This is a genomic window from Lutibacter flavus (assembly GCF_900188355.1).
Taxonomy (GTDB): domain Bacteria; phylum Bacteroidota; class Bacteroidia; order Flavobacteriales; family Flavobacteriaceae; genus Lutibacter; species Lutibacter flavus.
Window position 1 is genome coordinate 230,685 of the sequence record NZ_FZNX01000002.1, and the last position, 115,343, is coordinate 346,027.

The 115,343-nt window shown below is 30.1% G+C and carries 107 protein-coding genes and 1 tRNA gene (2 of these 108 cut by a window edge); 63 read left to right on the plus strand and 45 right to left on the minus strand.

Annotated elements, in window-relative coordinates; all coding sequences use genetic code 11:
- From CHB63_RS07170 to CHB63_RS07215, 10 genes are all read left to right on the plus strand, one after another.
- Positions 1-737 carry the 3' portion of a peptidase U32 family protein gene (locus tag CHB63_RS07170; protein WP_089378124.1) on the plus strand. The gene continues 508 nt to the left of window position 1, outside the view, so only the last 737 of its 1,245 coding nucleotides appear in the window; the start codon falls outside the window, past its left edge; it ends in the stop codon at positions 735-737.
- Positions 737-967 (plus strand): ferredoxin, encoded by a 231-nt coding sequence (locus tag CHB63_RS07175; protein WP_089377774.1) that lies wholly within the window; start codon positions 737-739, stop codon positions 965-967. The genes CHB63_RS07170 and CHB63_RS07175 overlap by 1 nt, the downstream gene beginning before the upstream one ends.
- A 115-nt stretch (positions 968-1,082) precedes the next feature.
- Positions 1,083-2,465 carry a PSP1 domain-containing protein gene (locus tag CHB63_RS07180; RefSeq protein ID WP_089377775.1) on the plus strand — a complete coding sequence of 461 codons (1,383 nt, stop codon included), beginning with the start codon at positions 1,083-1,085 and terminating at the stop codon, positions 2,463-2,465.
- 34 nt (positions 2,466-2,499) lie between these two features.
- The gene (locus CHB63_RS07185; RefSeq protein WP_245856877.1) at positions 2,500-2,940 is read left to right on the plus strand and encodes a gliding motility lipoprotein GldH; all 441 of its coding nucleotides are present in this window, start codon (positions 2,500-2,502) and stop codon (positions 2,938-2,940) included.
- Entirely contained in the window at positions 2,940-5,231 is a 2,292-nt protein-coding gene (locus CHB63_RS07190) for a transglycosylase domain-containing protein (protein ID WP_089377777.1), read from the plus strand. Before CHB63_RS07185 ends, CHB63_RS07190 begins: the two co-directional genes overlap by 1 nt.
- An 8-nt stretch (positions 5,232-5,239) precedes the next feature.
- The gene (locus tag CHB63_RS07195; protein ID WP_089377778.1) at positions 5,240-7,060 is read left to right on the plus strand and encodes an AMP-binding protein; all 1,821 of its coding nucleotides are present in this window, start codon (positions 5,240-5,242) and stop codon (positions 7,058-7,060) included.
- Between the two features lies 1 nt (position 7,061).
- Complete coding sequence (locus CHB63_RS07200; RefSeq protein WP_089377779.1) at positions 7,062-7,820, plus strand: exodeoxyribonuclease III; 759 nt, start codon at positions 7,062-7,064, stop codon at positions 7,818-7,820.
- 20 nt (positions 7,821-7,840) lie between these two features.
- Positions 7,841-8,791 (plus strand): OmpA family protein, encoded by a 951-nt coding sequence (locus CHB63_RS07205; protein ID WP_089377780.1) that lies wholly within the window; start codon positions 7,841-7,843, stop codon positions 8,789-8,791.
- 6 nt (positions 8,792-8,797) lie between these two features.
- On the plus strand, positions 8,798-10,339 hold the full coding sequence (locus CHB63_RS07210) for a lytic transglycosylase domain-containing protein (RefSeq protein WP_089377781.1): 1,542 nt from the start codon (positions 8,798-8,800) through the stop codon (positions 10,337-10,339).
- 1 nt (position 10,340) lies between these two features.
- Positions 10,341-11,315, plus strand: a complete 975-nt coding sequence (locus CHB63_RS07215; RefSeq protein ID WP_089377782.1) for a DUF4837 family protein — start codon at positions 10,341-10,343, stop codon at positions 11,313-11,315.
- A gap of 73 nt (positions 11,316-11,388) precedes the next feature.
- On the opposite strand, the gene CHB63_RS07220 is transcribed toward CHB63_RS07215, so the two are convergent.
- Positions 11,389-13,068, minus strand: a complete 1,680-nt coding sequence (locus CHB63_RS07220) for a glutamine--tRNA ligase/YqeY domain fusion protein (RefSeq protein WP_089377783.1) — start codon at positions 13,066-13,068, stop codon at positions 11,389-11,391.
- A 98-nt stretch (positions 13,069-13,166) separates the two neighbouring features.
- Between CHB63_RS07220 and CHB63_RS07225 the strand changes: the two genes are divergently transcribed.
- The 6 genes from CHB63_RS07225 (at position 13,167) to CHB63_RS07250 (ending at position 18,607) form a co-directional block, all read left to right on the plus strand.
- Positions 13,167-13,382 carry a zinc ribbon domain-containing protein gene (locus tag CHB63_RS07225; RefSeq protein ID WP_089377784.1) on the plus strand — a complete coding sequence of 72 codons (216 nt, stop codon included), beginning with the start codon at positions 13,167-13,169 and terminating at the stop codon, positions 13,380-13,382.
- Between the two features lie 3 nt (positions 13,383-13,385).
- Positions 13,386-13,745: a dihydroneopterin aldolase gene (gene folB / locus CHB63_RS07230; RefSeq protein WP_089377785.1), complete on the plus strand. Its 360-nt coding sequence runs from the start codon at positions 13,386-13,388 to the stop codon at positions 13,743-13,745.
- 169 nt (positions 13,746-13,914) lie between these two features.
- Positions 13,915-13,985 (plus strand) — tRNA-Cys (locus tag CHB63_RS07235).
- Between the two features lie 157 nt (positions 13,986-14,142).
- Positions 14,143-15,003: an MBL fold metallo-hydrolase gene (locus CHB63_RS07240; protein WP_089377786.1), complete on the plus strand. Its 861-nt coding sequence runs from the start codon at positions 14,143-14,145 to the stop codon at positions 15,001-15,003.
- Between the two features lie 13 nt (positions 15,004-15,016).
- Positions 15,017-16,675, plus strand: a complete 1,659-nt coding sequence (locus CHB63_RS07245; protein ID WP_089377787.1) for a S8 family peptidase — start codon at positions 15,017-15,019, stop codon at positions 16,673-16,675.
- 96 nt (positions 16,676-16,771) lie between these two features.
- Complete coding sequence (locus tag CHB63_RS07250) at positions 16,772-18,607, plus strand: M1 family metallopeptidase (protein WP_089377788.1); 1,836 nt, start codon at positions 16,772-16,774, stop codon at positions 18,605-18,607.
- 178 nt (positions 18,608-18,785) lie between these two features.
- On the opposite strand, the gene CHB63_RS07255 is transcribed toward CHB63_RS07250, so the two are convergent.
- On the minus strand, positions 18,786-19,859 hold the full coding sequence (locus CHB63_RS07255) for a glycoside hydrolase family 5 protein (protein ID WP_089377789.1): 1,074 nt from the start codon (positions 19,857-19,859) through the stop codon (positions 18,786-18,788).
- 178 nt (positions 19,860-20,037) lie between these two features.
- Between CHB63_RS07255 and CHB63_RS07260 the strand changes: the two genes are divergently transcribed.
- Positions 20,038-20,634 (plus strand): hypothetical protein, encoded by a 597-nt coding sequence (locus CHB63_RS07260; protein ID WP_089377790.1) that lies wholly within the window; start codon positions 20,038-20,040, stop codon positions 20,632-20,634.
- 8 nt (positions 20,635-20,642) lie between these two features.
- Here the strand turns inward: CHB63_RS07260 and CHB63_RS07265 are convergent, their stop codons facing one another.
- From CHB63_RS07265 to CHB63_RS07285, 5 genes are all read right to left on the minus strand, one after another.
- Positions 20,643-20,852, minus strand: a complete 210-nt coding sequence (locus CHB63_RS07265; protein ID WP_317043597.1) for a YwbE family protein — start codon at positions 20,850-20,852, stop codon at positions 20,643-20,645.
- A 5-nt stretch (positions 20,853-20,857) separates the two neighbouring features.
- Complete coding sequence (locus tag CHB63_RS07270) at positions 20,858-22,060, minus strand: sensor histidine kinase (RefSeq protein WP_089377791.1); 1,203 nt, start codon at positions 22,058-22,060, stop codon at positions 20,858-20,860.
- A 237-nt stretch (positions 22,061-22,297) separates the two neighbouring features.
- Positions 22,298-22,879, minus strand: coding sequence for a PepSY domain-containing protein (locus tag CHB63_RS07275; protein ID WP_089377792.1), 582 nt, complete (start codon positions 22,877-22,879; stop codon positions 22,298-22,300).
- 13 nt (positions 22,880-22,892) lie between these two features.
- Entirely contained in the window at positions 22,893-23,576 is a 684-nt protein-coding gene (locus tag CHB63_RS07280) for a LysE family translocator (protein ID WP_089377793.1), read from the minus strand.
- A gap of 43 nt (positions 23,577-23,619) precedes the next feature.
- Positions 23,620-24,675, minus strand: coding sequence for a 2Fe-2S iron-sulfur cluster-binding protein (locus CHB63_RS07285; RefSeq protein WP_089377794.1), 1,056 nt, complete (start codon positions 24,673-24,675; stop codon positions 23,620-23,622).
- Between the two features lie 120 nt (positions 24,676-24,795).
- Here CHB63_RS07285 and CHB63_RS07290 point away from each other — a divergent pair, with 120 nt between their 5' ends.
- The 19 genes from CHB63_RS07290 to CHB63_RS07380 all read left to right on the plus strand — a co-directional run bounded on the left by CHB63_RS07290 (position 24,796) and on the right by CHB63_RS07380 (position 41,006).
- On the plus strand, positions 24,796-25,134 hold the full coding sequence (locus CHB63_RS07290) for a PadR family transcriptional regulator (RefSeq protein ID WP_089377795.1): 339 nt from the start codon (positions 24,796-24,798) through the stop codon (positions 25,132-25,134).
- Between the two features lie 10 nt (positions 25,135-25,144).
- Entirely contained in the window at positions 25,145-25,822 is a 678-nt protein-coding gene (locus CHB63_RS07295; RefSeq protein ID WP_089377796.1) for a hypothetical protein, read from the plus strand.
- Complete coding sequence (locus CHB63_RS07300; protein ID WP_089377797.1) at positions 25,819-26,502, plus strand: hypothetical protein; 684 nt, start codon at positions 25,819-25,821, stop codon at positions 26,500-26,502. Before CHB63_RS07295 ends, CHB63_RS07300 begins: the two co-directional genes overlap by 4 nt.
- Positions 26,503-26,567: 65 nt before the next feature.
- Positions 26,568-28,046 (plus strand): DUF5687 family protein, encoded by a 1,479-nt coding sequence (locus CHB63_RS07305; protein ID WP_089377798.1) that lies wholly within the window; start codon positions 26,568-26,570, stop codon positions 28,044-28,046.
- A 29-nt stretch (positions 28,047-28,075) separates the two neighbouring features.
- Positions 28,076-28,771, plus strand: coding sequence for an ABC transporter ATP-binding protein (locus CHB63_RS07310; RefSeq protein ID WP_089377799.1), 696 nt, complete (start codon positions 28,076-28,078; stop codon positions 28,769-28,771).
- A 94-nt stretch (positions 28,772-28,865) separates the two neighbouring features.
- Positions 28,866-31,121 (plus strand): type IX secretion system periplasmic lipoprotein PorW/SprE, encoded by a 2,256-nt coding sequence (porW, locus tag CHB63_RS07315; protein WP_141107283.1) that lies wholly within the window; start codon positions 28,866-28,868, stop codon positions 31,119-31,121.
- 19 nt (positions 31,122-31,140) lie between these two features.
- Positions 31,141-31,539: a bactofilin family protein gene (locus CHB63_RS07320; protein ID WP_089377801.1), complete on the plus strand. Its 399-nt coding sequence runs from the start codon at positions 31,141-31,143 to the stop codon at positions 31,537-31,539.
- Positions 31,508-31,735, plus strand: coding sequence for an AtpZ/AtpI family protein (locus CHB63_RS07325; protein ID WP_089377802.1), 228 nt, complete (start codon positions 31,508-31,510; stop codon positions 31,733-31,735). Before CHB63_RS07320 ends, CHB63_RS07325 begins: the two co-directional genes overlap by 32 nt.
- 3 nt (positions 31,736-31,738) lie before the next feature.
- Positions 31,739-32,119 (plus strand): DUF6168 family protein, encoded by a 381-nt coding sequence (locus CHB63_RS07330; protein ID WP_089377803.1) that lies wholly within the window; start codon positions 31,739-31,741, stop codon positions 32,117-32,119.
- A gap of 122 nt (positions 32,120-32,241) precedes the next feature.
- Positions 32,242-33,375 carry a F0F1 ATP synthase subunit A gene (gene atpB, locus CHB63_RS07335; protein ID WP_089377804.1) on the plus strand — a complete coding sequence of 378 codons (1,134 nt, stop codon included), beginning with the start codon at positions 32,242-32,244 and terminating at the stop codon, positions 33,373-33,375.
- 68 nt (positions 33,376-33,443) lie between these two features.
- Positions 33,444-33,635, plus strand: a complete 192-nt coding sequence (gene atpE / locus CHB63_RS07340; protein WP_166204812.1) for an ATP synthase F0 subunit C — start codon at positions 33,444-33,446, stop codon at positions 33,633-33,635.
- A gap of 84 nt (positions 33,636-33,719) precedes the next feature.
- Positions 33,720-34,220 (plus strand): F0F1 ATP synthase subunit B, encoded by a 501-nt coding sequence (locus tag CHB63_RS07345; protein WP_089377806.1) that lies wholly within the window; start codon positions 33,720-33,722, stop codon positions 34,218-34,220.
- Between the two features lie 8 nt (positions 34,221-34,228).
- Entirely contained in the window at positions 34,229-34,771 is a 543-nt protein-coding gene (gene atpH / locus CHB63_RS07350) for an ATP synthase F1 subunit delta (RefSeq protein ID WP_089377807.1), read from the plus strand.
- Between the two features lie 45 nt (positions 34,772-34,816).
- The gene (gene atpA, locus CHB63_RS07355; RefSeq protein ID WP_089377808.1) at positions 34,817-36,394 is read left to right on the plus strand and encodes a F0F1 ATP synthase subunit alpha; all 1,578 of its coding nucleotides are present in this window, start codon (positions 34,817-34,819) and stop codon (positions 36,392-36,394) included.
- 97 nt (positions 36,395-36,491) lie between these two features.
- Positions 36,492-37,352: an ATP synthase F1 subunit gamma gene (gene atpG / locus CHB63_RS07360; RefSeq protein ID WP_089378126.1), complete on the plus strand. Its 861-nt coding sequence runs from the start codon at positions 36,492-36,494 to the stop codon at positions 37,350-37,352.
- Positions 37,353-37,456: 104 nt separating this feature from the next.
- The gene (locus CHB63_RS07365; RefSeq protein ID WP_141107284.1) at positions 37,457-37,948 is read left to right on the plus strand and encodes a hypothetical protein; all 492 of its coding nucleotides are present in this window, start codon (positions 37,457-37,459) and stop codon (positions 37,946-37,948) included.
- A 112-nt stretch (positions 37,949-38,060) separates the two neighbouring features.
- Positions 38,061-38,984 carry a hypothetical protein gene (locus CHB63_RS07370; RefSeq protein WP_089377810.1) on the plus strand — a complete coding sequence of 308 codons (924 nt, stop codon included), beginning with the start codon at positions 38,061-38,063 and terminating at the stop codon, positions 38,982-38,984.
- A 110-nt stretch (positions 38,985-39,094) separates the two neighbouring features.
- Positions 39,095-39,850 (plus strand): SDR family NAD(P)-dependent oxidoreductase, encoded by a 756-nt coding sequence (locus CHB63_RS07375; protein WP_089377811.1) that lies wholly within the window; start codon positions 39,095-39,097, stop codon positions 39,848-39,850.
- Positions 39,851-39,860: 10 nt separating this feature from the next.
- Positions 39,861-41,006, plus strand: coding sequence for an ATP-binding protein (locus CHB63_RS07380; RefSeq protein WP_089377812.1), 1,146 nt, complete (start codon positions 39,861-39,863; stop codon positions 41,004-41,006).
- Between the two features lie 42 nt (positions 41,007-41,048).
- Here CHB63_RS07380 and CHB63_RS07385 read toward each other — a convergent pair whose 3' ends face one another.
- Positions 41,049-42,380, minus strand: coding sequence for a deoxyguanosinetriphosphate triphosphohydrolase (locus tag CHB63_RS07385; RefSeq protein WP_089377813.1), 1,332 nt, complete (start codon positions 42,378-42,380; stop codon positions 41,049-41,051).
- A gap of 226 nt (positions 42,381-42,606) precedes the next feature.
- On the opposite strand from CHB63_RS07385, the gene CHB63_RS07390 reads away from it, so the two are divergent.
- From CHB63_RS07390 to CHB63_RS07400, 3 genes are all read left to right on the plus strand, one after another.
- A complete protein-coding gene (locus CHB63_RS07390; RefSeq protein WP_176420295.1) occupies positions 42,607-42,936 on the plus strand; it encodes a carboxypeptidase-like regulatory domain-containing protein in 330 nt (109 codons plus the stop codon).
- 99 nt (positions 42,937-43,035) lie between these two features.
- Entirely contained in the window at positions 43,036-45,771 is a 2,736-nt protein-coding gene (locus CHB63_RS07395; RefSeq protein ID WP_089377815.1) for a TonB-dependent receptor, read from the plus strand.
- A 215-nt stretch (positions 45,772-45,986) separates the two neighbouring features.
- Positions 45,987-47,942 (plus strand): hypothetical protein, encoded by a 1,956-nt coding sequence (locus CHB63_RS07400; RefSeq protein ID WP_089377816.1) that lies wholly within the window; start codon positions 45,987-45,989, stop codon positions 47,940-47,942.
- Between the two features lie 75 nt (positions 47,943-48,017).
- Here the strand turns inward: CHB63_RS07400 and CHB63_RS07405 are convergent, their stop codons facing one another.
- The 4 genes from CHB63_RS07405 to CHB63_RS07420 all read right to left on the minus strand — a co-directional run bounded on the left by CHB63_RS07405 (position 48,018) and on the right by CHB63_RS07420 (position 51,893).
- Positions 48,018-48,365, minus strand: coding sequence for a toxin-antitoxin system YwqK family antitoxin (locus CHB63_RS07405; protein ID WP_089377817.1), 348 nt, complete (start codon positions 48,363-48,365; stop codon positions 48,018-48,020).
- A gap of 441 nt (positions 48,366-48,806) precedes the next feature.
- Complete coding sequence (locus CHB63_RS07410; protein WP_089377818.1) at positions 48,807-50,669, minus strand: SulP family inorganic anion transporter; 1,863 nt, start codon at positions 50,667-50,669, stop codon at positions 48,807-48,809.
- 51 nt (positions 50,670-50,720) lie between these two features.
- Positions 50,721-51,350 (minus strand): carbonic anhydrase family protein, encoded by a 630-nt coding sequence (locus tag CHB63_RS07415; RefSeq protein WP_089377819.1) that lies wholly within the window; start codon positions 51,348-51,350, stop codon positions 50,721-50,723.
- A 252-nt stretch (positions 51,351-51,602) separates the two neighbouring features.
- Complete coding sequence (locus CHB63_RS07420) at positions 51,603-51,893, minus strand: hypothetical protein (protein ID WP_245856848.1); 291 nt, start codon at positions 51,891-51,893, stop codon at positions 51,603-51,605.
- A gap of 264 nt (positions 51,894-52,157) precedes the next feature.
- Between CHB63_RS07420 and CHB63_RS07425 the strand changes: the two genes are divergently transcribed.
- From CHB63_RS07425 to phoU, 6 genes are all read left to right on the plus strand, one after another.
- Entirely contained in the window at positions 52,158-53,348 is a 1,191-nt protein-coding gene (locus CHB63_RS07425; RefSeq protein WP_089377820.1) for a porin, read from the plus strand.
- 135 nt (positions 53,349-53,483) lie between these two features.
- A complete protein-coding gene (locus CHB63_RS07430; protein WP_089377821.1) occupies positions 53,484-54,434 on the plus strand; it encodes a PstS family phosphate ABC transporter substrate-binding protein in 951 nt (316 codons plus the stop codon).
- A 73-nt stretch (positions 54,435-54,507) separates the two neighbouring features.
- A complete protein-coding gene (pstC, locus tag CHB63_RS07435) occupies positions 54,508-55,386 on the plus strand; it encodes a phosphate ABC transporter permease subunit PstC (RefSeq protein ID WP_089377822.1) in 879 nt (292 codons plus the stop codon).
- Positions 55,379-56,233, plus strand: coding sequence for a phosphate ABC transporter permease PstA (gene pstA, locus CHB63_RS07440; protein WP_089377823.1), 855 nt, complete (start codon positions 55,379-55,381; stop codon positions 56,231-56,233). The genes pstC and pstA overlap by 8 nt, the downstream gene beginning before the upstream one ends.
- Positions 56,234-56,235: 2 nt before the next feature.
- Positions 56,236-57,054, plus strand: coding sequence for a phosphate ABC transporter ATP-binding protein PstB (gene pstB / locus CHB63_RS07445; protein ID WP_089378128.1), 819 nt, complete (start codon positions 56,236-56,238; stop codon positions 57,052-57,054).
- A gap of 11 nt (positions 57,055-57,065) precedes the next feature.
- Positions 57,066-57,728, plus strand: a complete 663-nt coding sequence (gene phoU, locus CHB63_RS07450; protein WP_089377824.1) for a phosphate signaling complex protein PhoU — start codon at positions 57,066-57,068, stop codon at positions 57,726-57,728.
- Positions 57,729-57,752: 24 nt separating this feature from the next.
- Here phoU and CHB63_RS07455 read toward each other — a convergent pair whose 3' ends face one another.
- Positions 57,753-59,522, minus strand: a complete 1,770-nt coding sequence (locus CHB63_RS07455; protein ID WP_089377825.1) for a Na/Pi cotransporter family protein — start codon at positions 59,520-59,522, stop codon at positions 57,753-57,755.
- A gap of 411 nt (positions 59,523-59,933) precedes the next feature.
- Between CHB63_RS07455 and CHB63_RS07460 the strand changes: the two genes are divergently transcribed.
- On the plus strand, positions 59,934-62,192 hold the full coding sequence (locus tag CHB63_RS07460) for an inorganic phosphate transporter (protein ID WP_089377826.1): 2,259 nt from the start codon (positions 59,934-59,936) through the stop codon (positions 62,190-62,192).
- Between the two features lie 314 nt (positions 62,193-62,506).
- On the opposite strand, the gene CHB63_RS07465 is transcribed toward CHB63_RS07460, so the two are convergent.
- The 8 genes from CHB63_RS07465 to CHB63_RS07500 form a co-directional block, all read right to left on the minus strand.
- Positions 62,507-64,888 (minus strand): ribonucleoside-diphosphate reductase subunit alpha, encoded by a 2,382-nt coding sequence (locus CHB63_RS07465; protein WP_089377827.1) that lies wholly within the window; start codon positions 64,886-64,888, stop codon positions 62,507-62,509.
- A gap of 122 nt (positions 64,889-65,010) precedes the next feature.
- Positions 65,011-65,982, minus strand: a complete 972-nt coding sequence (locus tag CHB63_RS07470; RefSeq protein ID WP_089377828.1) for a ribonucleotide-diphosphate reductase subunit beta — start codon at positions 65,980-65,982, stop codon at positions 65,011-65,013.
- A 356-nt stretch (positions 65,983-66,338) separates the two neighbouring features.
- Positions 66,339-67,427, minus strand: coding sequence for a hypothetical protein (locus CHB63_RS07475; protein WP_089377829.1), 1,089 nt, complete (start codon positions 67,425-67,427; stop codon positions 66,339-66,341).
- 11 nt (positions 67,428-67,438) lie between these two features.
- Positions 67,439-68,335, minus strand: a complete 897-nt coding sequence (locus CHB63_RS07480; RefSeq protein WP_089377830.1) for a hypothetical protein — start codon at positions 68,333-68,335, stop codon at positions 67,439-67,441.
- A gap of 11 nt (positions 68,336-68,346) precedes the next feature.
- Positions 68,347-69,549, minus strand: coding sequence for a hypothetical protein (locus CHB63_RS07485; protein WP_089377831.1), 1,203 nt, complete (start codon positions 69,547-69,549; stop codon positions 68,347-68,349).
- A gap of 8 nt (positions 69,550-69,557) precedes the next feature.
- Positions 69,558-71,297: an OmpA family protein gene (locus CHB63_RS07490; RefSeq protein WP_089377832.1), complete on the minus strand. Its 1,740-nt coding sequence runs from the start codon at positions 71,295-71,297 to the stop codon at positions 69,558-69,560.
- 127 nt (positions 71,298-71,424) lie between these two features.
- Positions 71,425-73,029, minus strand: coding sequence for a tetratricopeptide repeat protein (locus CHB63_RS07495; protein WP_089377833.1), 1,605 nt, complete (start codon positions 73,027-73,029; stop codon positions 71,425-71,427).
- Positions 73,030-73,112: 83 nt separating this feature from the next.
- Positions 73,113-73,679 carry a DUF3109 family protein gene (locus CHB63_RS07500; protein ID WP_089377834.1) on the minus strand — a complete coding sequence of 189 codons (567 nt, stop codon included), beginning with the start codon at positions 73,677-73,679 and terminating at the stop codon, positions 73,113-73,115.
- Between the two features lie 88 nt (positions 73,680-73,767).
- On the opposite strand from CHB63_RS07500, the gene CHB63_RS07505 reads away from it, so the two are divergent.
- Both CHB63_RS07505 and CHB63_RS07510 read left to right on the plus strand, forming a co-directional pair.
- Positions 73,768-74,349 (plus strand): MarC family protein, encoded by a 582-nt coding sequence (locus CHB63_RS07505; RefSeq protein ID WP_089377835.1) that lies wholly within the window; start codon positions 73,768-73,770, stop codon positions 74,347-74,349.
- An 11-nt stretch (positions 74,350-74,360) separates the two neighbouring features.
- Positions 74,361-74,975, plus strand: a complete 615-nt coding sequence (locus tag CHB63_RS07510) for an FAD-dependent oxidoreductase (protein ID WP_089377836.1) — start codon at positions 74,361-74,363, stop codon at positions 74,973-74,975.
- Positions 74,976-75,022: 47 nt separating this feature from the next.
- On the opposite strand, the gene glmS is transcribed toward CHB63_RS07510, so the two are convergent.
- Genes glmS through CHB63_RS07525 form a run of 3 tightly spaced genes read right to left on the minus strand, consistent with a single transcriptional unit; the run spans position 75,023 to position 79,261 of the window.
- A complete protein-coding gene (glmS, locus tag CHB63_RS07515) occupies positions 75,023-76,876 on the minus strand; it encodes a glutamine--fructose-6-phosphate transaminase (isomerizing) (RefSeq protein ID WP_089377837.1) in 1,854 nt (617 codons plus the stop codon).
- Between the two features lie 15 nt (positions 76,877-76,891).
- Complete coding sequence (locus tag CHB63_RS07520; protein WP_089377838.1) at positions 76,892-78,427, minus strand: DUF4270 domain-containing protein; 1,536 nt, start codon at positions 78,425-78,427, stop codon at positions 76,892-76,894.
- A 27-nt stretch (positions 78,428-78,454) separates the two neighbouring features.
- A complete protein-coding gene (locus tag CHB63_RS07525; protein WP_089377839.1) occupies positions 78,455-79,261 on the minus strand; it encodes a glycogen/starch synthase in 807 nt (268 codons plus the stop codon).
- Between the two features lie 108 nt (positions 79,262-79,369).
- Between CHB63_RS07525 and panC the strand changes: the two genes are divergently transcribed.
- Genes panC through radA form a run of 4 tightly spaced genes read left to right on the plus strand, consistent with a single transcriptional unit; the run spans position 79,370 to position 82,974 of the window.
- Entirely contained in the window at positions 79,370-80,209 is an 840-nt protein-coding gene (gene panC, locus CHB63_RS07530) for a pantoate--beta-alanine ligase (RefSeq protein WP_089377840.1), read from the plus strand.
- A 38-nt stretch (positions 80,210-80,247) separates the two neighbouring features.
- The gene (gene panD, locus CHB63_RS07535) at positions 80,248-80,598 is read left to right on the plus strand and encodes an aspartate 1-decarboxylase (RefSeq protein ID WP_089377841.1); all 351 of its coding nucleotides are present in this window, start codon (positions 80,248-80,250) and stop codon (positions 80,596-80,598) included.
- Position 80,599: 1 nt separating this feature from the next.
- Positions 80,600-81,577: a lysylphosphatidylglycerol synthase transmembrane domain-containing protein gene (locus CHB63_RS07540; protein ID WP_089377842.1), complete on the plus strand. Its 978-nt coding sequence runs from the start codon at positions 80,600-80,602 to the stop codon at positions 81,575-81,577.
- Between the two features lie 38 nt (positions 81,578-81,615).
- Positions 81,616-82,974, plus strand: a complete 1,359-nt coding sequence (radA, locus tag CHB63_RS07545) for a DNA repair protein RadA (protein WP_089377843.1) — start codon at positions 81,616-81,618, stop codon at positions 82,972-82,974.
- A gap of 46 nt (positions 82,975-83,020) precedes the next feature.
- Here the strand turns inward: radA and CHB63_RS07550 are convergent, their stop codons facing one another.
- Both CHB63_RS07550 and CHB63_RS17475 read right to left on the minus strand, forming a co-directional pair.
- Complete coding sequence (locus tag CHB63_RS07550; protein WP_089377844.1) at positions 83,021-83,767, minus strand: uroporphyrinogen-III synthase; 747 nt, start codon at positions 83,765-83,767, stop codon at positions 83,021-83,023.
- 17 nt (positions 83,768-83,784) lie between these two features.
- Entirely contained in the window at positions 83,785-84,447 is a 663-nt protein-coding gene (locus tag CHB63_RS17475) for a DUF4271 domain-containing protein (RefSeq protein WP_089377845.1), read from the minus strand.
- Between the two features lie 69 nt (positions 84,448-84,516).
- On the opposite strand from CHB63_RS17475, the gene CHB63_RS07560 reads away from it, so the two are divergent.
- The 3 genes from CHB63_RS07560 to CHB63_RS07570 are packed head-to-tail and all read left to right on the plus strand — an operon-like array spanning position 84,517 to position 87,006.
- A complete protein-coding gene (locus CHB63_RS07560; protein WP_089377846.1) occupies positions 84,517-85,236 on the plus strand; it encodes a polyprenol monophosphomannose synthase in 720 nt (239 codons plus the stop codon).
- 17 nt (positions 85,237-85,253) lie between these two features.
- Positions 85,254-86,603 carry a dihydroorotase gene (locus CHB63_RS07565; protein ID WP_089377847.1) on the plus strand — a complete coding sequence of 450 codons (1,350 nt, stop codon included), beginning with the start codon at positions 85,254-85,256 and terminating at the stop codon, positions 86,601-86,603.
- Positions 86,596-87,006, plus strand: a complete 411-nt coding sequence (locus tag CHB63_RS07570) for a DUF4296 domain-containing protein (protein ID WP_089377848.1) — start codon at positions 86,596-86,598, stop codon at positions 87,004-87,006. Before CHB63_RS07565 ends, CHB63_RS07570 begins: the two co-directional genes overlap by 8 nt.
- Positions 87,007-87,017: 11 nt before the next feature.
- Here the strand turns inward: CHB63_RS07570 and CHB63_RS07575 are convergent, their stop codons facing one another.
- Entirely contained in the window at positions 87,018-88,025 is a 1,008-nt protein-coding gene (locus CHB63_RS07575) for an SDR family oxidoreductase (RefSeq protein ID WP_089377849.1), read from the minus strand.
- Positions 88,026-88,102: 77 nt separating this feature from the next.
- Between CHB63_RS07575 and tyrS the strand changes: the two genes are divergently transcribed.
- A complete protein-coding gene (gene tyrS / locus CHB63_RS07580) occupies positions 88,103-89,395 on the plus strand; it encodes a tyrosine--tRNA ligase (RefSeq protein WP_089378129.1) in 1,293 nt (430 codons plus the stop codon).
- A gap of 155 nt (positions 89,396-89,550) precedes the next feature.
- Here the strand turns inward: tyrS and CHB63_RS07585 are convergent, their stop codons facing one another.
- Positions 89,551-90,531 carry a LuxE/PaaK family acyltransferase gene (locus CHB63_RS07585; RefSeq protein ID WP_089377850.1) on the minus strand — a complete coding sequence of 327 codons (981 nt, stop codon included), beginning with the start codon at positions 90,529-90,531 and terminating at the stop codon, positions 89,551-89,553.
- An 88-nt stretch (positions 90,532-90,619) separates the two neighbouring features.
- Here CHB63_RS07585 and CHB63_RS07590 point away from each other — a divergent pair, with 88 nt between their 5' ends.
- From CHB63_RS07590 to amaB, 3 genes are all read left to right on the plus strand, one after another.
- Positions 90,620-91,156, plus strand: a complete 537-nt coding sequence (locus CHB63_RS07590) for an RNA polymerase sigma factor (protein ID WP_089377851.1) — start codon at positions 90,620-90,622, stop codon at positions 91,154-91,156.
- 14 nt (positions 91,157-91,170) lie between these two features.
- A complete protein-coding gene (locus CHB63_RS07595) occupies positions 91,171-92,388 on the plus strand; it encodes an outer membrane beta-barrel protein (protein ID WP_089377852.1) in 1,218 nt (405 codons plus the stop codon).
- Between the two features lie 128 nt (positions 92,389-92,516).
- Complete coding sequence (gene amaB, locus CHB63_RS07600) at positions 92,517-94,070, plus strand: L-piperidine-6-carboxylate dehydrogenase (protein WP_089377853.1); 1,554 nt, start codon at positions 92,517-92,519, stop codon at positions 94,068-94,070.
- A 100-nt stretch (positions 94,071-94,170) separates the two neighbouring features.
- Here the strand turns inward: amaB and dxs are convergent, their stop codons facing one another.
- On the minus strand, positions 94,171-95,940 hold the full coding sequence (gene dxs, locus CHB63_RS07605; protein ID WP_089377854.1) for a 1-deoxy-D-xylulose-5-phosphate synthase: 1,770 nt from the start codon (positions 95,938-95,940) through the stop codon (positions 94,171-94,173).
- Between the two features lie 59 nt (positions 95,941-95,999).
- On the opposite strand from dxs, the gene CHB63_RS07610 reads away from it, so the two are divergent.
- Positions 96,000-96,449 (plus strand): nucleoside deaminase, encoded by a 450-nt coding sequence (locus CHB63_RS07610; RefSeq protein WP_089377855.1) that lies wholly within the window; start codon positions 96,000-96,002, stop codon positions 96,447-96,449.
- Positions 96,450-96,452: 3 nt separating this feature from the next.
- On the opposite strand, the gene CHB63_RS07615 is transcribed toward CHB63_RS07610, so the two are convergent.
- The 3 genes from CHB63_RS07615 to aspS form a co-directional block, all read right to left on the minus strand.
- Entirely contained in the window at positions 96,453-96,692 is a 240-nt protein-coding gene (locus CHB63_RS07615; RefSeq protein ID WP_089377856.1) for a hypothetical protein, read from the minus strand.
- 42 nt (positions 96,693-96,734) lie between these two features.
- Complete coding sequence (locus tag CHB63_RS07620) at positions 96,735-98,525, minus strand: chloride channel protein (protein ID WP_089377857.1); 1,791 nt, start codon at positions 98,523-98,525, stop codon at positions 96,735-96,737.
- A gap of 394 nt (positions 98,526-98,919) precedes the next feature.
- A complete protein-coding gene (gene aspS, locus CHB63_RS07625; protein WP_089377858.1) occupies positions 98,920-100,668 on the minus strand; it encodes an aspartate--tRNA ligase in 1,749 nt (582 codons plus the stop codon).
- 246 nt (positions 100,669-100,914) lie between these two features.
- Here aspS and CHB63_RS07630 point away from each other — a divergent pair, with 246 nt between their 5' ends.
- Together CHB63_RS07630 and rsmI are read left to right on the plus strand one after the other, a co-directional pair.
- Positions 100,915-102,711: an AMP-dependent synthetase/ligase gene (locus tag CHB63_RS07630; RefSeq protein ID WP_089377859.1), complete on the plus strand. Its 1,797-nt coding sequence runs from the start codon at positions 100,915-100,917 to the stop codon at positions 102,709-102,711.
- A gap of 24 nt (positions 102,712-102,735) precedes the next feature.
- Positions 102,736-103,410, plus strand: coding sequence for a 16S rRNA (cytidine(1402)-2'-O)-methyltransferase (gene rsmI, locus CHB63_RS07635; RefSeq protein ID WP_394335312.1), 675 nt, complete (start codon positions 102,736-102,738; stop codon positions 103,408-103,410).
- A gap of 48 nt (positions 103,411-103,458) precedes the next feature.
- Here the strand turns inward: rsmI and CHB63_RS17410 are convergent, their stop codons facing one another.
- From CHB63_RS17410 to CHB63_RS07655, 5 genes are all read right to left on the minus strand, one after another.
- The gene (locus tag CHB63_RS17410) at positions 103,459-103,593 is read right to left on the minus strand and encodes a hypothetical protein (protein ID WP_262494206.1); all 135 of its coding nucleotides are present in this window, start codon (positions 103,591-103,593) and stop codon (positions 103,459-103,461) included.
- A 212-nt stretch (positions 103,594-103,805) separates the two neighbouring features.
- Positions 103,806-104,966, minus strand: a complete 1,161-nt coding sequence (locus CHB63_RS07640; protein WP_089377861.1) for an iron-containing alcohol dehydrogenase — start codon at positions 104,964-104,966, stop codon at positions 103,806-103,808.
- A gap of 26 nt (positions 104,967-104,992) precedes the next feature.
- Positions 104,993-105,625, minus strand: a complete 633-nt coding sequence (locus tag CHB63_RS07645; protein WP_089377862.1) for a nitroreductase family protein — start codon at positions 105,623-105,625, stop codon at positions 104,993-104,995.
- 110 nt (positions 105,626-105,735) lie between these two features.
- A complete protein-coding gene (locus tag CHB63_RS07650) occupies positions 105,736-106,401 on the minus strand; it encodes an NAD(P)H-binding protein (protein ID WP_089377863.1) in 666 nt (221 codons plus the stop codon).
- 3 nt (positions 106,402-106,404) lie between these two features.
- Positions 106,405-106,983, minus strand: coding sequence for a TetR/AcrR family transcriptional regulator (locus CHB63_RS07655; protein WP_089377864.1), 579 nt, complete (start codon positions 106,981-106,983; stop codon positions 106,405-106,407).
- A 123-nt stretch (positions 106,984-107,106) separates the two neighbouring features.
- On the opposite strand from CHB63_RS07655, the gene rlmF reads away from it, so the two are divergent.
- Positions 107,107-108,021 carry a 23S rRNA (adenine(1618)-N(6))-methyltransferase RlmF gene (gene rlmF / locus CHB63_RS07660; RefSeq protein ID WP_089377865.1) on the plus strand — a complete coding sequence of 305 codons (915 nt, stop codon included), beginning with the start codon at positions 107,107-107,109 and terminating at the stop codon, positions 108,019-108,021.
- 3 nt (positions 108,022-108,024) lie between these two features.
- On the opposite strand, the gene CHB63_RS07665 is transcribed toward rlmF, so the two are convergent.
- The 8 genes from CHB63_RS07665 to CHB63_RS07700 form a co-directional block, all read right to left on the minus strand.
- Positions 108,025-109,569, minus strand: coding sequence for a TolB family protein (locus CHB63_RS07665; RefSeq protein WP_089377866.1), 1,545 nt, complete (start codon positions 109,567-109,569; stop codon positions 108,025-108,027).
- A gap of 159 nt (positions 109,570-109,728) precedes the next feature.
- A complete protein-coding gene (locus CHB63_RS07670; protein ID WP_089377867.1) occupies positions 109,729-110,967 on the minus strand; it encodes a DEAD/DEAH box helicase in 1,239 nt (412 codons plus the stop codon).
- Positions 110,968-111,021: 54 nt separating this feature from the next.
- Entirely contained in the window at positions 111,022-113,217 is a 2,196-nt protein-coding gene (locus CHB63_RS07675; protein ID WP_089377868.1) for a B12-binding domain-containing radical SAM protein, read from the minus strand.
- A 21-nt stretch (positions 113,218-113,238) separates the two neighbouring features.
- Positions 113,239-113,475, minus strand: a complete 237-nt coding sequence (locus CHB63_RS07680; RefSeq protein ID WP_089377869.1) for a VF530 family protein — start codon at positions 113,473-113,475, stop codon at positions 113,239-113,241.
- Between the two features lie 26 nt (positions 113,476-113,501).
- Positions 113,502-114,023, minus strand: coding sequence for a TlpA family protein disulfide reductase (locus tag CHB63_RS07685; protein ID WP_089377870.1), 522 nt, complete (start codon positions 114,021-114,023; stop codon positions 113,502-113,504).
- 181 nt (positions 114,024-114,204) lie between these two features.
- Complete coding sequence (locus tag CHB63_RS07690) at positions 114,205-114,654, minus strand: GNAT family N-acetyltransferase (RefSeq protein ID WP_089377871.1); 450 nt, start codon at positions 114,652-114,654, stop codon at positions 114,205-114,207.
- Between the two features lie 8 nt (positions 114,655-114,662).
- A complete protein-coding gene (locus tag CHB63_RS07695; RefSeq protein ID WP_089377872.1) occupies positions 114,663-115,337 on the minus strand; it encodes a hypothetical protein in 675 nt (224 codons plus the stop codon).
- A protein-coding gene (locus tag CHB63_RS07700; protein ID WP_089377873.1) for an ATP-grasp domain-containing protein crosses the window boundary here: on the minus strand, positions 115,334-115,343 show its final stretch. The gene runs 1,166 nt beyond the window's last position; the window shows 10 of its 1,176 coding nt (coding positions 1,167-1,176); its start codon lies off the right edge, out of view — the gene reads right to left on this strand; its stop codon occupies positions 115,334-115,336. The genes CHB63_RS07695 and CHB63_RS07700 overlap by 4 nt, the downstream gene beginning before the upstream one ends.

Below are 115,343 nucleotides of genomic sequence, written 5' to 3' on the forward strand. Positions count from 1 at the left end.
AAATTTTTGGACATGGTGCTTTGTGTATGGCAGTTTCAGGTAAGTGTTATATGAGTTTGCATTCCTATAATTCTTCGGCAAATAGAGGTGCTTGTAAGCAAAACTGTAGGAAAAAATATACGGTTATTGATCAGGAAACAGGTATTGAAATGGAGTTAGATAATGAATATATTATGTCTCCAAAAGATTTATGCACCATCGATTTTTTAGATCAAATTGCGGATGCTGGTGTAAAAGTGTTAAAAATTGAGGGAAGAGGTAGAGCTCCCGAATATGTAGCTAAAGTTATTAAATGTTACCGTGATGCTATTGATAGTATTGAAGCTGGAACTTACAACAAAGAAAAAGTAATTTCTTGGATGTTAGAGCTAGAGAAAGTTTATAACAGAGGTTTTTGGAGTGGCTATTATTTAGGTCAAAAACTTGGTGAATGGAGTAATGGGTCTGGAAGTCATGCAACTCAAAAAAAGGTGTATTTAGGAAAAGGAATGCATTACTATCCAAAAGCAAATATTGGAGAATTTAAAATTGAAGCATACGATATTTCAATTGGAGATACTATTTTAATTACGGGCCCAACAACAGGAGCACAAGAAATGGAAGTGAAAGAAATGTATGTAAATGATGTTAAAGGAGAAAAGGCTACAAAAGGAGATTCTTGCACAATTCCATTAGAATTTAGAATTAGACCTTCAGATAAATTGTATAAAATTGTTAAAAACACGGTAGAAGCTTAATGGTTATTATTACATTGCAAAGAGCTAAGTGCATTGGTTGTAATTATTGTGTTGAATTGGCTCCGGCTCAGTTTCAAATGTCTAAAAAAGACGGAAAATCTGTCTTGCTTCATTCAAAAGAAAAAAAAGGTTTTTTCACTTTAAAATCATCCGATTATACAATTTTTGATGATAGTATAAAAGCAAAAGAAGCTTGTCCAGTAAAAATTATTGGCATAAAACAGACTTAAAAGTACCATTTTAACGTTTTATGTTTAGTAATTTTAATTATATCTTTACAAATTAGTGAAGATTGTAAAATTGATTTTTTCAATTTTTCTTAACTTAATATAAAAATAGAAATATATGAGCTGTAATAGTTGCTCTTCAGATATAAATAGTGTCCCGAAAGGATGTAAAAGTAATGGAAGTTGTGGCACAGGCGACTGTGATAAACTTTCGGTGTTCGATTGGTTATCCAACATGGCACTACCAACAGGTCAAGATCCTGTAAATATAGTTGAAGTTCGTTTCAAAAACGGAAGAAAACACTTTTTTAGAAATCAAGATAATTTACAAATTTCAATTGGTGATATAATTGCTGTAGAAGGAAATCCAGGACACGATATTGGAACCGTTTCTTTGGTTGGAGAACTTATTAAAGTTCAAATGAAAAAGAAAGGTGTGGCAATGGATAGTGAAGAAATTAAAAAAATATACCGAAAAGCTACCCAAAGGGATATTGATATATGGCAAGCTGCACGAGATAAAGAATATGAAACTCAGTATAAAGGAAGAGAAATTTTAGGAAGACTAGGTTTAAAAATGAAACTTTCTGATGTTGAATATCAGGGAGATGGGAATAAAGCTACATTTTATTATACTGCAGATGATCGTGTAGATTTTAGACAGTTAATTAGAGATTTAGCAAGTGCTTTTAGTATTCGAATTGAAATGAAACAAGTTGGTTTACGTCAAGAAGCAGCGCGTCTTGGAGGTGTTGGATCTTGTGGAAGAGAATTGTGTTGTTCTACTTGGTTAACAGATTTACGAAAAGTAAATACAACTGCAGCTCGTTACCAACAATTGTCTTTAAATCCCCAAAAACTTGCAGGTCAGTGTGGAAAATTAAAGTGCTGTTTAAACTATGAATTAGATACTTATTTAGATGCATTAAAAGCTTTTCCAAAGCAGGAGGTTATTTTAAGAACTGAGAAAGGAAATGCTTCATTTGTTAAAATGGACATTTTTAAAGGGTTGTTTTGGTATACATACATTGAAAATAGGAGTAAATGGTTTAAGCTTACTTTAGAGCAGGTTCAAGAAATTATTGATTTAAATAAAAATGGAGAAAAGGCAATTTCTTTAGAAGAATATGAAGCGGATTTAGTTGAAGAAACTGTAGCGGATTTTGAAAATGTTGTTGGGCAAGATAGTTTAACTCGTTTTGATGCTCCAAAAAGAAATAAAAGAAATAAAAATAAAAGAAGAAAAAAACAAGCTGTTGGGCAAAACAAGCCGAATCCAAATCAAAATAAACAGAAAACAAGGCAGCCTAACCAAAATCCGAATCAAAAGAAACAAGGACCAGGTTTTAAAAAACCGAATCCAAATCAAAAGAATAAACCAATAAATCCGCAGCAAAAAACTGAAGGGACAGGAACAGTAAATCAGCCAAATAAAAAACCTAATAGAAATAAAAAAAGAAGACCACCAAGAAAAAGTGCAGACAATAAAACAAATGAATAATTATTTGACCATACTCTTTTGTGGGATGCTTTTGATGTCCTGCAATATAAATATGGATTATAATAAATACACTCCAATTGAAAGCCACCAATGGTTTTCTAATAATACTATTGAGTTTGTTGTAAATAACTTAGATACTATTTCTAAAAAAAATGTGTTTATAAATATTAGAAACAATAAAAACTATGAATTTAGTTCCTTGTTTTTAATTACTAAAATTGAATTCCCAAACGGTTTTCAGGTTGTTGATACTTTAGAGTATGAAATGACTGATTCTGAAGGGAATTGGTTAGGTACAGGGTTTACAGAATTAAAAGAAAACAAACTTTTTTATAAGGAAAACGTAGTGTTTTCAGAAAAAGGTGATTATAAATTTAATATTCAACATGCTACAAGAAGCATTCATGATATTGAAGGTAAAAATCCTTTAACCGGGATTACAGATGTAGGATTAAGTATTGAAAAAGTAAAATAATGACAAAAAAACAAACTGCTAACAATAACAATAATTTTTCAAAATATATTAAATGGTTTTGGGTAACCATTTTGGGAGGTACATTTGCAATAATACTACTATTTTTATTTGCTTCCTGGGGCTTTTTTGGCACCCTACCTACTTTTGAAGAATTAGAAAATCCAGAAAATAATTTAGCTACAGAAGTTATTTCTATTGATGGTAAAACACTAGGCAAATATTTTAAAGAAAATAGAACCCCTGTAAAATATAAAGATTTACCACAAAATTTATTAAAAGCACTAGTTGCCACTGAAGACGAGCGTTTTTATGAGCATTCTGGTATTGATTTTAAAGCAACATCTCGTGCTATTTTAAAATTAGGTAAAGATGGTGGGGGAAGTACGATTACCCAACAATTAGCAAAATTGTTATTTACAGGAGAAGGTTCTAAAAATTTAGGAGAAAGAGTACTTCAAAAATTTAAAGAATACGTAATTGCCGTTCGTTTAGAAAGACAATATACCAAGCAAGAAATTTTAACAATGTACTTAAATAAGTACGACTTTTTAAATTTAGCTGTTGGAATAAGATCTGCATCCCGTATTTATTTTGGAAAAGAACCTATTGATTTAACAGTGTCAGAATCTGCAATGTTGGTTGGAATGCTTAAAAATGCGTCATATTACAATCCACTTAGAAGAGAAGAATTGGTAAAAAATCGTAGAAATACAGTTCTAGCTCAAATGAATAGGAATGATTTTATTTCAGAAAAATTGAAAGATTCATTACAACAAAAAGGCTTAGAATTAAATGTAAATAGGGAGACACACAGTGACGGTTCAGCAACTTACTTTAGAGAATATTTACGTGACTTTATGAAAACCTGGATTAAAAACAATCCAAAACCTGATGGAACGGAATACAATTTACATAGAGATGGATTAAAAATCTATGTTACTTTAGATTCACGTATGCAAAATTATGCGGAAGAGGCTATGGCAGAGCATATGGCAAACTTGCAACGAGTTTTTTATAAAGAACAAAAAAATAATAGAACTGCCCCATTTTATGATTTAGATAAAAATGAAATTGCTGGTACTATGGAACAGGCAATGAAGAGATCTAATCGTTGGAGAAGAATGAAAGCTCAAGGAGCTTCTGTAAAAGAAATTAAAGCTTCTTTCGATAAAAAAACTGAAATGAGTGTTTTTTCTTGGAAAGGAGAAATTGACACTTTAATGTCGCCAAAAGATTCTATAAAATATTACAAACATATTTTAAGATCCGGATTAATGTCTGTTGAGCCACAAACAGGCCATGTAAAAGCTTGGGTTGGAGGTATTAATTATAAACATTTTCAATATGATGCTGTAAAGCAACAAAAACGCCAGGTAGGATCTACCTTTAAACCATTTGTGTACGCAACAGCAATCAATCAGTTAAACCTATCACCTTGCACAAAGTACCCAAACACGTTGTATACAATTCCAAAGGAAAAGTATGTAATGCCAGAAGATTGGACTCCAAAAAATGCAACTGAAAATTATGGAGGAGAACTTACTTTAAAAGAAGCTTTAGCAGGATCGGTAAATGTGATTACAGCTAGATTGATTGATATGGTAAACCCCAAAAATGTTGCAAATTTAGCTCATAGTGCTGGTATAACAACTGAAATACCAGAAGTGCCTGCAATAGCACTTGGGTCTGTTGATTTGTCGTTATTTGAAATGGTTGGAGCTTATTCAACATTTGCTAACAAAGGTTTGCAAGTTGAGCCAATGATGTTATTAAGAATTGAAGATAAAAACGGAACTGTTTTAGAGCAATTTACACCAAATTCTAAAGAAGTATTAAGCGAAGAATCTGCTTATGTTATTATTAATTTATTGGAAGGAGTAACACAATCAGGTTCCGGTATTCGTTTGCGTAGCAAATGGGGTAGTTACCCCGACAATGTAGTTACAGGATATCCTTATGAATTTACAAACCCAATTGCTGGTAAAACGGGTACAACTCAAAATCAATCTGATGGTTGGTTTATGGGAATTGTTCCAAATTTAGCAACTGGAGTTTGGGTTGGAGGTGAAGATAGAGCTACACATTTTGCAGGAATTACAAAAGGACAGGGAGCAACAATGGCCTTACCAATTTGGGCCTTGTATTATCAAAAATTATATGCTGATTCAAAATTGAATATTAGCAAAGAAGAATTTGAAAAACCAGAAGATTTAAGTATTGAAATTGATTGTTCTAATGATGAGGATGATCAAAATATTTTAGATTCAAAAGAGGAAGATCCTGAATTTTAACTATAAAAATGAATAGTAATTCTATTTGGAAGCCATCAAAAAAAACTATTGAAGGGAGCAACATTTATAAAATGATGCAACAATATGGTTTTGAAAATTATAATGATTTTTGGAAATGGTCAATTTTAAATAAAGAAGAATTTTGGGCAGCTACAGTTCTAAATTTAGGGATAAAACAAGCTAAAGAATTTACTTCAATTGTAGATATTTCTAATGGTGTTGAAAATGCAGAATGGTTAAAAAACGCTAAATTAAATATTGTAGATTCTTGTTTTCAGAATGATGATAATGCAACGGTTTTAGTTTTTCAAAAAGAAGGAGAACAAATTCAAAAAGTTTCCCAAAAAGAGCTTTTAAGTTTGGTAAATAAAATTGCAAACGGACTCGTTAATCTTGGATTAAAAGTTGGAGATAAAATTGCAATTGATATGCCAATGACCTTGGAGGCTGTTGCTTTATATTTAGCTGGAATAAAGGCAGGAATGCCAATTGTTACCATTGCAGATAGTTTTACGCCAAATGAAATTGAAGTACGATTAAAAATTACGAAACCTAAGGTAATTTTCACTCAAGATGTATTGCATAGGGCAGGAAAAGAAATCCCGTTGTATTTAAAAGTTATTGAAGCAAATGCACCAAAAGCAATTGTTTTAAAAACTTCAAAAGCGCAAAGTAATTTAAGAAAAGAAGATATTTATTGGAGCATTTTTTTAAGCAATAATAATGAGTTTAAATCCGTTATTCAAAACCCAGAGGATATAATTACGATCTTATTTTCATCAGGAACAACTGGAGAACCAAAGGCAATTCCCTGGACACATACAACTCCAATAAAAGGAGCTAGTGATGGATATTATCATCAGGACATTCATAGAAACGATGTAGTTTGCTGGCCAACAAATTTAGGTTGGATGATGGGGCCTTGGCTGGTTTTTGCGACATTAATTAATAAAGCAACTTTAGCTTTATATTATGGAGCTCCAACAGGAAAAGGCTTTGGAAAGTTTGTTCAAGATGCAAAAGTTACGATGCTTGGAGTAATTCCAAGTTTTGTGAAATATTGGAAAAGTTCTAAATGTATGGAGACATTTAATTGGGACTCAATAAAATGTTTTAGCTCCACGGGTGAAGTTTCTAATCCGGCAGAAATGGAATATTTGATGCAATTAGCAAATAATAAACCTGTAATTGAATACTGTGGTGGTACCGAAATTGGTGGAGGTTACGTTACAAGTACTGTAGTTCAACCAAATATAGCAAGTACGTTTTCAACACAAGCTTTGGGTGGGGAATTTGTGTTATTAGATGAAAATAATAATATTGCAAACAAAGGAGAATTGTTTTTAATTCCGCCAATTATGGGATTATCAACTACCTTATTGAACAGAAATCATTTTGATGTTTATTACAAAAACACCCCAAATTATAAAGGCCAATTATTAAGAAGACATGGGGATCAATTGGAACAATTAGAAAATGGCTTTTATAAGGCGCAAGGAAGAGTTGATGATGCAATTAATTTAGGAGGAATTAAGGTGAGTTCGGTACAAATAGAAGCAATTTTGAATAAATTAGAATTTGTGAAAGAAGCTGCCGCTATTGCTGTTTCACCAAAAGGTGGAGGTCCAAGTGAATTAGTGGTTTATTATGTTGAAAGGGATTCTAAATTAACTAAACAAGAACGATTTCAAAGTGCTAAAAACAGTATTAAAATTCAATTGAATCCATTATTTAAATTAACCGATTTAATTAAAATTGATATATTGCCAAGAACAGCATCAAATAAAGTAATGCGAAGAAAGTTAAGAGATTTATACGAAAACAACTAAAATGAAAATAATATCATATAACGTAAACGGAATTAGAGCAGCATTAAAAAAGGGTTTTATTGAATGGCTTGATGCCGCAAAACCAGATGTTGTTTGTATTCAGGAAACAAAAGCTCATAAAGAACAATTAGATTTAAGCTTGTTTGAAGACGCGGGCTTTAATTATCACTATTGGTTTTCTGCGGAGAAGAAAGGATATAGTAGTGTTGCCATTTTATCGAAACATGAACCAAAACATGTTGAGTATGGAACTGGAATTGAATCAATGGATTTTGAAGGTAGAAATTTACGTATAGATTTTGAAGATTTTTCTGTAATGAGTTTGTATTTGCCTTCTGGAACAAATGATGCGCGTCTGGATTTTAAATTTAACTATATGGCTAAATTTCAGGAATATGTAAATGATTTAAAAAAAGAAATTCCAAATATAATTATATGTGGCGATTATAATATTTGTCATGAAGAAATTGATATTCACAATCCAAAAATGAAAGGTGTTTCAGGATTTTTGCCTGAGGAAAGAGAATGGATTGGAAGTTTTATTGACAGCGGTTTTATAGATTCCTTTCGTCATTTAAACAAAGAACCACATCATTACTCTTGGTGGAGTTACAGAGCAAATGCCAGAAATAATAATAAAGGATGGCGCATAGATTACAATATGGTAAGTGAACCTTTGAAAGATAGAATTAAAAGAGCTTATATTTTACCAGAAGCAAAACATTCAGATCATTGCCCAATAGTAGTTGAAATTGAATAATAAAATTTAAAAACAATAGTATGTTAAAAAAAATAGCAATTTTATTCGTAATAGTATTCACATTAAATTCTTGTGTTTCTAAAAAAGTGTACCAGGAATTAGAAACAAAATTTAATAAATTACGTACTTCAAATTCAGAGTTGATTCAAGAAAAAGATGATTTATTAGCTGTAAAAAAAGGCTTAGAATCGGATTTGACAAGTTTGAATGTTCAGTTAAAAGAGCTTAAAACCAAAAAAACTATTTTAGAAAATGAATATGCTTCATTGCAAAATAAGTTTAAAAATCTACAAGATTCTTATGGAGTTCTTTCAACTCAAAGTTCAAAAGAATTAGCTGAGCAATCTCAAAAAAATCAGGAATTATTAGCGCAACTTGAAGAAAAGGAACGAAAATTAGTGGAAGAAAGCTTACGTTTAGAGAAGTTACAAACAGAGCTAAGTTTACGAGCTGAAGAAGTAGATGAATTACAAAGTTTAATAAACGCCAAGGAAGCACAAATGCAACAATTAAAAAATGCAATTTCTAATGCGCTTCATAACTTTGAAGGAAACGGATTAACAGTAGTTCATAAAAATGGAAAAATTTACGTTTCTATGGAAAATAAATTATTGTTTGATTCAGGAAGTTGGGCTGTTGGTTCAGAAGGAAAAAAAGCAGTTGAACAATTGGCTAGTGTTTTATCAGAAAATTCAGATATTAATGTGCTTATTGAAGGACATACGGATAATGTTCCATATACAGGTTCAACCTTAATAGATAATTGGGATTTATCGGTAAAACGTGCAACTGCCATTGTTAGAATTTTAAAAAGTAAAGGGGTAGATCCAACTCAAATTACAGCAGCAGGAAGAAGTGAATTTGTTCCAATTGACTCAAATAGCACTTCCGAAGGAAAAGCAAAAAACAGAAGAATTGAAATAATTTTAGCTCCTAATTTAGATGAAATATCTAAACTTTTAAAAGACTAATAATTAATGAATAAATTACAAATAATAGTATTATTACTAGTTGTTAATCTTGGATTTTCACAAACAAAACCAGACACAATTAAAATTCAAAAAATTGAAGACACTAAAGAATTGTTTTCAAACAGTGATACCCTGTTCTTAAAAAGCTCAGATTCATTAGGCTTTATAAATCATAAAGAGGCAACTTTAATTGATAGTTTGTGGATGAACGAGTTAATTAAATCTCCGTTGTATGATACGATTCAATATATTTTAAGAGATGACGAAATTTTAGTTACAGAACTAGAAGAATTACCAACCGAATTATTAAAAGAACGATTAGAGCATTTAAATACTCAAACACCGTTTCATATTGAATACAATAAAAGTTTAGAGCAAATTATTAAAACCTACTTAAAAAGAAGAAAATCCTCTTTCTCAAATTTAATGGAAAAAGCACGATTTTACTTTCCATTATTTGAAGAACAATTAGATAGGTATGATGTGCCATTGGAAATTAAATATTTGGCTATTGTAGAATCTGCCCTAAGACCAAGAGCACGCTCTAGAGTTGGAGCAACTGGATTATGGCAATTTATGTACCAAACAGGGAAACAGTTCGACTTAAATGTAAGTTCTTATGTAGATGAACGTTCAGACCCTTATAAAGCAACAGAAGCCGCCTGTAAGTATTTGGCAAGTTTGTATAAAATATTTGGAGATTGGGATTTAGCATTAGCAGCATATAATTCTGGACCAGGAAATGTTAGCAAAGCAATAAGAAGATCTGGCGGAAGTAGAAATTATTGGAATATTCGTCATAATTTACCTCGAGAAACAGCAGGTTATGTACCAGCTTTTTATGCTACATTATACATTTTTGAATATGCAAATGAACACAATATTAAAGCGAAAGAAAACTCACTTGCTTATTTTGAAACGGACACAGTTCAAGTAAAAAGACAACTTACTTTTGAACAAATTTATGAAACTCTAAATGTAGATATTGAAGTACTTCAATTTTTAAATCCACAATATAAATTAGATATTGTTCCTTACATAAAAGGGAAGAATTATACACTTACATTACCCGTAAAGGATATTGGAGAATTTTTAAGTAATGAAAAAGAAATTTATGCGTTTGCAGATGTTGAGGAGGCAAAACGAGAAAAACCGTTACCAGAATATATTGAAGAAAGTGCAAGAACAGTTTACAGGGTAAGAAGTGGAGACTATTTAGGAAGAATAGCTAATAAATTTGGAGTTTCCGTAAGCAATATTAAACGTTGGAATAATTTAAGGTCTAATCGCTTAAGTATTGGGCAACGATTAACAATTCACCCTAGAAAATCAAGCACTGTTGTAAGTAAAAAACCAACTAGTAAATCTCCAAAAAAAGAAATTCCAACTGGAAAATATGAAACGTATGTGGTTAAGTCTGGAGACTCTCTTTGGTTAATTGCTCAAAAATATTCGAATGTTTCTGTTAATAATATTAAAGATTGGAACAATATTTGGAGTGTTAGAAGTTTAAAACCAGGAACCAAATTGAAAATATTTAAAATTTAATATGAAAAAATTTAGCATAATTTTAGTCGCTGCAATTTTATTTTTTTCTTGTGGAACAGGAGAAGATAAAAAAGTTTTAAAAGGAGCAAACGGAAGAATTAATCATTTACTTGTGGTCATGAAGAATAGTGAATGGCAAGGTGAATTAGGTGATGAACTTCGAAAAATAATTGCCGAACCAGTATTAGGTTTACCTCAGCCCGAAGCTCAATTTGAAGTTTCTCAGGTTCCGCCTGATAGTTTTGGAAGTATGTTTAGAGCAACAAGAAGTGTTTTAAATATTGGGGTTGGAGAAGAAAACTCTTTTAATGTTGCAACAAATGTTTATGCTGCACCGCAAAAAATTATTACAATTATTGGAAAAAGCAAAGAAGATATTATTATTGCATTAAAAAAGAATAGTAAAAAAATAGTATCAATATTTAAAGAAGCTGACTTAAAGGCTGTACAGCAAAAAACTCTAAAGGAGTATTGGGACCCAAGTCAAATTAATACTTTTAATAAGCAAGGCTACTTTCTTAAAATACCTAAAAAATATTCTAAAGTAGAAGATAATGGAGATTTTGTTTGGTATCGTTATCATTTAAATGGAGATAATAGTATGGAATTTATGGCTTATACAGTTCCAATTACTTCGGAAGATGATGAAAATGGGAATAACATTGTAGCAATTAGAGACGCATTTGGTAAAAAAAATATTCCAGGACAAATTGAAGATTCATATATGATTACCGAAGAGGCTTACTCCCCTCATATTTTTCAAGTTGAATTGGATGGTAAAAAAGCTTTTGAAACAAGAGGTAAATGGGAAGTTAAAAATGTATACATGGCAGGTCCTTTTTTAAGTTATACCGTTGTTGATAAGCCAAATAATCGTTTAGTTGTTGTTGAAGGTTTAACATATGCACCTTCAATTAATAAGCGTGATTATATGTTTGAGCTAGAGGCAATTTTAAAAACATTAAAAATTAATTAAAGATTAATTTAATTTCATAAAAAAAGCAGTTCTAGATATCCAGAACTGCTTTTTTTATATAAACTAAAATTAGTTACTGCCCCATTTTTGCCCAACTATCTCGTAAAGGGACTGTTCTATTAAAAACTAATTTATTAGCAGTTGTATCTTTGTCAACACAAAAATACCCCAAACGTTGAAATTGGAATCTATCTAAATTTTTTGCTGTTTTTAAACTTGGTTCAACAAAAGCTTCAATTACATTTAAAGAATCTGGATTGATAAATTCTTTAAAATCTTTGTCTTTTTGGCTATCAGGAGCTTCGTGAGTAAATAAACGATCATACACTCTTACTTCAGCTTTTCTAGCATGTTTAATAGAAACCCAATGTAAGGTTCCTTTTACTCTGCGCTTGCTAGCCTCTGATCCACTTCCACTTAAAGAATCCTCATCGTAGGTACAGTGAATTTCAGTTACCTCACCATTTTCATCTTTAATACAACTTTCTGCCTTAATGATATATGCATTTTTTAAACGAACTTCTTTTCCTAATTTTAGTCTGAAAAACTTTTTATTAGCCTCTTCTCTAAAGTCTTCCTTTTCTATATATATTTCTTTGCTAAATGGCACTTCTCTAAAACCTGCATTTTCATCTTCCTGATTGTTTTCAGCAGTTAAAATTTCTTCTTTATCTTCTGGATAATTTGTAATTATTACTTTAACGGGATCTAAAACCGCCATAACTCGAGGTGCAGTTTTATTTAAATCGTCCTTAATGCAATGTTCTAACAAAGCAACATCAGTTACGTTATCACGTTTAGAAATCCCAGCAGTTTCGCTAAAAGTTCTAATTGAATTTGCAGTATACCCTCTTCTTCTTAAACCCGAAATAGTTGGCATTCGTGGATCATCCCATCCAGTCACAATTTTTTCTTCAACCAATTGCAGTAATTTACGTTTACTCATTACAGTATAACTTAAATTTCTACGTGCAAATTCGCGCTGTTTTGGTCTTAAAAGATTAGTATCGTAAACTTGATCAACATACCAATCGTATAAATCTCTATGACTTTTAAATTCTAACGTACAAATAGAGTGCGAAATTTGTTCTATATAATCTGATTCACCGTGTGTCCAGTCATACATTGGATAAATGCACCAATCATCTCCTGTTCTATGATGATGTTTTTTCAAAATTCGATACATAATAGGATCACGCATATGCATATTTACGTGTTTCATATCAATTTTGGCGCGCAATACATGAGAACCCTCATTAAACTCACCACTCTTCATTTTCATAAATAAATCTAAATTTTCTTCAATAGATCTATTTCTATTTGGGCTATCAGTTCCATGTTCAGTTGGCGTACCTTTTTGTTTCGCCATTTCTTCTGATGATTGATTATCAACATAAGCTTTCCCTTCTTTAATAAATTCAATAGCCCAATCAAATAATTGCTGAAAATAATCTGAAGAGTACAATTCCTTATCCCATTTAAAACCTAGCCATTGTATGTCATGTTTAATGGCATCCACATATTCCTGTTCTTCTTTTGCTGGGTTTGTATCATCGAAACGCAAATTTACAGGCGCATTGTATGTTAAACCAAGTCCAAAATTTAAACAAATAGAAGCTGCATGTCCTATATGTAAATAACCATTTGGCTCTGGTGGAAATCTAAAACGCAACTTTTCTTTTGGTAAACCGTTGGCTAAATCTTCTTCTATAATTTGCTCAATAAAATTAAGCGATTTTTTTTCTTCACTCATAATAACCTAAACTTAGATGGCACAAAAATATCGATTTTTTTATCAATACAACAACAAAACAATCAGCCTAATTAGTATATTTGATAAAAATAGAATTTATGGACAATAAACCTTTAAATTATACGTGCCCAAAGTGCAGAAATAAAACCTATCAAGTGGGGCAAATGAGAGCAACTGGAGGTACTTTATCTAAAATTTTTGATATTCAAACAGAAAAATTTTCTTCTGTTACTTGTGAAAAGTGTAAATACACTGAATTTTATAAAGCCCCAACAAGTTCATTAAGTAATATTTTTGATTTTTTTACAAGTTAAAAAATGGGAGTAATTAAAGTTAGAAATATACGTGTTTATGCATATCATGGATGTTTGGTTGAAGAAGGAAAAATAGGATCGGATTATCGAGTTGATGTTGTTGTTAAGGCGGATTTATCCAAATCTGCAAAAACAGATGATTTAGCAGATACCGTTGATTATGTGCACTTAAACAAAATTGTTAAAGAAGAAATGGCAATTAGATCTAAATTGTTAGAAGAGGTTGCAAAGCGAATCCTCGACAGAATTTTAGATGAAATTCCACTTGTGAAAAAGGCAGATATAGCTGTTTCAAAATTAAACCCGCCAATTGGTGGAAATGTAGCGATGGTAACTATTGAAATGAGTAAAAAAAGAAAATAGATTATAAGTATTTAAAATATTAGAAAAATTGGTCAAAGTTTTAAAGTGAAAAATCAGTTTAAAATTATAGAATTCACGCCTTCCAAGATTTAACAATTATAGAATTCAACAATAATCACAAAAAATCTTGCTAACTTATTAAAATTAGTTAAATTTGCAATCCAATTAAGGCGTCGTGGCCGAGTGGCTAGGCTGGGCTCTGCAAAAGCTCCTACAGCGGTTCGAATCCGCTCGTCGCCTCTACAAAAACCTAAGCTTTGCTTAGGTTTTTTTGATTTATTTAACATATACTTACATATAAAAATTTGTATCTTTGTAAAATCCTAAATATTAACTGAAAACGATGTAGTAGAGGGTTTTTAGTTGGTTTTAAGATTTCGAAAATTATAATACAAGTATGACAATTTACCCTATTGAAACAGGTAACTTTAAGTTAGATGGTGGTGCAATGTTTGGAGTGGTTCCAAAAGTTTTATGGCAAAGAACAAACCCCGCAGATAGTAATAATTTAATTGATATGAGTATGCGTAGCATGCTTATTGAAGACGGTAACAGATTAATTTTAATTGATACTGGTACAGGAAACAAACAATCCGATAAATTTTTTGGATATTATTATATGTTTGGAGATTTCTCTTTGGATACTTCATTGGCAAAATATGGTTTTCACAGAGATGATATTACAGATGTTTTTTTAACACACTTACATTTTGATCATTGCGGAGGAGCAATCCAATGGAACAAGGATAGAACAGGCTATGAACCAGCATTTAAAAATGCAAAATTCTGGAGTAATAAAAATCATTGGAAGTGGGCTGTAGAACCAAATATTCGTGAGAAAGCTTCATTTTTAAAAGAAAATATAAACCCAATTGAAGCAAGCGGGCAATTAAATTTTGTAAATATACCTACAAGTGATTTTGCGCAAAATACAGAATTAGGATTTGACATTTTATTTGCTGATGGACATACTGAAAAACAAATGATTCCTCATATTAAATATAAAGAAAAAACAATTGTTTTTATGGCAGATTTATTGCCTACAGTAGGCCATATTCCATTGCCTTATGTTATGGGATATGATACAAGGCCATTGTTAACAATGGATGAAAAAGCGAAGTTTTTAAATATAGCAGCTGACAAAAAATATTTTTTATTTTTAGAACATGATGCTGTAAATGAGCTTTGTACAGTAAAGCATACCGAAAAAGGAGTACGATTAAACCAAATACATAAATTTAACGAAGTATTTAATTAAATAGTAAATAAAAATGAGAATATTTAAACCAATGTTTGTAACAGCAATAGCGGTTGTTACGTTAGCAAGTTGTAGTTCTGTAAAAAACATGGCAGTACCAACTATGGATACAGCTGTTTCAATTGCAGCAAAAAAAGGAGCAGTAAGTGATGAACAATTTAACCATTGGGCGCATGCTGATTTGGCTACAGATACAATTCCAGGTATGAGCGTAGATAAAGCTTACAAATTTTTAGAAGGTAAAACTGGAGAAACTGTAATTGTTGCTGTGATTGATTCTGGAATTGACATTGAACATGAAGATTTAAAAGATGTTATTTGGACAAATTCAAAGGAAGTTGCAGGTAATGGAATTGACGATGATAAAAATGGATATATAGATGATATTCACGGTTGGAATTTTTTAGGAGGTGATGGTGTTGCAGCTCCTGAACAGTTAGAAATTACAAGAATTGTTGCCAAATTAAATAAACGATTTGAGGGTAAAACAGATACAGATATAAGTGAAGAAGAAAAAGAAAGTTTTGCAGAGTACCAAAAATATTTAGATGCTTACAAAGCTTCATCTTCAAGACATTTTCAAACATTAACTCGATTAGAGCAAATTGGAGAAAATTACGCTGCAATCAAGAAATTCTTAGGAAAAGATAGTGTTACACTTGAAGATTTACAAGCTGTAAAAACGGAAGATCAAAAATTGCAAGCTCAAATAGGAGATGTTTTAGGCTTAATTGGAAGAGGATTAGATGAAAAAGCATATTTAGAATACTATGAAACTCAAAAGAAAAACAAAAATTACGATTTTGATTTTGATGGTAGAGCAATTGTTGGTGATAAGCCACAAGATATTAATGACAAAGTTTACGGAAACGCAAATGTAATTGGTTCAAAAGATGAAGAATCTCACGGAACGCATGTTGCAGGAATTATTTTAGCAACACGTAACAATGGTATTGGATTAAATGGAGTTGCAAATAATGCAAAATTAATGTCTGTAAGAGCTGTTCCAGATGGAGATGAGCGCGATAAAGATGTTGCTTTGGCAATTAGATATGCTGTTGATAACGGTGCGAAAGTTATAAATATGAGTTTTGGTAAAAGTTTTTCACCATACCGTCACTGGGTTTTTGATGCAATTAAATATGCTGAAGAAAAAGATGTTTTATTAGTTCATGCAGCTGGAAACGATCATAAAAATATTGATGTTAGTGATAACTGGCCAAATGATTCTTTGGATAAAATTAATGAAATTGCGGATAATGTGTTAACTATTGGAGCAATGAGTGTTAATTATGATGAAAATTTGCCAGCAACTTTTACAAATTACGGACAAAAAAATGTAGATGTATTTGGTCCTGGAGTTCAAATTTATTCAACAGTTCCAAACAATGAATATGCAAAATATAATGGTACTTCAATGGCATCTCCAGAGGTTGCAGGTGTTGCTACGTTAGTAAGATCTTACTATCCTCAATTATCTGCTAGTCAGGTAAAGCATATCATTATGAATTCTGGAACAGCAATAGATATGCAAGTAATGTTGCCGGGATCTCAATCACAAGAAAACCCAGCAGGCAAAAAAGTGAATTTTTCTGAATTATCAATTTCAGGAAAAGTTGCAAATGCTTATAATGCTTTGATTTTAGCCGATAAAATGGTTAACGGTAAGTAATAAATTATAATATTCTGTTAAAAAGCACACTCAATTAGAGTGTGCTTTTTTGTTTTATACGGATATGTTTATATTGCGACTTTATAATCAAATTCAATGAAAAAAATTCTTCCCCTTCTATTCTCTTTTTGTACATTTTTAATATTTGCACAAAATAACACTTCTTACTGGCAGCAACATGTAGATTATACGATGGATGTAGATATTGATGTTGAAAAATATCAATACACTGGTACTCAAAAGTTGGTGTATACAAACAATTCTCCAGATGAGCTAAGTCAGGTTTTTTATCACTTATACTTCAATGCATTTCAACCAGGAAGTGAAATGGATGCCAGATTACAATCTGCTGTAGACCCTGATGGTAGAATGGTAACTAATATTGGGACAAAAGATAACCCAATTTACGAAAGTAGAATTGCGAAGTTACAACCAAATGAGATAGGTTATTTACAAGTACAATCCCTAAAAAAAAATGGTAAAAATGTAAATTATTTTGTTGAAGGAACTGTTCTTGAAGTTGCTTTAAACACACCAATTAAGCCAGGTGAAAAAGTTGAATTTGAAATGAATTTTAAGGGACAAGTTCCTGTTCATATTAGAAGAGCTGGTAGAAATAATGAAGATGGAGTAGCGCTTTCTATGGCACAATGGTATCCAAAAATGGCCGAATATGATTTTGAAGGGTGGCACGCTCACCCGTATATTGCACGTGAATTTCATGGGGTTTGGGGAGATTTTGATGTAACTATTCATATTGATAAAAATTATACTGTTGGCGGTACAGGATATCTTCAAAATCCACAAGAAATAGGTCACGGATATGAGGATACAACAAAGAAATTAAATCTTAAAAAAGGTGAAAAATTGAGATGGCATTTTGTTGCGCCAAAAGTTCATGATTTTACTTGGGCGGCAGATCCAAATTATGCTCATGATATCTTAAAAACAAAAAGCGGAACTGAACTCCATTTTTTCTATAAAAACACAAAAGAATATAAAAAAGCATGGAAAAAAGTTCAGCCTTTAACTGAAAAAGCATTGGATTTTTTCAATAAAAATATTGGAGAATATCCATACAAACAATATTCTGTTATCCAAGGAGGTGATGGAGGTATGGAGTACGCAATGTGTACATTAATTTCAGGAGGAAAAAGCCTAAATAGTATTGTGGGTACGGTTTTTCATGAACTTGCACATTCGTGGTTTCAACATGTTTTAGCTTCAAATGAAAATAAACATTCTTGGATGGATGAAGGATTTACTTCTTATATCTCTGGACTTGCTTCTAATCTAATTTTAAGAAATGGTGACGGAAAACCTTCGGGCAGAAATTATGGAGGTTACTATTATGCAGTTAAATATGGAATCGACGAACCTTTAACAACACATGCAGATAGATTTAACATTAACAGTGCATTTAGCATTGCAAGTTACACGAAAGGAAGTATGTTTTTAACCCAATTAAACTACATTATTGGAGAGGAAAATGTAAAGGAAACTATTAAAAAATACTATAACGATTTTAAGTTTAAACACCCAGCACCTAATGATATTAAAAGAACCGCCGAGAAGGTTTCAGGAATTCAATTAGACTGGTATTTAAATGAATGGATTGAAACAACCCATACAGTAGATTATGCTGTCGCAAAAGTTGAAGATAAGACAATAACCTTAGCAAGAGTTGGGGCAATGCCAATGCCTATTGATATAACTGTAACTTATAGTGATAAAACTACAGAAGAATTTAATATTCCATTACGAATGATGCGCGGCGAAAAACCAACATCAGCTACAATTATAAAGGATTGGACCTGGGCACATCCAACCTATTCTTTTTCTGTTGATAAAGAAATTAAATCTGTTCAAATTGATCCTTCTGGTTTAATGGCTGATATTGATAAAGCAAATAATAGTTTTTCAATAAAATAAATTTCCAATTAAATGCTTTATAAGAGGCCATTTGAAAAGTATCATTTTATGTCATATTGAGCTTGTCGAAATATTTTAACTTACTGATAATCATTATTGAAAAGCTTAACTTGACAAATTAAATTAAAAAACTGTATCAGAAAGCCTCTATTATTTATTCAAATTATAAAAGAGTTAATTAATATGCTTTATTTTTAGCTTTAATTTCATTTCTTACCATTTTTCCTGAGGTTGTAAGATCAGATTCAGCCCAACCACCTGTTGCACTTGCACCTGGAATTAATGCTGCTGCTAATTCCTCTTTATCTGCAACTGACCAGTTACAATGAGAAATTTTATGTTCATCTAAAAACTCCCACCAAACTTTAGCTTCTTCAGCATCAATTGAATCATCTCCAGAGGCTTGTGTGGTTCCATATTCAGTAACAAAAATTGCGATGTTATTGTTTAGTGCCAACGTTGCAATATCTCTAAGATATTGTTTGTGCGTAGCTGCATAATAATGCAATGTATATGCTACATTTTCATCATTAATTTTATTACCAATTACGTCGTTTACATTTTGAGACCAATTTCTTGTTCCACAAATAACAATATTATCAGCATCAAATTTTCTAATTTCTGCAATTACTGCTTCGTGATATGGTTTTAAAACGTTGCGCCAAGAAACATCTAATGGTTCATTATATGGTTCATAAATAACATTTGGATAGGACCCATATTTTTCTGCCATTTCAGCAAAAAAGGATTTAGATGCTTCTAAATGATTTTCGGCTTCGTGATCGTGCCAATCTATAATTACATAAATTCCTTCGGCAATAGCAGCATCTACAACAGCCATCACTTTTGCTTTTTCTATCTCTGGATTTGCTAAATAACCGTCGTGATCAACAGCCATTGCAGCTCTAACAACTGTGCATTTCCAATCATCTTTTAGCCATTTTACAGTTTCGGGAGTATAATATTTACCAATCCACTGACTCCAAAAAAATGACATTCCACGAAGCTGAACAGGGTTCCCATTTTTGTCTAAAATTTTATTTCCAGAAACACTTAATTGTCCATATTCTTCAACTACTGAAGCAAAAGTTTGTGTCTCTTCAGTTGGTTGTTCTGTTTCTTCGGTTACTTCTTCGTTATTTTCTGTTTCAGTAATAGGTTCTTCTGAAGAAGATGAATTTCCACAAGAAATAAATATTGATAAAATAACAATGAAAATATAGTTTTGAGCGAAAAATGATTTTAAATGCATCTTTTAGAGTTTTAATTTAGTTCAAAATTAAATAGAAAAATAATAATAGTTTAACACTAATTACTTAGAATATTATACAATATTGTCAATTAATTTCTTTTTTTGTTAAAACTCTTTTAATGATTATTTTAGTACTAGTTAAAATAGTAAATTTAAAATTGAATTTAAAACAACTTAAATGAAACAGCTAACTTTTTTATTTATTTCACTTATTTTAATAGTTAATATAAAGGCACAAGAAAACCAAAAACAGGATGAATTACCTTACTACGAAGTTCCAGAATATACTAATGAATATTCAGCAGGAAGTGTTGCTGCAAGAATGGTTGATGGTTTAGGCTTTAGATACAGATGGGCCACAGAAAATTTAAATGAGGAAGATTTAAACTACAAACCGAATGAAAATAGTCGTTCTATTGAGGAGACTATAGATCATATTTTAGGATTATCGAGAGTAATTGTAAATTCAACATTAAAACTAAAAACAGATTTTACCAAAGAGCAACCAACACTTTCATATGCTGAAAAGCGCAAAGTAACTTTGGAAAATTTAAAAAAAGCAAGTGATATATTAATAAGAGCTACAGATTTGGAATCTTTTAAAATAGAGTTTGTGTATGATGGTGGTTCAGCTGAATATCCTTTCTGGAATCAAATTAACGGGCCAATTGCTGATGCTATTTGGCACTCTGGCCAGATTGCTAGTTTTAGGCGTTCTTCAGGGAATCCAATAAGCCCAAAAGTTCAATTTTTACAAGGAACAATTAAAGAGTAATTACTTTTTTATAAAAGTACATTTTTCACACGACCAACCTCACCTGTTTCTAGTTGTACTTTTATGCCATGGGGATGGTTTGGTGAATTGGTAAGAATTCTTTTAACAAAACCTTCAGTTAATTCACCACTACGTTGATGATTTTTTTGAACTACTTCAACTTCAGAACCTATTTGGATGTTTTTTCTAAACCTTCCGCTAATTTTATTATCTTCCATTAAATTTATTTTTTAATAGTAAAAATAAATTTAGACCCTTTATATAATTCTGATTGAACTCTAATTGTACCGCCACTTTTTTCTACTAAGTTTTTTACGGTTGCGAGTCCAATTCCATTTCCAGAAAGGCCAAATTTATCTTTTAATGTTACAACTTCGAAAATTTTAAATATTTGTTCTTGATGTCCTAATGCAATTCCAGGGCCGTTGTCTTGAACATAAAATTCATAACTACAATCTAATTCTTTTACTCCAATTTCAATTTCAACTGTTTTTTTATCGTTGTACTTTATTGCATTTGCAATCAAATTTATTAGAATTTGCTCCAGAACAATTTTATTAACATAAATTTCATTTACGGTTGATTTCAAATCTATACTTAAATTTTTTTCATAAGTGAATAGATTGAATATTTCATTTTTTAAAATTTCAAGATTTAAGTTTAATTTTTTTTCTTTTAAATATTGTTCGCTTTTACTGTTTTCAAGTAAACCATCAATTAAACCTCTTAATTTATCCGATGCTCTTTCAATTATATTCAACATTTTTTGACCATTTGGGTCAATTTTTGAAGCGTATTTTTCAGAAAATAATTTAGTTAAACTTGAAATTCCAATTAGTGGTGATTTAAGATCGTGAGCTGCTACGTGTGCGAATTTTTCTAAATTAATATTTTTATCTTCTAATTTGGAAAGTGCTTTTTCTAATTTAATTTTATTCTTTCTTAAATTTAATAAAATCATTACCTGATTAGATAATGCGGTTAAAGATTGCAATTGTTTTTCATTTAATTTATTAGGTTTATGATCGATAACACATAAAGTACCTAAAGCAAATCCATCATCACTTACTAATGGTACTCCTGCATAAAATATTACGAGTGGATCTCCGGTTATAAGTGGATTGTCATGAAAACGTTTATCTTCTCTTGCATCAGGAACCATTAGGATTTCTTGAGGCTCATTAATAGCATGAGCACAAAAAGCATATTCTTTTGGAGTTTCTGTGGCATTTAACCCGTGATGCGATTTAAACCATTGTCGTTTGTCATCTATTAAACTAATAAGTGAAATAGGAGTATTACATATCTCTGATGCAATTGCGGTTAAATTATCATAGTCAATTTCAGAAAGGGTGTCAAGAATTGAAAAAGAATTTAATTCATTTAATCTTTCAGCTTCATTTTGGGGTTCTTTGGGATATTCCATACTTCATCATTTTTCTTTAACGGATTCTTACTCTTGGGAAGAATAAAAATGGGTAATATTTTGCAATTAATTTTGGGGGAAGATACAATAAACTTTTAAAAAAAAGTATTATAATAATACAGATACAGGATAATTTAGTTGATGTTTACCGTAGTTTTTGGTATGATTATAACATGTAAAAATTACGTATAAGCTGAGTTATTTCACGCATATTTTAGTATTTATATTAAAAGATAACTAAGATTTTCTTTTTCTATGTTTTTTTAACCTTTTTGGACCATACCAAAGCCAAAAACCAGTTATTGTAAATAATAATAAAGCCAATCCCATAATTGAAGTGTAAATTACTTTAATTGGTTTTGTGGAATTATTAAAAAAAGTATCTAAAAAACTACCATCATGTAAGTTTTCTATAAAATCGGAATGCCTTTTACCTAAATTAAGAAGCTCTCCTGTTGCACCATCTAATTGAACTTCCCAATAGTGATTTTCAAAAACAAATTTAACCAACCCTTTATTTTTTCTGATATCAATTCTATTCAATTTTAAAGATAAGTTTGGTGAAATTGAATCATGTAAAATAGCACAAGCATTTTTATGTAAACTATCTATTGGTAGCCATTTATTTAATTCAACTGAGCTTCCTTGCTGATTTTTCGGTAAAATAAGTCCGTTACTGTTGTTTTTCCACCCTAATAAAAAACCTGTTATTGCAATAATAAAGAAAAATATAAATAGTGTAGCACCAGTTATTCTATGTACTTTTCTGAAATTTCTTAATATTTTTGCTTGTTGTTGTCTTGAGTTCAATTTCTTCAAAAAAAATACTTTTTTAGTTATTACTTTCTACTTTTTCAATTACGCCTTTTAGATTTAATTTTTCCTTAGGAATAAATCCCTTTAAAATTAACACAACTCCAAAAACCATTAATAAAATTCCCATTGCACGTTTAATTTTATAAGTAACATATGGTGTTAGATATTTTTTTAATTGTTTTGCTAGCATTATTTTTCCAACATCAGTAATAAAATAACTTAATAAAATAACTGAAAAGTAATTAAATATTTTCCCAGAATCCATTTGTAAATTTGAGCCAACAACTACTATCATTCCTAACCAAAAGGCTAAAACACCAATGTTTATAAAGTTTAGCAAAAACCCTTTAATAAAAAGTTTTATATAATTTGTTTTTTCAGGTAGTACTAAAGTTTCATCTTGAACTACTCTTTTTTGACTTTTATCTAAAAAAGTTATGATACCATAAACCAATAAAATTAATCCACCAATATAAAAAAGTCTTGGGTCATCTTTTATTTTTTCAAGTAAACTTTTACTACCATAGTAGGCAATTAAAATAAAAGCAATATCACCTAAAACAACACCTAAATCAAAAGAGATTGCTGCACGAGCTCCTTTTATAATGCTGGTTTGAATAAGCATAAAAAAAACAGGACCTATCATAAAGGCTAGGAAAAACCCAATAAGTACTGCTTCTTTAATCTCGTCAAATACCATTTAATTTAAATTGTTTAATGAAAAGTGAAATTACTATAAATTATTAAACATCATCGTAATCAATGGTTAATTTTTGTGTTATTGGATGCGCTTGGCAAGTTAAAATTATACCGTCATTAACTTCTTCTTCCGATAAAATAGCGTTTTTATCCATAACAGCTTTTCCTTCAGTAACTTTAGCCATACAGCTACTGCAAATTCCACCTTGACAAGAGTAAGGAGCATCTAATCCTTCTTTTAAAGCGGCTGTTAAAATAGTGGTTTTAGAATCCATTGTAAAAGTGGTTTCTTCATCGTCTACTATAACAGTTATTTCACAAGCCCCTTCGTAAACGGTAGTTGGTTCACTTTTGGATGAAACAGGTGTAGAAAATAATTCAAAACGAATGTTTTTTTCATCTAAACCATTTTCAATTAAGGTTGTTTTTGCAACATTAATCATAGCTTCTGGGCCGCATAAAAATGCTTTGTCAAAAGTTAAATTTTTAAATTTATTTTTAGTTACAAAATTGATATTTCCAGGGTCAATTCTTCCAAATAAAGTATTTTCTTGCTGTTCTCTGCTAAAAACATATTGCACATTAAATTGATTTGGATATGCATTTATTAAATTGTCAATTTCAGTTTTAAAAATTGTTTCAGCCTTTGTTTTATTACCATAAATTAATGTAAAAGTACTATTTGGCTCTTCGGTTAGAGTAGCTTTTATCATTGCCATTACTGGTGTAATTCCACTTCCGGCTGCAATTGCTAAGTAGTTTTTAGAGGAGTTTGGTGAAGCTTCTAATATAAATTTTCCTTCTGGTTTAGAAGCATTTAATGTATCACCCTCTTTTAAAATAGTACAAGCAAAAACAGAGAAAGTTCCGTTATCAACTGCTTTTACTGCAATACGAAGTTCACCACTGTTTGGCGCTGAACAAATTGAGTATGCTCTTCTTAATTCTTCTCCTGCAATTGTTTTTTTTATGTTAATGTACTGTCCGGCTTTAAATTTAAATTCATTTTCCAGTTCAGATGGAATATCAAATAAAATTGAAACTGTATTTAAGGTTTCCTTTTTTATTTCTTTTATAGTAAGTGTGTGAAATTTCGACATGATCAATTATTTAAGGCTACAAAAGTAGTTAAACTAAATTCAAATTTTGGTGAAAAATAATACATAAGATTGTTATACATAAGAAAATTATGCATATATTTGAAATAGATACTAATTAAAATGGGAAATCAAAAATTATATAAAGGCTCTTTACAAACCATAATTTTAAAATTATTGGAAGAAAAAGACAAAATGTATGGTTATGAAATTACACAAAAAGTAAAGGAATTAACCAAAGGCGAATTGAATATCACAGAAGGTGCTTTATACCCGGCATTGCATAAATTAGAAGCCGAAGGTTTGCTAGATGTTGAGGTTGCAAAAGTTGATAATCGTTTACGCAAATATTATAAGTTGACTGAAAACGGCACCAAAGAAACTGCAAGTAAGTTAGCTGAAATGGAGGAGTTTTTAAGAACGATGCAAAGTATTGTAAATCCAAAATTTAGTTTAGAATAAAATTGCTGCTATGAAACTAAACAAAGAACAATTACAGGAAATAGAAGGTTATTTAACAAAAAAAGGAGTTAAATATATTGATATACGTTTTGAAATTTTAGATCATATTTCAACAGATATTGAAAATTTAATGGAGATAATCTCTTTCGAAGAGGCTTTTGAAAAGGTTAAATTGAAATGGAATAAGAATTTTGTAAATAGATCTAGTTTTTGGTTAGGGATAACTAATTCTGGACCGAGAATTTTTATTGATAAATGTATAAGAATTTATAAACCATTGTGGTTTAAATCATTGTTTTTAATAGTGGTTTTTGTTACGGTTTTTTATAGTGTAAACAATATTTTAGATTATTCGCTGGTTGGTTATGAAAACTATGTTTCATTAATAATATCAATAGGATTTGCTTTTTATATTGGCTTAATTATTTTTTGGTATATAAGAATGAAAATGAAAAAGGCAAATACAACTTATAGTTATTTGTATTACAAACAAATTATGCCAAATTTATTTTCAGTTTTAATTCTTAACCCATATATGCATAATAGCTATATAACAAGAGAACATAAGTTTAGCTTTATTATGTTTACAGGGTTATTTATTTTCTTTTTAACCGCTTTAGGAGCTAATTACTTTTACAAAAAACATTCTGAAACTGTTTCAAACTATAAAAATTATTTGTTAAAATGAAACTAACCCCAAATCAAATACAAGAACTTTACAAATTTACACGTCAACATTATGTAGAACATTACGATGTCCAAACCGAGTTAGTAGATCATTTAGCCAATGATATTGAACAAATTTGGCAAGAACAACCTAAGCTTTCTTTTGAGCAAGCTAGAACAATTTCTTTCAAAAAATTTGGTGTATTTGGATTTATGGAGGTGGTTGAGGCAAGAACAAAAGCATTAAGCAAAAAGTATTGGAAACTAGTTTGGGGAATTTTTAAGCAGTTTTTTAATATTCCTCATATTCTTATTACAATAACAATATTTTTAGCGCTTTATGTCTCGTTTCAAATTTTTCCTGCAAAATGGTTAATTGTTTCAATTGGCATTGGAAGTATGCTTGTTATTGGTACACGCTTATTTTTGCTAAATAAAGAAAAAAAGACACGCTTTAAAGAATCAAACAAAAAATGGTTGTTTGAAGAGTATGTTTTTAATTTAGGGGGAAGTATCGGATTTATTAATTTGTTTATACAAACTGCAAATCTTTCACCTTTAACAATTTCAAATATTGCAATTGTTGTTACCTCAATCATATTAACTTCATTATTTTTATTAATTTATATCATCACTTTTATTTTACCATCTAAAATTGAAGAAATTTTAGAAAATCAATACCCAGAATATAAAATGGTTTAATTTTATCTGTAACAAATCAAGTTAAAAACATACTTATTAACCATAAAGCCATAAAAACTACCCAAATGATTAAACACTTTTTAAATTTTGAATGGAAACAATTTTTTCGTTCATCGTATTGGCAAAAGAGTATTGCACTGAATATTCTTCTTGGTTTTTTTGCCTTGTATATGATTTTATCTTTTTTAGTTTTAGGTGTAGCTATATACCCATTATTAAAAAAGGAGTATCCAGAATCTGATCCTTTAATTATAGTTAATGGATTTTTATTTTATTGGTTTTTAGCCGATTTAGTAATGCGATTCTTTTTGCAAAAACTTCCGGTTATGAATGTTAAACCATTTTTGGTTTTACCTTTAAAACGAAGTAAAATAGTGAATTATGTACTGCAAAAATCTGCACTTTCATTTTTTAACTTTCTTCCACTATTTGCAGTGATACCTTTTGGGGTCGTATTAATTTTTGAAGATTACAGCTTAACTACAGCGTTAATTTGGATGCTAACAATGGTGGTGTTTTCGCTAATAATTAACTTTGTAAATTTTATAATTGAAAGTAAATCTGCCGAAACTGAATTAAGTTTTCTTCCAATAATTGTGATTGCAACAGCTTTGTTTGCATTAAATTATTTTGAAATTGTATCATTTTCAAAATTAGTAGCTTCCGCAATGAATGCTATTACAGAAAATCCGTTTTTAGTAACAGTTCCTATCCTTGTTTTAATAGGTGTGTATCTCGCTAATTTTTCAATTTTAAAGCAAAAATTATATATAGACTCGTCATTAAAAGCCAAAACTGAAATAGCCAATACTTCAAATTTAGAATGGACCAAAAAATTTGGTTCTATTGCCCCATTTTTACAATTAGATTTAAAATTATTGTGGAGAAATAAAAGACCGCGATCCTCCATATTTATTTTAGCAATTGGTTTGTTATATGGTTTATTCTTTTACCCAAATCCTATGTATAGCGATTTAGAATGGCTTTATGTTTTTGTTGGAGTTTTTGTTACAGGAATTTTCATGATCAATTTTGGGCAATTTATTCCGGCTTGGGATAGTGGTTATTATAAGTTGTTAATGAGTCAGAATATTAAATATAAAGAATACCTTAATTCTAAATATACATTAATGATAATGGTAAGTATTATCATGTTTGTTTTAAGTATTCCATATGTGTATTTTGGATGGAAAATACTAGCAGTTCACTTTGCAGCACTAATTTATAATCTTGGAATAAATGTATATATATTGCTGTATGCTGGTTCTTTTAATAGAAAAAAAATAGATTTAACTCAAAGAGCTGCATTTAACTATCAAGGTACTGGTGCAGTGCAGTGGCTGGTTGGATTTCCTTTATTATTTATTCCTGTTGGAATTTTCTTAATACCATATTTCACCATTGGTTTTGAAGCTGCAGTAGCAACTTTAATAATATTGGGCGTAATTGGAATTGTTTTCCATCAAAAAATAATGAGTAGTATCGTGAAAAAATACCATAGTTCAAAATATAAAATGATAAGTGCTTTTGAGCAAAACAACTAACTAAATTATTTCATTTAAAAATAATAAAAATGATTATAGCAACTGAATTATCAAAAAAATACGGAGAAAACATAGTTTTAAACATAGAATCATTGGAAATACCAAAAGGACAAGCATTTGGTTTGGTTGGTAATAATGGAGCTGGTAAAACCACTTATTTTAATTTATTATTAGATTTAATAAAACCAACAACAGGAAATGTTTTTAATAACGAAATACAAGTAAACAAAAGTGAAGACTGGAAGCCTTTTACAGCTGCTTTTATTGATGAAAGTTTTTTAATTGGTTATTTGACTCCTGAAGAATATTTCTATTTTATTGGCGAATTACGTGGAATGAACAAAGCAGATATCGACACTTTTTTAGCTCAATTCACCGAGATTTTTAATGATGAAATTTTAGGAGGAAAAAAATACTTGAGAGATTTATCAAAAGGAAATCAGAAAAAAGCTGGAATTGTTGCTGCTTTAATTGGAAACCCTGAAGTGATAGTTTTAGATGAGCCATTTGCAAATTTAGACCCTACAACACAAATTAGACTTAAAAAATTGTTGAGAGATCTAACAAAAAACAGCAAAGCAACTATTTTAATTTCTAGCCACGATTTAGGTCACGTTACTGAAGTTTGTGAGCGAATTGTTGTATTGGATAAAGGAAATATTGTAAAAGATATTAAAACATCTGAAGAAACTTTAAAAGAGTTGGAAGCCTATTTTTCGGTGTAAGTAAGTTAAATACACATAATTTTGTATTTTTACAATCCTTTTGCAATAATTACGTTAAATACTAAGTTAAGAGGTAGGTAAAAATAAAACTCTATTGAACAAAATTTTTAAAATATTTGTAAGTTTTTTAGCGATGCTTCTTATTGTTGGTTGTTCAACAAAAAAAGATGCCTTTTTAAATAGGAATTTCCATTCTATTAATACCAAATATAACATACTTTATAACGGTCACGAAGCTTTAAGAATTGGTTTAGAGCAATTAAATGCCAATTATGAAGATAATTTTTGGGAACGTTTACCTGTAGAGCCCCTAAAAGTTGATGTTTTGGCATTACCAGGAATGGCTGCAGAAACTGATGCTTCTCCAAAAGAATTTGAAAGAGCCGAAGAAAAAGCAGTAAAAGCAGTTCAAAAACATTCGATGCTTATTGCAAGGCAAGAACGTAATAAACAAATAGATGATGCTTATTTGTTATTAGGTAAAGCTCGGTATTATTCTAAAAGATTTGTTCCTGCGTTAGAAGCTTTTAATTATGTTATTAGTAATTATCCAAGAGCAAACTTAATTAATGAAACAAAAGTTTGGCAAGCAAAAACACTAGTTCGCTTAAGAAACGAAGAACAAGCGATTGAAAATCTACAATCCTTATTAAAAGACGAATCTCTAAAAGACCACATAATTGAAGATGCAAATTCGGCATTGGCAATGGCTTATGTTGGTTTAGATAGTGTCACCAAGGCTTTATATCATTTAAATAAATCGGTTTTAATTATAAATAAAAATAGAACGATAGCGAAAGCTATGATAACCAAGAAAAAATCAAATGTTGAAAAGTTAGTTTTAACAACAAATAATGTTGAACAAACAGCAAGAAATTTATTTATTATAGGTCAGCTTTATAAAGAACAAAACAATATAGATTCTTCTAATATTGCATTTAATACTTTGGCAAAATTGAAAAAAGCGCCAAAAAAATATAGTGTAAGAGCTCAGTTAGAATTGGCTAAAAACGCAAATACTAAACAGCGTTTAGCTTATTTTTTAGAAGTGCTTAAAAAAATGATTAAAAACAGAGATAATAAACCATTTTTAGATGAAATTTATTATCAAGCAGGAATTATTGAAAACACTATTAATTCTGAAGGCGCAATAGAATATTTTAAAAACTCTTTACTTGCTAGTGATATAAATAATATTCAAAAAGAACTTTCTTATGAAGCAGCTGGAAATTATTATTTTGATAAAGCAAAATTTGCTGTAGCTGGAGCTTATTACGATAGTATTTTAGGAATTACAAAAGATGAAAATTCTAAACGAATTAGACGTTTGGCAAGAAAAAGAAATAACTTAAATGATGTTATTTTATATGAAAATATTGCAAAAAACAACGATAGTATTTTAGATATTGTTGCAATGAGTAAAGAGGAACAATCAGACTTTTTTACTACCTACATAGAAAAATTAAAGGCAGAAGATGAAAAGCAGCAGGTATTATTAACTTCAGGAAGTGGATTTTTAAGTGATGCCAGTAAAAAGGGAGAAAAAGGTACAGGTAAATGGTATTTTTACAATTCACAAACACTGGGATTTGGAGAGCAAGAGTTTAAAAAAGTTTGGGGTAACAGACCGTTAGAAGAAAATTGGAGATTAAGTGATAAAACTCAAATTAATTTCCAAGGAAATGAGTTAGACATTGTTCAAACCACTAAAAAAATTGACGATTCTAAAAAGTATGACCTTGCATATTATTTAGAGAATATTCCTAGTGATTTATCTAAAATTGATAGCATTAAACAAGAACGTAACAACGCTTATTATAAATTAGGTGTAATTTATAAAGAGCAATTTAAAGAACCAGTTTTAGCAATTGATAAATTAGAAAACCTACTTTCTTTTAATCCAGATGAAAATTTGGAGGTTCCGGCAAAATATCATTTATATAAAATATATTTCAGTCAAAATAATACAAAAGCAGATGAATTAAAGAAAGATATAGTTTCTAATTTCCCTGATTCTTTGTATGCTAAAATTCTATTAAATCCTGATGCAGTTCAGAACGAGGATAAAACAAATTCCCCAGAAAGTGAATATGCCTTAGTTTTTTATGAGTATAAGGATAATAAATTTGACAGTGTTATTGAAAAAGCCAATTTAGCAATAAGCAAGTTTGAAGGTCAGTCAATTGTTCCAAAGTTTGAATTATTAAAAGCGTATACAATTGGTAAAAAAGAAGGTTTAGAAGCTTTTAAAACTGCTTTGGACTTTGTAGCTACAAATTACCCAAATACTGAAGAAGGTAAAAAAGCATTAGAAGTAATAGATACCATAAAAACAAAAATAGAACCCTAACCCTAAAAGTATAGTAATCATGTTTTCAGAAAAAAAAGACAAACAACCACAAGTTTTAGAACGAAATATAATTGGAAAAAACACCTCAATAGTAGGAGACGTTATTTCTGAAGGAGATTTTAGAATTGATGGTAAAGTTGAAGGGACTATAAAAACAAGTGGTAGAGTTGTAATTGGTAGTTCTGGTAATGTAAGTGGAAAAGTTGATTGTAGTAATGCGGATATTGAAGGGAAATTTTCAGGAGAATTACTTGTAAATAGTCTATTAACCTTAAAATCAACTGCAAAAATAGCTGGAAATGTTGTTATAAGCAAATTATCTGTAGAGCCAGGTGCAGAATTTAATGCAACTTGCTCTATGAAAGGTTCGGTTAAGGAATTGAAAAATGAACAAAACACCAAAGAAAAAACAGCTTAATAAATACATTCATTTAACTGGAATTGGATTTCAAATGGGCGCTACTATGTATTTGGCAGCCTATTTAGGTAAAAAATTAGACAATTATTTTCAAAACGAAAAAAAGATTTGTACGCTGCTACTACTATTATTAGGGTTAGGTGTTTCAATTTGGAATGTATTGCGACAATTAAAAAATATAAATGATAGTAAATAATTTATGAATCAAATTTTTAAACAATTTGTAATCGCTCTTTTTTTATTTGTAGGTTTAGCTTTTGCACTACACCTTTTATTACTTAATGTTGCAGACTTGCCTCTATTCGAAAATAAAATTATTGCATCCTATATTGTAAATATTATTTTAGCTCTTATAATTTTTACTGGACTGTTTTTATTAAGAAATAAATTTAAAAATCAAATCGGATTTCTATTTATGGGTGGAAGTTTTCTTAAGTTTTTTGTTTTCTTTCTTTTTTTCTTACCTGTTTTTAAAGAAGATGGAACTACAGATAAACTAGAATTTGCTTCTTTTTTCGTTCCTTATGCTGTTTGTCTTTTAATAGAAACATTAGGAGTTATGAGACTTCTTAGGGACTAGAATTTCAGCTCTTTTTATTCTTATTTATACTGAATAAAAACAAAGGATAATTTATTTTTGATTTTTAATTTAAAAACATACCTTTGCAGCTAATTTTAAGCAACTACTATTAGCTAATTAATATGTATCGAAAAAATCTAGTTAAAACGCTCACTTTGTTGTTATTTGTAATTGCTTTTTCAGCAAACGCACAACACGAAGAAGCTCATGTTGAAGAAACAAAACTAAGTACACAAGACACTGAAAAACTTGAGCGTAAAGAATACATTAAGCATCACCTTTTAGATTCATACAGTTTCAATTTGTTTTCCTACGAAAAGGACAATGGAGAAACTGCACATGTTGGATTTCCTCTACCAATTATTTTAATAGATGGTGGTTTGCAAGTTTTTTCTTCATCGAAATTTCATCATGGAGAAACTGTTGCCGAAAATAATGGAAACTTCTATAAATTAGATCACAACAAAATATATAAAACGGACGCAGCTGGTACAATTGAATATGATGAGCATCACCATGCAACAAACGAGAAGCCTTTAGATTTTTCTTTCACTAAAGGAGCGTTTATGATTTTACTAACATGTATATTAATGTTTTGGTTATTTACCAGCTTAGCAAAATCTTATGTTAAAAATGGTGGAATCTCAAAAGGATTTGGAAGATTATTTGAGCCAATTGTATTGTATATTCGAGATGATATTGCAATTCCAAATATTGGAGAAAAGAAATACAAAAAATATATGCCATATTTATTAACTATATTTTTCTTTATATGGTTTTTAAACATGTTTGGATTAACACCATTTGGTGTAAACGTAACAGGAAATATTGCAGTAACCGTTGCATTAGCTTTACTAACGTTTTTAATTACAAATTTTACAGGAACAAAAGATTATTGGAAACATATTTTTGATCCTTTAGGTGATACCTTGCCTTGGTTTGGTAAAATCCCTTTATACATTATTTTAATTCCAATAGAATTATTAGGAATTGTTATCAAACCCTTTTCATTATTGATACGTTTGTATGCAAATATGCAAGCAGGACATATTGTATTGGGAAGTTTAATTGGTTTAATGTTTTTCTTTAAGAGTTGGTTAGGTAGTCCAATGTCATTTGGGTTGGCTTTTGCAATTTCTTTAATTGAAGTATTAGTTGCCTTATTACAAGCATATATTTTCACAATGTTATCTGCTTTGTATTTTGGTTTTGCTTCAGAAGAACACGAACACCACGAAGAATCACCAGCTCATTAAATTGAGTAACAACCTTAGCAAAAAGCAAAGGGTTTAAATTGAATGTTTAATTTTTAATTATATATATTATGGAAATCCCAGTAATGGTAGGAGCAGGTTTAGTAGTTATCGGTGTAGGTATCGGTATTGGTAGAATTGGTGGTTCAGCAATGGACGCAATCGCCCGTCAACCTGAAGCTTATGGAAAAATCCAAACAGCGATGTTGATTGCAGCGGCGCTTATTGAAGGTATTGGATTTGCTGCATTATTCGCAGTTTAATTCTTACAAATACTAACAACTATAGCGGTTGGTTATAGTTGTTAGTTATTTAAAATATACTGAATAAAATTATAAAAATATAGAATGGAAAAATTATTAAATGAGTTTTCACTAGGATTGTTCTTTTGGCAATCAGTTTTGTTTATTTGCCTTCTTTTATTATTAAGAAAGTTTGCTTGGAAGCCAATCTTAAACGCCGTTAATGAGCGTGAGGAAGGTATTAAAGATGCATTAGCATCTGCAGAAGCGGCTCGTAAAGAAATGCAAAACTTGAACGCAGACAATGAGCGTATTTTAAAAGAAGCACGTGCACAGCGTGATAGTCTTTTAAAAGAAGCACGTGAAATGAAAGAAAATATTATTTCTGAAGCAAAAGGTGAAGCTCAGGCTCAAGCTAATAAAGTGGTTGAACAAGCACAAGCTACAATTCAAGCTGAAAAACAAGCTGCAATTACAGATCTAAAAAATCAAGTTGCAGAATTATCAGTTGGTATTGCAGAGAAAGTTGTAAGAGGTGAATTAGCGGATAAAAACAAGCAAATTAAACTTGTTGAAGAACTATTAAAAGAAGTAACTATTAGTTAATAATAATTATGAGCGGATCTAGAGCGGCAGTAAGGTATGCAAAGGCAGTATTAAATTTTGCACTTGAACAAAATAAAGAAGTTGAAGTGAATAGTGATATGTTGTTGGTTGCAGAAACTATTGATGAGAGTAAAGATTTACAATTATTGTTAAGTAGTCCAGTTTTAAAAACTGATATAAAAAGAGCAGCTTTAAAAGAAGTTTTTTCTAATAAAATCTCGAGCTTATCAATTGGTTTATTAGATCTTTTAGTTGATAATAAAAGATTGCCAATATTAAGTGATGTTGCAAAAGCATACACAGTTATTTTTGATAAGTTAAAAGGAATTGAAGTAGCTAAAGTAACTTCAGCAGTTCCGCTAACGGAAGCTTTAAATAAACAAGTTTTAGCTAAAGTAAAAGAAATTACAGGAAAAGAAGCAACAATTGAAAACATAATAAATCCTGATATTATAGGTGGGTTTATTCTTCGCATTGGAGATGTTCAGTACGATGCAAGTATTTCAAATAAATTACAAGTATTAAAAAGACAGTTTGAAAGCGAAAATTAGATTTCAAATTAATAATAAAGATTTTAGTTTTAAAAAATAAATAAAATGGCATCAATAAAACCAGCTGAAGTATCAGCGATTTTAAAACAACAATTAGCAGGATTTGAGGCTTCAGCTTCATTGGACGAAGTTGGAACAGTATTACAAGTGGGTGATGGTATTGCACGTGTATATGGTTTGGCAAATGTACAATATGGTGAGTTAGTTGAGTTTGAAGATGGATTAGAAGGAATTGTATTGAACTTAGAAGAAGACAATGTTGGAGTTGTTTTATTAGGTCATTCAAAATCTATTAAAGAAGGTTCTACTGTAAAACGTACCGAAAGAATTGCTTCATTACAAGTTGGTGAAGGAATTGTTGGTCGTGTTGTAAACACATTAGGTTTCCCAATTGATGGTAAAGGTCCAATTCAAGGAGAAACTTTTGAAATGCCATTAGAGCGAAAAGCTCCGGGTGTTATTTACCGTGAACCAGTTACCGAACCATTACAAACAGGTGTTAAAGCAGTTGATGCTATGATTCCAGTTGGTAGAGGGCAACGTGAACTTATTATTGGTGACCGTCAAACAGGTAAATCTACAGTTGCTATTGATACTATTATCAATCAAAAAGAATTTTACGATGCTGGTGAACCAGTATATTGTATATATGTTGCAATTGGTCAAAAAGCATCTACGGTTGCTGGAATTGCAAATTTATTAGAAGAAAAAGGGGCAATGGCGTACACAACAATAGTTGCTGCCAACGCATCTGATCCTGCTGCAATGCAAGTTTATGCTCCAATGGGAGGTGCTGCAATTGGAGAGTATTTTAGAGATACAGGTAGACCAGCTTTAATTGTTTATGATGATTTATCTAAACAAGCTGTTGCTTACCGTGAGATTTCATTATTATTACGTCGTCCACCAGGACGTGAGGCATATCCTGGAGATGTTTTTTACTTACACTCTCGTTTATTAGAACGTGCTGCAAAAGTAATTAATGATGATAAAATTGCATCTCAAATGAATGATGTTCCTGATTCCTTACAAGGAAAAATTAAAGGAGGAGGTTCGTTAACAGCTTTACCAATTATTGAAACTCAGGCAGGTGACGTATCTGCATATATTCCAACAAACGTGATTTCAATTACTGATGGACAAATTTTCTTAGATGGAGATTTATTCAACTCAGGTGTACGTCCAGCTATTAACGTGGGTATTTCAGTATCTCGTGTAGGTGGTAATGCACAAATTAAATCAATGAAAAAAGTAGCAGGTACTTTAAAATTAGATCAAGCACAATACCGTGAGCTTGAAGCTTTCGCTAAGTTTGGTTCTGATTTAGATGCAGCTACAATGAATGTAATTGAAAAAGGAAAACGTAACGTTGAAATTTTAAAGCAAAATCAAGCGGATCCATTTAAAGTTGAAGACCAAATTGCTATTATTTATGCAGGTTCTAAAAACTTATTAAGAGCGGTTCCTGTTGAAAAAGTAAAAGAATTTGAATCTGATTTCATTCAATATTTGAATGCAAAACACAGAGATATATTAGATACTTTAAAAGCTGGTAAATTAACTGATGAGGTTATTGATACTTTAACTAGTGCAGCAAAAGAAGTTTCAGCTAAATACGCATAAATCATAAATTGTTATTCCCGCGAAAGCGGGAATTTCATGATTTAAAGTTCATTTATAAAGATTCCGCATCAAGTGCGGATTGACAAATAAAATTAAAATGGCAAACTTAAAAGAAATACGTAACAGAATAGCATCCATTGGATCAACAATGCAAATTACCAGTGCCATGAAAATGGTGTCCGCTGCAAAGTTGAAAAAAGCACAAGATGCAATTACTCAAATGCGTCCATATTCTGATAAGTTGACTGAACTTTTACAAAGTTTAAGTTCAACTTTAGATGGTGATGTAGGAGGAACTTATTCTAAACAAAGAGAAGTTTCTAATGTTTTAATTGTTGTTATTACATCAAATAGAGGTTTGTGCGGAGGTTTTAATTCATCTGTAATTAAAGGAACTGTTCAATATGTTAAAGATAATTATGCAGGAAAACAAGTTGATTTATTAACTATTGGTAAAAAAGGAAACGACCTTTTATCTAAAACCTTTAAAGTTATTGAAAATCACAATGATATTTATGATGATTTAACATTTAATAATGTGGCCTTAATTGCAGAAAAGATAATGAGTCTTTTTGCTGAAGGAAAGTATGATAAAATTGAATTAGTTTATAATCGATTTAAAAATGCTGCCACCCAAATAACAACAATTGAGCAGTTTTTACCAATTGCACCAATTGAAGGAACTGTAAATGTTAATACAGACTATATTTTTGAGCCATCTAAACCTGAAATTGTGTTAGAGTTGATTCCTAAATCATTAAAAACACAATTATATAAAGGGATTAGAGATTCATTTGCATCAGAACATGGAGCACGTATGACAGCAATGCATAAAGCTACTGATAATGCAACTGATTTACGTGACGATTTATTGTTAACTTACAATAAAGCACGTCAGGCTGCAATTACAAATGAGATCCTGGAGATTGTTGGTGGTGCGGAAGCATTGAACAATTAGAAAAAAATATTTTTAAAATATTAAAAAGAGCTTATCAATTTTGATAAGCTCTTTTTTTGCAATTTGGCATGTATTTTGCTAACTTATATAAAAAAATATATGAAATGAAAAAACTAATATACGTTTTAGCTTTAGGTATTTTTCCTTTAGCATTTTCTTGTTATGGATCCAATAAAATTAATGGCGAAAAAGAATTACAAACGAAACCTCCATTTAAAATAATTGAAGCGACATACCACTCATGGGTTGGAGGTCAGCCCGATGTTAAAGGCATTAAAGTTAATTTAGTTATTGATAATACTCAAATAGCATTAGACACCATATTTTTTAGAAATATGAAAGTCAAACTTAAAAAAGATAAAAGTTCTTCTAAAAATCTATATGTTGGAACTTTTATACTTGAGAAAAAGAAAGAGTTTAGATTAGATATAGACCCAAAAAAGGAATATGGTAATGAAGCACCTGATGTTTCTGTAAAAATACCTTTTCAATTAAAAAAGAACGAAGCTGTGGTTTCATATTCTTATAAAAATAAAAGGGTGTTTTATAAAGTGGAAAATATTATAGAATCAAAACCACCCTCAATTAACAATTAAACAAGTAGATTAACTAGTTAAAAACCAAACTATTAAATTTAAAGATGTTGTAATTTTATCTTTTGGCACGGAAATTGAAATTTCTATAATATAACCCAAAAAACAAAAAATTATGAAGACTTTAAAATTACTTTTCGCAACACTTGTTATAGGAATTTCAATTTCTTCTTGTAGTGTAATAATTGATGATTATGATGAGCCTTATTACGAAACGCTTGAAGATGTAGTAACATCTTACGATTTATGGTACATAGATTATAACAAAACATCTGGTAATGGAGATGTACCATTTTTATCAAAAGCTTTTACAATTTCATTTATTAATGGAAAAATATTTGCTAACAATAATTTAGTTGGGATAGGGACAGCAGGAAATGGATATGGAATTCAAATAGGTTATTACAATACTTTTGAAGGTTATTTAGAAATTGACCATAATTTAGATGGTTATTATGATTTTGATGTAATTCAAATATCAAATGATAGAATAAAACTAAAAGATAATTATAATAATGTAACCTATTACTTAGAAGGGTACCAAAAATATAATTTCGATTACGATCAAATATTTTACGACAATATTGAATATTTTTTACAAGAATATAATGCCTGGGAAAAAACATTTACAAGTCAAGTAGGTGCTTTAAATGAATTTGATAATGAGAACTTTTTAAGTTTCACTCCAGAAAATTTAACAACATTTTATTCTTCACAAGATGAAATTGGCACAAATATTGCAAATCTATATTGGGATTATGTAGGAGATTATACGGTAGCAAATGTGCAAGGATATGACAATCTTAAAATTTTAACATTAGATTATGATTCTTGGGGCAATGAAGAGTTTGAGTTGACCGTTATAAATGATAGTGAAATTAGTTTGTATCACATAGATTCTGGAACAACGTATGAATTTAAAGGAAAAGGATACATTCAGTATTTAAAAACAAGTTCGGCTAAAGGAAGTGTAAGGAATGATGGAAGAAAACGAACTAAAGTAAATAGAGAAACGAAAGTTAGAAGAAATTTAAAATAAAGTTTGGTTAGTTGATTTTTGATTGGCTATTATTTAATAGCCAATTATTAGGCCGCTCCTGAAGAGGAGCGGTTTTTTTGTATCTTTATATCATTGTAAAAAAATGTAAAATGAACCAAAAAACAGCATTTATTACTGGCGCAACGTCAGGTATTGGAAAAGCAACTGCGGAAATTTTCGCAAAAAATAACATTCAATTAATTCTTTGTGGCAGAAGAGGTGAAAGATTGTCAGAATTAAAAACGGAACTAAGTAAGCTAACAAAAGTAACTACGTTACAATTTGATGTTAGAGATAAAGAAGCCATTTATAATGCGGTAAAATCGTTGCCAAAAGAATTTCAGAAAATAGATATTTTAATAAATAATGCAGGTAATGCACATGGATTAAGTAGCATACAAGATGGAAGTATGGATGATTGGGATGCGATGATTGATATCAATGTAAAAGGCTTGTTATATGTATCAAAAGCAATTCTTCCTCAAATGGTTAAAAGAAACGATGGTTTTGTAGTGAATATAGGCTCAATTGCAGGAAAAGAAGTATATCCTAATGGAAATGTGTATTGCGCTTCTAAACACGCTGTAAATGCGTTAAATAAAGCAATGCGGATAGATTTAAATAAGCATAATATAAGGGTTTCAGCAATTCACCCTGGAGCAGTTGAAACTGAATTTTCTGAAGTTCGTTTTAAAGGAGATATAGAAAAGGCAAAAAATGTTTATAAAGGCTTTAAAGCGCTTCAAGCTGTTGATATAGCAGAAATTATTCATTTTGTTGTTACAAGGCCATCACATGTTAATATTGAAGATTTAATTGTTTATCCAACTGCCCAGGCCAGTGCTACTATTTTAAACAAAGAATAAGAGTTTTAAAATGATCAACAAACGTCTTTTAATAAAAAATTTACTCGCCCAAAACGATGAAAATAGTTTTTACGATAAAAAGAGAAAAATTTCATTAGACAATAAAGAGGGGAAAGCTAAGTTTTTAAAGCATGTTTGCGCGCTATCAAATTCAAATCCAGAAAACAATTCATACATAGTAATTGGAGTAGAAGATGAATTAAATACTATTGAAGGGGTTGATTTTTTTGATGACAGTAAAATTCAAAATTTGGTAAATTCTTATTTAGAAAATCCACCTAAAATTCAATATGAAAATATTCCATTTCCTAGATTACCGCGATATAAAGTAGTAGGTTTAGTTACCATAAGCCCTATTAATAAAGTAACATCCCTTAAAAAACAAATTTGGAAATATGTAAGAGGACGCGTTTTTTTTAGGAGAGGAAGCAACTCAATGTCTACCTTGGGAAAATTTGAATTAAAAAATACCAATAGAGAAATAGTAACTGCCATTGAAAAAAATGCTAGTAATAATATTCAATTGACTTTAGATGGTGTTTTTGATTTTATTAACAGACATAAAGATGAATATAACCCAAGGTATAAAGTTTTTAATGAGCAATTTGTATTGTGTTGGGCTGGTCAAAAAAAAGTAGTTGAGGATAAGGTATTTTATTCAAGAGTTGACATTGAATTGGTGAATGAACAAGTACGTTTATTTTATTCTGCTTTGGATGAAGTTAAAATTGAACACAATCATAGGTCGTTTATAATAACTGAATATGTTTATTTAAGAATTAAAGATGAATTTGATTATTATCCACTAGAAAAAACGGTTATTCATTTTAAAGACAACGGAAAACACGATATTGTAACTGAATTACTTTTTCAACCACCCCAGTTTAATAAGATGGAATTACACCATATTTTTAATAATTGTAATACAATTTTAAATAAGTTGATAAAGAAGTTACCGTTATCTGAAACTGAGCAAATTGATTTATTAGAGTTGCCTACAAATTATTTGATTTGTGCATTGAATGAGATTCCTAATGCTTTGTCAAAACTAAAAGAATCTAAAAATTACTTAAAAATTTTAGATGATAAAACTAGCTATATTAAATATAAAGAAGCTGTTCGAATTTTACGTAAAATAAATCATCAAAACGATTAAATTACTAATTATTCACTTTCTTGAACGCTGGTTAAATTAATATTAACCATTTATTTTGTTATATAATTGATACGCAAAACCATCCGTTAAACTAGCAACAAAACCACAAATAGTCAAAAGTCTTAAATATAATGTGTCTTTTGGTTTTTGGATACTTTCAGGTAATAAATTAATTATTAATTTATCATAATTAGATAATGTATTTTCAAATTTGTTATTGGAAGCTGTTAAAAACACATCTAACAATTTTGCAATAATTGAATAACCAACAAGCTCTTTTTCTATTACTTCACGACTTCTGTAAATTTTTTCAACACTTAGCTTAATAATATCATTTATTTGAGCTTCATAATTGCATTTTTCTAAAAGTGAATGAGGAAAATCTCCCTTTAATATTGCTTCTTCATTGGTTAAAAATACTCGGGTAGCTTCGTTAATAAGAGTTCCAATAGCTAAAGCTCTTAAATAACTTAAACGATCCTTTTTAAATTTTAACTGATGGTATTTTTTAGAGTCAATAGTGTCTTTTACTAACTTAATTAAATATTCTAGCGCAAATTCTTCTTCAATTAAACCTAAATTAATTCCATCTTCAAAATCTATAATTGTATAACAAATATCATCTGCGGCCTCAACTAAATATGCTAAAGGATGTCTTTTAAAAGCAACATTTTCATTGCTACCTGTTGGAATTAAACCCAATTCAGAAGCAACTTCATTAAAAAAGGATATTTCAGATTGAAAAATTCCATATTTTTTATCAGCAATATGTGGTGTAGGTTTTTTAGGTAAAGATTCTTTAGGATATTTTAAAAAAGCCCCTAAAGTTGCATAAGATAAACGTAAACCACCTTCAACCCCTTCTTTGCTTTCAGTTAAAATTCTAAATCCGTTTGCATTTCCTTCAAAATCAATTAAATCTTGCCATTCTTTATCCGTTAGTTCGTCTTTAAATTTTTTTCCTTTACCATTTATAAAATATTCTCCAATAGCCTTTTCACCACTATGTCCAAATGGTGGATTTCCAATATCATGAGCCAATGCAGCAGTTGCAACAATTGCCCCAAAATCATTCATTGTATATCCTTTCTCAGTTAATTCAGCGTGTTTTTTTAGAACCTGTTCTCCAACTATCCTACCCAAAGAACGCGCAACCACACTAACTTCTAAACTGTGTGTTAATCGCGTATGAACAAAATCGGTTTTTGATAATGGAACAACCTGAGTTTTATCTTGTAAACTTCTAAACGAATCAGAAAAAATTATACGATCATAATCTACTTCAAAACCTAAGCGAGTTTCATCTTGTTTATTTCGTAATCTCTTTTGTGTATCACCAGATCTCTTTAGAGATAACAATTGATTCCAATTCATATTTCCTTTTTATAATTTGATGCAATATAGGTAATAATTTATATATTTTTTGATTCCTTTATTGCTGAAACTTAACATTTAAAATATGATTAAATAAACGTTACATAACAATTAATTAACAATCAAATAGTTTATTTACGTACAAATAATTACAAATATAATGAGGGTTTTAATTGTTACCTTTTTTCTTTTAATAATCACTCAGAATTTTGGACAATCATTAAAAATGAGTTCCTTAACTACTGATTTTAATAAAAAAGGAAATATAGAAGGAGTTGTATTTGATGGTGAAAATGAAAACGAGCCATTGATTTTTGCTCAAGTACTTGTTAAAGAAACAAATACAACTGCTACAACTGATGTTGATGGTTCGTTTAGATTAAAGCTTAAACCAGGAAAATATTCATTAAAATTTAGTTTTATTGGATATAATTCGATTGAAATAAACAATGTGAAAATTTCATCAAATAGTTCATTAAAATTATATCAAGTTTTGAATGCATTAAAACCTAAGACTTCTATTTCTGAGGGTAACCTTATTTCCAAAGCAAAATAAGTAACATTAATTTAACGGTATTATTACTATTAAATAACTACTCATTAACCTTTCATTTACTTAGTTGCTATTCCTTTGCGCAAGAAATTAAAACTAAAAATGAAGAAATTTATTACTGTAATTATTATACTTATTAATGTTGTTGTATTCGCTCAGGAAAAAGGAACTATTTCGGGACTTGTTTTGGATAAAGAAGTTGATAACTCACCACTACCTTTTGCAAATGTATTTATTAAAGGAACTTCAATAGGAACAACTACTGAATTCGAAGGGAATTATACTTTTCAAGTTGAACAAGGAACTTATACTGTTGTATTTAGCTTTATAGGTTATCAAACGGTTGAAATACCAAATGTAGTTGTTAGTGAAGGTGAAACAACAAAATTAGATCAAATTTTAAGTGCAAGTCAGGGAGTTTCTTTAAGTGAAATTCAAATTACAGGTTCAACCAAAAAAGAATCTGAAAGTGCACTTTTAACTGAGCAAAAAAAGGCTACTGTTATTAAAGAAAGTATTGGAGCTGAAAGATTGGCAAGAACGGGTGTTTCTAATGCTGCCGCTGCAACTTCAAAAATTTCGGGTGTAACTAAAAATGAAGGTTCTGGAGATATCTACATTCGAGGTTTGGGGGATAGATATTTAACTACAACAATGAATGGTTTGCCGATACCTTCAGATGATGTGGAAAAGAAAAACATCGATTTAAATTTATTCTCTACTGATATTATTCAAAATGTTGGAATAAGTAAAACGTATACCACAGAAAATTATGCAGATCAGGCATCTGGAAGTGTTGATATAACTACAAAAGAATATAACGGCGGTAAATTTTCCATTGATATTAGTGGAGGTACTAATACCAATGTAATTAAAGAGAGTGTTTTTAATAACTTTAGAGTAACACAAAACATGAATGATGTTAGTTTAGGGTTTTATTCAAAACAATATGCTCTAGTTGATGCCATTACTTTACAGAGTTGGAATAGGGAAACAAGAAGTACTCCGTTAAATTTTGGAGTTTCATTAACAGGAGGAAAAAAGGTTGAATTATTTGGCAAGGACTTATCAGTTTTTGCAACAGCCTCTCATGATAATTCATTTAGTCATGAAAAAGGAATTTTTAAAAAATACAGATCTAATGTATTAGATAATTCCTTTTCTGATGCTGAAACATTTAGTTCAAAAATTAACACTACAGCACTATTAAATATAGCTTACAAACTAAATGAAAGTAATAAAATAAGTTATAATAGTTTGGTAGTAAATAAAACTATTGACAATTTATACGAACAAGGTAGAAATGGAGAAGGCTATGTTTTTGATCAAGATCCTTCAGAATATGGGGCTTTTGTTAGAGACCAAAACCTAAAGCAAACAAGAATGTTTGTGAATCAGGTTTTAGGGAATCATAATGTTACTGAAAATAATGAATTGAATTGGGCTGTTGGTTACAATTATGTAATTGCAAAAGAACCGAATCGTATTAGAAATGAAGTAAATATATTAGATGAAAACACGGTGCAATTTGCGCACGTAGGTGATTTTCAGCAACGAAAATCTAGTCAAAAGATAAAAGATACCGAGTTAAATGGGTATTTGAAAGATCAAATTACATTTAATGAAAATGGTGACAATCCATTAAAATTAATTTTTGGAGCAAATTTTCGTCAAAAAGAAAGAAGTTTTAATTCATTATTTATTGGTGTCAGAGCCAAGGGTTTTCAAGTAGAATCGATAGATGATTTATCAATAGCTTTTCAAAAAATGTATTTTAATAATGGTACAATAATTTTAAGGGAAAGAAATCCAGACATTTATAATGCCAATCTTAATTCCTATGCCGGTTTTGCAAATTTAGATTTTGGGTTTAATAAAATTTCAGGTAACATTGGTGTGAGATATGAGACTGATGAACTAGGTGTAAATTGGGATGTTTCAAATTATGTTGGTAGAGTTGGAAGTTTAACAAACAACTATAATAATGTATTACCAAGTTTAAATTTAAAGTTGGAAATAAATGAAAAGAACTTTGTAAGATTTGCAGGTAGCAAAACAATAACGCTTCCAGAATTTAAAGAATTGGCACCATTTGAATACGTTTCTCCAATAGGACGTGTTACTAAAGGGAATCCAGACCTTAAAGAATCTACCAATTATAATATTGATTTAAAATGGGAATTATTTCCTTCATCTAAAGAGTTGATATCCATATCAAGTTTCTATAAAAGAATTAAAAACCCAATAAACCTATCACAAACAAGAGGATCATCAGGTAATTTTTCATATGATAATACTGGTGAAAAAGCAGCTATTGTAGGATTAGAATTCGAAACAAGACTTAATATTATTAGTAAAGAGAATAGTGATTTAAATATCAATTTTAATGCTACAAAAATGTGGTTTAAACAAGATCTTTTAGAGGAATTTCAATATAAAGGAAAAACAGAATCAGATTTACAAGGTGCTTCGGAATTTATTTTGAACACAGCATTAAGTTATTCAAATAATCAGATGAATAAATTTATTGCAACATTAGCAGGTAACTATTCATCAGATAAAATTTATGCTTTGGGAGCACCGGAAGATTTTGCTAATAGCGCAGTGTTATATAATGATGAAATTATTGAAAAAGGTTTTGTAACGCTGGATTTGGTTTTAAGTAAAAAACTGAATGAAAATCTCACTTTAAAATTTATAGGTAAGAATATTTTAAATCCTAATATTGAACAAACTCAAAAAGTAAAAAGTTTATCAACTCAAGTTGAAACAAATGAAATTATAAGTTCATATAAAAAAGGAATGAACCTAAGTTTGGGACTTAAGTACACCTTCTAAAATAATTTAATAGAATTTTATAAAAGCTGCAAATAGTTATCTATTTGTGGCTTTTAATTTTATAAAAAATGGAAATAACATTTTTTTAACATAACCTGAATAATGCAGGAATTTCATAATAAATACTTAATGTTTACTTAAGGCCTTAGTGTTATTAAAAAAGGTTATTTGCACATAAATTAATTTAAAATAAATACAAAATAAATTATTTCAAAATGAAAAAAACAAGCTTTAAATTTATTGGAATAACAGCAGTAGTTGCGTTATTGACGTTATTTAGTTGTGATGATAGTGATCCGAGTCCAATTATAACTCCTTCTAATTCTGTGATAGAAAACTTAAAAGTTGGAATTATGAATGGTCAACTTGAAGAAAACTTCACCTTAAATAGTTCAACCAGTTATGAATTATCAGGTTCGTTTATTATTCCTGAAGGGGTTACTCTTACAATTCCTGCAGGCACCCAAATTGAAGCCGATAATGGTGGTACCGATGTTTATATAGCAGTATTAAAAGGTGGGAAAATTAACATTAATGGAACAGATAACAACCCGGTTATTATGTCATCTTCAAATGGTAATCCAGGAGATTGGGGAGGTTTAACTATTTGTGGAAAAGCTACCACTACTGCTGGCGTTGATGCCGAAGCTGAAGTTGGTGGGTTTATTTATGGGGGCACCGAAGATGCTGACAGTTCGGGAACTATAAAAAACTTAGTAATAATTGGTACAGGAGCTCAAATTAATTCTGAATCTCAATATAATGGAGTTTCTTTTTATGCTGTAGGTTCTGGAACTGTTGTTGAAAATGTTGCCGTAATAAACGGTTCCGATGATGGTGTTGAATTTTTTGGAGGGACTGTTTCAGTTGGTAATTTATACTTAGAAAATAATGAAGATGATGCTATTGACTGGACAGAAGGTTGGAGTGGAACAATTGATAATGCTTATGTTGCTCATACAATTGCGGGATTTTCAACTGTTGTTGAAGGGGATAAAGACAATAAAAATCCAAGAATCAATAATTTAACTGCAATATCAACAGTTGGTGGTACAGCCTTACAATTCAAAAAAGAATCTGGTGCAACTATTACGAACTTATTTTTAAGCGGTTATGATAAAAATATAGATATGAAAGACGGTGGAGCCTTATCTAATGTAAAAATTGATGGTTCAAATGCTCAAGTTGATGTTTCTTATAATACAGGCTCTCAAGTTGATATTTCTAATTGGAATTTTATCAATGGTCAGTTTGTGGCTCTTGAAGTTTTAAATGGAAATTTAACGTCTAATAAAACTTTAACAGCTGATACAAACTATACATTAACAGGTTCTTATATTGTACAAAACGGAGTTACATTAACAATAGAAGCAGGTACCAGAATCTCTGCAGATAAAGGTGGTGTAGATGTTTATATTGCTGTTCTTAAAGGTGGAAAAATTGATATTCAAGGTACTGAAGATAATCCTATTGTTATGTCTTCTGTAAATCCTGCTCCAGCAGATTGGGGTGGATTAACTATTTGTGGTAAAGCAACTACTACTGCTGGTGTGGATGCAGAAGCAGAAGTTGGTGGATTTATTTATGGAGGTATAGATGATGCTGATAACTCTGGATCTATAAAATATTTAGTAATTAAAGGTACCGGTGCTCAAATTAATTCAGAATCACAATACAATGGTGTTTCATTATATGCGGTAGGTTCTGGTACAGTTATAGAAAATGTTGCGATAATTGATGGAGCTGATGACGGTGTAGAATTTTTTGGAGGAACAGTCTCATTAACCAATATTTATTTAGAAAATAATGAAGATGATGCTGTAGATTGGACTGAAGGTTGGAATGGAACCATTACAAATACATATATTTCTCATACAATAGAAGGTTTTTCAACAGCTTTTGAAGGAGATAAAGTAAATAACAACCCTAAATTTATTAATGTTACGGCAATTTCTACTGTTGATGGTACAGCATTACAATTTAAAAAAGAATCTGGAGCAACAATTTCCAACTTATATTTAGAAGGATATTCAAAGAATATTGATATGAAAGATAATGGTGCATTATCTAATGTTCAAATTGATGGTAATGACGCTACAACAACTGATACCTATAACACAGGGACTAAAGTTGATATTTCTAGCTGGTCTTGGAAAGGGGCTGATTTATAGAAGAAATTTCATTTTATAACAAAAAAGGGGCTAATATTTTAGTCCCTTTTTTATTACAAGAATATTAATCTTATTTTAATTTATCACTATTGCTTTTTCTTCAACATTTGTAATTTTATTGTCTTTGTAGGTAATTACACTAATTTTATCTTCTTTAAAAAAAGTCCAGACTCCATCTTTTTTACCGTTATTATAGTTTGCAATTGAAGTTTTATTTCCTTCAATATTATAACTTACCCACATACCATGTAATTTTTCTTCCTTATTAAAATACCCTTCTTTTTCAATTATGAAATTATTATCAGCAAAATAATAAGTTGCTTTTATTAAATTATTGTCAACTTTTTTATATTCTACTTTTTGTTCTTGAGAAAATGCTGTTACACAAAACAACAGTATAATTATATTTATAAGTGATTTCATGGTTTAATATTTTTTTAATTAAAATTCAGTTTTCAATATACTCAAAGATATATACTTTACCTTATTTTAAAGATTAATTAACATTAAGTTTACATTAAGTTTTTATAAAATGGATATAATTTATTGAAAATGAGATAAATAACGGTAATGGTATTCCACTCGAAATATTTGGAAATTAAAATATTAAGTATTTGAGTGTTTATTATTTATGTAAACAGAAGATACAAATAGTTAACGATTGCATAATATTTAGATTACACATAGAAAAAATTTAAACAAGATATTTGTTTTGTGTATAGATTGATTTTATACTACACCATTTCATATTAATTATTTGTTTTTGTCAACAATATTATTGAAATGAAAAGACCACCAAATTTTGGTGGTCTTTATTTTAAGAGTATTAGAAGAATTATCTAATAAATATTAATGATAAAATAATTAATATTTATCTTTTAAGTTTATCTTAATCCATTTTACACATTTCTTAAAGGAGTCAAAAATATGTTCTTCTGGTATAAAATCAGGAATAATATCAATACGTTCCATCATATATCTTGGTTGTTCTAGTAACCCCACAAATAAAACTTCAACATTTTTCTTTTTTAGATCCTGTAACATATCTTCCATGGCATATAAGCCAGACTGATCCATATATTGCATACGTCCTAACCTCATAATTACTGTTGATGCAGTTTCTGGTATCTGTTTTGCTAATGCTTGAAAATCGCTTGTAGATCCAAAAAACAATGGTCCTTTAAGATGTTTTATAAAAACTTCTTCTTTAAGATTTTCAGGGAAATCAATTTCATCTTTCCAGGCTTCTTCTTTAAGTGATTTTACATCAGATCGCTCCGCAGTAAGATCTCCAATTTTTTTCATAAACATTAAAGAGGCGATTATCATACCAATTCCAACGGCATAAACTAAATTCCAAATGCTAGAAAGCACTAAAACCACAAGCATAATAATAACTTCTGAACTCACTTTTAGAGGTCCAATTTTCATGTCTCTTGGTAAACTTGGTATTGCTTTTAATCCTTTATAATCCATTACGCCAATCCCAACAGTAATTAAAATTCCAGCTAAAACAGCGGCAGGAATTTTTGAAGCCACGGGACCTAAAGCCAATAAAATAATCAACAACATAATACCAGCTATCATTCCAGATAACTTTGTTTTACCACCAGATTTAATATTAACTACCGTTCTGATAGTAGCACCTGCTCCAGGAATCCCTCCGAAAATAGCCGCAATACTATTACCTATACCTTGTCCAATAAGTTCTTTATTGGGTTGATGTTTGGTTTTGGTCATATTATCAGCAACCACACTAGTTAATAATGAATCTATCGATCCCAAAAGTGCCAATGTTAATGCTGCTAAAAGATATGGTGAGATATTATTAAAACTAAATTCTGTAAAAATTCCAAAATTAGGAATAGGTAATCCAGAAGGAATTTCTTCAATAGGCCTATAATCTAAATTAAAAGCAAAAGCAACACCAGATACTACTAATAAGGCTACAAGTGTGCTTGGAATTGCAGTAGTAATTCGTTTAAATCCATAAATAATAAAAATTGTAGCTAATGCCAAAATAAATTCTAACCAAATTATATTTCTTAAAGCTTGTGGTAAAACTTTAAGGGTTCCTAAAACACCAGAAGCGTCATTTGCAGCAAGTGTTTTAGACTCTTTTAGAATATCTTCTTGTGTTGTATTTCCTGCTCTAGCAACCGTTTCAGTAAAATTTTCTAATACTAATATTCCTTCTCCAGCTTCTTCTTTTAAAATATTTTCTAAAATAATTTCTTCAGCTTGAGGTTTAAATGATTCAACATAAGGCATGTCTTCTTTTGGATAATACCCAATAGCTGGAAGAATTTGAGTTACTAAAATAATAACACCAATGGCAGTCATAAAACCAGAAACTACAGGATAAGGTATATACTTAATATATTTACCAAGACCTAATACACCTAAACCAACTTGAAATAATCCTCCAAGTAAAAAAACAGTTAGAATAATTGGAAGCGCTTTTGAAACATCACCATCATTTACCGCAATAATACCTGCAATAACAACCATACTAACGGCAGTCATTGGTGCGGTTGGTCCTGAGATTTGAGTGTTAGTACCACCTAACAAAGCAGCAAAGAAGCTTATAAAAATAGCTCCATATAATCCTGCGCTTGGTCCTAATCCCGAGGATACACCAAATGCCAATGCTAATGGTAATGCAACAATACCTGCTGTGATACCTCCAAAGGCATCACCTTTAATATTTGAAAATAAATTTTTCATGTGATTTATTTTTATAGATAATTTTTATTTTTTTAGTTAACAATTTAAATCTTATTCAAAAAAATCAACGGCTCCTGTATTAATATCATACATAGCTCCAACAATTTTTATTTCACCCTTGCTTTGCATTTCTGCAAGAACAGGACTTTCTTTTAAGATTCTGTCTATAGTAAGTTGTACATTTTTGGTGGCAACATTATCAACAAATTCACTGTTTTTAGAGTTGCGTAAATTAGGGTCTTTCGGTTCTTTAATTGCCTCAACTGCTGGTTTTATTTTTGCCAGCATACTTGTTAAGTTACCTAATTTGGCATCATCACATGCTCCTTTAACAGCTCCACAACTTGTGTGCCCTAAAACAACTATCAATTCGGTTCCTGCAAGTTTGCAAGCAAACTCCATACTCCCTAAAATATCTTCATTTACAAAATTTCCTGCAATACGAACGCTAAAAATATCGCCTAATCCTTGGTCAAAAACCAATTCAGCAGACACCCTTGAATCTATACAACTTAAAATTGTTGCAAATGGAAATTGCCCTTCGCTGGTATCATTAACTTGCTCTAATAAGTTTCTATTAGCTTTTAAATTATTTTGAAATCTGATATTTCCTTCTTTTAAAAATTGTAATGACTTCTCTGGAGTCATCGTTGCCTGAGTTTCTTTTGTATGCGCTTTCATTATATTTTATTTTTAATACCAAGTTTATGGTAATTTATTTAACTTTTTCTAAATGGTTTGTAAAAAATTAATCCCAAAAATAGTTTCTCTGCCAAAATAATACATAAACATAAATATAATCAATAAAAAATTATAAGCACTCCTTTGGAATATCAATTTTTAAAGATTTAAAAAACGAGTTGTAATATTTAGCTAGCGGAACTAAAAATATTAATAGACTATATATAAGGTATTATTTAACCGATAAATATATTATCCTTTGTTGAATTCAGGAGGTGGAGATATTAAATTGACGTGTGGTTTAGGGTGTTTTTTGAAGTAAAAACCTAAGCTTTGATTTTTAAAAGTTATAGGATAAGAGTCCGTGTCGTCATCTATTTCAGACACAACTAACTTTAAGTTATTGGTTTCCTCTTCTTCTTCGGATATATTATACAAAACAGAAATGTCTATTGAGTCATCTATTGAAACAATAATTGAAGGCGCCGAAATAATGCCTAAAAATAATATTGTTAAGAAAATAGATACTGTTTTTTTAAACATCTGTTTTGGTTTGTTGAAATGCAAATATAAAATTAAAACAATATGAAAATGTTAAATATTTTTAAAAATAATTCAATGGTTTAATATTAATATAAAAAAATCGTAATTTATTGAGACAAAAATTAACTTAAATCCTTAGCTTTATATAAGTATTAAGCAGTCATCATAATCAATAGCTATTTTTGACTATAAATTAATCATAAGGAAACATTAAGTTAACATAGGTGTTGGTTATTTGCAATGACAAAAACTAATAATAATCTTATGAAACTTAAATTATCACTTTCAGTATTATTAATATCCTTTTCATTATTTACAATGGCTCAAGAAACAAATGCGCCAAAATTTGGAAAAGGTCTCTTCAACCTAGTTGGACAAGATAGTACTTGGACAATGAAAGTTGCTACACGAATGCAATTTTTAGCAGTTACAAATTTTCAAGATGGCGAAAGCCCAGAATCTAACTTTTTAGTAAGACGTGCACGTTTGAAATTTGACGGATTTGCTTTTTCTCCTAAACTAAAATATAAGTTGGAGTTGGGGCTTTCGAATCGAGATATTTCTGGAGCTTCTGAATTTACGAGCAACGCCCCTCGATATATTTTAGATGCACTTATTAAATATAATTTTGCAAAAAATTTAGAATTATGGTTCGGACAAACAAAATTACCTGGTAACCGAGAACGCGTAATTTCTTCTGGAAATATGCAGCAAGTTGATCGTTCTTTATTAAACAGCCGTTTTAATATTGATCGTGATATGGGTATTCAATTAAGACATCATTTTAACCTAACGGATAAATTTGTTGTAAAAGAAATCTTTTCAATTGCCCAGGGTGAGGGAAGAAATATTACAAGTGGAAATATTGGAGGGCATCAGTATACTGGTCGTGTAGAGTTCTTGCCAATGGGAAATTTCACAAGCGGTGGCGATTATTCAGGTAGTGATTTAAAAAGAGAAAAAACACCAAAACTCGCTTTGGGTGTATCTTATGATCATAACAATAACGCAGTTAAAAACAGAAGTAACCAAGGATCGTATATGGCAAATGATATTGGTTTTTACCAAACTAATATTAATACATTGTTTATTGATGCCATGTTCAAATATAATGGATTTTCATTTATGGCTGAATATGCCGACAGAGATGCGGATGATCCATATGCAAAAAATTCAGATGGATCTCTTACAGGGGACGAGGTACAAGTTGGTCGAGGTTTAAATCTACAAACCGGTTATTTATTAAATAATGATTGGGAGGTTTCTGGTCGATATACAAATATAGAATTAGACAAGATTGTTACTGGTAAAGATGTAGAAAACCAATATACTTTGGGTGTTTCTAAATATATAGTTGGGCATAAATTAAAAATTCAATCAGACATCAGTGTTTTAGATGTTGCCAATAGTAACAGCCAAATTATGTATAGAATACAATTTGATATTCACTTTTAAAAATTTAACTCTTATTTTGTTTAAAATCTCTAAGAATGAATTCCCTAGAATTAACCTTAAATAATTAATTTTCAGTTAACTTAAACTTAACAACAGGATCATTTATTTGCAACACAATTAGAAAAAACATAAAAAATGAAAAAAATAGTATTTATTATCTCTCTTGCAATTGTAGCAATTTCTTGTGGAGAAAAAAAAGCTGAAAAAGTAATTAAAGATACAGCAGCTTTAGAAGGAACAATTAAGGTAGACGGATCAAGTACAGTATTTCCAATAACAGAGGCCGTAGCCGAAGAATTTAGATCAGAACAGCCAAAAGTAAAAGTTACAATAGGTGTTTCTGGAACTGGTGGAGGTTTCAAAAAATTCTCAAGAGGTGAAACAAACTTATCAAATGCCTCACGTCCAATAAAAGATAAAGAAAAGGCAGCTTGTGCTGAAAACAATATCAATTATTTAGAATTGGAAGTTGCTTACGATGGTTTGGCAGTTTTAGTTAATCCAGCAAACGATTGGGTTGATAACTTTACTGTTGAAGAATTAAAGAAAATTTGGGAGCCAGCAGCTCAGGGAGTAATAATGAAATGGAACCAAATTAGACCAGAATGGCCAAATGAAGAAATTCATTTATTTGGACCTGGAGTTGCCTCAGGAACTTACGATTATTTTACAGAAGCAGTTGTTGGAAAAAGTGGTTCAAGTAGAGGTGATTTTACAGCTAGTGAAGATGATCACGTATTAGTGCAAGGCATTGCGGGTGATAAATTCTCATTAGGTTTCTTTGGCTTAGCTTACTATGCTGAAAACAAAGATAAATTAACTTTAATTGGTGTTAATAATGGCGAAGAAGTTGTAAAACCAACGTTGGAAACTGTTAGTAACGGAACTTATAGACCTTTATCTAGACCTCTATTTGTTTATGTAAACAGTACTTCAGTAAAATTTCCTGAAGTTGTTGAGTTTGTAAATTTCTATATAGATAATGCAGGTGAATTATCAGAAGATGTAGGATACATTCCATTACCTTCTGAATTGTACACGAAACAAAAAGCAAATTTTAAAGCTTTTGTTGAAAGCAATAAATAGTGAAAAAGAGTAAAGCAACAGTAGATCAGATGTTTTTTTTGACATCTGATACTACTTGTATAAAAATTAGTTGATGCAAAAAATAAAAGAACTTGTAATTGAAAAATCGCTCTTATTCAGTGCCTTAATTACAATTGCAGTAACTTTTGGAATCATTTCAGTTTTAGCAATTGAAGCGTTTCGCTTTTTTAGTGAAGTTTCAATTTTTGACTTTTTTACTGATACCCAATGGACACCATTATTCACCGATAAACATTATGGTATTTTACCATTACTTTCGGGGACATTACTTACTTCATTTATTGCAATTTCAGTTGCATTGCCAATTGGTTTATCAATAAGTATTTACTTAAGTGAATATGCTCCAAAAAGCTTTAGAAAAACTGTTAAGCCACTATTAGAATTATTGGCAGCAGTACCAACTGTTGTTTATGGTTTTTTCGCTTTAATAGTTGTAACTCCTTTTTTACAGCAGTTTATACCAAATTTATCGGGATTTAACTCTCTTTCAGCCGGTATAGTAATGGGAATTATGATTATTCCGTTTGTTTCATCATTAAGTGAAGATGCTTTACATGCAGTTCCAAAAGCACTAAAAGAAGCTTCATATGGTATGGGAGCAACTAAGTTACAAACGGCCTTTAAAGTAGTAGTTCCGGCTGCTTCATCTGGTATTATTGTATCAATAATTTTGGCAATTTCAAGAGCAATTGGAGAAACTATGATTGTTGCTATTGCTGCTGGTCAGCAACCAAGATTAACTTTAGATCCAACGGTTCCAGTAGAAACCATTACAGCTTTTATAGTTCAAGTAAGTTTAGGAGATGTACAGCATGGCTCAATTGAATACAGAACCATATTTGCTGCTGGAATTACATTGTTTGTATTTACCTTTTTATTGAATACATTAAGTTATAGAATTAGAAAAAAATATCAGGAAAAATATGAATAGTATTCAAAAAAATAGATTGAAAGATCAGCTATTCAAAATTTGGGGAATAGCATGTACCTTATTTGGTTTGGTGTTGCTTGTGATATTTATTGGAGATATTTTAATAGATGGGATTGGCAGAATAGATTGGGGATTTATTACAGATCTTCCATCAAGAAAAGCTGAAAAATCGGGTATTTTTACTGCCTTAATGGGAAGTATTTGGATTTTGTTATTAACTACAGCAATTGCTTTTCCGGTTGGAGTTGCTGCTGGTGTGTATTTAGAAGAGTATAGTAAAAAAAATAGATTATCTGCAATATTAGAAATAAATATTTCAAACTTAGCAGGTGTGCCTTCTATTATTTATGGTTTGCTAGGTTTAGAAGTTTTTGTTAGAATTATGGGTTTAGGTGCTTCTGTATTGGCAGGTGCATTAACGTTATCATTATTGATACTTCCAATAATAATTGTAGCAACCAGAGAGGCTATAAAAGCGGTTCCAAAATCAATTAGAGACGCTTCTTATGCGTTAGGTGCGTCTAAATGGCAAACAATATGGAATCAAATATTACCAGCTTCAGGTGGTGGTATATTAACAGGTGTAATTTTGGCACTATCTAGAGCAGTTGGGGAAACAGCTCCATTAATTGTTGTTGGGGCATTAGCATATGTTCCATTTGCACCTTCAAATCCAATGGATGAATTTTCAGTATTGCCAATTCAAATATTCAACTGGATTTCAAGACCACAACATGGGTTTATTGAAAACGCTGCAGCGGCAATTATTATTTTATTATTAATAACTTTCGTAATGAATGGAATTGCAGTTTATTTTAGAAATAAGTGGCAAAAGAGATTGAAATAACAATGGAAAAATTAAAAGATAAAAAATTAGTTTCAGCTTCAACGGAAGATGATATTACATCAAAAAATGCTTCTAGAATTGAGGCAAAAGATGTAAAAGTTTGGTACGACGATTTTCAGGCAATTAAAGGTATTGATATGGTTATTAAACCAAATACAGTAACTGCATTTATTGGCCCTTCTGGTTGTGGTAAATCTACATTTCTTCGTTTATTTAATAGAATGAATGATTATGTTGAAGGATTTAGAATGGAGGGGAAAATAAAAATTGAGGGGAACAATATTTATAAGAAAAAAGTAAATGTTGAAGAGTTGAGAAAAGAAATTGGAATGGTTTTTCAAAAGCCAAACCCCTTTCCTAAATCAATTTTTGAAAATGTAGCTTATGGTCTTAAAATTCAAGGAATAAAAGATAAAAAATTTATTAATGAACGTGTTGAGAAAGCTTTAAGACAGGCTGATCTTTGGGAGGAAGTTAAAGACAATCTTAAGAAATCGGCATTGGCATTATCTGGTGGTCAACAACAGCGTTTATGTATTGCCAGAACTTTGGCAGTGCAACCTTCTATTTTATTAATGGATGAGCCAACTTCAGCTTTAGATCCTATTTCTACAGCTAAAATTGAAGAATTAATTCATAATTTAAAAGAAGATTATACTATTATAATTGTAACTCATAATATGCAGCAAGCATCTAGAATAAGTGATTATACTGCATTCTTTTATTTAGGAGAGTTAATTGAATTTGATAAAACGAGAAAGGTTTTTACAAATCCAGAAAAAAAGCAAACAGAAAATTATATTACAGGTAGATTCGGTTAAAAAATAAAATTATGATAAATATTGAAGAACAAAGAGTTGCTTTAAGTGACATTGGAGAAGAGATGTTAAACTTGTGCCAAAGCCAAGTTCAGCATGCGTTTGAAGCATTTACAATTTTTGATACTGATTTAGCAGAAGAAGTCATTTTAAAAGAAAATAGAATAAATGCCCTTGATTTAAAAATTGAAAGAGATACAGATAATTTTATAGCCCTATACAATCCGGTTGCAACAGATCTTAGGTTTGCATTGGCATTGCTTAAAATTAATTACAATTTGGAAAGAATCGGAGATCAAGCTTATGATATCGCGAATCATACAATAGATTTAAATCAAAAATTAGCACCGGAATTAATTGAAAAACTGCAGTTTAAAACAATGTTTAAAACGTTGGATAGTATGTTTAAGGATATAGTTTCTGCTTATACAGACGAAAACCTAAAAGCTGCAAGAAAGGTATTTAAAAAAGATAAAGTTATTAATGAAATTAACAACAACACGTTTAATATAGTTGCAGAAGAAGTAGTTAAAAACCCTGAATTAATAAGACAGTATTTAATGGCATTAGTTGTCATGAAGAAATTTGAAAAAATAGGAGATTTACTTAAAAATATTTCAGAAAGCATTATTTATTATATTGATGCAAAAGTTTTAAAACACAAAGGTAAAAAGTAAAAAAGTGTATTTAAATACGCTTTTTTACTTTTTACCTTCACCATCTTCAAAAAGAGAATCTTTATATCCATAAAGTAATTCAGCAACTTCTATAAGTTTTTTAATCATATCATTTACGTTGGTATTGTCATTAAAAAGTGAGGAAGCCATTTCAGTAGTAATCAAATTTTTTCTAATTAGTTTATCAATAGATTTATTACTCTGTCTAATATTTTCTTTGGCTTGCTTCTTTAATTCAGCTAATTTTTCTGCGTATTTGTCAGTTTTTTCTTCGGTTCTAAACAAATAAATAACACGTAAAACTTTAGTCACTTTTTTTCTAAAGCCATTGTATTCACTTAGTAAATATTTATTGTCTAAGTTTAATGATAAGGTTAAATTTTTATTCAATTCTTTAACATCTTTAATAATTTCAACCATTTTACGATTGGCAATCTTAATTTCGGTTAATGAATCGTTCTGCTTTTTAGTTAGTTTTAACTCGTTTTGTGCTGTAACGGCATATTTTAAAATTTCACCATAAATAGTCTTAAATTTTTTATAATATAAATTTTCAACATCTATATGCATGTCTTTTAAAGACTTTTTAATTACTTTTTTAATCTTTAAATCAGATATTATATCTTCTCTATGAATATTTAAGCCATGAGCAACAATTTCAAATACAGCATTTTTATATAAATACTTTGTTTCTTTTACCAATGCTGAAATAGTGGAACTTGGAAACTTTAATACAGCTTCATTCAAATATTTTGGTTCATCTATATCTTTGTCAGTTTTTTCTTTAAAGAATTTTATTAAAAAAGTCTCAAGTTTTTTAATAAAAGGAATCATGATTAAAACCCCTAGAATATTAAAAATAGTGTGAAATAAGGCAAGTTTTAACGTATAATCTGTTGAGGAAATATTCATTATTGATGAAAGATAATTCACCAATTTAGCGAGTGGGAAAATTAATGCCAGAGCAACTATTCCGGTAACTATATTAAAAATAAAATGCGCTCCAGCCAATCGTCTTCCAGCAATATTTGATTTTAAAGAGCCTAATATTGCGGTTATTGTAGTACCTACATTTGCCCCAATTGCTAAGGCTAAAGCGTTTTCATATGTTATTTGCCCAGCTGCTAAAGCAGTTAATATTAAGGCCAAGGTTGCACTACTTGACTGAAGAATAGTTGTAATTATAATCCCTAACCCTGTATAAATCAATACACCTAAATACCCCGAAACGGCAAATTTTGTTAAATCAATATGTTCTTTAAAAACATCAAAACCTTCTTTCATGTAATAAATACCAAGAAAGAAAAAACCCAAACCGGCTAAAACATTTCCTATTCCTTTAAGTTGATTCCTTCTTTGGAATGAGAAAATAATTCCAAAAATTAGCATAGGCATAGCCAATGCGGCTATATTAATTTTTAGTCCAAAACCAGCTACCAACCAAGCGGTTGCAGTAGTTCCAATATTTGCGCCAAATACAAGGCCTAAACCTCCGGATAAACTTATTAAACCAGCACTTATAAATGAAATTGTAATTACTGAAACTAATGAGCTAGATTGAATAAGAGCTGTTACCAATGCTCCCGCAGTAATACTTTTATATAATTTACTTGTTGCTTTTTTTAATATATTTTGAAGTGGGCCACGGGTAAAAACTTTAAAGCCTTCTTCAAGCAAAATCATTCCAAAAAGTAAAATGGCAACACCTGCCAAAATTGTTTTAAAGTTTGGATTGGTAAATAGGATTCCGGCCAGTACAATTAAAAACGCTAAAAAAATAAATTTTCTAACCATAAAAAATTCATATTAAAGTTATAAACTTACAGCTATTAATTAAAATAAAAAAGTTTATAAAAAATTGTAATTAATCCATATTCTTAATCTAAACATAACGTTTAGATTACATGAAATAATGTTCAAAAACCGAAATTTGTCATTAACATAAAGCAATATTTAGGCAATCTAATATAGATGGCCTTCTTTTCATGTGTGTATTTTGGTTAAATGATAACATAATGTTAACATTAGATTCGTAAATGTTTTAGTTCTTTGCTGTGACAAAAACGAGTACTAAATTGAAAAACATTAAAGCTATTTTACCGATTTCTTTTTTTCGCTTCTTCTATATAAATTCTAATTATTTAGGTTTTTTATTTAGTATAAAATCAATTAACTTATTACATTTACTTTTTTAAAAACCAAAAAATGGATAATTTTTATTTATTAATGATTGTAGCACTTGCTATTTTGGCTGTTGCTGATTTAGTTGTTGGTGTTAGTAATGATGCTGTGAATTTTTTAAATTCAGCAATTGGCTCAAAAGCAGTTTCATTTAAAACTATTATGATTGTTGCAAGTATTGGTATTGCTTGTGGTGCAATTTTTTCAAGTGGGATGATGGAGGTTGCTCGTAAGGGAATCTTTAATCCAAGCATGTTTATGTTTAGTGACATCATGATTATTTTTATGGCTGTTATGATTACTGACATTCTGCTTCTTGATTTTTTCAATACACTTGGAATGCCAACATCAACAACTGTTTCCATTGTATTTGAATTATTAGGTGCGGCAGTTGCTGTGGCATTAATTAAAATTGGTGCTGACGGTGGAAATTTTGGTGATGTAACAAATTATATAAATACTACTAAGGCCACTCAGATTATTTTTGGAATTCTACTCTCAGTTGTGGTTGCTTTCTCTGTTGGTGCTTTAGTACAATATCTTTCCCGTTTGTTATTATCCTTTAATTTTGAAAGAAAAGCAAAATGGGTTGGAGCTTTATTTGGCGGTATAGCATTAACTGCGATGGTTTATTTTATTTTAATGAAAGGTATTAAAGGTGCAGATATTGCGAAACAAAGTCTTGACTTTTTAAATGGTTTAACAATAAATGTCTTTTTAGAAAAATATGTTTTTGCTATTGTAGCAGTAAGCTTTTTTATATGGTCAATATTATCATATGTTTTAATCAACTTTTTTAAATTTAATATTTACAAAATTATTATTGTTGTAGGTACATTTGCTTTAGCTTTAGCATTTGCCGGAAATGATTTGGTAAACTTTATTGGTGTTCCAATTGCGGGTTGGCAATCATACCAGGCTTGGGCTAGTTCTGGAGTGCCAGCTAATGAGTTTGCAATGGGTGTTTTGGGTGCAAAAGTTGCAACTCCAACTTTATTACTATTTATTGCTGGTATGATAATGGTTCTAACACTATGGTTTTCTTCAAAAGCAAAAGGAGTAGTAAAAACTTCTTTGGATTTATCAAGTCAAAGTGATACAAAAGAGCGTTTTCAACCTACATTTTTATCAAGAGTTCTGGTTAGAGGTTCCATATTAATTTCAAAATATTTTTCGGCTATAATCCCTAATTCAATTGAAAATAAAATTGAAAAGCAATTTGAAAAACCAGTTATAGAATTAGCACAAGGAAAAACGCATGAGTTACCTGCTTTTGATTTAGTGCGTGCTGCAGTAAATTTAATGGTTGCAGGTGTCTTAATTTCTATAGCGACTTCTTACAAATTACCATTATCAACTACATATGTAACATTTATGGTTGCAATGGGTACTTCTTTAGCTGATAGAGCTTGGGGAAGTGAAAGTGCTGTTTATAGAGTAGCAGGTGTTTTAAATGTAATTGGAGGTTGGTTTTTTACTGCACTAAGTGCATTTATTGCTTCGGGAGTTACTGCTTATTTAATTTATTTAGGTGGACCAACAATGATTGCTATTTTATTGCTTATCGCAGTTTTGTTATTGATAAGAAACTCTTTAAATCACATTAAGAAATCCAAAGAAACTAAAGCAGAAGATAGCTTAAACAGATCTGAAAGTAAATCAGTTAAAGGTGTTATTGAAGAAAGCGCAGACAATATTTCTAAAGTGTTAAAAAGAGTTAGTAAAATTAATGAAAGCACCATTAATGGTTTAATAAATGAAGATTTACCAACACTTAAAAAAGCAAAAAACACAGTTGTAAAACTGGAATCTGAAATTGAAGATTTACAAAACAATATTTTCTATTTTATTAAGAACCTTGATGAATCTTCTATAAGTGCAAGTAAATTTTATATTGATGTAATTGGAGATTTACAAGACATTGCACAATCTGTTTCATTTATTTCAAAGGTAAGCCATAAACATATTCACAACAATCATAAAGGGTTAAAGGCCAATCAAGCAAAAGAGCTAAAAGAGATAAGTGGAAAATTAAATCATTTATTTGGAAAAATTAGAGTTATTTTCGATTCTCGTTCTTTTGGTCAAATTGAATCTATAATTGAGGAAAAACAAGGGTTATTGAATGATGTATCATCATATGCTCAAAAACAAGTTGAGCGTACAAGAACTTCAGAATCAAGTCCTAAAAACACAACGCTTTATTTTAGCATTTTACTGGAAACGGAAGATTTAATTAAAGCTACAATGGATTTGTTAGAATTGTATGCAACTAAAAAATAGTTAAATTAAATTAAAATGAAAAACCTGAACTATTTATTAGCTTCAGGTTTTTTTTATTTAATATGTAAAATAGTAGAATAAGAGTTTTGCTGAAAACTAAGACTTTCAAAACAATTCATAGTTTACATAAAAAAAGCCTTAATTATAAAATAATTAAGGCTTTCAAGTATCGGGTTGACTAATTTATTCAGTTTATTAACCACTTAGCAATTAGTTCTATGGTAACAAATATTAATTATGGCAAATATCAATAAAAATACTAGAGAAATTATTTTTTATATTTTTTGTTATTCACAAGATATTAACATTAGTATTTAAGAACCACACATATCACAATCGTCAGGATTGTTTTGTGATGCTATTAACATCGCTTTTAATTCTTCAGGAGACAGAGGTTCATCTTCCACTTTCTTTTTGTTAGAAAGCGTAAACTGAATTGCATTTACTGCACTTTTTGTTCTTAAATAATACATTCCAGTTTTTAATCCAGATTTCCAAGCGTAAAAATGCATTGATGTTAATTTTGAATAATTTGCATCTTGCATAAATAAGTTTAAAGATTGAGATTGATCTATAAAATAGCCTCTTTGGCGAGACATATCTATAATATCTTTCATGCTCATTTCCCAAACAGTTTTGTATAAATCTTTTAAATCTTGAGGAATTACATCAATATGTTGAACAGATCCGTTTGCACGCATAATGTCCTCTTTCATTTCATTATTCCATAAGCCTAATTCTACTAAATCTTCTAATAAATGCTTGTTTACAACAATGTATTCTCCACTTAAAACTCTACGTGTATAAATATTTGATGTATATGGCTCAAAAGCTTCATTGTTACCTAATATTTGTGAAGTTGATGCTGTTGGCATTGGCGCAACTAATAATGAGTTTCTAACACCATTTTCCATCACCTCTTTTCTAAGTGCTTTCCAATCCCATCTGCCGCTTAAATCATCTTCAGAAACTCCCCACATATTAAATTGAAATTCACCCTGAGAAATAGGAGAGCCTTTAAATGTTGAATATGGTTCTTTAGCTTTTGCAATTTCCATAGAAGAGGTTACTGCCGCAAAATAAATGGTTTCAAAAATTTCTTCATTTAGTTTTTTAGCTTCGTCACTAGTAAAAGGCATACGTAACGTAATAAAAGCATCCGCCAACCCTTGTATTCCTAAACCAATTGGTCTGTGTCTAAAATTGGAGTTTTCAGCTTCTTTTACCGGGTAGTAGTTGCGATCTATTACTGTATCTAAATTACGAGTAATTTTTTTGGTAACATCAAACAGGCTTTGGTGGTTGAAAAATTTATTTCCTTTTTCATCTTCTTCAATAAACATTGGAATTGCAATAGAAGCCAAGTTACAAACAGCAACTTCGTCTTTTGCAGTGTACTCCATAATTTCAGTACATAAATTAGATGAACGTATGGTTCCTAAATTCTTTTGATTTGATTTTCTGTTGGCTGCATCTTTATATAACATATAAGGATTTCCAGTCTCAATTTGAGCTTCTAAAATCTTTTCCCAAAGTTCACGAGCCTTAATAGTTTTTCGCCCTTTTCCAACTTTTTCGTAGCCAGTATATAATTTTTCAAATTCATCTCCATAAGTATCAAATAAATGCGGACATTCGTTAGGACACATTAACGTCCATTCGCCATTTTCTTCAACACGTTTCATAAATAAATCTGGAATCCACATAGCGTAAAATAAATCACGCGCACGCATTTCTTCTGCTCCGGTATTTTTACGTAGGTCTAAAAAATCGAAAACATCAGCGTGCCAAGGTTCCATATAAATAGCAAAAGATCCTTTACGTTTTCCACCACCTTGATCTACATAGCGAGCCGTATCGTTATAAACCTTTAACATTGGCACAATTCCATTAGAAGTACCATTTGTACCTCTAATATAAGAGCCTGTTGCTCTAACGTTGTGTATAGATAGGCCAATTCCCCCTGCAGATTGTGAAATTTTAGCTGTTTGTTTTAAAGTATCGTAAATACCGTCTATACTATCATCTTGTATTTGTAATAAGAAACAAGATGACATTTGAGGTTTTGGAGTTCCTGAGTTGAATAACGTTGGAGTTGCGTGAGTAAAAATTCGTTTTGACATTAATTCGTAAGTCGCAATTGCTTCATCAATATCATTTAAATGAATACCAATTGAAACACGCATTAACATATGTTGTGGACGTTCAGCTATTTCCCCATTTAATTTCAATAAATAAGAACGTTCTAAAGTTTTAAATCCAAAATAATCGTACCCGAAATCACGGTTATAAATAATAGTAGAATCTAATTTTGCTGCATTGTCAATAATAACTTTATAGACCTCATCAGATAATAATGGTGCTTTTTTTCCTGTACGCGGATTTACATATTCATATAAGTCCGTCATTACTTCTGAAAAAGTTTTTTTAGTGTTTTTATGTAAATTTGAAACGGCAATACGAGCAGCTAAACGTGCGTAATCTGGATGTTGAACAGTCATTGTTGCCGCAGTTTCAGCTGCCAAATTATCAAGTTCGGATGTGGTAACTCCATCATACAAACCTTCAATAACTCTCATTGCAACTTTAACTGGATCAACAAGTTTGTTTAATCCATAACACATTTTTCTTATTCTTGATGTGATTTTATCGAACATCACAGGTTCTTTTCTTCCGTCTCTTTTTAGTACAAACATAGGTTACACGTAGTTTTTTAGTTGGTTAAATATTAAAATTAGATACGGGGCTATATCTTGGATTTTATTAAAAAATTCAAATTTTTTGGAATACTATAATTTGAACAATAATTTATTGTAATTTAGAAATCAGCATCAAAACTAATGCTTCCAGTTCCTCCAGATTTTACACCAGCTTTTTGATATTCTGAAACTCGTTTTTCAAAAAAGTTTGTTTTACCTTCTAAAGAAATCATCTCCATAAAATCAAACGGATTTGAAACATTGTAAACTTCATCACAGCCAAATTCAGAAAGCAATCTATCGGTTACATATTCCAGATATTGCGTCATTAATTTTGCGTTCATACCAATTAAACTAACAGGTAAAGATTCTGTAATAAATTTGCGTTCAATGTTTAAGGCATCAACAATAATTTCTGTAATTCTTTCTTTTGGAACTTTTTGAACAATATGATTGTTGTGTAGATGTACAGCAAAATCACAATGCAAACCTTCATCACGAGAAATTAATTCATTTGAAAAAGTTAAACCTGGTAATAATCCACGTTTTTTTAGCCAGAAAATAGAGCAAAAGCTTCCTGAGAAGAAAATTCCTTCAACTGCAGCAAAGGCTATTAAGCGTTCAGCAAAACTTGGACTATCTATCCACTTTAAAGCCCAATCTGCTTTTAGTTTAATTGCTGGGAAAACCTCAATTGCTTTAAATAGCTCGTTTTTTTCTTCTTCTTTTTTTACATACGTATCAATTAATAACGAATACACTTCAGAATGAATATTTTCCATCATTATTTGAAAGCCATAAAAGAATTTTGCTTCGGAATATTGAACTTCACTTACAAAATTTTCAGCTAAATTTTCATTTACAATGCCATCCGAAGCAGCAAAAAAGGCTAAAATATGTTTAATAAAATAGCGCTCATCTTCATTTAATTTAGTCTCCCAATCAATAACATCTTGGTGTAAATCTATTTCTTCTGCAGTCCAGATACTTGCCTCTTGTTTTTTATACCAATCCCAAATATCATGGTGTTGAATAGGGAATATTACAAATCGATCTTTATTTTCTTGTAAAATTGGTTCAATAAATGACATTTTAGCTCTGACTTTTTTAGTTTTAAATAGTTGTAGTTGTTCTCGAAGGAGAAAAACAAAGATTGTAAAAAAACTGATAGAATGAAAGGCTTACTTATTCACATTTGTTATTAAGTTTTTAACATTTGACTAAATTTATAATAAACGGCTAATTTGTCTTAAATACTGATTAACAGTCTTTTGTAAATTATAAAATGGCTTCGACTACTGGTTTTATTGGCTTTTTTAGTAATATCTAAATCAAAAAAAGAGTTCAAATTTTTGAACTCTTTTTAACGTTGGTTGATTTCGAATCACCCCATTTTAAATTTATTTAACTGAATTATTTTTTTATTTTAATGTTTTCTAATGAATTTTTAAATTTCTAATGTTTTAGTTCTACTTGGTTTTAACAATAAAATACTGATGTTATTTTGTGGAAGTAACATTGCTTTGTTATTAACACTCCATTTAAAATCTAGATCCTCAACAGCTGAATCTTGCGCATGTGGATTATCAATATTTACAACAGCATTATTTTTTATTTTGAATGGGTTTCCCCAATCAAGAACATTATTGTAGCTATAAAGGTTGTATTTTATATTAAGTTGATTGTTTTTGTCAATACCTAAAACTTGCATTTTTCCAATTGTTAATTTTGAAGTTACAAACAATAGAATGTCGTTTTTTTGAAGTTGAATTCCTTCAATATTATCTGCTTGCTCGGTAACATCTGGACGTGCATCTAATAATTCTACAATTTTGTTTTCATCCAATAAATTGTATAATTTTTCTCGTTTTAACCAAATAGGGTTAAATAACTCTTGATTTATTGCTGATGTAGTATCAATTTCAATTGCTATTTTTGTTCTGTCAGGGTATAACCTTTTTCCTTTTCTATTTGTTGAAAAATATTCAGTTTTTAAAAGCAATCCTTTCCAGACATATAAATCTTGATAATTATCTATTTTATAATAATCTGAGTCTTTTCCAAGAATTTCTTTTGTTCCTGAAGTTTTAGCTCCCATGTGAAGTGTTTCAATCCAAGAATCTTTTATTTGATAATACTGAAAGTTTTCTTTACACTTTATTCTTAAATGATATGGATCGTCATATATGGTGTTTTCTTCAATATTGTAATAATAGCGATGCTCCCCCACCCATAATCGTTCAGTAATTTTAACCTTCTCAGGCAACAATTCTCCTCCAAATTTTGAAACTTGATAAATTTCTTCAAAAGCAATATCACCAAATTGATCCCAATAATAAATAACCTGTTCAGAAACATAGGGAACTTGTTTGCTGTAGTTCCTTTCTTTTTCATTTTTCCACTTGTAGCCTGAAACGGTTGAATATTTTAGCTTTTCGTAGGTAATTTTACCAAATTTTACTTTATATGGCTTAAAATCTTGTGCATAGGTTGAAATAATGACACTTAAAAAAATGAAATTTAATAGCTTTTTCATAGTAATTTTATTTAATTTCCTTTTCTCATTTTTACCATTTTTTGAATCATATTATAGGTTTGATGTAGTTCTTCATCACTCATTTCTCTCATTTCTGGATCGTTTTTAGTTGCCATTTTTTTCCATTCTTCAAAAGAAAGTTTACTTAGCATATCCATGTTAGCATTCATATCTTCCATATTGTCCATGTCAAAATTCATTTCTTCAATACTAAAAAAGCTTTCTTCCTTTTTTATCGGAAAATGCGGAAGTTTAAAATGCTTATCAGGTACAGCAATATTAAATTCAATTTTTGTTGCTTTTTTTGAAGTTGTAATACCCATAACAGTAGTTTCAATTTTAAGTGTAATATGTTTGTGAACCCATTGTTTTACGCCCATAGCTTCCCAAATTTCACAAGGATAGCCCATATAATTTTCTTCACCAATTTTTTTACCTCCAAGGCCTTTCAACATTTCTTTTCCTGTGTCTCCTGCATCAGAATCTGGGTGAAATGCGGTTATCATATCAATTGGTATAGATCTTTTTGTTGTAATTTCTTTTCTTTCAAAATCAACTGTATACCATTCGCCATTGTCTAATTTATTAACAGTATGTTTAGTGGTTGTTTCTTCTTTAGCTTTTCCAAAGAATTTAATATGGGTTGTTTCAGATGATTTTTCATCTTTTAATTCTATAGCACCCCAATCTTTAAAGTAAATTGTTTCAGTACCAGTTCCAGTCATGGTACTTCCTAATACCTTACCTGAAATAGTAGAGGTAAAATGAATGATTCCAGACTCAACTTGATAGCGTTTTAGCTTATTTTGTTCGATTTTTACTGCCAAGCTATCTGCTGGTTTGTTTTCGTTTCCTTTGCAACTTATAATAATTATAAACAATGCGAGTATGATATTTATTTTTTTCATTTTTAATAATTTTATTTAATTTCTTGTAATTCGTAGCTAAAATAATGACCAAAATTTCCTATTTTCTCTTTTATAATTTTGGCTAGTATTCCAGGCTTATTGGTAATCATCCAAATTTTAATTTTTTCATCAAAATCTCCAATAGCTTCAATAATTGTGCAGTTAAAAGTACCTGCTTGAGTTGTAATTTCTTCTTCACCAACTATTCTAAAGGTATCACCTTCTATAGGATATAATTTGTTGTACTCGTCATAGTTATTTGGTGGAAGCGCTGTGTCTTCTGGCAGGTTGTAGCTATCGTATCCATTAAATATATTATCAATACTTAAAGTTCCCTCTTCTTCTTTTACAACTACATTTGCTATAAGTGTTTTATTTTCAAATGTTTCAGTATTTTCAATTAATACGGAATAGTTATACACTAATTGATTTACAACACTTAAATTTTCCATCATTTTATAAAAATCTTTCCAAGGTAATTTTTGTTCATCATCATAATAGTTGTAATCTCCATCTTCATTATAAAAATCTTCTTCAGAAAAAGATAAGTGTTCAATTTTAACAGCTTGATTTACTTCTTTTTTAAAAGCATAGCTAATGTTATTATTTTCTAAAGAAATTTTATCACCTGAACTATTAATTACTTTGTTTAAACCTTTTAAATGTTCTAAAGAAAATCCAATAAGGATTACTGTTTTTTCATTTTTATTAAAAATCCAAGTTCCTTTGCTAGTTGATTGGGAATATTTATCTTTTTCAACTAAAATAAATTTATCTGGAGATTTAAACGATAGTATTTGAACAAGATCTGAATTGTTATTGACTAGTTTCCAAGTTCCGAGTAAGCCAGAAGCTGCATTTGCTTCAGTAATTTGATTTTTATTAATTTTTTGATAAAATGCTTTTGCCCCATCTTTTAAAACAATCAATTCTTTTTCCGACAGTTTTAAAATTTTTGCCTCTCCATTAAAATCTTTATCAAATTCAGAATCAGTTATAATTGAATGGTTTTTTTTACTGTATTCCCAAGTACCAACTTCTATTCCCATTACACTAAATTTTCCGTTTTGGTTATAATCAAAAATTTGATATGGTTTTTGAACTTCAGTTCCAACCTCTACTTTTGTGAATAGCCAGTTGCCGACTAATTTTTCTTTTTGTGAATAGCAAAATGACGTAAATACTAGTGCAAATAATAGTATAAAATTTTTCATAGGAATTGTTATTTTAAAACTTTTAAAATAGCAGTTTCTCCATTATATAAAGATGCGGTTTTGCTATCTTGAATGCCCAAATGGAAATCTCTTTCAGAATAAATTACGTTTTCAGTTTTACCTTTATCTAAGTCACATGTATAAGTTCCTTGGATTTCTAAATTATTAGATTTACTAAGTACAGAACCGTTGTAATTGTAAGTGACATACTTAACAGTAAGCTTGTGGTTGTCATTTTCATCAACATTTAAAATTTCCATTTTACCTAAATTTCCATCGGAAGTAGCATACAAAATTATAGTTCCCTTACCGTTAATAATACCTGAAATATTTGAAATAGGAATATTTATACTTTCTGGTAACGATTCAAGTTTAATTGCAATTGTTTTTTTGTCTATATCATTAAAGACTGAATTATTACTGTTATTTGTAGTAGTACTATTTGTTGAAGTTGTTCCTGAAAATTTTACAAATTCTACACGTCTGTTATTCGCTTTTCCTTCTGGAGTACCATTGTTATCAATTGGTTTAGATTCCCCAAATCCGTTAGATTTTAAACGGTTTGCAGCAATTCCCATACTAATTAATTTATCCATTACCGCTTTTCCTCTGGTTTGAGATAAAGTCATATTTGAAGCATCATCACCATCACTGTCTGTATGCCCTTCCACACTAAAATTAACCATAGGATTGTCTACCATTAATTGATATATTTTATTGATTGGCCCCATACTTTCAGGTTTTAAAGTAGCCTTGTTAACATCGAATTTTATACCGTTAACAATAATTTTTCCTTCTGAAAGAACTCGGTCGTAATATTTTACACCTCCTTTGGCTATTCTAATGTTTTTAGCAAATAAATTAAATTCTCGTGGTCCACTTGCTGTAAGTGTTATTCCTGTTGGATTTCCGTCTAAATGAGGTACATTTATTAAACGGGTGTCGTCCATATAAGCTTTAAATTTACCTTTTGTATAAGCAATGGAAATATGTTTCCACCCACCAATTGGATTGTTTCCCCAATTGTATTTCTCAGTTCCAGGATAACTTTTTTCGGAGTTTAAGAATGACAATCCGTTTACGTAGACTTCTAAACTTTCATTAACTCCTTTTCCCTTTTGATTTTTATCGTCTTTTAACTTTATCCAAAAGCGTTGTCCATGATTACCTGGTTCAAAGTATAGATCCATTTCCAAAGTAAATATTTCTGGTAAATAATCTTCTTTAGCGTTTTTTAAATAAGGAATTATTGCAGCACTTCCACCTTCCAAAAACATAATTACATTCTCTCCGTTCATATTTCCAATTTCTGAAACACCTTTTAATAAATCCCACCGGCTTGGAAACTCCCCATTTTCTTCATCTGTACTTGGGCCATCTTCAAAAATAATAGTGTCTCCTGGCACAAAATCATATTTACTCCAAACTACAGTTGGTTTATTTGATTTTTGGGTTGTCTCATTTGTATTTGAATCATTTACACCTTTTTCATTTTTGTTACTATTTTCCTCATTTTCTGTAGTTTTTTCTTTGCCTTCTCCATCTAAAATATCTTCTGCCTTGTCAAACTCTTTATCAATTTTTTTGTTTACACGGCGTTCAGCTCTTTTTTCGGCTTCGCGTTCAATTTTCTTTTCAGCTTTTTCTTTTAATTTTTTAAGAAATTGAGCTTCAGATTGGTTAGGGATTAAAAAGAATAATCCAAAAAGAAGTAAAATTTTAGGAAGTAATAGTTGTTTGTTTTTCATTTTAGTAATTTTTAAATTGTAGTATAAAATTACTTTAACGAGCTAATTTGGCATTCATTTGTTTAAGTGATAAACCTCACCTTTTTGGGTGATTTTATAATTGGAAGACCAATAAAAACTTCGTTTTTTAGATGCCTATCTTTTTTAAAGCCTGAATTCTGTTTTTAACATCAAGTTTTAAATAGATATTTTTTATGTGAGTTTTTATGGTGTTTTGCGATACAAATAATTTTTCTGAAATTTTGATATTTGAATATCCTTTTGAAATAAGTGTTAATACTTCAATTTCTCGCTTTGATAATTCATATTCGCTGTATTTTTCAATAAAATATTGTTTTGAAAGCGAAGATTTATTTTCTACTTTATCTTTTAATTGATTAATTTGATTTAGATACTTCTGTAATTCAGAATTTTTTTGTTCTATTTCTAAATCAGAATTTTTTCTATAAAGATTAAGTAGATATAAAAGTGCTATAATTCCCAATAAACTAATAGCTGAAATAATAATTAACCGATTAGAAATGGTTTTAGCTTTGTTTTTACTTTGTTCATTTTCTAAAGCTAATTGTTGTATTTGTTTATCTTTTTTAGCTGTTTGATATTCAATTTGAGTACTTATTATGCTTTTTTGAGATGATTCGTTAATAATACTATCACGAAAAGCTGTGGCAATTTTATGAGATACTAAGGCTTTTTTAAAGTTTTTTGTAAGTGTATAATAATCGACCAAAGCTTGATATCCTAATGTGATGTTTTCTTTAGATTTTATATTTATTGCATTATTTAAACCAAGAGTTATATTATCTATAGCCTCTTTAAAATCACCTAAGTTTAATTGATTTTTACCAATGTTTATTAACGTATTGCTTAAGTACCTAATATTATTTGAATTAGTAAAAGTTGGTATGGCTTGTTTATAATAGTCAGTTGAGGTTTTATAATTTCCCTTCTTTTGAAATAACAAACCCAACAAATTATAACGTATAGCTTCACTTGATTTGTGCTTATATTCTTTGGTTAAATCTAAAGCAGTATTGATATAATAATATGCAGAATCATAAGATTTTTTGTGCAAAAAACATTCTCCAATGTTTGATAAACTATATTCCTGGCCTTTTATATTATTGTTTTTTAGATCTAATCTATAAACTCTTTTAAAGTAGTGTAGCGCTTTTTCATATTCTTCAATATCAATAAAAACATTTCCAATACCATTAAGAGCTATCGCTATACTTCTATCGTGTTTAAATTTCTCGGAAATATCTAACGCTTGAAAATAGTATTGAAATGCTTCGTTTTCAAGATTTAATTTTCTATAAGTTACACCTAAATTATTTAAACATTTTATAATTAATAAGGAATCCGTTGTTTTATTAAGGTAATTTAAAGCCCTTTTATGGTACGAAATAGAATTATTATAATCGTTGTTTTTTCTAGCTGTAAGACCTTTTCTATCAAAACTTTCACCCAATCCTTTTAAATAGAATATTTTTTCTGAAACGTTAATTGCCTCATCAATTATTGCTTCGTTAATTTCTTTGTTTTTAATGGATTTTTTGTAAAGTGCAATTAGACTTTCTACTTTAGAGATCGTATTTGGTTTAACTTTTAGTTCTTGAAAAAGGCTATTAGTAAGCGCTTTTTCAGGGTTTAAATTTTGACTAAAAATAAAGCCAGAAATTAAAAAGGTTAAAATATAAATCGGAAAATTTAAATAGTAAATTTTATTCATAGCTAAAATAATATCCTATTTAGAGTAAAAGTACTAAATAGTTAAATTTTATGTGCTATAAAAGTTGCACTTAGTAAAATATATTATGATTTATGTGTATCAGCTACTTTTTCCAATTCTGCGTACCAATCCTTTCCAAATTTTCTAATTAAGGCATCTTTAACAAATTTATAAACAGGCACTTGAAGTTCTTTTCCTAATTGGCATGCATCATCACAAATTGGCCATTTATGGTAATTTACAGCAGAAAATTCACTGTATTCCATAATTCTAACAGGATATAAATGACAAGAAATTGGCTTTTTCCATTTTATTTCACCTGCATTGTAAGCTTCTTCTATTCCGCATTTTGCAATATTATTTTTATCGAAAATAACATAGGCGCAATCTTTTTCATCAATTAAAGGTGTTTCGTATTCTCCTTCATTGGTAATAAACAGCCCTTGATCTTCAATTGCTGCAATTCCTTCTGCACGTAAAAATGGCTTTACTTTTGGATAAATATCTAATAATATTTGAAGTTCATCTTCTTCTAAAGGAGCACCGGCTTCTCCATCAATACAACACTTACCTTTGCAGGCATTTAAATTACAGACAAAATCCTTTTCTATAATATCTTCTGAAACTATTGTTTTTCCTAATTGAAACATTTGCCAAAAATAAACTTTTTTATACTAATTTTGGTATTTATAAATAAGGTTTATTTACTTTTGCCGACCCTAATTAAAATATAGTATTATGTCAATTAATTTTAAAGAAATATTAACTGCAACCATGGTCTTATTTGCGGTTATTGATGTAATTGGAAATATTCCGATTATTATTGATTTACGTGCAAAATTTGGAAAAATTCAATCTGAAAAAGCTTCAATTATTGCAGGTATTATAATGGTTGCCTTTTTATATTTAGGAAAAAGTATTTTAAACTTAATTGGAATTGATGTAAATTCCTTTGCTGTTGCTGGTGCTTTTATTTTATTTTTTATTGCTTTGGAAATGATTTTAGGTGTTTCGCTTTATAAGGAAGAAGAAACAAATGCCAGAACGATTTCTGTTTTTCCGTTAGCATTTCCTTTAATTGCAGGTCCAGGAAGTTTAACAACGCTACTTTCTTTACGTGCAGAATTTGATACTATTAATATTTTAATTGCGATAATTATTAATATGTTTTTTATGTATATCGTACTTAAATCTTCAAATAAATTAGCTAATTTTATTGGAGAAAATGGTATTTTAATTATCAGAAAAGTGTTTGGAGTAATCCTTTTAGCTATTGCAGTAAAATTATTTACTTCAAATATTCAAGGTTTAATTTCTTAAAAAATCTTTGTATGAATTATTACGATGTTTTAATTATAGGTGGTGGAGCTGCAGGTTTATCTTGTGCGTTAATTTTAGGTTCGGCAGTTAACAAGCCTTTTGCTCAGGATAAAAAAATAGGAATTATTTCACATCAAAAAAGTTCTGCATTACAAACTGCAGAGTTAAATAATGTACTGGGTTTTAAAAAAGGAACCAAAGGGAGTGATATTTTAAATGAAGGCCTTGAGCAACTAGCTAATGATTTTCCTGATGTAGCGCAAATTCATAAAGAAAAAGTTATTGAAATTAAACGTTTAGAAGATAAATCATTACTTGTTATAACAAATAAAGCTTCGTATACCACAAAAATTGTTGTAATTGCTGTTGGGCCGTCTAAAATGTTTGATATAATTGGTTTAACTCAATTTGTAGAAACTCATAACCGGTTACCAATTGAAAAAGATAAGATTATGTTAAGGAATTTTAATCATTTAATTGACGAAGGAATTTATGTTGCCGGCGTTTTAGCCGGGTGGCGCAGTCAGTATGCTATTGCAGCTGGAAGTGGAGCTCAGGTAGGAACAGATATTCTAACTCTTTGGAATGACGGAAATCATACAATGATACACGATGTTATAAAATAAAAAAAGCCAGTTTTAAAACTGGCTTTTTTATATATAAAAGTTACTTTTTATTCTACCGTAACTGATTTTGCTAAATTTCGTGGTTGATCTACATTACAACCTCTCATAACTGCAATGTGATACGATAATAATTGCAATGGAATTGTGGTTAATAAAGGAGTAAAAGCTTCTTCAGTTTCTGGAATTTCAATTACATGATCAGCAATTTCTTTTACTATAGTATCTCCTTCCGTAACAATAGCTATAATTTTTCCATTTCTAGATTTAATTTCTTGAATATTACTTACAACTTTATCATAATGTCCTTTTTTAGTTGCAATAACAACTACCGGCATAGATTCGTCTATTAAAGCAATAGGCCCATGTTTCATTTCAGCAGCAGGATAACCTTCAGCATGGATATAGGAAATTTCTTTTAATTTTAAAGCACCTTCTAATGCAACTGGAAAATTGTAACCTCTTCCTAAATATAAACAATTTGGGGCATCTTTATAAATAGCAGCGATTTTTTCAATTTCAGAATTAATGTTTAATAATTGCTCAATTTTACCAGGAATCATGCTCATTTTTTGTAAATAATCATGAAACTTTGAATTAGAAAGTTCTCCATTTAAATTACCTAGTTTTAAAGCCATTAAGGCCAACAAAGTGATTTGAGTTGTAAATGCTTTTGTAGAAGCCACTCCAATTTCTGGACCCGCATGTGTATAAGCACCCGAATCAGTTTCACGTGCAATAGAAGAGCCAACAACATTACAAATTCCAAACACAAAAGCGCCTTTTGATTTTGCAAGCTTGATTGCAGCAAGAGTATCTGCCGTTTCACCAGACTGGGATATAGCTATTACAATATCTCCTTTATTTATTATTGGATTTCTGTATCTAAATTCAGAAGCGTATTCAACTTCAACAGGAATTCTTGCAAGGTCTTCTAAAAGATATTCACCAACTAAACCAGCGTGCCAAGAAGTTCCACAGGCAACAACAATAATTCTTTTTGCATTTAAAAATTTGGCAATATTATTATCAACACTACCCATTTTTATAATTCCCTTATCGGCTAAAAGCCTACCTCTATAAGTATCTGAAATTGCTTGTGGCTGTTCATGAATTTCTTTTAACATGAAATGATCATAACCACCTTTTTCTATTTGTTCTAAATTTAGTTTTAACTCTTGAATATTCGGTTCAACTATAGAATCGTCATGAATTTTTCTAACTCTAATGGTTTTTCCAAGTTTAATAATTGCTAATTCTTCATCATCTAAATAAATTGCATCTTTTGTATATTCAATAAATGGAGATGCGTCTGAAGCGACAAAAAATTCTGAATTATTTTCTCCAATCCCTATTGCTAATGGACTTCCTAAACGGGCAATAATAATTTCGGTTGGATTATTTATATCATAAACCGCAATTGCATATGCTCCAACTACATTGGTAAGTGCTAATTGAACCGCTTTTCCTAATTTGCAGTTATTTTTTATTTGTACTTCTTCAATTAAATTAATTAAAACTTCGGTATCGGTATCACTATGAAAGATATAACCTCTTTTTATTAGCTCTTTTTTAATGGTATTATAATTTTCTATGATACCATTATGAACAATTACTAAATTTCCTGAATTTGATATATGTGGATGAGAATTAGCATTATTAGGGACACCATGTGTTGCCCAACGTGTATGACCTAATCCTAAATTTCCTTCTGTATTATTTTTTTTGGCTATTTTTTTTAAATCAGATACCTTTCCTTTGGTTTTAAAAAGTTTTAACTTGTTTTCTTTTGATGTTAAAACAATTCCGGCACTATCATATCCTCTATATTCTAATCGTTGTAATCCATTTATAACTATTGGATATGCTTCTCTATACCCTAAATAACCAGTAATCCCACACATAAAAAGTTATATTTTTTAATTATTTAAATTTGAATATGATATTTCTAGTTTAACCCTTTTATCTCCAGCACTGACATTATTATTAAATAAAACAACACCTTTTGGGGTCCAACTAAAGTTTTTAACAGCAGTATCTGCTAAAGATGTTGGTGAGTCTGTAGGATTATAAACTTTAAGTCCTAATTTAACTAAATCTAAAGGTTCATAAGATTTTAGTAACTCAGAAATGTAATCTGTAATTTTAAATACATATTTGTATGGGTTTCCGTCATCGTCTCTTTCTAAATTACCTCCAACGGCTGCAATTCCCTCAGTTAGCATATCGGTTAGTTGCAGGTTTTCATCATAATTGTAGATGAAAAGTTGTTCTGGAATTTCATTTGTAGAAGCATTTTGATCTACATAAAAAGTTAAATTAGCATCTGTAATCAACAAATTGTTATTTCTTATTTCAGAAATATCTTCGTTTGAAAATAATTCTAATACACTTAAAGATCCTGCTGCACCTTGCACATAAAGTCTATCTTCTCCAGAAAAATGTGAATTTGAGTAATCTCTTTTAAAAACATTGGACTTTATATTTCCAAAAGGAAAACTATAAACATGTTTTGTTCTAACACCTTGTTCACCGTTAGTTCCATTTTCATTTAAATCCTCTTCAGAACCTTCATCTTCATTCATAGAATAGTAAATGGACATTTTTGCACCAAACATATTTAAAGAAACCAAGTGTGATTGTTCAGTAGATATTTTAGTTGCTTCAATGTAAAATCCTCTAAAATAATGAAAGAAATTATCGTAATTCAAAAAATCTGAATTCCCGGCATTTTCAATAAAAATTTGATGGATTAAAGCTTCGTTTAATGGAATATTGATAGAAGGACTTACGTTATCTGCTTTTATTGTATCCACATCATAAACCGTGATACCATCATTTAAATATCTTTTAATATAAGAAACCGTATCATTAGGATTTACTTTAAAACTATTTGAAAAAAATGGAGTATCTCCTTTTTGAAACTCTTTATCAGAATAATAAACCATATCTTTTGATGGATCCTCTGGATCTAATGAGTTTAAAAATGTTTTTAATTCAAAAATATCAAGTTGAAATTCTACATCTGAATTTCCAAAAACAGAATCAATTGAGAATTTTGGCTTTCCATCTGAAAAAGTTTCTGTTTCTTTTGTTGATTGATAAGGAATACTAATAATTACAGAATCTATAGCTGTATTTTCTCCATAGCCAGAAGCGTATGTTTCTCCATAAGTAGTTATTCCAAGTTGGCTTACAATTGATGCTTTTAGCTCTCCAAATTCATCATCCGAATAAACACCAAGTAAATATTGTGATAATATATTGGCAGGAACTTTTTCTATATTTTCATTGGTTGATATAACTTCAGAAATTAACACATTTGTATCAAAATTATTATTATCAACTAAATTAACTCCAATATTTTCAATCTCTTTTTCACATGAAATTATTGTAAAAAACACCAAAGAGAACATTCCAAAGTATTTTAAGGCACTTACAACTTTTGTTGTCATAATTTAAATAAATATTTTTTTAATTTACTATAGAACTTTGTTTAAGTAAAATTCTGTATAAGCAGATTCAAATTCTTCAAATGGAACATAATCTAACACAGGTTTATTACTTGTTTTTAAATAATCCAATAAATCTTTTGGTAATTCATCGCTGGATTTAACAACAGCATCAGAATGTTCAATTGCATTTATTAAAATATTAGTATAGTTTGGTTGGGAGATAGTCTTAATTTTAGATTCATCAATAGCATCAAATTTTATTTTATCCATAAAATTATCACCTAAAGAACCTTCAAAGCCATTATTGTATAATGAAATAACTATTTTACTATCAGTAAATAATGGGTCGTTTTTGTAATATTCCTTAATATATAAAGGTAATAATGAAGCCATCCATCCATGAACGTGAATGATATCTGGCGCCCAGTTTAATTTTTTTACAGTTTCTACAACACCTTTTGCAAAAAATATTGCTCTTTCATCATTGTCTTTAAACAGGCTATTATCTTCGTCTGTAAACAACGCTTTTCGTTTAAAATATTCATCATTATCAATAAAGTAAACTTGCATTCTTTCTTTTGGAATAGAAGCAACTTTTATAATTAATGGCATATCCATATCATTAATTACCAAATTCATACCAGATAATCGAATAACTTCGTGTAATTGATGTCTTCTTTCATTAATTAAACCATAGCGTGGCATAAAAATACGCGTTTGTCCACCTTTACCATGAATCATTTTAGCCACTTCAAACGAAGTTGTAGATAATTCATTTTCAGGTAAATAAGGCACAACTTCCGACGAAACAACTAATACTCTCTTATCTTTCATAATCCAACTCTATATTTTAAAGATTATGCAAAATTACGAAATTTTATGTAGAATTTGACTTGAAAAATGTAAGTTTGCACGCTTTTAACGTTTATTAACAAATGCGCAATGTTAGTTTTTGCTAAAATAAAATCTGTACAACAAAAAATCTCTTTATTAAATAAAAGCACTTCAATTGGTTTTGTACCAACAATGGGGGCACTTCACAGGGGTCATTTATCATTAATTGAAAAAGCTAAAAAGGAAAATGACTTAGTTGTTGTAAGTATTTTTATAAATCCTACTCAGTTTGATAAACAAGAAGATTTAATTAATTACCCAAAAACTATTGATACAGATTTATCTCTTTTAAAATCAGTATTTTGCGATATTGTTTTTGCACCTTCTGCACAGGAAATTTATTCAAATGATATTAAATCTCAATCCTTTGATTATGACGGTTTAGAGTTTCAAATGGAAGGAAAATTTAGAGATGGTCATTTTAATGGAGTGGGCACTATTGTAAAACGTTTATTTGAAATAGTTAAGCCTCATAAAGCATACTTTGGCGAAAAAGATTTTCAGCAATTACAAATTATTAAAAAAATGGTGCAAAATCACCAGATTCCGGTTAAAGTTATTGGATGTGAAATTTATAGAGAACCCGATGGATTGGCTATGAGTTCTAGAAATATTCGACTGACAAATGAGCATAGGGTTGCTGCACCATTTATATATAAAACGTTGAAACGAGCTAAAATTGAGTTTGGCATAAAAAGTGCAAGAGATGTTGTGAATTGGGTTGAAAATGAATTTAAAAAACAACCTTTATTGGAACTTGAATATTTTGAAATTGCAGATGAGGAAACTCTTCAAACAATTAAAAATAGGAGTCCAAAGCAAAAATACAGGGCTTTTATTGCCGTTTTTGCTGGGGAAATACGACTTATTGATAATATAAGTTTATAAATATGAATAGATTAACACAAAATTATTAATTTTGCACCATGCAGATAGAAGTAGTAAAATCAAAAATCCATAGAGTTAAAGTAACAGGCGCCGATTTAAATTATATTGGAAGTATTACTATTGACGAGGATTTAATGGAGGCTGCAAATATAATTCAGGGAGAAAAGGTTCAAATTGTAAACAACAATAATGGAGAACGCCTTGAAACGTATGCAATTCCAGGACCTAGAAATAGTGGCGAAATAACACTTAATGGAGCGGCAGCTAGAAAAGTTGCAGTAGGAGACATTCTAATTTTAATTACATATGCTAGAATGGGCTTTGAAGAAGCGAAAAAATTTAAACCTTCAATTGTTTTCCCAAACGAAAACAACAACTTGCTGACCTAATTTGATTAAAAAAATAAAAAAGATAAGTTTTATAACACTCCCAATAGCATTGGGAGTTTTTTTAATTTGGTACTCAACCTCCAAACTTTCTGCAAGTGATATTGAATCTATAAAATTATCTTTTAAAACTGCCAATTATTGGTGGGTTGTACTGTCTTTAGTATTTGGAATTCTAAGTCACTTATCAAGAGCATATCGTTGGCAATTTTTATTGGAGCCACTTGGGTATAAGCCGCGGTTTGCGAACAGCGTAATGGCCGTTTTAATCGCTTATCTATTAAATTTATTTATTCCGAGATCTGGTGAAATTGCAAGGGCAGCAAGCATAAAAAAATATGAAAATATTCCTTTTGAAAAAGGGTTTGGGACTATTGTAGCTGAAAGAGTTGCAGATGTAATTATGCTGCTAATAATAATTGGAATTGCCTTTTTTTTACAAGCAGATTTAATAGGGAGTTATATTTTTAAGGATAATAATGAAAGTAATTTATTTTCAAAAATAGCAATACTTGCTGCCTTAGCATTAATAGGATTTTTTACGTATCGTTTTTTGGGGAAATCGAAAAACCCTTTTATAGTAAAGGTTATTTCCTTTGCAAATGGGCTTATCGATGGAGCTAAAAGTATATTTACAATGAAAAAGAAATGGAAATTTATTTTTCATACCGTTTTTATTTGGTTAATGTATGTGCTTATGTTTTATGTAGTTACATTTGCGTTGCCAGAAACTACAAACCTTCCTTTTGAAGCTATAATTGTTGGTTTTGTTGTAGGTGGTTTAAGTATGGCATTAACAAATGGGGGTTTAGGAACCTATCCTGTGTTTGTTGCAAGTGCGTTAATATTATACCATATTGAAGACAACCCAGCAAGAGCATTTGGTTGGATTATGTGGACTGCTCAAACAATTATGGTAATTATATTTGGAAGTTTATCTTTTGTATTAATTCCTATTTATAATAAATACCAAAAAAAATAAACTTTTCTTAGTATATTTATTGCTTTCAATTTTAAAAAATGGCCAAAACGAAAACATCTTTTTTTTGTCAGAACTGTGGTGCACAATATGCAAAATGGTTAGGACAATGTAATTCTTGTAGTGAGTGGAATACTATTGTTGAAGAAGTTATTCAAAAAGAAGAAAAAAGGAATTGGAAACAAACCGCTTCAACTAAAAAAGTAAATAAAGCCTTAAAAATAAATGACATTTTAGTTGATAAGGAAGATCGAATTTCAACTAAAAATAATGAATTAGATAGAGTATTAGGTGGCGGTTTGGTTAAAGGATCTATGTTGCTTTTGGGGGGAGAACCTGGTATTGGAAAATCAACATTATTACTTCAAATTGCATTGGCTATTCCTAAAAGAATTTTATATGTTTCAGGTGAAGAAAGTCAGTCTCAAATAAAAATGCGTGCTGAGCGGTTAAATATTGCAAATACAAATTGTTTAATTTTAACAGAAACGAATACCCAAAATATTTTTAGATCTATTGAAGAAATACAACCAGATGTTGTAGTTATAGATTCAATTCAAACGTTGCATACCGAATATATTGATGCTTCTCCAGGCTCTATTTCACAAATAAGAGAAACTACTGCGGAGCTAATAAAATTTGCTAAAGAAACAGCAACTCCCGTGCTTTTAATTGGGCATATTACAAAAGATGGTAACATTGCGGGCCCAAAAATATTGGAGCATATGGTTGATGTGGTTTTGCAGTTTGAAGGTGATAGAAACCATACATACCGTATTTTAAGAGCTAATAAAAACCGCTTTGGATCTACCGCAGAAATAGGAATTTATGAAATGCAAAGTGTAGGTTTAAGGGAAGTTGAAAACCCTTCAGAAATATTAATCTCTCAAAAGGAGGATGATTTAAGCGGAACAGCAATTGCAGCAACATTAGAAGGGATTAGACCTTTAATGATAGAGGTTCAAGCACTAGTAAGTACTGCGGTTTATGGAACTCCTCAAAGATCTGCAACAGGATATGATATTAAAAGGTTAAATATGTTATTGGCCGTTTTAGAAAAACGTGCAGGTTTTAGATTGGGAGCAAAGGATGTTTTTTTAAATATTGCTGGAGGGATAAAAGTTGATGATCCAGCAATTGATTTGGCTGTAATTTGTGCCATTTTGTCTTCGAATGAAGATGATGCTATTCCTCAAGATTTTTGTTTTGCTGCGGAAATTGGTTTGGCTGGGGAAATTAGACCGGTTAACAGAGTTGAACAACGTATTTTAGAAGCCGAAAAGCTTGGTTTTCAAAAAATATTTATTTCTAAGTTTAATAAAATCAGTAAAACTTCAAGTGTAATAAAAATTGTAAAAGTTGCAAAGGTTGAAGATATATATGCTAATTTATTTGCATAAAAAAAACCGAGATTAACTCGGTTTTTTTAGTTATTAAAATATAGTTTTATTTCTTATTTACTTGAATAATGTATTTTTCTAAAGCCATTGTCATAGATGGGGTTTCTGGCGTAGGAGCTTCAATAACACATTTTAACCCTGCTTCTGTAGCTGCCTTAACTGTAGAATTTCCAAATACCGCAATTCTGGTATTATTTTGTTTAAAATTTGGAAAATTTTGAAACAATGAATCTATTCCAGATGGAGAAAAGAAAACCAAAACATCATAAAATACATCTTGTAAAGTAGATAAATCACTAACAACTGTTTTAAATAAAATTGCTCTGGTCCAATTAACTTCAAGTTCATTCAAAGTTTCAGGAACTATTTCTTTTAATTTATCAGAAGAAGGTAATAAAAACTTCTCGTCTTTGTATTTTTTAATAATTTTTGTCAATTCAGGAAAAGTACGTTGACCTACATAAATTTTACGCTTTCTGTAAACAACATATTTTTGCAAATAATAGGCTACGGCCTCTGATTGACAAAAATATTTCATAGAATCAGGTACTGAAAATCGCATTTCTTCGGCAACTCTAAAAAAGTGATCTACTGCATTTCTACTAGTTAAAATAATAGCAGTAAACTTGCTTAAATCTATTTTTTGAGTTCTTACTTCTTTTGCAGAAACACCTTCAACATGAATAAAAGGCACAAAATCAATTTTAATTTTTTGCTTTTCAATTAAATCGGCATAAGGAGAGTTTTCAGTCTTAGGAGCTGGCTGAGAGACCAAAATTGTTTTCACTTTCATAAACTTCAATTTTGTGTTTAAATAATTAATTTTAAAATAATCACAAAGGGTACTATTTCAAGTGCGCAAAGGTACAAAATAAAATAAAATAAGTTATTAATTATAAGCTTTTTATTATTTGCTAGAAATAAGGTATATCTAACTATTAATAAAAAGATGAATATAGAAAATGTTATTTTTAAGGGTAAGTCGTTCAAATTTTGTGAATAAGCTGTGAAAACTAAAAAGGGTAATATACAAAGCGTCAAAATGTTAAAATAATTAATTTTTGAAAATGTAATTTTTTTGTGCACTGAGTTTAAATCAAAAATATAGGCTAAAAATAACCCTAATAAAAAGCGAAAAGAAAAATAAATAATCACGCTAATAGCGATAATAAAAAATAACTTTAATGAAGAATAGACAGTATTGAACTGTGAAAACTCATTTAAAAAATATAATAATAACGAAAAAGTTAAGAACTGAACTATAAAAAATAATACTTGAAAAAGATTAAAAAATAGTTGCTTCTCTTTATTAAAATAGGAGAATACATTTTTTTTTGATAAAAAAAAAGTAGTTGTATTTATTAATCGATCATTGAACAGAATTTTTAACACCGATAAAATTAAAAGTATTACCAAAAAGACATAGGTAATCCAATCATTTTTCAAATACGTTATGTTTTCAACTTCAAACATTAATCTTGTTAAAATTTTAAGACAAAATTAGTAATAAAATGTTTTATCTTTGCGTCTTAATTAATCTATATGTCAAATACGCTTGTAATTATTCCAACCTTTAATGAAAAAGAAAACATTGAAGCAATTATAAAAGCGGTGTTTAGTTTAAAAAAGCAATTTGATATTTTAATTGTGGATGACAGCTCACCAGATGGAACTGCTAAAATTGTAAAGGATTTACAACATGAGTTTTCAAATTTGTTTTTAGAAGTAAGAAAAGTAAAAACAGGTTTAGGAGCAGCTTATATTCATGGTTTTAAATGGGCTTTGGAAAGAAAATATAAATACATTATTGAAATGGATGCTGATTTTTCACATAATCCAAACGATTTGATTAAGTTATATGAAGCTTGTGAGAAGGATGGTGCAGATTTTTCAATAGGGTCAAGGTATTTAAACAATAAAATTAATGTAGTAAACTGGGATATAAAACGTTTATTTTTATCTTATTTTGCTTCAAAATATGTTAGAATTATAACTCGAATTCCTATTTTTGATACTACGGCAGGTTTTGTATGCTACCATAGAAAAGTGTTAGAAAAAATTGATTTAGATAAAATTAAATTTGTGGGTTATGCTTTTCAAATTGAAATGAAATTTAAAGCTTGGAAACATAAGTTTAAACATAAAGAAGTATCAGTTATTTTTACTGATAGAAAAAGAGGAATATCAAAAATGAGTGGATCAATAATTTCCGAAGCAATTTTTGGGGTTATTAAAATGAAATTGCAAGGAATTCCTAAATAACAAATGAAAAAGAAATTATGGGTTTAACACTTATAAAAAATGCTCAAATTGTCAACGAAGGACAAATATTTGAGGGAGATGTATTAATAGATGGAGAATTTATTGTTGATATAGATATTTCAATTAGCTCAAAATCTTCAAATACTACAGTAATAGATGCTGAAGGGAAGTTTTTAATTCCTGGCGCGATAGATGATCAGGTTCATTTTAGAGAACCAGGATTAACACACAAAGCAACAATTGAAACGGAAAGTAGAGCTGCAGTTGCTGGAGGAATTACTTCCTTTATTGAAATGCCAAATACTTCGCCTCAAGCAACTACTCAAGAATTGTTAGAAGAAAAATTTGGGAGAGCTTCTAAAACATCTTACGCAAACTATTCATTTATGTTTGGTGGTACAAATGATAATTTAGAGGAATTATTAAAAACTAATCCAAAAAATGTTGCAGGTATTAAGCTTTTCTTAGGTTCTTCAACAGGAAATATGTTAGTAGATGATGAAGTTGTTCTGGAAAAAATATTTTCATCTACTAAAATGTTAATTGCAGTACATTGTGAAGATGAGGCTACCATAAAAAAGAATTTAGAAACCTATTTAAAAGAATATGGTGATGACATCCCTATCGAACTTCATCCAAAAATTAGAAGTGAAGAAGCTTGTTATTTATCTTCTTCAAAAGCAATTGAATTAGCTAAAAAGACAGGAGCTCGTTTGCATGTTTTTCATATATCAACAGAGAAAGAAACAAAGCTTTTTTCTAACAAGTTACCAATAGAAAAAAAGCAAATTACTGCTGAAGTTTGTGTACATCATTTATTATTTGATGAACGTGATTATAAAACGAAAGGAACACTTATAAAATGGAACCCAGCAGTTAAAACAGAACAAGACAAAGAAGGACTTTGGAAAGCTTTGCTAGATGATCGAATAGATGTTATAGCTACAGACCATGCTCCTCATACTCTCGAAGAAAAGAAACAAGTTTATACAAAAGCACCTAGTGGAGGACCTTTAGTTCAACACGCTATACCTGCAATGCTTAAAGCACATAGTCAGGGCAAAATTTCAGTTGAAAAAATTGTTGAAAAAATGTGCCATAACCCGGCAAAATTATTTCATATTGAAAAAAGGGGATTTATTAAAAAAGGATATTATGCCGATTTGGTTTTGGTTGATATTGCTTCACCTTGGACGGTTAAAAAGGATAATATTTTATACAAATGCGGTTGGTCTCCTTTTGAAGGAACAACGTTTTATTCAAAAATTACGCACACTTTTGTAAATGGTAATTTAATATACAATAACGGAAAATTTAATGATACAATAAAAGGGAAACGATTGTTGTTTAATAGAACTAATGAATAAATTTTTTTACATACTATTTATAGCTGTTTTTTTTATGAATTGTACCAGCAATACAATTTTAAAAAAGCCAGATAATTTGATTCCAAAAGATCAAATGGTTGATGTTTTAACAGATTTATTTCTTGCAATAAATGCTGAGACTACTAAAAACATTCAATTAGAACGAAAGGTTAATTACTATCCATTGATATTTGAAAAATATGGAATTGATTCTACTCGTTTTAAAGAGAGCAACTATTATTATACTTCCAGGGTTGATGATTATGATGAAATTCTTGATAAAATTGAGTCTCGTTTAAAGAATTTAAATGAGCAGTTCGAAAATGAAAGAAAAATAGAAGATTCAATTTCAAGGATGAAAAATAAGACAGATAGAAAAGTGAAAAAACCTATAAGGAAATAGGCTTTAACTACTTACAAATCTTTTTTATAAAATTCACACACATTTTTTATTGAACTTGTAATTGGTTCAAATTCAAAATCCAAAGCTTTTTTAATTTTTTCAGAAGAAAAAGTGTAGTTGTTATGAATTGATTTGGCTGAATGTTTTGTTAAAACTGGAGGCTTATTTGTAAGTGTAGATTTTATTTTTTCCACTCGCCAACCAATCTCACTCATTAATTTTGAGACTTTAATCGAAGGTTCTTTTTTATTGAAATTTAGTGCTATTTGAGAAAAGACAGTCTTAAAACTAACATTTTCAGCAACCAAAATATAACGTTCATTTTTAATGGTGTTTTTCATTAAAACCATCATTATTTTTACAACATCATTTACAGCAACAAATCCAGTAACTCCTTCAGTATAAAAATTCAATCCTTTAAATATTTTTGAAAAAATAGCGCCCGAACCATTTTTCCAAAAACCACCACCCAAAATAACTCCTGGGTTTACAATAACTACATCAATACCTTCTTGTGAAGCTCTCCAAACTTCTATTTCGGCACCATATTTTGTGATTGCATAACCGTAATTGCTTTTTTCTAAATTCCATTCATTAGTTTCGTCTGTCATTTTTTTGTTTGCAGATTTTTCTATAGTAGCAATGGAGCTAACAAAGCATAATTTTTTGACTTTTTTATCTATGCAAAAATTGACAATATTTGAAGTGCCTTCAATATTAATTTTTCGCATTTTTCTGTAATCTTTTGGATCAAAAGATACCAAGGCAGCAGAATGATACACTTCAGTTACGTTTTTAAAAGCTATAACCAACGAAGTAACATCTGTAATATCAGCTTCAATCCATTGGATTTTTTTAAAAAGGGCTTCATAATCTTCTGAAAAATAGCTAAAAACGTTTTTTACCGCTTGTAAATCGCTATTTTTTCTATGAATCGCTTTAATTGTATCATTTTCCAAAGAAAGTTGATACAACAAATGTGAGCCTACTAATCCTGTTCCCCCAGTTACTAAAATCATAAAACGAATGTAACAAAAATGTTTGTTTAAAGTAATTTCTACAAACTAAAATTTTATCTTTGCTGAAATTTAAAAATCTGAAAATGAATTTTGTTGAAGAACTACGTTGGAGAGGCATGTTACACGATATAATGCCAGAAACTGAAGAATACTTATTGAATAATAAAACTACTGGTTATATTGGATTTGATCCAACTGCCGATTCTTTGCACATTGGAAGTTTAGTGCCAATTATAATATTAATGCATTTTCAAAAAGCAGGTCACAATCCAATTGCTTTAGTTGGTGGTGCCACTGGTATGGTTGGCGATCCTTCAGGAAAGTCTGATGAACGTAATTTGTTGGATGAAGAAACATTGAACAAAAATGTTGCTGGAGTAAAAGGACAACTTGCTCGTTATTTAGATTTTGATAGTTCTGTTGAAAACGCTGCAGAATTGGTTAATAATTACGATTGGATGAAAGAGATTTCATTAATTGATTTTGTACGTGATGTAGGTAAACATATCACCGTTAATTATATGATGGCAAAAGATTCTGTTAAAAAACGTTTAGGTTCTGATTCTCAGGCTGGAATGAGTTTTACTGAATTTACATACCAATTATTTCAGGGATATGATTTTTACCATTTATACAAAGAAAAAAATTGTGTTCTTCAAATGGGAGGATCGGATCAGTGGGGAAATATTACTACAGGAACCGAGTTGGTTAGAAGAAAAGCACAAGGAAAAGCATATGCAATTACATGTAAACTAATTACCAAAGCTGATGGAAGTAAATTTGGAAAAACGGCAGGTGGAAATGTATGGCTAGATGCTAATAGAACTTCACCTTATAAATTTTACCAATATTGGCTAAATTCTTCAGATGAAGATGCTGAAAAGTATATTAAAATATTTACTTTTTTAGATAAAGAAAGTATTGAAACGTTGATTGCTCAACATAAAGAAGCACCTCATATGAGAATTCTTCAAAAGAAAATTGGAGAAAAAGTTACCATTATGACACATGGAGAAGAGGCGTATGAAAATGCAATTAAAGCTTCAAATATTTTATTTGGAAAATCTACTGCAGATGATTTAAAAACGCTTGATGAGCAAACATTTTTAGATGTTTTTGAGGGTGTTCCACAAGCTGAAATAGAACGCTCAGATATTGAAAATGGACTGGATATTGTTGCAGCTTTTTCAGATACGGGTTTCTTAAAGTCGAATGGTGAAGTTAGAAGAGCTTTAAAAGAAAATTCAATTTCAGTAAATAAAGAAAAAGTAAAAGACGATTTTGTAGTCTCTACAAATGATTTAATTGCTGGCAAATTTGTGTTATTACAAAGAGGTAAAAAGAGCTATTTCTTATTGAAAGTAGTTTAAGTGTTGTTAAATATTTAGCCGTAAATTACAAACTAAAAACGTCACTGCGAGGAGTTTTTCACGACGTGGCAGTCTGTTGGTTCAACACACAGATTACTTCCTTTCAGTCGCAATGACGGTTTTGCTTTACTGCATTTTACTATAACTAAAAACGTCTACTTTAATATCAACAAATTACAGCCTCTAATATCAGAATTATCAAATCTTCCTAAAACTTCAAACGTTCCGTTTGGATATGTTTTGCCTAAGTCTTGTGTTGCAATAAAAGAGCAAGAATTAATATTTGCTAAATCTATAATATTAATCCCACCAGATTTTCCTTCAGGTAAAATAGTAAGTGCATCTTCAGTATCTCTTGTTAAAATTTTCATCCAAGGAGGGCATTCGAAAATTCCATTTCCTTTGGAATATGCCTGACTTAATAATTCGGTCATACCATATTCAGAATGAATTTCAGAAACTCCAAAACCTTTACATAAAATTTTGTGTAATTCTTCTCTTATAAGTTCTTTCCTTCTTCCTTTCATTCCTCCGGTTTCCATTATTATGGTATTTTTTAGCTTAAAACTATAAGTTTCAACCAAATCTAATAAGGCAAAAGAAACTCCAATAAGTAGTACTTTTTCACCTTTTTTATCTAATTCTCTCAAATTTTTAGTTAATTCATCTAAATTATTTAAATAAAATCCACTTTTCGGCTTTCTAGATTTTTTAATAAAATCATTTGCCATATAAATTAATGAAGAACCATCACGCTCTAAATAAGAAGGAAGTAATGCCAAAACAGTGCAATCTTCAATGTTTCCATAAAAATGCTCAAACCCTTTTGTAAAGCTTTCTTCATAAATAGATATAGCTGTTACAAAATGTTTACTTTGAGTAATTCCGGTTGTACCACTGCTTAAAAATACGCGCTCTACAGGTTTTTCAGAAGAAACAATTTTGTGTGATTTAAAAAATTGAATTGGTAAAAAGGGAATTTGACTAACTTTTATAATGGTTTCAACATCAATATTTAAGAGATTTAAAAACTCTTTGTAAACCAAATTGTTTTTAGCTTGAAACTGAAATATTTGGAGTGCAATTCTCTCAAAATCAGGAATATTATCTATATCAAAAACATTAATTCTTTTCATAAAGATTGGGAAACATCGCAAAAGTAATGTAAATTTACGCAACCTATTATCTTTTTAGGTATCTTATTAACAATTAAAACGCTAGCTGTTGGGTTTAAATAAGCTCATAAAACAATGTGCAAAGAATGATAGAATAGCACAGAAAGAAATTTACCATCTTTTTGCGGGTAAGTTATTTTCAATATGCTTAAAATACTCTAAAAATAAACAAGAGGCTCAAGATAATTTTCAAGATGGATTTATTACCATTTTCGATAAAATTGGGCAGTTTAATTTTAAAGGATCATTTGAAGGTTGGGCAAAGCGCGTTATGGTAAACACGATTTTATTAAAGTATAGAAAAAAAACCGTGTTAAATATTGTTACTGAAGAGATTCCTGATGAGGTGATTGTTGACATCGACGATGATGAAATTTCTTTAGACTTTTTGTTAAATCTTATTCAAGAGTTACCAGACAGATACAGAATGGTTTTTAACCTATATGTATTAGACGGATGCTCTCACAAAGAGATTGCAAAAATGTTAAAAATTGCAGAAGGCACATCTAAATCCAATTTGGCTAGAGCCCGAGGCATTTTAAAGCAAAAGATTGAATTGCATCAAGAGAGTCAACAGTCTATTTAAGATAAAAGGTTAAAGTGAGAGATTACAAAAGTATTGATAGAATATTTCAAGAAAACTTAAAAGATTTGGAGGTTTTTCCTCCCAATAAGTCTTGGGATATGATTGAAAAAAATTTAGGGACTGTTTCAAGAAAGAAACGTTTTCCTATTTGGTGGAAATTTGTAAGTGTTGCAGCATTGCTAATCTTACTTTTCACCATTGGCACAATTTATCTCATTCCAGAGAATAATTTTTCAAAAAATTTCTTAAAACTGAAAAGCAATAACGATACGGTAGTTGATAGAAATGATAGTATTAATTTAATAATTGCTAAAAAAGATTTAGAAATTAAAGATTTAAATGATAGGCTTGAAACAAGAAAAGTTTTAAGTAATGAAAGTGAAGGAATTGTTTCTGATATGAATGATAACAATACAAATGATTTATTAGAGCAGACTACATTTAAAAATAATTCAAAGGATAATTCTATTTTAGCAGATGCATTAAACTTACCGTTATCAAATAAGAAAAATAAGAAAGTTGTAAATAAGGATGTTTCAAATGGAAAAATAACGGTTGCTACTATTTTTGCCCCAATTTACATTAATTCTTTAGGTGATGGATCTGGGATTGACAGTCAATTTAAAGATAGTAGAGCTTCGGGAAACTCGTCATATTCTTATGGGGTTAAATTTGCGTACGAACTTAATAGTAAGTTTAGCGTACAATCGGGTATAAATCTTATAAATTTAGGATACAAAACTAACAATGTGTATGTAACACCAGGTGTTTCAGTTTTAGGATTTTCAAATTTATCAACTATTCCTATTGCATCAAAATCTCAAAATATCCCAACGGCAAAGCAAAACGAACTTAATTTAGACGATCCAAATAAAGGAAGTTTAAATCAAGTTTTTGGGTATGTTGAAATTCCGGTTGAAATAAAATATAGTGTTACGGATGGTAAATTAGGAGTAAATTTAGTTGGAGGATTTAGTACCCTTCTATTAAATAGAGATGAAGTTTTTATTGAGACGGGCTCTTTTACTCAAAGTTTAGGTTCATCAAACAATTTAAGATCAATAAATTTTAGTGGAAATATTGGTGTTGATGTTGATTATTCAATAAAGAAAAATCTTTATATTAATATTTCACCTATGTTTAAAATGCAAACAAATACCTTTTCAAAAAACTCTGGTAGTGTGCAACCATATTATTTAGGAGTTTATACAGGATTAAATTATAAGTTTTAGTTGGTTTATTATTTGGTTGGTTACCAAATATTGAATGAAGAAAGCCATTTCAAATTTGAAATGGCTTTACTTTTTTTAACACATAATATTCGTAGCTTTGTTTAACAATAATTTTAATTAAATCTATAATGGAAATTTTAGCAATTAAAAGTACAATACAAAAAGCACTTAATAAATTAGGAGTAAAAGATATAAATGAAGGCACTTCTACAGGTTCAAATTTTTTTGGAAATGGTGAAATAATTGAATCCTATTCTCCAGTTGATGGTGAATTAATTGGTTCTGTAACTTCAACAACTAAAGAAGATTATGAGAAAGTAATAGCGACTGCTCAAAAAGCATTTAAAAGTTGGAAATTAAAACCAGCACCGCTACGAGGAGAAATTGTAAGACAGTTTGGTGATAAATTAAGAGAATTAAAACAGCCTTTGGGTGAGTTGGTTTCTTATGAAATGGGAAAATCTTTACAAGAAGGATTGGGAGAAGTACAAGAAATGATTGATATCTGTGATTTCGCTGTTGGTTTATCACGTCAATTACACGGCTTAACAATGCATTCTGAACGTCCGGGACATAGAATGTATGAACAATATCATCCACTTGGAATTGTTGGAATTATTTCAGCATTTAATTTTCCAGTTGCTGTTTGGGCTTGGAATACGGCATTAGCTTGGATTAGTGGGGATGTTTGTATTTGGAAAGCTTCAGAAAAAGCACCATTGTGCAGTATCGCTTGTCAAAATATTATAGCAGGAGTTTTAAAAGATAATTATTTACCAGAAGGAATTTCAAATATAATTAATGGAAATTATGTAGTAGGTGAATTTATGACTACAGATAAAAGAGTTCCATTAATCTCAGCAACAGGCTCTACTAGAATGGGTAAAATTGTTGGAGCTACTGTTGGAGCACGTTTAGGAAAATCATTGTTAGAATTAGGCGGAAATAACGCCATAATTGTAACACCGGATGCGGATCTTAAAATGACTATTATTGGGGCTGTTTTTGGCGCCGTTGGAACTGCAGGACAACGTTGCACATCAACTCGTAGGTTAATTATACACGAATCTATGTATGATAAAGTAAAAGATGCGCTGGTTACTGCTTATAATCAATTACGAATTGGAAATCCATTAGATGAAAATAATCACGTTGGACCTCTAATTGACAAGGATGCTGTAAAAATGTATGAAAATGCTTTAGCTAAAGTTGTAAAGGAAGGTGGAAATTTAATTGTTAAAGGAGGCGTTTTAAGTGGTGAAGGATATGAAAGTGGTTGTTATGTAAAACCTGCAATTGCAGAAGCGGAAAACTCATATGAAATTGTACAGCACGAAACTTTTGCTCCTATTTTATATTTGTTAAAATATTCTGGTAGTGTTGAAAATGCTATTGAAATTCAAAATGGTGTAAATCAGGGATTATCATCTGCAATTATGACAAATAATTTACGGGAAGCTGAATTATTTTTATCTCAGGCAGGATCAGATTGCGGAATTGCAAATGTGAATATTGGTACTTCTGGAGCTGAAATTGGAGGAGCCTTTGGTGGAGAAAAAGATACTGGAGGAGGAAGAGAATCTGGTTCAGATGCTTGGAAAATTTACATGAGACGTCAAACAAATACTATAAATTATACAACCGAATTACCTTTGGCGCAAGGAATAAAGTTTGATTTGTAGGGGGAATTTATGTCATATTGAGCCTGTCGAAATATTATAAACTTCGACAAGCTCAGTTTGACAAAATGTATGGTATTGACTTTTTAAATAACTCCATTTATTACAACTTTAATAAAAACTGAAATAATTGTTTCTTAGATAAACCTATATTTTCAAACAACTCTTCTACTTTACCATGTTCAATAAATTCATCTGGAATTCCTAAAACTTTAATTGTTTTATTCTTGTAATTAGTTTTAGTGGAAAATTCTATAACAGCACTTCCAAAGCCGCCTTTTATTGTTCCATCTTCAATGGTAATAATTGTGTCAAATTTTTCAAATATTTTATGAAGTAATGCAGTATCTAAAGGTTTTACAAAACGCATATTGTAATGAGCAAACTTGTTTTTTGGCAATTCCTCTTGAGTTTCAATTATCGTATTTCCAATAGTTCCAATACTCAATATAGCAATTTCTTTACCTTCAGTAATGCATTCTCCTTTCCCAATTTTAAGAGTTGAAAAAGGCTGTTTCCAATCAATTATTGTTCCTCTACCTCTTGGATATCTAATGGCTATTGGAAAATCAATTCCCAATTGAACAGTGTACATAATGTTTCTTAATTCTATTTCATTTAAAGGGGCAAATATTACTATGTTTGGAATACAGCGTAAATAAGCAATATCAAAAACACCATGATGCGTTGCACCATCTTCACCAACAATACCAGCTCTATCTATGCAAAAGATTACAGGTAAATTTTGCAAAGCTACATCGTGAATAATTTGATCGTAAGCACGTTGTAAAAATGTAGAATAAATATTACAAAACGGAATTAATTCTTGAGTTGCCATTCCAGCAGCTAAAGTAACTGCATGTTGTTCTGCAATTCCAACATCAAAAGCTCTTTCAGGTAATTGATCAATCATTAGTTTTAAGGAAGATCCAGTAGGCATTGCAGGCGTTATACCAACTATTTTTTTATTATTTTTAGCCAGTTCAACAATGGTTTCTCCAAATACATCTTGAAATTTAGGAGGTAAAATTTCTCCACTTTTAGGAACCAATTCACCTGTAGTTTTATCAAATTTTCCAGGAGCGTGGTATTTAACCTGATCTTGTTCAGCTTTTTGTAATCCTTTGCCTTTTGTTGTAATTACATGTAAAAATTTTGGGCCTTTTATAGATTTTAAACGTTCTAATTCGGTAATTACAGCTTCAATATTATGGCCGTCTATTGGACCAGAATAATTAAAATTTAAGGCTTCAATTATATTGTTTTTTCTAACCTTTTTACCAGCTTTTACATTGGTGAAATAATTTTTTAAAGCACCAACACTTGGATCAATCCCCATAGCATTGTCGTTTAAAATAATCAGTAAATTAGCATCTGTTACTCCGGCATGATTCAAACCTTCAAACGCCATTCCACTTGCAATAGAAGCATCTCCAATAACGGCAATATGTTGTTTTTTTAAATCGCCTTTAATTTTTGAAGCAATTGCCATTCCTAAAGCAGCTGAAATAGATGTAGAAGAATGTCCGGTGCCAAACGCATCATAAATACTTTCTTTTCTATTTGGAAACCCAGCAATTCCACCTAATTGTCTGTTTGTATGAAAAATTGCTCTGCGTTCGGTTAAAATTTTATGTCCGTAAGCCTGATGACCAACATCCCAAATTAATAAATCGTTAGGTGTATCAAAAACATAATGTAGAGCAATTGTTAATTCAACAACACCCAAACTTGCACCTAAATGACCTTCTTTTGTTGCAACAATATCAATAATAAAATCACGTAATTCATTAGCAACTTGTGGAAGTTGTTTTTTAGAAAGACTTCGTAAATCTTTTGGGTTATTAATATGTACTAATAAATTATTTTTCATTCATTACAAAACTACAATATTTAAATTGTTCATTATATTAAAATAATTACTTTTGAAATATGATAAATCCTTTTGACGACACCTATTTTATGAAACGTGCTTTGCAAGAAGCTCAATCAGCATTTGATAAAAATGAGGTTCCAATTGGCGCTGTAATTGTTATGAATAATCAGATAATTGCTCGGGCGCATAACTTAACGGAAACATTGACTGATGTAACTGCTCATGCTGAAATGCAGGCCTTTACTGCGGCTGCAGATTTTATAGGTGGAAAATACTTAAAAGAATGTACATTGTATGTTACTTTAGAACCTTGCCAAATGTGTGCCGGAGCAAGTTACTGGGCGCAAATAGGTAAAATTGTGTACGGAGCCAAAGAAGAGAAAAGAGGGTTTTTAACAATGAAAACTACCTTGCATCCTAAAACCAAAGTTGTAGGAGGTATTTTAGAAGATGAATGCAGTAAATTATTAACTCGGTTTTTTATTGAAAAACGAAACTTGAATTAACAATTAGCTATTTTTTTTATTGTGTTCTTCTAAATCTTTTCTGTATTTATCAAAGGTAAAATCTTTGATATTTTTGTTTCTATATCTATGATAAATAAATAAAGGCATTAACACAAAAGCAATTGCTAAAACGCCAATACCAATTGTAATTTCACCATTAGGATCTCCTGTATTTTTTAAATAAAATCCGTAAGATATTGTTCCTAAGACAAGTATTAAAATGGTAATTAAAACAATCTTCATATTTTCTATTTTTTGAATATTTTATACAATTAAAAATCTAAGTTACGCCGTAACATTTATTAATTTTCTTCGGTAGGCAGTTAATAAACGAGATTTAGACATAAATCCAAAATATTTTCCATCCTTTAAAACAACCAAATTCCAAGCGCCACATCTTTTAAATTTGTTTAATATTTCTTCTGCTGAATCTTTTTCATAATAAATGATATCGGAACCAGCGTGCATTAATGATTCAACATTTACAGTATCATACAATTCTTGATTAAACATAATACTCCTGATATCGTTTATAGTCAATATTCCTAGAAATTCATTTTCTTCATTCACAACAGGAAAATGATTTCGAGGGGATTTCCCAACAGCATTTTTTACTACTTCTCCCAAAGTCATCTCCGGGTAAAGTAGCACAAAATCGGTTTCTATAAGTTTATCCAAATCTAACATCATCAATACATTTTTATCTTTATCATGAGTTATAAGTTGGCCTCGTTCTGCGAGATCATGAGCATATATATTATGTGGAATGTATTTTTTTGTAATAATAAATGAAATTAATGAAACAATCATTAATGGTATAAAAAGTTCATAACCTCCGGTAATTTCAGCAATTAAAAAAATTGCCGTTAAGGGAGCTTGTAATATTCCCGCCATTAAGCCTGCCATACCAACCATTGCGAAATTTGTTAAGGATAATTGATGCGAAAATAAATTACTTGAGTTTACAATAAGTGCAAAAACGTAACCAGTAATACTTCCTGTAAAAAGGGTAGGCGCAAAAACGCCCCCAACACCGCCAGCTCCAAAAGTAAATGAGGATGCAACTATTTTAAAAAGTATTAATCCAATTAAAAATAAGATAATAATTGAACTATTTTCTGTGGTGTAATTAAATACATTATTACTAATTACACTTTGAACATTCCCTCTTAAAATACTGTTTATGGTTGTAAAACCCTCCCCAAATAAGGGTGGAATAAAATAAACAATAATACCTAGTAAACTTCCACCAATAAGTAGCTTGTGGTATGGACTTTTAATTTTTTTAAAAAAAGCACCAATATTAAAATACACTTTACTAAAATATATAGAAGCCAATGCAGAAGCAACTCCTAAGAAAACATAAAATGAAACATCGCTTAATACAAATTTATCTTCCAAATTAAAATGAAGTAATACATCATCCCCTAAAAAGAAATAAGATGTTAAAACAGCGGTAATTGATGCCAGTAATAATGGAATCATTGAAGCTAAAGTAAGTTCTAAACTAAAAATTTCAACAGCGAAAACTATAGCGGCAATAGGCGCTTTAAATATGGAAGCCATAGCGCCGGCTGCTGCCGCTCCAATTAAAAGAGTTCTAGTTGTTTGATTTAAATGAAATAATCGAGCAAAATTTGATCCAAGAGCTGCGCCAGTAGCAACTGTAGGTCCTTCTAAACCAACCGAACCTCCAAACCCTACTGTAATTGGCGCTGTAATTAAAGACGCCCACATTTGATGCCTTGGCAATATTCCTTTAAGTTTTGAAATAGCAAATAAAGTTGATGGAATTCCATGCCCCACTTTTTTTCGAATTATAAATTTTTTGGAAAGAAGAACTATCAACAATCCTAAAATTGGAAAAATAAAATAAAAAGCACCGTGAATATCTTTAATAAACTCACCCTCTAATAACTCTTGAATTAGATGGGTTAAGTTTTTTAAAAGAACAGCCCCAAGACCTGCAAGCAAACCAATAACGGCACTTGCAATGCGAATAAATTGTTTATTAGAGATATTTTGATATCTCCACTTTAAAAATTTGCGAAATAATATTTTTGATCTGGTTGACATTTAAGGATTGAAAAAATAGAATTGCAAAAGTACCAAAATAAGCGATAGCGTTTATCGTTTAGGACAACTTTTACATTTATTTCCCCCTTTCTTCTTATACTTTTTACAACATTCATCTTTGGTTTCACCTTTAGACTTTTTGCCTTTAGGTTTCACCCAGTTAAAATCGTAATTAAAAATATCTGAAGAATTGGATTTACTCACTGTACAAATTGAAATTTTGCCTAAAATAGAAAAACTTTAAGAATCAGCATATATAAATTAATAATTTTGAAATTAATAAGGCAGAAACATATACTTAGTAGCTGATATGGTTTCTGCATTTAGCTGTTTACACTAAATCATTTAATAAGAAAAAAAACCTCGATATTTTTATATCGAGGTTTTGTATATTTTATAAATCTAATTTCAAACACAATTCTTTTAATTGTGCATCATCAATTTTTGATGGCGCATCAATCATAACATCTCGTCCGCTATTGTTTTTTGGGAAAGCAATAAAATCACGAATAGTTTCTTGTCCACCTAAAATGGCAACCAATCTATCCAAACCGAAAGCCAAACCACCATGTGGAGGAGCACCATATTCAAAAGCATTCATTAAAAATCCAAATTGCTCTTTAGCTTGCTCTGGAGTGAATCCTAAATGGTCAAACATTAAAGCTTGTGTTGCTTTATCGTGAATTCTAATAGATCCACCACCTATTTCGTTTCCGTTCAATACTAAATCGTAAGCATTAGCTCTAACTTTTCCAGGATCGGTATCTAACATTGCCATATCTTCTGGTTTTGGCGATGTAAATGGATGGTGCATTGCGTGGTAACGTTCAGTTTCTTCATCCCATTCTAACAATGGAAAATCAACGACCCATAAAGGTGCAAACTCTTTAGGATTTCTTAATCCTAGACGTGTTGCCATTTCCATACGTAAAGCACTTAATTGCCCACGAACTTTATCTTCAACACCGCTTAAAACACAAATTAAATCCCCTGGTTTTGCTCCTGTAGCTTCAGCCCATTTTGCTAAATCTTCCTGATCGTAAAATTTATCTACTGAAGATTTGAAAGTTCCATCCTCATTACATTTTACATACACCATGCCTAAAGCACCAACTTGCGGACGCTTTACCCATTCAACTAATTTGTCAATTTCTTTTCTAGTGTAACTAGCTCCACCAGGTACAGCAATACCAACAACTAATTCAGCATTGTTAAATACACCAAAATCTTTATGTTGCGCAACGTCATTTAATTCGCCAAACTCCATTCCAAAACGAATGTCTGGTTTGTCGTTTCCGTATTTTTTCATTGCTTCATCGTAGGTCATTCTTGGGAAATCAGCAATTTCAACTCCGTTAATTTCTTTTAATAAATGACGTGTTAAACCTTCAAACGTATTTAAAATGTCTTCTTGTTCAACAAAAGCCATTTCGCAGTCTATTTGTGTAAATTCTGGTTGTCTATCTGCACGTAAATCTTCATCTCTAAAGCATTTTACAATTTGAAAATACTTATCCAATCCACCAACCATTAGCAACTGCTTAAATGTTTGTGGTGATTGTGGTAAAGCGTAAAACTGACCTTCATTCATTCTACTTGGCACTACAAAATCACGAGCACCTTCTGGAGTAGATTTAATTAAAACAGGTGTTTCTACTTCAATAAAATCTTGATCAGATAGGTATTTTCTAACCTCAATTGCTACTTTATGACGAAAAATTAAGTTGTTTTTTACTGGATTTCTTCTAATATCTAAATAACGATATTTCATTCTCAGTTCATCACCACCATCAGTTTCATCTTCAATAGTAAAAGGAGGAGTTAAAGATTTGTTTAAAATTTCCAACTTTTTTACCAGAATCTCAACTTCACCCGTTGGAATATTTGCGTTTTTTGAAACACGTTCAATTACTTCACCAGTTATTTGAATCACGAATTCACGGCCTAAAAGTTTGGCTTTTTCAACCATTTCTTTTGGTGTACGCTCTTCATCAAATATAAGTTGCGTAATACCGTAACGGTCACGTAAATCAACCCAAATCATAAATCCTATATCGCGCGATTTTTGCACCCATCCAGCCAGGGTAACTTCCTGACCTACATTTTCAATTCGTAATTCTCCGTTTGAATGTGTTCTATACATTTTTCAATTTTTTATTAGAATGTGCAAATTTAGTGATTTCGTAGATAGTTTTATACGTTATCAATTTTTTTTTGGGAGGTTCTAAATACTTTTATAAATGTATTGCTTTGGTCATTGTCTTTTTTTAGCTTCAAAAGACAAAAATTTGCTTAAAAAAATGACTCATTCCCTGCCGTAAAATAGAATAAAAATCTTTGTAGATTTGTAAACTAGGTAAACGCTAAATTTACCCTGCCTAAATTATAGATGACAAATAAGCATATAGGATTAGAGATTAGAGAAAAAATAGAAAAGTATCAAAATAAGAACGCTATTTATTATAAGGAAAAGGAGACTAATTTATGGATCGGAATTTCTTGGAATAATTTTGGAAACCGAATTAAAAAATTATCGAAGGCACTAATTGGTTTTGGTGTAAAAGAGCAAGATAATATTGGAATTTTTGCTGAAAATATGCCTGAATGGATTATTTCGGACATAGCAATAATGAGTATTAGAGCTGTAACTATTCCAATTTATGCTACAAATTCAAAAAAAGAAACCGAATACATAGTAAATGATGCTGAAATAAGTGTGTTGTTTGTAGGTTGCCAAGAAGAATACAATAAAGCTGTTGAAATTTTAAGTACCTGCAAGTATTTAAAACTAATAGTTGCATTAAATAATGATATAAAAATTCAGAAATCAGATAGTTCAATCTATGTTAGCGATTTTATGAATAAAGAAGCAACTAAAGAGATTGATGTTGAGCTTCAAAAAAGATATTATGAAGCTGAATCAACGGATTTAGCTAGTATTATTTATACTTCTGGAACTACTGGAGAACCAAAGGGTGTTATGTTAGATCATAATAATTTTGCAACTTCTTTACAGGCACATGATTACGAGTTAGATGTTTCGGAGAAGGATTCTTCATTAAGTTTTTTACCCTTAAGTCATATTTATGAACGTAGTTGGGTGTTTTTCTGTTTGCATTGTGGAATTGAAGTTTATTTTAATCAAAATCCAAAGTTAATTGCAGAAGTTTTAAAAGAAGTGAAACCAACAGTAATGTGCACTGTACCACGTATTTTTGAAAAAATATTTTCAGCAATTCAGGATAAAAGGCAAGAAGCATCACCAACTAAAATGAAATTAGCGAGTTGGGCTTTAGGAATTGGAAATAATTATTATAACAAGCATAAACGAATTGATAAAAAAGTACCATTAGCACTAAATTTAAAATACAAAATAGCCGATAAGTTAGTTTTGAGTAAACTAAGAGAAGTTTTTGGTGGTCGTATTAAATTTATGCCTTGTGGAGGTGCACCATTATCGCCAGAAATGGTTTCATTTTTTCACTCATTTGGTTTAAATATTAAATGCGGTTACGGATTAACTGAAACAACGGCAACGGTATCATTATTTGGATATAAACATTTCGAATTTAATTCGGCAGGAAAAGCTATTCATGGAACTGAAATTAAAATTGGTGAAAATGATGAGGTTTTAGTAAAAGGACCTGGCGTTATGAGAGGCTATTATAAAAAACCAGTTGAAACTGCTGAGGTTTTTAAAAATGGATGGTTTTGTACAGGCGATGCTGGAAAAATTGATGATAAAGGGAATCTGGTTATTACTGACAGAATTAAAGATTTAATGAAGACGTCTGGCGGGAAATATATTGCGCCTCAAAAATTAGAATCAGCATTAATTAACGACTCTTTTATTGAACAAATTGCAGTAATTGGTGATCAACAAAAATATGTAACTGCTTTGGCTGTGCCTAGTTTTGAAAATTTAAAAAAGTACGCATTAGAACATAAAATAACTTTTAAGGACATTGAAGAATTACTCAACCATAATCAAATTAAAGATATGTTTGAAAAGCGGTTTGAGGAATTACAAAAGGAATTTTCAATGTTCGAGAAAATTAAAAAATTCACATTATTACCTAAAGAATTTAGCATTGAAGCAGGTGAAATTACGGCAACTTTAAAATTAAAGCGAAAAGTAATTCAGAAAAAATATGAAGAGCTAATAGACAAAATGTATAAAGAGTAAACAACCATTAAAAAAATAAAAATAGTGGATTCAAAATTATATTTAGTTCCAACACCAATTGGTAATTTAGAAGATATTACCCTAAGAGCAATTAGAGTTTTAAAAGAAGTTGATTTAATTTTAGCTGAAGATACTCGTACAAGTGGTAAGTTATTAAAACATTTTGAAATTTCTACGCATATGCACAGTCATCATATGCATAATGAACATAAAACAGTTGCAAATATTGTAGAACGTATTAAAAATGGGGATGCTATTGCATTAATTTCCGATGCTGGTACTCCGGCCATTTCAGATCCTGGATTTTTATTAACGCGTGCGTGTATAGAAAATGGTATTGAAATCGAATGTTTGCCTGGTGCAACCGCATTTGTTCCTGCGTTGGTAAATAGTGGATTGCCAAACGATAAATTTGTATTTGAAGGGTTTTTACCAGTTAAAAAAGGACGACAAACTCGATTACTTTTTTTAGCTGAAGAAACACGCACAATGATTTTTTATGAATCTCCCCATAAATTATTAAAAACGCTGACCAATTTTACTGAGTATTTTGGAGAAGACAGGCCAATTTCAGTTTCAAGAGAATTGACTAAAATGTATGAAGAAACGTTAAGAGGAACTGTTGCAGATCTAGTCCAACATTTTACAAATAAAGACCCAAAAGGTGAATTTGTTGTTGTGGTTGGAGGGAAGAAATAGGATTAAGACTCATATCTAATTTCCCAAAAAAATAGAAGAAATTACGGATTAAAGTCCGTAATTTCTTTTGCGATTCCAGCTAGCTCTTTTTGTGCTGTGAAAGTCAATAAATCTTCCTTTATGCTCTAATTGGTTGTTTTCTTGTGTTGTTAAAATGTCGATAATGTTGTCTAAAGTTTTCATAATAAATTGTTTTAATAGTTAGTAACACAACAAATATATACAAGAATATAGTACTATGCAAAACAAAGTACTATATTATGAAATATTTAACATTTAAAACTACATAAAACATTGAAAATAAGAAATGTAAAAAAATTCAAATATTTTTAATTTAAATAAAAAGCCCATTAAAGTTAATTAATGAGCTTTTTTTATGAAGTATAAATTTTTGTTTAATAACTCATTTCAACAATTTTTTCAACATCACTAGGTGTTACTTTTCCGTGTTCACCTATACCTTTCCAACCACGTTCCTCAAAACGTTTAGAAATTATTTGAGCTGTTCCTTTATAATCTTTGGTGTATTCAGATAACGTTGTTTTAATACCTAAAGAATGAAAAAATGCGGTTGTTAATTTAATTCCAGCCAAAGCTTTTTCTTCTTTTTTTCCTTCAGTTATATTCCAAACACGTTCAGCATATTGAGCTAACTTATCTTTTTTACTATCTAAGTTAAAAGTATAATGACTTTCAGCAATAATTGCCAATGTTCTTGCATGGTCAATACCATATAATGCAGTTAATTCATGTCCCATCATATGGATGGCCCAATCTGATGGTACACCTTGTTGTATTAATCCGTTTAAAGCCATAGTACAACTCCACATAAAGTTTGATGCAGCTTTGTAATCGGATGGATCTTTTAATATTGCTGGAGCAACTTCAATTAATGTCTGTAAAATACTTTCAGCCAAACGATCTTGTAATTTTGCATCCACAGAATAGGTCATATATTGCTCTAAAACATGTGTAAAAGCATCTGCTAATCCATTTGCAATTTGTCGTTCAGGTATAGAAGCAACAACTTGAGGATCTAATATTGAAAAAACTGGAAATAATCCTGGACCACCCATTGCAAATTTTTCTTTGGTTTCTGCTCGGGTAATTACAGCACCAGAATTCATTTCTGAACCAGTTGCTGGTAAAGTTAACACGGTTCCAAAAGGCATTCCTTCAAGAGTTCGTTTATTTTTAGATAAAATATCCCACGGTTCTTCACCCTCATACAAAGCCGCAGAAGATAAGAATTTGGTTCCATCAATCACAGAACCCCCACCAACAGCTAATAAAAAAGTAATATTTTCAGCTTTAATAATATCTAAGGCCTCCATTAATACTTCATACTCTGGGTTTGCAGGAATTCCTCCAAATTCAATTATATCAAATTTTGAAAGTGCTTTTGAAACTTGTTCATAAACACCATTTGTTTTGATACTTCCACCTCCAAAAAGCATTAATACTTTTGCGTTTTCAGGAATTTCAGTAGCTAGATTTTCTATTTGACCTTTCCCAAATAAAATTTTTGTCGGGTTTTTAAATTGAAAATTATTCATAATTAATATTGTTTTTGTAGTTGAAATTACTCAACAATTGTTACTAAATCTTCTGTTGATTTTCTCACCTTTTTAAGGTTTACTAACCAGTCTTTATCGGTGTCTCTATATCCAATAGGAAGCAACACACAACTTCTTAATCCTTTTTCTCTTAAGCCTAAAATTTTATCAACGGCTGCAGGATCAAATCCTTCAATTGGAGTTGTATCAACACCTTCAAAAGCAGCAGCTATTATAGCTGCGCTAAAAGCAATATAAGCTTGTTTTGCAGCATGGTTAAAGTTTTCCTCTGCATCTTTTTGAGGATAGTTGCTCAATAACATTTGGCGGTAGTTTTCCCAGCCTTCGTTTTTAAATCCACGAATTTCGTTTGTCAAGTCAAACATTTTGTTAATTCGCTCTTCAGTATAGGTATCCCAAGCTGCAAAAACTAATAAATGAGAACAATCTGTAATCATAGATTGATTCCAGGCAACAGGTCTAATAGCTTCTTTAATTGCTTGATTTTTAACTACAATTATTTCAAAAGGTTGTAAACCACTTGATGTTGGTGCTAAACGAGCAGCTTCAATAATGTTGGCAATTTTTTCTTCTGAAACTTTTTGGCCATTCATTGCTTTTGCAGCGTATCTCCAGTTTAATTTATCTAATAATTCCATTGTTTTATCTTAATTTTTTAGTTATTCTTATTTTTGTTAAAATACGTCACCCTGAATTCATTTCAGGGTCTCATCATATTACGTTAATTAAAGCTTTACTTAATTCCAAATCAAATCCTTTTTATTGCTATTTCTTTTATTTTTTCTGATGTAAAAATATGTGTTGTTGAAGTTGAATTTGCTAAATTCAACATTGCTTGTGCAATTGTTTCAGCATTTATAATGCGGTATTTTTTTAAATTCCCTATAAATAAAGGTTGAATGAGTTTAAAAACAGCCAATCCTATTTTTTCACCAATTCTAGTTTCATTTCTGTTTCCACCAATAATTGAAGGTTGTAAAATATACGTGTTTGGAATGTTTTGTTGTAAAACTTCTTGTTCCATTTCACCTTTTGTTCTGTTATAAAAAATGCTACTTTTTGCTTTAGCACCCATTGATGAAATAACTATAAAAGTTGGAATATTATTTTCTTTTGAAAGCTTTGCAGAGGTTACAGGAATTCCAAAATCTATTTTTTTATAAGTTTCTTTATTAGGTGTTTTTTTTGCTGTAGTACCAATGCAACAAAACACTTCGTCTCCGGTAAACACATCTTTAAAAGTTTCTAATTCTAACATATCTCCAACAAATTGCTCCACTTTTAAAGGTAAACCTTCAATTTTTTTACGTGAAAATAATTTGATGGTTTTATAACGTTGATCCTTTATTAGTTTTTCTAAAAGAATTGAACCAGTTAAACCGGTTGCTCCTAAAATAATTGCTATTTTTCCCATATCCTATAATTTTATGCTGTCCCAGGCAACATTGAAAGCTTCATTCAACTTTTCTTCAGTTAAATCACAACTACTTTTAAATTGTTTATTGGTTAAAAAAGCCAAAGGATAAATTGTGAAAGCGTACAAAAGATATGGTGAAATTGGTTTTATAATTCTTTCTTGTTTTCCTCTTTCCCATAAATTAAGTAAGGGTTGTAAATGCTTCAAACCTTCACGTTTTATTTCTTCGTCAATAATAGGTGTATTGTCGCATTGCGATAAAAAATTAGCTTCTTCTACCTGATTTAATTTGAAATTGGCAATGTTAAACCAGATCTGTTTAAAACTTTCTTTAACACAGGTTGCTTCACTGTAATTTTTAAATGCAAATACACTAAACAATGATTTCATTTCTAAATACAACTGATTGATTAAATCTTGTTTATTTTCAAAATAAATGTAAATAGTTGCGGGCGACATTTCGGCCATTTTAGCAATTTTAGACATAGGTGCATCATGAAAACCTTGATTGTTTACCAAATGAAGTGTCGCATTTAGTAAGGCAATTCTTTTTTTATCACATTTTTGTCTAATAGCCATCACTTAATATTTTCTTTGGCAAAGATATATAAAATTATCTACAAAATGAACGTTCATTCTTTTTGTAAACATAAAATAATATTAAACCTTAAAATGTAGTACTTTTGCGGAAGTATATAAATTATGAGAACTAAAAGAAATAAAAGCGGAAATCTTCATCCGAAGAATAAACATCAACAAGATTATAATTTCACTGAATTATGTGAAGCAAATACCGATTTAAAAGAGTTTGTGTTTGTTAACGAATACGGAACGGAAACAATAGATTTTGCAAATCCAAAAGCGGTTAAAGCTATTAATACAGCCTTATTATTTAAATATTATAATTTGACTTTTTGGGATTTTCCAGACGATAACTTATGTCCGCCAATTCCTGGAAGGGTGGATTATATTCATTATTTGGCCGATTTATTAAAAACATCTGGAATTAATGAAAATGCTAAAATCTTGGATATTGGAACTGGAGCCAATTGTATTTATCCGTTATTAGGAAATGCCGAATACAACTGGAGTTTTGTTGGAACTGATATTGATAAAAAATCATTGGACCGTGCAGAAAAGATTTTGAAAAAAAATAATTTGACCGAATTTATTAAATTAAAACACCAAAAGGATGCTGCTCAAATATTTAGTGGAATACTAGATGCTACTGATAAATATGCTGCATCCATCTGTAATCCGCCATTTTATAGATCTCAGGAAGAAGCAATGCAAGCCAATTCAAGAAAAATGGAAGGCTTAGGAAATATAACTATTGGAAGAAATTTTAGTGGAAAACAACAGGAATTATGGTATAAAGGAGGAGAAAAAGCCTTTATTCATACATATTTATATGAAAGTTCTAAATTTAAAAACCACTGTTTTTGGTATACTACATTGGTTTCTAAAAAGGAAAATGCCGAAAGTATGTACGACTCATTAAAAAAATTAGGAGCCATCGAAATTAAAACCATTCCAATGCATCAGGGGAATAAAGTTACGCGGGTTGTAGCCTGGACTTTTTTAACCAAAGACGAACAAAAAGAATGGAATAATTAATATTTAATTACTGTTTGTTACAAAAGCGATTCGTTTGCTGTCCTTAGACCAACTAGGCACATTAATAGTTCCTTGGCCTCCATATATATAAGCAATAGTTTTAGGTTTTCCACCTTCAACAGGCATTAAACGCAATGAACATTGTTTGTAAAATGGGTGATCTCCAAAGTTGATATCTGGTGGAAATGAAATAAAAATAATCCATTTTCCATTTGGGGAAACATGTGGAAACCAATCTTTATAATTGGTATCAAATGTTAATTGTACAGGATTACTGCCATCAGGGTCCATTTTCCATAACTGCATATTTCCTGTTCTATTTGAGTTAAAATAAATAGATTTTCCATCAGGTGAGTATTCTGAACCATCATCTAAATCTTTGGTATCTGTTAATTGTGTTTCTACTAGAGAATCGATATGTACGCTATAAATATCATATTTATTATTACGATTTGCTGTAAAAAGTAACGTTTTATTGTCGGGTGAAATTCCGTGTAAATAAGAAGCGCCAACACCATCTTTTGTTATTTTTCTTGGAATGGAATCTCCTTTTGGATCCATAATATAAATTGAAGAAGTTCCTTCATCATCAGCATTATGATGGCTAATTCCTAAAATAGATTCATCAAAAGAAAACACGTGATCGTTGTTATTATCGGTTGCAAAACCTGTATTTATTTGCACAACTTCTTCGGTGTCAAAATTATATCTGTATAAAAATCCGTTAGAATTATAAACTAATTCTTTATCGTTATTAACCCAGTTAGGAGCCTGAATTGAATGAGCTGAATAAAATAATGACTTCCTATGTCCAGTTTCAACATCCATAATTTCCATTGTACTTCCTATATAATCTCGGTACGGTTGAAAATCTGGAGCAGCAGGTTTAATTATTTTAACATTGCTAAATATTGCTTTTTCAATTACTTCTGGATTATGAGAACAAACATAAATACCTACAAAAACTTCATTTCTTAAATTTACGTCTTCAATTTTAACCGTTGTAAATGGCTCTCCAAACTTCGCAGTAGACATAAAATACACATTTCCTCTACGTTCTAATTGTACCACATCTGGTGCTTTATCTGCTGATTCAACTTGCTCTGTAATTCCTCCATCGATTTTTCTATATTGTAAAGAAGTTAGTCCATCTCCGTGAATACTTGCATTTATATGCGGTGAATTTCCACTTAAATTATTTCTAACAATCCAACCAATTTTACGGTGAGGATCTACTCCTTCTCCTACAAATTTAATATGTGTTCTTAAAATAAAATCCCCTTGAATTGATTTGTATAAAAATTGAAATTGGTCGTTTTCTGCCCACATATTTATACCTGAACCGGTTAAGGTATAATTTTGGTTATCAGAATTATAGTTAATAGTCCCCTTATTTTCAGGGTTTCCAATATTAGTTTGATTTTCAAAAATTCCAAAGGTTTTGTTATTACTCATGTTAGTTGGTTCTGTTATCGAAGTTGAATTTGTTGGCTGATTACAAGCAGTTAATGTGATAAGAATAACACAGCATAAAAGTAATTTTTTCATAAAAAAGATTATTACAATAATGATTATCAAGGTGTTACCAAATTAGTTTTTTTTTGGCAAACAACACATTATAGATAAGAGTAATTATTATACTAATAGCTCAAAATAGCATACAATAATTTCAAACTTAAAAAATCTGGAATAAAAATTAATTAAATTCTAATACCAACGTTTTTTATTCTTTTTAGAAGCTTCAGATTTTCTATTTGGGCGGTGTTTACTTTTACCGGGAGTTCTATGTACTTCTCTTTTAGCCTTTGGATCTAACACGTATGGATGTTCATCCATAACAGGTATTGTAGTATTTAATAATTGTTGAATTCCTGCAATATATGGTTTTTCATCAGCTGAACAGAACGAGTATGCAGCACCAGATTTTCCAGCCCTACCAGTTCTTCCAATTCTATGCACATAAGTCTCTGAAACATTTGGAATGTCAAAATTTATAACTGCATCTAAGTTATCAATATCAATTCCACGTGCGGCAACATCTGTGGCAATTAATATAGTAGCTTTTCCATCTTTAAACTTTTCTAAAGCGGTTTCTCTGTCGTTTTGAGTTTTATCACCGTGAATACTTTCAACTTTAAAACCATTGCCTTTTAACATTTTTTCCAATTTAGCAATACCCATTTTGGTACGTCTAAAAATTAGAATATTTCCTTCAATAATTTTTTTTACTAAATGCAAACACAGTTCCATTTTATGTTGTTTCCCAACATAAAATAACAATTGATTTACATTTTTTGCAGCTGAAGATGAAGGAGTTGCATTAACAGTTTCGGGTTCTTTTAAAATGGTATTTGCAAGTTGAACAACTTTCGCTGGCATAGTTGCAGAAAACAATAATATTTGTTTTTCTTTTGGGCATAAACGTTCAATTTTACGAACATCATCAATAAATCCCATATCCAACATTAAGTCGGCCTCATCTAAAACTAACGTTTCTATATAATCTAAATTTAAGCAATCTTGTTTGTGTAAATCTAATAATCTTCCAGGTGTAGCAACTAAAATATCAACACCTTTTCGTAATACATCTTTTTGTGGCTCAATAGAAGTTCCACCATAAATAACCGTACTTTTTAAATTAGAATATTTGCTATACGCACTAAAATTTTCCTGAATTTGCAAAGCCAATTCTCTGGTTGGACTTATAATTAAAGCTCTTATTTTTTTTCCTTTTTTACCAGAATCTTGTCTATTAAACAACAATTGTAAAATTGGTAATGCAAAAGCAGCTGTTTTTCCAGTCCCGGTTTGGGCTGTTGTAATTACATCTTTTTTTGCCAAAACCAACGGAATGGTTTGTTGTTGAACAGGTGTTGGGGCCTCATAATTTAATTGGGCGATGGCTTTTAAAATAGATTTATTTAGCTTTAATTCTTTAAACTGCATACGATTGTTTTAATACAAGATTTTTGCAAAGATACAGTAAAATAGGAAAGTGTGTTATAAAACTAATAAACCGTAATCTCTAAGTTTTTTTATAGGTTTTGAATACCAAAAAGGTTCAAAATCATCAAATTTATTTTCGAAACTTTCTTTTATTTGTGAAAAATTTAGAGTTGAATTTCCTTTTACAGAAATTGTTTCTAAGATTTCTAATAACCATTCGCCTTTTTCTTTTTCAAATGAAATTTCAAGTAAATCATTTTTAGTATGAAAAGCTAAATTAATAAGTTCCAACGTTTTTCCTCTTTTTGTTTTTGTAGTGTAACTAACCAGTGGTTTACCACCTAACCAAACTATTTTGGCAGAAGATTTTATGTTGAAATTTTCTTCAGAAGCTAAGCAATCTTCAATAAAATACGATTGAATTTCAGTTGAAGGAATTTCAAAATCAAACCAATCTTGCAAGGGAAGGTCAAAACCTATATCATGCATAAAATTGAAGATAGATTTTTTTAAACCGTAACTAAATTTATCGTGATTAATTCCTGTTTTATCTTTAAAATCAATATCGTTATTGGCAAACGAAATGTCTTTATAATCGGGAATAACTCCATATTTTTCAGGTTCTAAACCAATTGGACTATGTGTTGTAAGTGCAAATTGATGCCAAAAACCAGAATTAATAATTCCCAATTCAAATAATTGCCGCACCATTTCTAAACTATCTACAGTTTCTTGAACCGTTTGTGTAGGATAACCATACATTAAATAAGCATGAACCATCACTCCAGATTCAGTAAAATTACGTGTTACCTGGGCAACTTGTGCAACAGTTACACCTTTGTCTATAAGTGCTAATAACCTGTCGGAAGCAACTTCTAATCCACCAGAAACCGCTATACAGCCAGAAGTTTTTAAAAGCACGCAAAGATCTTTGGTAAAGCTTTTTTCAAACCGAATGTTTGTCCACCAAGTAACAGTTAATCCTCGTTTTAAAATCTCTAATGCCAGGGCTCTCATTAAAGCTGGCGGAGCAGCTTCATCAACAAAATGAAATCCGTTTTCTCCAGTTTTGGCAATGAGTTCTTCCATTCTATCAACCAGCATTTTTGCAGTTATTGGTTCATAGATTTTTATATAATCGAGAGAAATATCACAAAAAGTACATTTACCCCAATAGCAACCATGTGCCATTGTTAATTTATTCCATCGTCCATCGCTCCACAAACTATGCATTGGATTTGCAATTTCAATTACTGAAATGTATTTGTCCAATAACAAATCGGTATAATCTGGTGTTCCTAAATCACTCTGTTTATAATCATTTTTCAATGAATTATTGATATAAACAACTTCGTTATTTTCTTTGTAAAAAGTTCTTTTAAACTCAGGGTTTTTATTGGTTGAATTTGAAATATTTTTGAATACTAGTTCAACCGGTAATTCACCATCGTCTAACGTTATAAAATCGAAGAAATCAAAAACTCTAGGATCTGAAACCGACCTTAATTCTGTATTTGGAAAACCACCACCCATTGAAACTTTTATTTCAGGATAGTTTTTTTTGATAAACTGAGCACATCTAAAAGCACTGTATAAATTACCAGGAAAAGGCACTGAAATACAAACTAATTTTGGTTTAACAACTTGAAGTTTTTCTTTTAATAGTTGAAGTGTTATTTCATCAATATAAGTTTGGTCCAGCTGCAAGCTATCATATAGTTCATCAAAACTATTGGCACTTTTTCCTAATCGTTCGGCATAACGGCTAAACCCAAAATTTTCATCAACACATTCTTTTATAAAATCGGACAAATCTTCAAGATACAAGGTTGCTAAATGTTTTGCTTTGTCTTGAATTCCCATAGAGCCAAATGCCCAATCCAATTCATCTAATTGTTCAAATCTTGAAGCTTCCGGAAGAAAGTTGTTTGTACAAATTTGCCTTGCCAAAGTTTGATTTTTTCCTTGTAAAAATGCGATAACAACTTCAATTTTGACTAAATAATCATCTTTTAATGCAAAAATTCGTTGTGAATTTTCAGTTGTTATGCGATTGTTCTGTTTGGCATACTCAAATAATTTTTCTAAACTTTTTTTGGTAAAAAGGTCTAGAATAACCTCAATACCTAAATCCATTTGAAAAGAACTGATATTCTTTATATTCAAAAAACCTTTTAAATAAACTGTTGCCGGATACGGTGTATTTAATTGTGTAAAAGGCGGTGTAATAAGTAGAATATCTTTAAGCATAATTGCTTTTAATGTGAAAAATTATTCTTTGATTGTTCTTAAGTAAAGGTTTTCAACCTTCGTTCTTGCCCAAGGGGTTCTTCGCAAAAACTTTAAACTGGATTTTATAGTTGGATTGCTGTTAAAGCAGTTGATTTTAATACGTGAACCTAGCTCTTCCCAACCATATTCTGACACTAAAAATTGTAAAATTTCTGATAATTTAACTCCGTGCAAAGGATTGTTTGGTTGTTCTTGAGGTTTTTTTTCTTGTTCCATTTATTGTTTAATTTCCTAAAAATAAATTAGGCTTTCTTTAATTCTGAATCTATTATATGAACCATTTCTTCAAATTCTTTTTCATCATATAAACGAGAAAGGAAAATTATTTTTCCGGTTTTATCTAGTACAATATTTCTTGTAACTCCTGCTTTTGGCAAGGTAAAACTTTCAAAAAGGGAACCATCTTCATCTATGGTAAACGGATAAGTAACTTGCATTTTAGCAATAAATCTATCAACTTTTTCTCGATCTTCTTTTAAATCGATGCCGATTAAAATAAAATCTTTATTTTTAAATTTTTGCCAAACTTCAGCTTCTAAATGGGGCATTTCTTTTATGCAAACGCTGCACCATGAAGCTGTAAATTGCAATACCACAACTTTACCTTTTAAGTTTTCGTTAGTTATGGAGGTTCCATCCAGCAAATTAAAATCTAATTGAGGAGCTTCTTCACCAACATGAACTCTATAACCTCTTGTTGAATCTTCTTGAGCAATACCAATTTGAGCAATAATTAATAAGGCGAATACTATAATTTTTTTCATTTGTTGAATTATGATTTTGCAAAGGTAATTGAAAACTTGTAATTTCTATTTTATGAATTTATTTACTAAATGTGTTGATCTATTAAAATAACATTTCCATCAGGATCTAAACAATAAAATTGGCTGGATTTTTTGCGTTTTCATCAGCAATTTCTGTTACTAATTTTATAAAGGTAACTTTCTAAATGTATTTTTCAAAACAAACGCTGTTTTCAACGTTTTCATAAAAACCAAAATTAGCGGTGATTGTATAGCCACATTTTTTATAAAGTGCAATTGCTTCAGGTTGTTTTACACCAGTTTCAAGAATGCATTTTTTGTGGTTTAATTCCTTTGCCCATTGTTCTAATTCAGTCAAAATAGCAGAAGCAATTCCTTTTCTTCTGCCATATGGAGATACGTACATTCTTTTTATTTCAACAGTAGCATTTGGGTGAATTTTAAATGCTCCGCAACCAACGGGATTATCATTTTCATATGTAACAACCACATTTTTTAAACCGTCAATTTTATTAAACTGATTATAAAAATCGTGGTCTTCTCCATCACGTATTTTTAGATCTGCATCAAGAAATGAAACTAGTTTTACAAAATCATTGTTAGTGAAGTCGGTTCGAATTAAATGAAGCATATTAATAATTATTTTAATGGAAAATCTCCAGAGCCTAACAAAATAAGAGCTGAAACCAAGTTAATTAGTAAGATAATTACAACCGGTTTCCAAATAGATTTGTTTCTATAATTTGTAGTTGAAGGTATTTCTTTTTTCCAGAAAAGTTCATATAAAAAATAAACGCCAGTAAGACTTGAGACTACTGAAATTAAAATTGCTGTAAAAATAGCGTCAATTGAGGTAAAGTTTGAAATAGCTACTTTTTCTGTGAGATTTAAAAAAGAATAGACATAATTTAAGATAAATGAATAAACGACTGAACCAATAATAACGTAAAACGCATTATTTTTTTTGTTCAATTGAAATAGGTTCAACGCCATTAAAATTCCACCACCAAATACAGAGAATAAAGCGCCAAAAATAAAAATAGATTTGGTACTATAAAGTGCTGTTGATTGGTTTGAGAAACTATTGTTTTCTTGTTTTGACGAGTCAACGGTTTCTTTTTTAGTAGTTTCTGAAGCAATTAATTCTTGTTTAATTTCTTCTCCATTTTCAACAGGAATCCCTCTTTTTTCAAGTTCTAAAACAGCTGTAAGGATTGCAAAATCTTGATAATCATCTTTATTAGCAATGTGATTTTTCAATTCAGCATCAGACATTTTCGCCATTTTTATTGCAAATAAACTTTCTTCACTCATTCTTTA

Coding starts and splice junctions, on each gene's coding strand:
- CHB63_RS07175 (WP_089377774.1), top strand. CDS start 737: ATGGTTATTATTACATTGCAAAGAGCTAAGTGCATTGGTTGTAATTAT.
- CHB63_RS07180 (WP_089377775.1), top strand. CDS start 1,083: ATGAGCTGTAATAGTTGCTCTTCAGATATAAATAGTGTCCCGAAAGGA.
- CHB63_RS07185 (WP_245856877.1), top strand. CDS start 2,500: ATGTCCTGCAATATAAATATGGATTATAATAAATACACTCCAATTGAA.
- CHB63_RS07190 (WP_089377777.1), top strand. CDS start 2,940: ATGACAAAAAAACAAACTGCTAACAATAACAATAATTTTTCAAAATAT.
- CHB63_RS07195 (WP_089377778.1), top strand. CDS start 5,240: ATGAATAGTAATTCTATTTGGAAGCCATCAAAAAAAACTATTGAAGGG.
- CHB63_RS07200 (WP_089377779.1), top strand. CDS start 7,062: ATGAAAATAATATCATATAACGTAAACGGAATTAGAGCAGCATTAAAA.
- CHB63_RS07205 (WP_089377780.1), top strand. CDS start 7,841: ATGTTAAAAAAAATAGCAATTTTATTCGTAATAGTATTCACATTAAAT.
- CHB63_RS07210 (WP_089377781.1), top strand. CDS start 8,798: ATGAATAAATTACAAATAATAGTATTATTACTAGTTGTTAATCTTGGA.
- CHB63_RS07215 (WP_089377782.1), top strand. CDS start 10,341: ATGAAAAAATTTAGCATAATTTTAGTCGCTGCAATTTTATTTTTTTCT.
- CHB63_RS07220 (WP_089377783.1), bottom strand. CDS start 13,068: ATGAGTGAAGAAAAAAAATCGCTTAATTTTATTGAGCAAATTATAGAA.
- CHB63_RS07225 (WP_089377784.1), top strand. CDS start 13,167: ATGGACAATAAACCTTTAAATTATACGTGCCCAAAGTGCAGAAATAAA.
- folB (WP_089377785.1), top strand. CDS start 13,386: ATGGGAGTAATTAAAGTTAGAAATATACGTGTTTATGCATATCATGGA.
- CHB63_RS07240 (WP_089377786.1), top strand. CDS start 14,143: ATGACAATTTACCCTATTGAAACAGGTAACTTTAAGTTAGATGGTGGT.
- CHB63_RS07245 (WP_089377787.1), top strand. CDS start 15,017: ATGAGAATATTTAAACCAATGTTTGTAACAGCAATAGCGGTTGTTACG.
- CHB63_RS07250 (WP_089377788.1), top strand. CDS start 16,772: ATGAAAAAAATTCTTCCCCTTCTATTCTCTTTTTGTACATTTTTAATA.
- CHB63_RS07255 (WP_089377789.1), bottom strand. CDS start 19,859: ATGCATTTAAAATCATTTTTCGCTCAAAACTATATTTTCATTGTTATT.
- CHB63_RS07260 (WP_089377790.1), top strand. CDS start 20,038: ATGAAACAGCTAACTTTTTTATTTATTTCACTTATTTTAATAGTTAAT.
- CHB63_RS07265 (WP_317043597.1), bottom strand. CDS start 20,852: ATGGAAGATAATAAAATTAGCGGAAGGTTTAGAAAAAACATCCAAATA.
- CHB63_RS07270 (WP_089377791.1), bottom strand. CDS start 22,060: ATGGAATATCCCAAAGAACCCCAAAATGAAGCTGAAAGATTAAATGAA.
- CHB63_RS07280 (WP_089377793.1), bottom strand. CDS start 23,576: ATGGTATTTGACGAGATTAAAGAAGCAGTACTTATTGGGTTTTTCCTA.
- CHB63_RS07285 (WP_089377794.1), bottom strand. CDS start 24,675: ATGTCGAAATTTCACACACTTACTATAAAAGAAATAAAAAAGGAAACC.
- CHB63_RS07290 (WP_089377795.1), top strand. CDS start 24,796: ATGGGAAATCAAAAATTATATAAAGGCTCTTTACAAACCATAATTTTA.
- CHB63_RS07295 (WP_089377796.1), top strand. CDS start 25,145: ATGAAACTAAACAAAGAACAATTACAGGAAATAGAAGGTTATTTAACA.
- CHB63_RS07300 (WP_089377797.1), top strand. CDS start 25,819: ATGAAACTAACCCCAAATCAAATACAAGAACTTTACAAATTTACACGT.
- CHB63_RS07305 (WP_089377798.1), top strand. CDS start 26,568: ATGATTAAACACTTTTTAAATTTTGAATGGAAACAATTTTTTCGTTCA.
- CHB63_RS07310 (WP_089377799.1), top strand. CDS start 28,076: ATGATTATAGCAACTGAATTATCAAAAAAATACGGAGAAAACATAGTT.
- CHB63_RS07320 (WP_089377801.1), top strand. CDS start 31,141: ATGTTTTCAGAAAAAAAAGACAAACAACCACAAGTTTTAGAACGAAAT.
- CHB63_RS07325 (WP_089377802.1), top strand. CDS start 31,508: ATGAACAAAACACCAAAGAAAAAACAGCTTAATAAATACATTCATTTA.
- CHB63_RS07330 (WP_089377803.1), top strand. CDS start 31,739: ATGAATCAAATTTTTAAACAATTTGTAATCGCTCTTTTTTTATTTGTA.
- atpB (WP_089377804.1), top strand. CDS start 32,242: ATGTATCGAAAAAATCTAGTTAAAACGCTCACTTTGTTGTTATTTGTA.
- atpE (WP_166204812.1), top strand. CDS start 33,444: ATGGAAATCCCAGTAATGGTAGGAGCAGGTTTAGTAGTTATCGGTGTA.
- CHB63_RS07345 (WP_089377806.1), top strand. CDS start 33,720: ATGGAAAAATTATTAAATGAGTTTTCACTAGGATTGTTCTTTTGGCAA.
- atpH (WP_089377807.1), top strand. CDS start 34,229: ATGAGCGGATCTAGAGCGGCAGTAAGGTATGCAAAGGCAGTATTAAAT.
- atpA (WP_089377808.1), top strand. CDS start 34,817: ATGGCATCAATAAAACCAGCTGAAGTATCAGCGATTTTAAAACAACAA.
- atpG (WP_089378126.1), top strand. CDS start 36,492: ATGGCAAACTTAAAAGAAATACGTAACAGAATAGCATCCATTGGATCA.
- CHB63_RS07365 (WP_141107284.1), top strand. CDS start 37,457: ATGAAAAAACTAATATACGTTTTAGCTTTAGGTATTTTTCCTTTAGCA.
- CHB63_RS07370 (WP_089377810.1), top strand. CDS start 38,061: ATGAAGACTTTAAAATTACTTTTCGCAACACTTGTTATAGGAATTTCA.
- CHB63_RS07375 (WP_089377811.1), top strand. CDS start 39,095: ATGAACCAAAAAACAGCATTTATTACTGGCGCAACGTCAGGTATTGGA.
- CHB63_RS07380 (WP_089377812.1), top strand. CDS start 39,861: ATGATCAACAAACGTCTTTTAATAAAAAATTTACTCGCCCAAAACGAT.
- CHB63_RS07385 (WP_089377813.1), bottom strand. CDS start 42,380: ATGAATTGGAATCAATTGTTATCTCTAAAGAGATCTGGTGATACACAA.
- CHB63_RS07390 (WP_176420295.1), top strand. CDS start 42,607: ATGAGTTCCTTAACTACTGATTTTAATAAAAAAGGAAATATAGAAGGA.
- CHB63_RS07395 (WP_089377815.1), top strand. CDS start 43,036: ATGAAGAAATTTATTACTGTAATTATTATACTTATTAATGTTGTTGTA.
- CHB63_RS07400 (WP_089377816.1), top strand. CDS start 45,987: ATGAAAAAAACAAGCTTTAAATTTATTGGAATAACAGCAGTAGTTGCG.
- CHB63_RS07405 (WP_089377817.1), bottom strand. CDS start 48,365: ATGAAATCACTTATAAATATAATTATACTGTTGTTTTGTGTAACAGCA.
- CHB63_RS07410 (WP_089377818.1), bottom strand. CDS start 50,669: ATGAAAAATTTATTTTCAAATATTAAAGGTGATGCCTTTGGAGGTATC.
- CHB63_RS07415 (WP_089377819.1), bottom strand. CDS start 51,350: ATGAAAGCGCATACAAAAGAAACTCAGGCAACGATGACTCCAGAGAAG.
- CHB63_RS07420 (WP_245856848.1), bottom strand. CDS start 51,893: ATGTTTAAAAAAACAGTATCTATTTTCTTAACAATATTATTTTTAGGC.
- CHB63_RS07425 (WP_089377820.1), top strand. CDS start 52,158: ATGAAACTTAAATTATCACTTTCAGTATTATTAATATCCTTTTCATTA.
- CHB63_RS07430 (WP_089377821.1), top strand. CDS start 53,484: ATGAAAAAAATAGTATTTATTATCTCTCTTGCAATTGTAGCAATTTCT.
- pstC (WP_089377822.1), top strand. CDS start 54,508: ATGCAAAAAATAAAAGAACTTGTAATTGAAAAATCGCTCTTATTCAGT.
- pstA (WP_089377823.1), top strand. CDS start 55,379: ATGAATAGTATTCAAAAAAATAGATTGAAAGATCAGCTATTCAAAATT.
- pstB (WP_089378128.1), top strand. CDS start 56,236: ATGGAAAAATTAAAAGATAAAAAATTAGTTTCAGCTTCAACGGAAGAT.
- phoU (WP_089377824.1), top strand. CDS start 57,066: ATGATAAATATTGAAGAACAAAGAGTTGCTTTAAGTGACATTGGAGAA.
- CHB63_RS07455 (WP_089377825.1), bottom strand. CDS start 59,522: ATGGTTAGAAAATTTATTTTTTTAGCGTTTTTAATTGTACTGGCCGGA.
- CHB63_RS07460 (WP_089377826.1), top strand. CDS start 59,934: ATGGATAATTTTTATTTATTAATGATTGTAGCACTTGCTATTTTGGCT.
- CHB63_RS07465 (WP_089377827.1), bottom strand. CDS start 64,888: ATGTTTGTACTAAAAAGAGACGGAAGAAAAGAACCTGTGATGTTCGAT.
- CHB63_RS07470 (WP_089377828.1), bottom strand. CDS start 65,982: ATGTCATTTATTGAACCAATTTTACAAGAAAATAAAGATCGATTTGTA.
- CHB63_RS07475 (WP_089377829.1), bottom strand. CDS start 67,427: ATGAAAAAGCTATTAAATTTCATTTTTTTAAGTGTCATTATTTCAACC.
- CHB63_RS07480 (WP_089377830.1), bottom strand. CDS start 68,335: ATGAAAAAAATAAATATCATACTCGCATTGTTTATAATTATTATAAGT.
- CHB63_RS07485 (WP_089377831.1), bottom strand. CDS start 69,549: ATGAAAAATTTTATACTATTATTTGCACTAGTATTTACGTCATTTTGC.
- CHB63_RS07490 (WP_089377832.1), bottom strand. CDS start 71,297: ATGAAAAACAAACAACTATTACTTCCTAAAATTTTACTTCTTTTTGGA.
- CHB63_RS07495 (WP_089377833.1), bottom strand. CDS start 73,029: ATGAATAAAATTTACTATTTAAATTTTCCGATTTATATTTTAACCTTT.
- CHB63_RS07500 (WP_089377834.1), bottom strand. CDS start 73,679: ATGTTTCAATTAGGAAAAACAATAGTTTCAGAAGATATTATAGAAAAG.
- CHB63_RS07505 (WP_089377835.1), top strand. CDS start 73,768: ATGTCAATTAATTTTAAAGAAATATTAACTGCAACCATGGTCTTATTT.
- CHB63_RS07510 (WP_089377836.1), top strand. CDS start 74,361: ATGAATTATTACGATGTTTTAATTATAGGTGGTGGAGCTGCAGGTTTA.
- glmS (WP_089377837.1), bottom strand. CDS start 76,876: ATGTGTGGGATTACTGGTTATTTAGGGTATAGAGAAGCATATCCAATA.
- CHB63_RS07520 (WP_089377838.1), bottom strand. CDS start 78,427: ATGACAACAAAAGTTGTAAGTGCCTTAAAATACTTTGGAATGTTCTCT.
- CHB63_RS07525 (WP_089377839.1), bottom strand. CDS start 79,261: ATGAAAGATAAGAGAGTATTAGTTGTTTCGTCGGAAGTTGTGCCTTAT.
- panC (WP_089377840.1), top strand. CDS start 79,370: ATGTTAGTTTTTGCTAAAATAAAATCTGTACAACAAAAAATCTCTTTA.
- panD (WP_089377841.1), top strand. CDS start 80,248: ATGCAGATAGAAGTAGTAAAATCAAAAATCCATAGAGTTAAAGTAACA.
- radA (WP_089377843.1), top strand. CDS start 81,616: ATGGCCAAAACGAAAACATCTTTTTTTTGTCAGAACTGTGGTGCACAA.
- CHB63_RS07550 (WP_089377844.1), bottom strand. CDS start 83,767: ATGAAAGTGAAAACAATTTTGGTCTCTCAGCCAGCTCCTAAGACTGAA.
- CHB63_RS17475 (WP_089377845.1), bottom strand. CDS start 84,447: ATGTTTGAAGTTGAAAACATAACGTATTTGAAAAATGATTGGATTACC.
- CHB63_RS07560 (WP_089377846.1), top strand. CDS start 84,517: ATGTCAAATACGCTTGTAATTATTCCAACCTTTAATGAAAAAGAAAAC.
- CHB63_RS07565 (WP_089377847.1), top strand. CDS start 85,254: ATGGGTTTAACACTTATAAAAAATGCTCAAATTGTCAACGAAGGACAA.
- CHB63_RS07570 (WP_089377848.1), top strand. CDS start 86,596: ATGAATAAATTTTTTTACATACTATTTATAGCTGTTTTTTTTATGAAT.
- CHB63_RS07575 (WP_089377849.1), bottom strand. CDS start 88,025: ATGATTTTAGTAACTGGGGGAACAGGATTAGTAGGCTCACATTTGTTG.
- CHB63_RS07585 (WP_089377850.1), bottom strand. CDS start 90,531: ATGAAAAGAATTAATGTTTTTGATATAGATAATATTCCTGATTTTGAG.
- amaB (WP_089377853.1), top strand. CDS start 92,517: ATGGAAATTTTAGCAATTAAAAGTACAATACAAAAAGCACTTAATAAA.
- dxs (WP_089377854.1), bottom strand. CDS start 95,940: ATGAAAAATAATTTATTAGTACATATTAATAACCCAAAAGATTTACGA.
- CHB63_RS07610 (WP_089377855.1), top strand. CDS start 96,000: ATGATAAATCCTTTTGACGACACCTATTTTATGAAACGTGCTTTGCAA.
- CHB63_RS07615 (WP_089377856.1), bottom strand. CDS start 96,692: ATGAAGATTGTTTTAATTACCATTTTAATACTTGTCTTAGGAACAATA.
- CHB63_RS07620 (WP_089377857.1), bottom strand. CDS start 98,525: ATGTCAACCAGATCAAAAATATTATTTCGCAAATTTTTAAAGTGGAGA.
- aspS (WP_089377858.1), bottom strand. CDS start 100,668: ATGTATAGAACACATTCAAACGGAGAATTACGAATTGAAAATGTAGGT.
- CHB63_RS07630 (WP_089377859.1), top strand. CDS start 100,915: ATGACAAATAAGCATATAGGATTAGAGATTAGAGAAAAAATAGAAAAG.
- CHB63_RS17410 (WP_262494206.1), bottom strand. CDS start 103,593: ATGAAAACTTTAGACAACATTATCGACATTTTAACAACACAAGAAAAC.
- CHB63_RS07640 (WP_089377861.1), bottom strand. CDS start 104,966: ATGAATAATTTTCAATTTAAAAACCCGACAAAAATTTTATTTGGGAAA.
- CHB63_RS07645 (WP_089377862.1), bottom strand. CDS start 105,625: ATGGAATTATTAGATAAATTAAACTGGAGATACGCTGCAAAAGCAATG.
- CHB63_RS07650 (WP_089377863.1), bottom strand. CDS start 106,401: ATGGGAAAAATAGCAATTATTTTAGGAGCAACCGGTTTAACTGGTTCA.
- CHB63_RS07655 (WP_089377864.1), bottom strand. CDS start 106,983: ATGGCTATTAGACAAAAATGTGATAAAAAAAGAATTGCCTTACTAAAT.
- rlmF (WP_089377865.1), top strand. CDS start 107,107: ATGAGAACTAAAAGAAATAAAAGCGGAAATCTTCATCCGAAGAATAAA.
- CHB63_RS07665 (WP_089377866.1), bottom strand. CDS start 109,569: ATGAAAAAATTACTTTTATGCTGTGTTATTCTTATCACATTAACTGCT.
- CHB63_RS07670 (WP_089377867.1), bottom strand. CDS start 110,967: ATGCAGTTTAAAGAATTAAAGCTAAATAAATCTATTTTAAAAGCCATC.
- CHB63_RS07675 (WP_089377868.1), bottom strand. CDS start 113,217: ATGCTTAAAGATATTCTACTTATTACACCGCCTTTTACACAATTAAAT.
- CHB63_RS07680 (WP_089377869.1), bottom strand. CDS start 113,475: ATGGAACAAGAAAAAAAACCTCAAGAACAACCAAACAATCCTTTGCAC.
- CHB63_RS07685 (WP_089377870.1), bottom strand. CDS start 114,023: ATGAAAAAAATTATAGTATTCGCCTTATTAATTATTGCTCAAATTGGT.
- CHB63_RS07690 (WP_089377871.1), bottom strand. CDS start 114,654: ATGCTTCATTTAATTCGAACCGACTTCACTAACAATGATTTTGTAAAA.
- CHB63_RS07695 (WP_089377872.1), bottom strand. CDS start 115,337: ATGAGTGAAGAAAGTTTATTTGCAATAAAAATGGCGAAAATGTCTGAT.